At 47.3% G+C, this 110455-nt stretch carries 95 protein-coding genes and 2 rRNA genes (1 of these 97 only partly in view); 29 read left to right on the forward strand and 68 right to left on the reverse strand.

The annotated features are described in order from the left end of the window. The 8 genes from G9U52_RS07645 to G9U52_RS07680 form a co-directional block, all read right to left on the reverse strand. On the reverse strand, window positions 1-319 hold the 5' end (the start) of the coding sequence (locus G9U52_RS07645) for a squalene/phytoene synthase family protein (protein ID WP_166147913.1). The gene continues 500 nt to the left of window position 1, outside the view; 319 of the gene's 819 nt are visible here — the first part of the coding sequence; its start codon is at window positions 317-319; the stop codon falls past the left edge of the window. 131 nt (window positions 320-450) lie between these two features. Beyond that, on the reverse strand, window positions 451-1503 hold the full coding sequence (locus G9U52_RS07650; RefSeq protein ID WP_166147915.1) for an asparaginase: 1053 nt from the start codon (window positions 1501-1503) through the stop codon (window positions 451-453). A 221-nt stretch (window positions 1504-1724) separates the two neighbouring features. After that, entirely contained in the window at window positions 1725-1880 is a 156-nt protein-coding gene (locus G9U52_RS07655; RefSeq protein WP_166147917.1) for a hypothetical protein, read from the reverse strand. 2 nt (window positions 1881-1882) lie between these two features. Next, window positions 1883-4228, reverse strand: coding sequence for a helix-turn-helix domain-containing protein (locus tag G9U52_RS41325; RefSeq protein WP_166147920.1), 2346 nt, complete (start codon window positions 4226-4228; stop codon window positions 1883-1885). Between the two features lie 122 nt (window positions 4229-4350). Continuing rightward, window positions 4351-5625: an FAD-dependent oxidoreductase gene (locus G9U52_RS07665; RefSeq protein WP_166147922.1), complete on the reverse strand. Its 1275-nt coding sequence runs from the start codon at window positions 5623-5625 to the stop codon at window positions 4351-4353. Window positions 5626-5640: 15 nt separating this feature from the next. Next, entirely contained in the window at window positions 5641-7155 is a 1515-nt protein-coding gene (locus G9U52_RS07670) for an extracellular solute-binding protein (protein ID WP_166147924.1), read from the reverse strand. Between the two features lie 33 nt (window positions 7156-7188). After that, entirely contained in the window at window positions 7189-8061 is an 873-nt protein-coding gene (locus G9U52_RS07675) for a carbohydrate ABC transporter permease (RefSeq protein ID WP_166147926.1), read from the reverse strand. 31 nt (window positions 8062-8092) lie between these two features. Beyond that, entirely contained in the window at window positions 8093-9088 is a 996-nt protein-coding gene (locus G9U52_RS07680) for an ABC transporter permease (RefSeq protein ID WP_166148238.1), read from the reverse strand. Window positions 9089-9337: 249 nt separating this feature from the next. On the opposite strand from G9U52_RS07680, the gene G9U52_RS40825 reads away from it, so the two are divergent. Further along, window positions 9338-9469: a hypothetical protein gene (locus G9U52_RS40825; protein WP_279538566.1), complete on the forward strand. Its 132-nt coding sequence runs from the start codon at window positions 9338-9340 to the stop codon at window positions 9467-9469. A gap of 76 nt (window positions 9470-9545) precedes the next feature. After that, window positions 9546-11546: a peptidoglycan D,D-transpeptidase FtsI family protein gene (locus G9U52_RS07685; protein WP_166148240.1), complete on the forward strand. Its 2001-nt coding sequence runs from the start codon at window positions 9546-9548 to the stop codon at window positions 11544-11546. A 445-nt stretch (window positions 11547-11991) separates the two neighbouring features. On the opposite strand, the gene G9U52_RS07690 is transcribed toward G9U52_RS07685, so the two are convergent. The 3 genes from G9U52_RS07690 to G9U52_RS07700 form a co-directional block, all read right to left on the reverse strand. Then, window positions 11992-12216 carry a hypothetical protein gene (locus tag G9U52_RS07690; protein ID WP_166147929.1) on the reverse strand — a complete coding sequence of 75 codons (225 nt, stop codon included), beginning with the start codon at window positions 12214-12216 and terminating at the stop codon, window positions 11992-11994. A 271-nt stretch (window positions 12217-12487) separates the two neighbouring features. Continuing rightward, a complete protein-coding gene (locus G9U52_RS07695) occupies window positions 12488-15754 on the reverse strand; it encodes a family 78 glycoside hydrolase catalytic domain (protein WP_207952833.1) in 3267 nt (1088 codons plus the stop codon). Window positions 15755-15775: 21 nt separating this feature from the next. Further along, complete coding sequence (locus tag G9U52_RS07700; RefSeq protein ID WP_166147934.1) at window positions 15776-18805, reverse strand: family 78 glycoside hydrolase catalytic domain; 3030 nt, start codon at window positions 18803-18805, stop codon at window positions 15776-15778. 200 nt (window positions 18806-19005) lie between these two features. On the opposite strand from G9U52_RS07700, the gene G9U52_RS07705 reads away from it, so the two are divergent. Beyond that, window positions 19006-19926: an AraC family transcriptional regulator gene (locus G9U52_RS07705; RefSeq protein ID WP_166147936.1), complete on the forward strand. Its 921-nt coding sequence runs from the start codon at window positions 19006-19008 to the stop codon at window positions 19924-19926. 48 nt (window positions 19927-19974) lie between these two features. Here the strand turns inward: G9U52_RS07705 and G9U52_RS07710 are convergent, their stop codons facing one another. The 3 genes from G9U52_RS07710 to G9U52_RS07720 form a co-directional block, all read right to left on the reverse strand. After that, complete coding sequence (locus G9U52_RS07710; RefSeq protein ID WP_166147938.1) at window positions 19975-21327, reverse strand: MFS transporter; 1353 nt, start codon at window positions 21325-21327, stop codon at window positions 19975-19977. Window positions 21328-21495: 168 nt separating this feature from the next. Further along, window positions 21496-22386 (reverse strand): LysR family transcriptional regulator, encoded by an 891-nt coding sequence (locus G9U52_RS07715; RefSeq protein ID WP_166147940.1) that lies wholly within the window; start codon window positions 22384-22386, stop codon window positions 21496-21498. A 192-nt stretch (window positions 22387-22578) separates the two neighbouring features. After that, the gene (locus tag G9U52_RS07720) at window positions 22579-23313 is read right to left on the reverse strand and encodes a class I SAM-dependent methyltransferase (protein WP_166147942.1); all 735 of its coding nucleotides are present in this window, start codon (window positions 23311-23313) and stop codon (window positions 22579-22581) included. A 195-nt stretch (window positions 23314-23508) separates the two neighbouring features. On the opposite strand from G9U52_RS07720, the gene aroA reads away from it, so the two are divergent. Beyond that, window positions 23509-24876, forward strand: coding sequence for a 3-phosphoshikimate 1-carboxyvinyltransferase (gene aroA / locus G9U52_RS07725; protein ID WP_166147944.1), 1368 nt, complete (start codon window positions 23509-23511; stop codon window positions 24874-24876). A 62-nt stretch (window positions 24877-24938) separates the two neighbouring features. Here the strand turns inward: aroA and G9U52_RS07730 are convergent, their stop codons facing one another. After that, a complete protein-coding gene (locus G9U52_RS07730; RefSeq protein ID WP_166147946.1) occupies window positions 24939-25847 on the reverse strand; it encodes a LysR family transcriptional regulator in 909 nt (302 codons plus the stop codon). A gap of 114 nt (window positions 25848-25961) precedes the next feature. Between G9U52_RS07730 and G9U52_RS07735 the strand changes: the two genes are divergently transcribed. The 3 genes from G9U52_RS07735 to G9U52_RS07745 all read left to right on the forward strand — a co-directional run bounded on the left by G9U52_RS07735 (window position 25962) and on the right by G9U52_RS07745 (window position 28564). Then, entirely contained in the window at window positions 25962-27242 is a 1281-nt protein-coding gene (locus G9U52_RS07735) for an adenylosuccinate synthase (RefSeq protein WP_166147948.1), read from the forward strand. A 139-nt stretch (window positions 27243-27381) separates the two neighbouring features. Beyond that, window positions 27382-28047: a bifunctional transcriptional activator/DNA repair enzyme AdaA gene (locus tag G9U52_RS07740; protein ID WP_243767190.1), complete on the forward strand. Its 666-nt coding sequence runs from the start codon at window positions 27382-27384 to the stop codon at window positions 28045-28047. Continuing rightward, entirely contained in the window at window positions 28031-28564 is a 534-nt protein-coding gene (locus tag G9U52_RS07745; protein ID WP_166147950.1) for a methylated-DNA--[protein]-cysteine S-methyltransferase, read from the forward strand. Before G9U52_RS07740 ends, G9U52_RS07745 begins: the two co-directional genes overlap by 17 nt. 17 nt (window positions 28565-28581) lie before the next feature. On the opposite strand, the gene bcp is transcribed toward G9U52_RS07745, so the two are convergent. Beyond that, window positions 28582-29049 (reverse strand): thioredoxin-dependent thiol peroxidase, encoded by a 468-nt coding sequence (bcp, locus tag G9U52_RS07750; protein WP_166147952.1) that lies wholly within the window; start codon window positions 29047-29049, stop codon window positions 28582-28584. Window positions 29050-29715: 666 nt separating this feature from the next. On the opposite strand from bcp, the gene G9U52_RS07755 reads away from it, so the two are divergent. Together G9U52_RS07755 and G9U52_RS07760 are read left to right on the forward strand one after the other, a co-directional pair. After that, window positions 29716-29976: a GlsB/YeaQ/YmgE family stress response membrane protein gene (locus G9U52_RS07755; protein WP_166147955.1), complete on the forward strand. Its 261-nt coding sequence runs from the start codon at window positions 29716-29718 to the stop codon at window positions 29974-29976. 27 nt (window positions 29977-30003) lie between these two features. Further along, the gene (locus G9U52_RS07760) at window positions 30004-30453 is read left to right on the forward strand and encodes a YtxH domain-containing protein (protein WP_166147957.1); all 450 of its coding nucleotides are present in this window, start codon (window positions 30004-30006) and stop codon (window positions 30451-30453) included. A 191-nt stretch (window positions 30454-30644) separates the two neighbouring features. Here the strand turns inward: G9U52_RS07760 and G9U52_RS07765 are convergent, their stop codons facing one another. The 12 genes from G9U52_RS07765 to G9U52_RS07820 all read right to left on the reverse strand — a co-directional run bounded on the left by G9U52_RS07765 (window position 30645) and on the right by G9U52_RS07820 (window position 40491). Beyond that, entirely contained in the window at window positions 30645-31487 is an 843-nt protein-coding gene (locus G9U52_RS07765; protein ID WP_166147959.1) for a sulfurtransferase, read from the reverse strand. A gap of 24 nt (window positions 31488-31511) precedes the next feature. Then, entirely contained in the window at window positions 31512-32261 is a 750-nt protein-coding gene (locus tag G9U52_RS07770) for an ABC transporter ATP-binding protein (RefSeq protein ID WP_243767191.1), read from the reverse strand. 42 nt (window positions 32262-32303) lie between these two features. Next, window positions 32304-33341 carry an ABC transporter substrate-binding protein gene (locus G9U52_RS07775; protein ID WP_166147963.1) on the reverse strand — a complete coding sequence of 346 codons (1038 nt, stop codon included), beginning with the start codon at window positions 33339-33341 and terminating at the stop codon, window positions 32304-32306. 44 nt (window positions 33342-33385) lie between these two features. After that, window positions 33386-34162, reverse strand: a complete 777-nt coding sequence (locus G9U52_RS07780; protein ID WP_166147966.1) for an ABC transporter permease — start codon at window positions 34160-34162, stop codon at window positions 33386-33388. 48 nt (window positions 34163-34210) lie between these two features. Then, the gene (locus tag G9U52_RS07785) at window positions 34211-35596 is read right to left on the reverse strand and encodes an LLM class flavin-dependent oxidoreductase (RefSeq protein WP_207952834.1); all 1386 of its coding nucleotides are present in this window, start codon (window positions 35594-35596) and stop codon (window positions 34211-34213) included. Between the two features lie 13 nt (window positions 35597-35609). Then, a complete protein-coding gene (locus G9U52_RS07790) occupies window positions 35610-36596 on the reverse strand; it encodes an aldo/keto reductase (protein WP_207952835.1) in 987 nt (328 codons plus the stop codon). Between the two features lie 164 nt (window positions 36597-36760). Then, a complete protein-coding gene (locus G9U52_RS07795) occupies window positions 36761-37618 on the reverse strand; it encodes an ankyrin repeat domain-containing protein (protein WP_166147970.1) in 858 nt (285 codons plus the stop codon). 250 nt (window positions 37619-37868) lie between these two features. Continuing rightward, entirely contained in the window at window positions 37869-38186 is a 318-nt protein-coding gene (locus G9U52_RS07800; RefSeq protein ID WP_166147972.1) for a hypothetical protein, read from the reverse strand. Window positions 38187-38335: 149 nt separating this feature from the next. After that, window positions 38336-39112 carry a sigma-70 family RNA polymerase sigma factor gene (locus tag G9U52_RS07805; protein WP_166147974.1) on the reverse strand — a complete coding sequence of 259 codons (777 nt, stop codon included), beginning with the start codon at window positions 39110-39112 and terminating at the stop codon, window positions 38336-38338. Continuing rightward, a complete protein-coding gene (gene rsbW / locus G9U52_RS07810; RefSeq protein WP_166147976.1) occupies window positions 39109-39558 on the reverse strand; it encodes an anti-sigma B factor RsbW in 450 nt (149 codons plus the stop codon). The genes G9U52_RS07805 and rsbW overlap by 4 nt, the downstream gene beginning before the upstream one ends. Window positions 39559-39577: 19 nt before the next feature. Then, window positions 39578-39913, reverse strand: coding sequence for an STAS domain-containing protein (locus tag G9U52_RS07815; protein ID WP_166147979.1), 336 nt, complete (start codon window positions 39911-39913; stop codon window positions 39578-39580). A gap of 116 nt (window positions 39914-40029) precedes the next feature. Then, window positions 40030-40491, reverse strand: a complete 462-nt coding sequence (locus G9U52_RS07820; protein WP_243767192.1) for a DUF948 domain-containing protein — start codon at window positions 40489-40491, stop codon at window positions 40030-40032. Window positions 40492-40645: 154 nt separating this feature from the next. Between G9U52_RS07820 and G9U52_RS07825 the strand changes: the two genes are divergently transcribed. Then, entirely contained in the window at window positions 40646-40801 is a 156-nt protein-coding gene (locus G9U52_RS07825) for a hypothetical protein (protein WP_166147981.1), read from the forward strand. Window positions 40802-40936: 135 nt separating this feature from the next. Here G9U52_RS07825 and G9U52_RS07830 read toward each other — a convergent pair whose 3' ends face one another. From G9U52_RS07830 to G9U52_RS07855, 6 genes are all read right to left on the reverse strand, one after another. Beyond that, window positions 40937-41533 (reverse strand): hypothetical protein, encoded by a 597-nt coding sequence (locus G9U52_RS07830; protein WP_166147983.1) that lies wholly within the window; start codon window positions 41531-41533, stop codon window positions 40937-40939. Window positions 41534-41550: 17 nt separating this feature from the next. Next, complete coding sequence (locus G9U52_RS07835) at window positions 41551-42750, reverse strand: glucose-1-phosphate adenylyltransferase (protein ID WP_243767193.1); 1200 nt, start codon at window positions 42748-42750, stop codon at window positions 41551-41553. Between the two features lie 176 nt (window positions 42751-42926). Further along, entirely contained in the window at window positions 42927-44114 is a 1188-nt protein-coding gene (locus G9U52_RS07840; protein WP_243767194.1) for a hybrid sensor histidine kinase/response regulator, read from the reverse strand. Window positions 44115-44137: 23 nt separating this feature from the next. Next, window positions 44138-45010 (reverse strand): CheR family methyltransferase, encoded by an 873-nt coding sequence (locus tag G9U52_RS07845; RefSeq protein WP_243767195.1) that lies wholly within the window; start codon window positions 45008-45010, stop codon window positions 44138-44140. Window positions 45011-45027: 17 nt separating this feature from the next. Then, on the reverse strand, window positions 45028-48729 hold the full coding sequence (locus G9U52_RS07850; RefSeq protein ID WP_207952836.1) for a response regulator: 3702 nt from the start codon (window positions 48727-48729) through the stop codon (window positions 45028-45030). Between the two features lie 36 nt (window positions 48730-48765). Further along, on the reverse strand, window positions 48766-49905 hold the full coding sequence (locus G9U52_RS07855; RefSeq protein WP_166147987.1) for a PP2C family protein-serine/threonine phosphatase: 1140 nt from the start codon (window positions 49903-49905) through the stop codon (window positions 48766-48768). Between the two features lie 281 nt (window positions 49906-50186). On the opposite strand from G9U52_RS07855, the gene G9U52_RS07860 reads away from it, so the two are divergent. Beyond that, the gene (locus G9U52_RS07860; protein WP_166147990.1) at window positions 50187-50633 is read left to right on the forward strand and encodes a YflT domain-containing protein; all 447 of its coding nucleotides are present in this window, start codon (window positions 50187-50189) and stop codon (window positions 50631-50633) included. A gap of 190 nt (window positions 50634-50823) precedes the next feature. Here G9U52_RS07860 and G9U52_RS07865 read toward each other — a convergent pair whose 3' ends face one another. From G9U52_RS07865 to G9U52_RS07875, 3 genes are all read right to left on the reverse strand, one after another. Continuing rightward, a complete protein-coding gene (locus G9U52_RS07865) occupies window positions 50824-52728 on the reverse strand; it encodes an S-layer homology domain-containing protein (protein ID WP_166147992.1) in 1905 nt (634 codons plus the stop codon). A 221-nt stretch (window positions 52729-52949) separates the two neighbouring features. Further along, window positions 52950-54098, reverse strand: coding sequence for a galactonate dehydratase (gene dgoD, locus G9U52_RS07870; RefSeq protein ID WP_166147995.1), 1149 nt, complete (start codon window positions 54096-54098; stop codon window positions 52950-52952). Beyond that, window positions 54095-54772: a FadR/GntR family transcriptional regulator gene (locus G9U52_RS07875; protein WP_166147997.1), complete on the reverse strand. Its 678-nt coding sequence runs from the start codon at window positions 54770-54772 to the stop codon at window positions 54095-54097. Before G9U52_RS07875 ends, dgoD begins: the two co-directional genes overlap by 4 nt. A 193-nt stretch (window positions 54773-54965) precedes the next feature. On the opposite strand from G9U52_RS07875, the gene G9U52_RS07880 reads away from it, so the two are divergent. Beyond that, the gene (locus G9U52_RS07880) at window positions 54966-55688 is read left to right on the forward strand and encodes a response regulator transcription factor (RefSeq protein WP_166147999.1); all 723 of its coding nucleotides are present in this window, start codon (window positions 54966-54968) and stop codon (window positions 55686-55688) included. Further along, window positions 55685-57067, forward strand: coding sequence for a sensor histidine kinase (locus G9U52_RS42050; RefSeq protein WP_166148002.1), 1383 nt, complete (start codon window positions 55685-55687; stop codon window positions 57065-57067). Before G9U52_RS07880 ends, G9U52_RS42050 begins: the two co-directional genes overlap by 4 nt. Window positions 57068-57411: 344 nt before the next feature. Here G9U52_RS42050 and G9U52_RS07890 read toward each other — a convergent pair whose 3' ends face one another. The 5 genes from G9U52_RS07890 to G9U52_RS07910 all read right to left on the reverse strand — a co-directional run bounded on the left by G9U52_RS07890 (window position 57412) and on the right by G9U52_RS07910 (window position 61676). Next, window positions 57412-57897: a C40 family peptidase gene (locus G9U52_RS07890; RefSeq protein WP_375790232.1), complete on the reverse strand. Its 486-nt coding sequence runs from the start codon at window positions 57895-57897 to the stop codon at window positions 57412-57414. A 377-nt stretch (window positions 57898-58274) separates the two neighbouring features. Beyond that, complete coding sequence (locus G9U52_RS07895; protein WP_166148004.1) at window positions 58275-58709, reverse strand: chemotaxis protein CheW; 435 nt, start codon at window positions 58707-58709, stop codon at window positions 58275-58277. After that, window positions 58706-59293, reverse strand: a complete 588-nt coding sequence (locus tag G9U52_RS07900) for an HD-GYP domain-containing protein (RefSeq protein ID WP_166148006.1) — start codon at window positions 59291-59293, stop codon at window positions 58706-58708. Before G9U52_RS07900 ends, G9U52_RS07895 begins: the two co-directional genes overlap by 4 nt. Before the next feature lie 257 nt (window positions 59294-59550). Beyond that, a complete protein-coding gene (locus tag G9U52_RS07905; RefSeq protein ID WP_166148008.1) occupies window positions 59551-60498 on the reverse strand; it encodes a tyrosine-type recombinase/integrase in 948 nt (315 codons plus the stop codon). A gap of 32 nt (window positions 60499-60530) precedes the next feature. Continuing rightward, entirely contained in the window at window positions 60531-61676 is a 1146-nt protein-coding gene (locus G9U52_RS07910; protein ID WP_166148010.1) for a DUF3048 domain-containing protein, read from the reverse strand. A gap of 298 nt (window positions 61677-61974) precedes the next feature. On the opposite strand from G9U52_RS07910, the gene G9U52_RS07915 reads away from it, so the two are divergent. From G9U52_RS07915 to G9U52_RS07935, 5 genes are all read left to right on the forward strand, one after another. Continuing rightward, a complete protein-coding gene (locus G9U52_RS07915; protein WP_166148012.1) occupies window positions 61975-62652 on the forward strand; it encodes a response regulator transcription factor in 678 nt (225 codons plus the stop codon). Then, the gene (locus G9U52_RS07920) at window positions 62649-64061 is read left to right on the forward strand and encodes a HAMP domain-containing sensor histidine kinase (protein WP_166148014.1); all 1413 of its coding nucleotides are present in this window, start codon (window positions 62649-62651) and stop codon (window positions 64059-64061) included. The genes G9U52_RS07915 and G9U52_RS07920 overlap by 4 nt, the downstream gene beginning before the upstream one ends. 140 nt (window positions 64062-64201) lie before the next feature. Continuing rightward, window positions 64202-65338, forward strand: coding sequence for a Fe(3+) ABC transporter substrate-binding protein (locus G9U52_RS07925; protein ID WP_166148016.1), 1137 nt, complete (start codon window positions 64202-64204; stop codon window positions 65336-65338). Between the two features lie 2 nt (window positions 65339-65340). Next, window positions 65341-66993 carry an ABC transporter permease gene (locus G9U52_RS07930; protein WP_166148018.1) on the forward strand — a complete coding sequence of 551 codons (1653 nt, stop codon included), beginning with the start codon at window positions 65341-65343 and terminating at the stop codon, window positions 66991-66993. Beyond that, entirely contained in the window at window positions 66990-67673 is a 684-nt protein-coding gene (locus G9U52_RS07935; protein ID WP_166148020.1) for an ABC transporter ATP-binding protein, read from the forward strand. The genes G9U52_RS07930 and G9U52_RS07935 overlap by 4 nt, the downstream gene beginning before the upstream one ends. A 128-nt stretch (window positions 67674-67801) precedes the next feature. Here the strand turns inward: G9U52_RS07935 and G9U52_RS07940 are convergent, their stop codons facing one another. The 19 genes from G9U52_RS07940 to G9U52_RS08030 form a co-directional block, all read right to left on the reverse strand. Then, the gene (locus G9U52_RS07940) at window positions 67802-68659 is read right to left on the reverse strand and encodes a sugar phosphate isomerase/epimerase family protein (protein WP_166148022.1); all 858 of its coding nucleotides are present in this window, start codon (window positions 68657-68659) and stop codon (window positions 67802-67804) included. Window positions 68660-68980: 321 nt separating this feature from the next. Then, window positions 68981-69301: a thioredoxin gene (trxA, locus tag G9U52_RS07945; protein WP_166148023.1), complete on the reverse strand. Its 321-nt coding sequence runs from the start codon at window positions 69299-69301 to the stop codon at window positions 68981-68983. Between the two features lie 91 nt (window positions 69302-69392). Further along, window positions 69393-69776, reverse strand: a complete 384-nt coding sequence (locus tag G9U52_RS07950; protein WP_166148024.1) for a hypothetical protein — start codon at window positions 69774-69776, stop codon at window positions 69393-69395. 160 nt (window positions 69777-69936) lie between these two features. After that, a complete protein-coding gene (locus tag G9U52_RS07955; protein WP_166148025.1) occupies window positions 69937-70389 on the reverse strand; it encodes an RrF2 family transcriptional regulator in 453 nt (150 codons plus the stop codon). A 118-nt stretch (window positions 70390-70507) separates the two neighbouring features. Continuing rightward, the gene (locus G9U52_RS07960) at window positions 70508-70774 is read right to left on the reverse strand and encodes a hypothetical protein (RefSeq protein WP_166148026.1); all 267 of its coding nucleotides are present in this window, start codon (window positions 70772-70774) and stop codon (window positions 70508-70510) included. Window positions 70775-71159: 385 nt separating this feature from the next. After that, entirely contained in the window at window positions 71160-72419 is a 1260-nt protein-coding gene (gene purD, locus G9U52_RS07965; protein WP_166148027.1) for a phosphoribosylamine--glycine ligase, read from the reverse strand. 12 nt (window positions 72420-72431) lie between these two features. Further along, a complete protein-coding gene (locus G9U52_RS07970; protein WP_166148028.1) occupies window positions 72432-73163 on the reverse strand; it encodes an IMP cyclohydrolase in 732 nt (243 codons plus the stop codon). A 69-nt stretch (window positions 73164-73232) separates the two neighbouring features. Beyond that, window positions 73233-74411, reverse strand: coding sequence for a phosphoribosylaminoimidazolecarboxamide formyltransferase (locus tag G9U52_RS07975; protein WP_166148029.1), 1179 nt, complete (start codon window positions 74409-74411; stop codon window positions 73233-73235). A gap of 56 nt (window positions 74412-74467) precedes the next feature. Continuing rightward, window positions 74468-75067: a phosphoribosylglycinamide formyltransferase gene (gene purN / locus G9U52_RS07980; RefSeq protein WP_166148031.1), complete on the reverse strand. Its 600-nt coding sequence runs from the start codon at window positions 75065-75067 to the stop codon at window positions 74468-74470. Beyond that, on the reverse strand, window positions 75064-76104 hold the full coding sequence (gene purM, locus G9U52_RS07985; RefSeq protein WP_166148033.1) for a phosphoribosylformylglycinamidine cyclo-ligase: 1041 nt from the start codon (window positions 76102-76104) through the stop codon (window positions 75064-75066). Before purM ends, purN begins: the two co-directional genes overlap by 4 nt. Before the next feature lie 26 nt (window positions 76105-76130). Then, the gene (gene purF / locus G9U52_RS07990) at window positions 76131-77618 is read right to left on the reverse strand and encodes an amidophosphoribosyltransferase (RefSeq protein ID WP_166148036.1); all 1488 of its coding nucleotides are present in this window, start codon (window positions 77616-77618) and stop codon (window positions 76131-76133) included. Then, window positions 77603-79846, reverse strand: a complete 2244-nt coding sequence (purL, locus tag G9U52_RS07995; protein WP_166148038.1) for a phosphoribosylformylglycinamidine synthase subunit PurL — start codon at window positions 79844-79846, stop codon at window positions 77603-77605. The genes purF and purL overlap by 16 nt, the downstream gene beginning before the upstream one ends. Next, the gene (gene purQ, locus G9U52_RS08000) at window positions 79824-80519 is read right to left on the reverse strand and encodes a phosphoribosylformylglycinamidine synthase subunit PurQ (RefSeq protein ID WP_166148040.1); all 696 of its coding nucleotides are present in this window, start codon (window positions 80517-80519) and stop codon (window positions 79824-79826) included. Before purQ ends, purL begins: the two co-directional genes overlap by 23 nt. A gap of 291 nt (window positions 80520-80810) precedes the next feature. Beyond that, entirely contained in the window at window positions 80811-81053 is a 243-nt protein-coding gene (purS, locus tag G9U52_RS08005) for a phosphoribosylformylglycinamidine synthase subunit PurS (protein ID WP_166148042.1), read from the reverse strand. A gap of 126 nt (window positions 81054-81179) precedes the next feature. Next, the gene (locus tag G9U52_RS08010) at window positions 81180-82064 is read right to left on the reverse strand and encodes a phosphoribosylaminoimidazolesuccinocarboxamide synthase (RefSeq protein WP_166148044.1); all 885 of its coding nucleotides are present in this window, start codon (window positions 82062-82064) and stop codon (window positions 81180-81182) included. 53 nt (window positions 82065-82117) lie between these two features. Beyond that, window positions 82118-83416, reverse strand: a complete 1299-nt coding sequence (purB, locus tag G9U52_RS08015) for an adenylosuccinate lyase (RefSeq protein WP_166148046.1) — start codon at window positions 83414-83416, stop codon at window positions 82118-82120. Between the two features lie 30 nt (window positions 83417-83446). Next, entirely contained in the window at window positions 83447-84631 is a 1185-nt protein-coding gene (purK, locus tag G9U52_RS08020) for a 5-(carboxyamino)imidazole ribonucleotide synthase (RefSeq protein WP_166148048.1), read from the reverse strand. Continuing rightward, window positions 84628-85113, reverse strand: a complete 486-nt coding sequence (gene purE / locus G9U52_RS08025; RefSeq protein WP_166148050.1) for a 5-(carboxyamino)imidazole ribonucleotide mutase — start codon at window positions 85111-85113, stop codon at window positions 84628-84630. Before purE ends, purK begins: the two co-directional genes overlap by 4 nt. A 277-nt stretch (window positions 85114-85390) precedes the next feature. Continuing rightward, window positions 85391-86077 carry a DUF6483 family protein gene (locus tag G9U52_RS08030; protein WP_166148053.1) on the reverse strand — a complete coding sequence of 229 codons (687 nt, stop codon included), beginning with the start codon at window positions 86075-86077 and terminating at the stop codon, window positions 85391-85393. 208 nt (window positions 86078-86285) lie between these two features. On the opposite strand from G9U52_RS08030, the gene G9U52_RS08035 reads away from it, so the two are divergent. From G9U52_RS08035 to G9U52_RS08070, 8 genes are all read left to right on the forward strand, one after another. Further along, window positions 86286-88091, forward strand: coding sequence for a sensor histidine kinase (locus G9U52_RS08035; protein WP_166148055.1), 1806 nt, complete (start codon window positions 86286-86288; stop codon window positions 88089-88091). Beyond that, complete coding sequence (locus tag G9U52_RS08040; protein WP_166148057.1) at window positions 88078-89634, forward strand: response regulator transcription factor; 1557 nt, start codon at window positions 88078-88080, stop codon at window positions 89632-89634. Before G9U52_RS08035 ends, G9U52_RS08040 begins: the two co-directional genes overlap by 14 nt. Window positions 89635-89824: 190 nt before the next feature. After that, window positions 89825-90748 carry an ABC transporter permease gene (locus tag G9U52_RS08045; RefSeq protein ID WP_166148059.1) on the forward strand — a complete coding sequence of 308 codons (924 nt, stop codon included), beginning with the start codon at window positions 89825-89827 and terminating at the stop codon, window positions 90746-90748. Window positions 90749-90761: 13 nt separating this feature from the next. Further along, on the forward strand, window positions 90762-91634 hold the full coding sequence (locus G9U52_RS08050) for a carbohydrate ABC transporter permease (RefSeq protein WP_166148061.1): 873 nt from the start codon (window positions 90762-90764) through the stop codon (window positions 91632-91634). Window positions 91635-91693: 59 nt separating this feature from the next. Beyond that, complete coding sequence (locus G9U52_RS08055) at window positions 91694-93391, forward strand: extracellular solute-binding protein (RefSeq protein ID WP_166148063.1); 1698 nt, start codon at window positions 91694-91696, stop codon at window positions 93389-93391. 142 nt (window positions 93392-93533) lie between these two features. Next, the gene (locus G9U52_RS08060) at window positions 93534-94490 is read left to right on the forward strand and encodes a sugar phosphate isomerase/epimerase family protein (RefSeq protein WP_166148065.1); all 957 of its coding nucleotides are present in this window, start codon (window positions 93534-93536) and stop codon (window positions 94488-94490) included. A 1-nt stretch (window position 94491) separates the two neighbouring features. Further along, a complete protein-coding gene (locus G9U52_RS08065) occupies window positions 94492-96234 on the forward strand; it encodes a hypothetical protein (RefSeq protein ID WP_207952837.1) in 1743 nt (580 codons plus the stop codon). Window positions 96235-96273: 39 nt separating this feature from the next. Continuing rightward, the gene (locus G9U52_RS08070) at window positions 96274-97566 is read left to right on the forward strand and encodes a Gfo/Idh/MocA family protein (protein WP_166148067.1); all 1293 of its coding nucleotides are present in this window, start codon (window positions 96274-96276) and stop codon (window positions 97564-97566) included. Window positions 97567-98092: 526 nt separating this feature from the next. Here the strand turns inward: G9U52_RS08070 and G9U52_RS08075 are convergent. From G9U52_RS08075 to G9U52_RS08095, 5 genes are all read right to left on the reverse strand, one after another. After that, window positions 98093-99907, reverse strand: coding sequence for a hypothetical protein (locus tag G9U52_RS08075; RefSeq protein WP_166148069.1), 1815 nt, complete (start codon window positions 99905-99907; stop codon window positions 98093-98095). A gap of 89 nt (window positions 99908-99996) precedes the next feature. Then, window positions 99997-101253, reverse strand: a complete 1257-nt coding sequence (locus G9U52_RS08080) for an efflux RND transporter periplasmic adaptor subunit (protein WP_166148071.1) — start codon at window positions 101251-101253, stop codon at window positions 99997-99999. Between the two features lie 13 nt (window positions 101254-101266). Further along, window positions 101267-104359 carry an efflux RND transporter permease subunit gene (locus G9U52_RS08085; protein ID WP_166148074.1) on the reverse strand — a complete coding sequence of 1031 codons (3093 nt, stop codon included), beginning with the start codon at window positions 104357-104359 and terminating at the stop codon, window positions 101267-101269. Between the two features lie 343 nt (window positions 104360-104702). Continuing rightward, window positions 104703-106076 (reverse strand): sensor histidine kinase, encoded by a 1374-nt coding sequence (locus G9U52_RS08090; RefSeq protein ID WP_166148076.1) that lies wholly within the window; start codon window positions 106074-106076, stop codon window positions 104703-104705. After that, window positions 106073-106750 carry a response regulator transcription factor gene (locus G9U52_RS08095; protein WP_166148078.1) on the reverse strand — a complete coding sequence of 226 codons (678 nt, stop codon included), beginning with the start codon at window positions 106748-106750 and terminating at the stop codon, window positions 106073-106075. The genes G9U52_RS08090 and G9U52_RS08095 overlap by 4 nt, the downstream gene beginning before the upstream one ends. 260 nt (window positions 106751-107010) lie before the next feature. On the opposite strand from G9U52_RS08095, the gene G9U52_RS08100 reads away from it, so the two are divergent. The 3 genes from G9U52_RS08100 to nagA are packed head-to-tail and all read left to right on the forward strand — an operon-like array spanning window position 107011 to window position 109803. Then, window positions 107011-107853: a MurR/RpiR family transcriptional regulator gene (locus G9U52_RS08100; RefSeq protein ID WP_166148080.1), complete on the forward strand. Its 843-nt coding sequence runs from the start codon at window positions 107011-107013 to the stop codon at window positions 107851-107853. A gap of 16 nt (window positions 107854-107869) precedes the next feature. Further along, window positions 107870-108598, forward strand: coding sequence for a glucosamine-6-phosphate deaminase (gene nagB / locus G9U52_RS08105; RefSeq protein ID WP_166148085.1), 729 nt, complete (start codon window positions 107870-107872; stop codon window positions 108596-108598). After that, window positions 108595-109803 carry an N-acetylglucosamine-6-phosphate deacetylase gene (gene nagA, locus G9U52_RS08110; RefSeq protein WP_207952838.1) on the forward strand — a complete coding sequence of 403 codons (1209 nt, stop codon included), beginning with the start codon at window positions 108595-108597 and terminating at the stop codon, window positions 109801-109803. The genes nagB and nagA overlap by 4 nt, the downstream gene beginning before the upstream one ends. Window positions 109804-110013: 210 nt before the next feature. Here nagA and rrf read toward each other — a convergent pair. Then, window positions 110014-110130, reverse strand: a 5S ribosomal RNA gene (gene rrf / locus G9U52_RS08115). A 182-nt stretch (window positions 110131-110312) separates the two neighbouring features. Continuing rightward, a 23S ribosomal RNA gene (locus G9U52_RS08120) occupies window positions 110313-110455 on the reverse strand; the annotation flags it as partial.

Consider the following 110455-nt stretch of genomic DNA (forward strand, 5'->3'; position numbering starts at 1 on the left):
GGCAAAATCTCACCCAATCCCCTATTCGCAGCGTAACACTTGGCAACACGGATTCGTATGGCTTAAATAGCTCTGCCAAGGGCTCGTCAATGGCAGGCTCCTTCAAAATCACGCTGATTCTATGCAGCAGCCCCATCTTAACCTCGGCGGATAAAGAAGCATCGTCCTCGATCTCATCAATAGCACGCATACATAGGTATGCCGAAGCAACCGCCTCCTGAAGTCCCGGAACAAGGCGGCTGATTGGTATAAAAAAGGTCCGGCTGGTAGCCGCTAATACGTCCATCGCTTCTGTATATAAATCGGTAGTTTCATTCATTGTGTGGATGCCTTTCTTTTTATGAATTTTGCAATCAAAAACATGTATTCCTTCATATTACCCTTTAAATGAGGTTAGACCCCAACATTCACAGCAAATTGCCACTATTTACAGGTTCAAAGCTCTTAAGGTTATTTTATGATGTTTTGCCCTACAAAAACAAGCCCCATTTCATCCACAAAATTAGTTGCCATCATTTCGGCAATTAATAGAGGATCTGAGGTTTGTCCTAAAACCCACATCATTTTCGTAACAAGCGCCTCCGTCGTCATATCATAACCGGAAAGCACACCCGCCTCCAAAGCTTTTTGCCCCACCTCATAAATGTTCAGGTTAGAGCCTTCATACAAGCATTGCGTCGTTATAACCACACATATACCGCTTTTGACCAGATTTTCGATTTTTTCGAGCAGGCTTCTTTCCTGAAAAGGAATCCCCCCTAGACCAAAGCCTTCTATAATTAACCCTTTATAGCCCATTGCTTGAATCGCATCGAACCACTCAGGCTTCATTCCGGGAATAAGCTTCAGCACCAATACTTCATTACAATAGCTGCTGTTAAAAGGATGCTCCTTTGGAACCTTCATCGTCTTGCCAAATCCAGCTTCGCCAGAAATGCCAGGAGCTTCAGAATGGACATGAATGTTGCCATTTTCAATATGTCCGAGGTATGGATAATTAATGCTTTCTATCGCATTATAGCTTCTCGTCCTGACTTTGGAAGCGCGGCAGCCCTTTATGATGTTGCCATCAAATACGACCAGCACACCCGTTAAATTTCCACATGCAGCAATAAAGGCATCCAGCAAATTCCGCCTGGCGTCGCCTCCTTGGACCATAATCGAATCCTGCGACCCCGTTATAACAACCGGCTTGTCCAAAGTGCCCATCATAAAGCTTAAGGCTGAGGCGGTATAAGCCATTGTATCAGTTCCATGAGCAATGACAACGCCATCATAATCCTCCAAGGCCGCCCTTGCTTCATCAGCGATTTTCGCCCAATGCTCCGGCTGCATATTCGTACTATCCAGGCTCATCAGCGTCATCGCTTCCACCTCACATAGCATACGCAGCTCGGGAACGGCTTGCAACAGATCCTCAGCAGTTTGGGTCGGGGTTAGGGCACCACCACGAAGGGAAGAAGATATGGTACCCCCCGTATTCACAAATAAAATTCGCTGCATTGACGGGCTCCTCCAAGCTTTAGTCAGGATAGACTCCTATACTTTTATGCTTCTAAGTACATCTTCATTTTATAAACTATACACTTCGCAGGAAGCTTTTTCAAACAAACGCTTAAAGTTAAGGCTCCTGCTATGTAAAAAGAAAAGGAGCATCCCTAGGGGAATGCTCCAAGTTGCTGCGTGGTGCGATTCAACATCACCGCCGATGCTCGTATAGCCGTTCACATTGCCAAAAATAACCGTCCGCTGCCCGTTATTAAATCGCTGCCGCTCAATAACATCAGGTTTGAACACGCGTATGTGTCCAGCAAAGAGCTGCCCTTATGCTGGCTCCTGAACCGGATCACCTCCCGGCCGCCATCTGGCACAACGTTCATATCTACTCCCCCTTATTCGCTTCGCGGTATTCACCGGGTGAAACCCCTTCCTGCTTGCGAAACTGCCGGGTGAAGTTCTGCGAATTGCTGTACCTCAATTTATCGGCAATATCGGCTATCCGCATATCCGTTTCCAGTAGAAACTGCTTCGCCTTATCCATCCGGTAGCGCACTAAATATTCGCCGAAATTGACGCCGGTTTCCTCCAGAAACAAGCGCCGCAAATAATTCGGGGAATAGTTCAGTCTGGAAGCACATAGCTCCAATGTCAGGTCGCTGTCGAATTCCGCTTCGATCATATGGATCAGCTTCATTGACACCCTTTTTTTGGGGGTGCCTTTGCCTGCATCAAAATAAGCGGTTAATGGGCTCAAAATTTGCTCCATCAGCCACTTTTCCAGCTCCTCGCCGGCCTTCAGCTGGACGATTTGCTCAAGCAGCGGCATTTTCCCCTTAAAGATTTCCGGAAAATACGCCCCTGGCTCGGGCACCATATTCATCAGATTCACGACCAGCCTGCACAAACAAAACTGGTATTCGTTGTAGGTTAATTCGGCGCTACGAATTTCCCGTACAAGCTGGCGCAGGCATTCTTTGACCGTGCCTGTACCTTCGAATTTAATGGCATAGATCAGCTCGTTCTCCAATTGCATCGGCAATGTCATGTAGGATGATTCCTCCGGCCATATCTCTTCTATGCAGATGACCGCTTCATCCTCATAACGGATTCGGTATTTCAATGCCTCCACGCTTTCCTGGAAAGCTTTCTGGGCATTTGCCAGCCCTTGGTAGGTATCGCTAATCCCGATATTGACACTAATTTTCAAAACATCCTTCAGCGCATCCTGGATCTGGTTGCCGATCGCTACCTTGAAGGCTTTGAACAATGACTGTGTATCCTGCCTGCCACCAACCACAACGAGAACCGCTTCATCCACAATAACGATGCACAGCTGGTGGTCTGCTGGAACGATTTCGCCGACGACATTATAGATCGCAAACAAAATCAGGTCGGTATCCGTTTTCTTATACACATTTTCCGCAAAGGTATCCACGCTAATGTTCAGCACACTCATCCATTTCCAAGACTGGCTATGCGGGAACAAGCCGCGGTGATCCTCGATTTTCATCTTGGACAGCTGACCTTTAAGCAGCCGCAGCACATAATACTCGCGGATATACCTTAGCTGCTCCTTAAGCTCATTCGACATTTGCTGATTGTTCTTAGCCATCGTATCAAACCGTTCATAGATGCCCTGCAATTCATCCCGATCCTCCGCAGTTAGCTCCGCGCCATCCTTGCTTCTGATTGCATCGAACAGCTTCTGGATCGGGTTATAGATTTTTCCGGTCAGCTTAAGCGCCACAATCCAAGCCACGAGCAGCATGATAAAGCTGACGACAATCGTATATAAGCCGATCGACCGGGAATCCTTGCGGATATCTTCAATAGGCACCATCGTGATGTAATGCCAGCCGTTGTAGCTGGATCTTCCATAGCTGATGCCCATGGAATCCCCATTAAGCTGAGTCTCGAAATAGCCGCTAGGCTTGGAGGCCAGCCTGATTTGGTTGACATAACCAAGCACGGACACATCCTTGCCGATCATAGAGGCATCATTGCTAAAGATCGTTCGGTATTTATCATCGAGAATGACAAGACCCTCCGCTGGACTCTGCTTATTGTTGCCATCAAGGATGGCGGCCCCGTCTGCCCGTAGATTCGATACAATCATCTCGATCAACGCATCACGAGGAATTTGCACAACAAGCAGTCCCTTCGGATTAGGCGAATTAATCGGCACCTTGGCAACCAGGCTGATGCCATCAATCGCTTCATAGCCGTTCTCCCGCTGGGGGCTTTTCAATTTCTTCTCCTCATAGGTCCAATAATTGGAGCGAGGTGTTTGGATATAGGCAGCAAGCTGCTCATCATTTTTGATATCGTCCAGAGGGAACGCCCCCCGGTTATCGATCGCCCATTGTTTGTCCAGATTAATCACATATACATTTTGCACCGGTAGCTGATACCTTTGCAGATTATGCATCCCTTCGAATAACTGGTCGTACACCTGAAAATCAAAGGAGGCCAGCTCCTGCTCCATAGCCGTACCATACAGTGTGGATTTAATGAAAGGTACAACCATATTATCAATTAGCCTTAACGTCTGCTCCATGCGCATCTGGTTTTGCAGCATCACGTTAACGTTCGCTTCGACAACCCTCTTTTCAATCTCATCTGAGGAGCGGTAATATGAAGCAATGCTTACGACAAGCACAGGTAAGGTAACAAGTATAAAAATAAATAAGCGCAGCTTCCCCAGAATTTTAGTGCGATTCCGACTCACCTTATGACCTCCAGCGTTCCAGTTGGGAATTGATGCCTACATCTTTGATACCTGTATTATACCATGCACCCGCAGCCAGTCTCGCAGAAAGACAAGCTAATATTAGAACAGGCAGCCCCCGGCTAGAGCAAATAACCCCGTTTGCTCATTTCAAGCGAGACCTCCTCGCCCGGGACGGCCCTGAACCGGTTGCCGCCGGCAATGGCTCCCGCAGCGGCAAACCCAATCGCCTCCCCGGTTGCGACGGCATTGGAGGTAACGCGATAGGAAGCATGGGCGAAGAAATCGCCGCTGATACAGCGCCCGGCAAGCCCGAGATTATCCAAACCCGCCGCTATTAAGCTGCGGTAGGGGATCTGGTAAGGCTGGGTCACGACCCCGCCGTTCCCGTATCCGTGGGATTGGCCTGGCTCCATCGCATGGATGTCTACCTTGAACTTGACGAGGCAAACGCCGTCCCCGAAGGCTTGGCCCGAGGTGATGTCCGCAAGCCCCAGCATATAATCCCCTTGGATTCGCCGACCTTCCCGTAAACCAATATGGGCAGGAGTCGTAACCAGCCGAAGCTGGCTCCAGCCCGCTTCGTCCCTGAGTCTTTGGACAATGGTATTGATTTCCTTTCTTGCTTGGATGGTAGCCTTCGTAATATCCAGGATTTTATCGCTGTGGACACGAAACTGGTGGTTAACCGATAAAATACAAAGCCCTGCCCACGGAAGCTCAATAATCGTCGGGGCTTTGTTGCTCGGCACGATGCCATAGGTGTCCAGAAAGTCGTTGAACTCTCTTTTTTTCTCATAGGTTTGCATCTGTGTGAAGGCTTCGGGGACACCCGAGACGATCGCCAGCATGCTGGCGGGCTGGATGCTGCCTGTCTCTGGATGCCCCAACTCGAATGCGCAGCCTGCCTGCGCTGCCAAATCTCCATTGCCGGTGCAATCAATGAAGATCTTGCCAGCAATGCCCATTCTTCCTTGGCTGCTTTCCGTAAGTACTGCTTGAATGCTGCTGCCCTCCTTGGCTACAGCCACTACCCTCGTATGCAGCAGCACCTCAATTCCCGCCTCGGTGCATAAGTCCTCCAGCAATACCTTCAAGGCTTCCACATCATAAACAAAATTCACCTGATTGCCTCTGGGTAATACCGCGCTCAGTGCGGTCAATCTGGCCTTAATTAAGGCGAGGATACCGCCTTTTCCCTCTACATCAAGAATGACTGATAAGCAGCCTGAGGTCCAGATGCCGCCCAGGCAGCCTCCTGCGTCAAGCAGAATTGTCCGTAGTCCCTGCCCGGCAGCAGACAAAGCGGCAGCAATACCTGCCGGTCCCGCTCCGCATACAACCACATCATAATGACCCATAAGCTCAATTTCACGTTCTTGCTCACGCACATACATCGGTCTTGTCCCTCCCTATTTCTTCAGCTTGGCATATTCAGCTTTGTATTCCTCGATCATTTTGTCGCCGCCGTCCTTGCGCCATTGCTCAATGGCAGCCTTCCAGCCCTTGTCGTCGATCACACCCATAATAAACTTGATTTTGGCATCATCAATACCCTTTTGCAGCTTCGCGCCCTTTTCCAAATAGGTAGCTGAATCAAGCGGGGCAAATGGGTTGACAACAGCCACCTTTTCATTGTCCAGCAGCATCTTATTCGCCTTGGCCTCTTCTGCCCTCATGACAGCCTTCGGAATCGCGTCTCCACGGTACAAGCCCAGCTCCCAGCCCACGCGGCGGTTTGTTGGGTCCTCCGGCTTCAATCTCTCCGCTTTACCATCCACAACCTTGTATTCCACACCCTCAACACCGTGAACGAGCAGGTTTTGCATGTCCTTATCCAGCAATTTGTCAAAATACGTGAGGATTTGCTTCAATTCTTCCTCGGTTTTCACTGTAGTTTTCGGAATCAGGAAGATGCCGGTATAACCGCTTTCTGCGATGCTGCGATTGCCGTCATTGCCGCTAAATCTGGAGATCGCGTCGATCTTGGCAGTAGGAAACAGCTTAAACATCGGATCGAACTTGCCGATATCCTGGAGGTCGCCCAATATATGCAGCTTAGCGCCTGCTTTGCCTTTCATAAATGAATCATGTTTTTGGCTTTCCTCCATAATCCCGAAATCCTGGTTTAATATTTTCTCGTCATAAAGCTTTTTATAAAAATTCAGCATATTCATGTACGCATCGGTGGCAAAATCCGGTGTACCCTCCGCACTCCAAGCATTAGGAGCCCCAAACCATCCGGCAACACTTGTAGCCTTATCCAGCCCTTTGTAATCGACCAGGCCAATCGTATCATCCTTGCCATTACGGTCGGGATCATTAAAGGTGAATGCCTTCAGCAGGTTATAAACCTCATCGAGGTTTTGCGGCTCCTTCATCCCCAGATTTTCCATCCAGTCCTGGCGGTAAATAAGCGCTCTTCTTGCCAGGTCCCGCGTCCGGTACAGACCGAAGGTTTTGCCATCCACAGAGGAATTGCTTAGCTGCGCCTTCTCCAATTTGCTGCCCAAATTTGGATAGCTTTTCAGATACGGCCCCAGCTCCCAAAACATCCCCGAACGGATGCTATTGCGGAGCAGCGGATCTTTATCGTTGGTGACCATCAGCACCTTGGGCAAATCGTTTGCTGCCATCATCGTGGCAACCTTGTCATTATAAGCCGAGCTTGGAACCCAAGTAATAGTAAGCTCTGTATTCGTATGCTCCTGTACCTTCAGCAGAATCGGATTATCCTTTTTGGGCGCCTCCGCTTCATAAAATACATTGAGCATCGTAATTTTCACCGGCTCCTTCTTTTGATTAACGGCAGGCGCTTGGGCGCCAGCCTCCTGCTTCACTGGAGTCCCCGCGCTGCAAGCCCCCAATACACCAACAGCTACGCTCAATGTGGATACGAATAACAAATTCCTGTTTAACTTCTTCATCTTTGTTTCCCCTCTCTCAATCATCATTGTGTACTACCCTTTAACAGAGCCTACCATCAAACCGCTGACAAAATATTTTTGCAGCAGCATATACACCAGCATAATCGGCAGCGTGGCGACCACGATCACAGCCATCTTGACCGACGGCGGTACTGCAAATTCTCCCGCAGCATCGGAAGCGCCCGCTCCCCCTGCAGCCAAAAGCACGATCTGGCGCAGCATAATCTGGATCGGCCATTTCGTCGAATCGTTGATATATAACAGCGCAGGCATGAAGGTATTCCAGTTCGCTACCGCATAAAACAACGAAAAGGTCGCAAGCATCGGCTTGGACAGCGGCAAAAAGATCCGAAACAAAATTTGCAGATCGTTATACCCGTCGATCTTCGCCGATTCCTCCAGCTCCTTCGGAAGCTGCTGGAAAAAATTTTTCGTAATAATCAGGTAAAACGGGCTGATCAGGCTTGGAATAATGAGCGACCAAATGCTGTCCAGCAGCCCTGCCGATTTCACCACAATGAAATTAGGGATCATGCCCGGGCGAAAAACAATCGTCAGCACAATCAAGAACATGATCAGCTTCTTGCCCATAATCGGATTGCGAGCCAGAGGGTAAGCCGTCAGCACGGTAAAAACCAAATTAAACAACGTGCCCAGCGCGGTAATATATACGGTAATCAGCAGGCTGTTAGCGATACTGTCCGATGAAAAAATATAGCGGTACGCATCCAGTGTAAAATCTGTAGGGATCAGCACAAAGCTGTTCTGCAGCAGCCCTTCGGCGGTAGTTAAGGAGCCGGCAATAATATGTATAAACGGCAGTATGGTCACCATAGCGAACAATAACAGCACTACATAATTGATGATATCAAACAGTCGACTTCCTATCGACTTCTCATAGGTCATCCTCTTCATCCTTTCTTTCTCGAATAGCCTTCTAGAATATACCTTCTTCGCCAAGCTTTTTGGATACCCGGTTGGATAAATACACCAGAATCAGACCGACTATGGATGTAAACATGCCCACTGCGGTACTGTAGCTTAAGCTTCCTTGAGTGATGCCGACCATATACACATACGTATCGAATACCTCGGACACGTTGCGATTGAGTGCATTTTGCATGCTGTAGATATGCTCAAACCCAGTGTCGAAAAACGAGCCCAGCCTCAGGATCAGCAGGATCACAATCGTGCTCCGTAGCATCGGCAATGTGATATACCAGAGCTGCTGCAAGCGTCTTGCGCCATCAATACGTGCCGCTTCATATTGCTCGGGATCGATGCTGGTCAGTGCCGCTAGGAAGATGATCGTGCCCCAACCGCATTCCTTCCAAATCACTTGCCCGATATACAAAGGCAGGAACCAATCGGGGTTCGCCAGGATGTTCAGCTTTTGTCCCCAAATCGAAGCAATCACATCATTAACCACACCACCCTCAGTAGTAAACAAAATATAGCTGATGCTGACGACAACCACCCAAGACATGAAATGTGGGACATAAGTCACGGTTTGCACAAACCTTTTGACCGCCAGATGTCTGACCTCATTTAACATTAATGCCAGCAGAATCGGCAGCGGGAAAAAGAACACAATGTTGCTAACCCCAATAATCGTCGTATTTTTCAATAACAGCCAGAAATCCGATTCATTGAAAAAACGGATAAAATGATGAAATCCGACCCACTTGCTTTCGGTAAATCCCAAAAAAGGCTGGTAATTCTGAAAGGCTATCGCTAGCCCTCCTATGGGCAGGTACTTAAAGATGAGGAAGTAGAACAACCCAGGCACAAGCATCATATACATCCATCGATCCTTGCTTAGTGTCCTCCATACCTTGCTCCTTTTCGGATAAACATCCTTCCTCGCCTGAACCAAAGCTGCGGCTTCCTTGCTCAATCGCTTCTCCTCCAACTCTGTAATATTGCCTGTCATGTAATAACGTGTGTTCGTCTGCAACACCATTAATCTTAGTACACCGCCAGTCAACTTTAAATAATCTAATATGGTTGTAAAAAAACGAGGATTTCCGCCTTTTTCAAGCATGGCCAATCCTATTTGACCTCGAAGTAATCTTATTTAATCAACTTAAACGAACCCAATTATCCATTTCTGACCTATTTAAAACCATTCACTGTAAGAGAGCTTATCGTGGTAAAATAAAGAGAAAAGGGAGAACGCGGTATGCAAAACCAAAGAAACGGCAAACGTAAACAAAAAGACTGGCGCCGAGCCATTGTCAACCTCATGCTGGGCCTGCTTGCCGCTATTGTTCTCTGGATCATCGTGCTTTGGGCTACACTACAGACTGAATAAAGGGCATGGGAGTGAGGAAATGGGCAACAATTTTTCGCGATATGCGGAAGAACCACCCGAACAAAAAAGAAACAGGATGCAAAAGCATTTTTCCGTCCGTTTGAACGTGTTTTTTTTCGTAGCATTTTTGGCTTTCACCATACTGATTGTCCGTCTGGCCATCCTCCAATTTGTCGAAAGTAAACACTTAAAAGAAGAAACCGCTTCGATTACGAACAGCAACAGTCCTATAGCGCCCATACGTGGCACGATCTACGACCGGACGGGTTATCCAGTAGCCCAATCGAGGTCGATGCAATCGGTCTACTACCGGGTTGAAGGGCGTGCAACGAACAAGGACGATATTATACAGCTGGCGACAGAGCTTGAAAAAATTTTCTCCCTTTACGGCAAGCCGGAGCAAAAGAAATTAAGTGCCGCCGAAATTCTGAAGCTGATGGATGTTGGCTTCGATATGGATAAAGCCAAGACAAAGGAACCCAGCTATTATTACGTTCCCCGCCGCATCAAAACAGATCTTACTAATAAAGAAATTGCTTTCCTGTTAGAGCACCGCGACCAGCTTACAGGCATTGAGGTGTTCGAGGACAGCATCCGTGTGTATGATCCTCAGCGTATCTCTGCCCAGCTTGTGGGTTATATGAAACGTTATAATGCCGCAAGAAACCCGGTGTCTGGCCTCAACTTTTATAAGGATAGGGGAGATGAGTATCTGGAGGTGGAGGATGTCGGCTTTGATGGGTTGGAGCTGATGTACCAGGATGAGCTTCGTGGGCAAAAAGGGTTCAAATCGTATCCCGTCAACGCGCTGCAAAAAATTATTGGACCCGCCACTCTGATAGCACCGGAAAAAGGCCATAACCTGCATCTTACGATCGATAAGGATGTGCAATTGGCTACCCAGCAAGCTATTACCGAGCATCTTGAATTTATTCGCAACCGCCGCTTGGCAGGCAGTACCTACTATGCGCCCAACGCAAGATCCGGGTATGCGGTAGCAATGGAAGTCCAAACCGGCAAAGTTGTTGCAATGGCCAGCATGCCTGACTATGATACGAACACCTGGACGGGCGGCATGAGCAATGATGAATACAGCCAAATTATGCCTTTTATTAATAATGGCACCATTACGACCTCCTATCCCGATTATCCCGAGAAGGAACGAAGCAAGCATCCATCCTCCTTGGTTTATATGGGCTCTACGGTTAAACCCTTATCCGTATTGGTTGGCTTGATGGAGAATGTCATCTCGCCTAACAGCACCTATAGCGACGGTGGCTCGTTCACATTTGGTAAGGATAAACGAACCATAAGCAACTCTGATGGGCATGCGTATGGCTCTTTAAACCCTACAACGGCTATTCAGGTGTCGTCCAATACCTTTATGTCGGCGATGATTGGAGTGCCGCTTTATAACAAATACGGCGGAGAAAAATCCAAGGTGCTGGATGTGTGGGCGCAATATTTTGCTGAATTTGGGCTGGGCGTGAAAACCGGCAGTAATCTGCCCAATGAGTACGAGGGCTCCAATGAATTTTTCAAAAATGCCAAAACGAGCAGCTACCAATCAGCCATGGTTTATGCCTCGTGGGGGCAGAACGAGAAATATACGACGCTCCAGCTTACCCAGTTCGCCGCCACACTCGCCAGCCGCGGTAAACGGATGATGCCACAATTCGTGGAAAAGGTAACGAAGTCTAATGGAGATTTGGTGCGCGGCTATGAACCCGTGGTGCTAACGGAAGCTAATTATCCCAGCAACTACTGGGATGTTGTGATCCGCGGGATGAAAAGCGGTGCGGAAGGGATCGATGAATTGCCATTCCCGGTTGCCCGCAAGACAGGCACCTCGACACAGGATGTCCCGGGTGGACGGGTCGATAATGCTGTCTTTATCTCCTTTGCCCCCATCGACAATCCTGTGTTGGCCATTGCCGTCGTCGTCCCTGAAGGACGCTTCGGAAAGTTTGGCGCTGCGCCGATCGCCGCTAAGATGTATGCGGCCTATGACCAATATATCGGTGGGCTAAGCTCACCGGCTGCTGGCGGCAGCAAGGCTACAGTGAAAAGTCCATAGGGAAACGCTCCTGCTCCTAGGAAAAAGCTAAGAGATAAGCTCATAAAGATCAAATAAATAGATTGACAAATTATCAGAATTTTCGTACAATTCATGAATAATTATTGATTCTGATTATTGGGAGATGATCGTCATGGACAACATTAAATCAGTCTGTAAAGGTCTTTTGTTCGGTTTATTCGGATTTGCGACTCTTCCTATTCTATTGGTTCGGAGCATTGTTGAAATGATTGGTTGATGAAAGCAACAGGGATCCATTGAAAAACAAATAAAGGCCTTGTACATGATTTCACTGTACAAGGTCTTTATGCGTTACAAGAGCGTATCACAAGAGCACAGGATGAACGGGTACAGGGTGATTGAGGTTCAGGAGAAGGTTTAAGATGGTTGAAGGCCTCAGAAGCTGAAGGACTGAAGTGCAACTGGGCTACGATGTGGAGAATCGCTAAGCAATATGCCGTAATCGACTTTCTTTGAAGCGCTGTAAATCGTCACGCAGCTCTTTGATCAAGCAAGTAAATTGCTCCTGCAGCATATGGAGCTCTGAATAGTACTCAGCTTGCTTTCGATTGAGCTCAAATGCAGATAAAGCAACAAATTCGTGGTACTCTGCGTAACAGCTGTTCGCCATGTCGACAATCGCTTCATGCGGGTTCTCTGGCACTCTCATCAGAAATCCACTCCCCTGGAATATGTATGTTGCTTTGGAATAAATAAAGCATAATTTTGTAAGCATTTCCATGTCAAGTGATTTTTCTGATTTTTTGCAATTTTCAAAAAAGTTAATAAATGAAGGCTTTATAAAAGATACCAATAATAAAATTTCAACCACGAAATGAACTTCAGGCTACGCCTTTACATAGGAAGAAGACGAGGCAAAGAGCCTCGTCTTCTTCCTTCCGGCCTATCTCCCTTCATAAAGCCATAGCCATGTGTATCCATCAAGCTCTTGTAAATTCAAAGCTTCCCGAACGCGCTGTATACACGGCGTAGCCTTCTTCTTCGCCTATCAAGACTAGGCTAGAATCGCCACTAACTTGAATTCTTGTATTTATATCTACAGCTAACGGCACCCAAATTTCCGCTTCTGTATTGGCCGGAACCGTTACCCGCAGCCGGAATGCCGCCTCGCCGCCAGTCTCCCACTGTACATGAATTGTCCCGTACATGGAATCGAAGGATGCTTTTACCGAAGAGATCCGCCCACCTGGATGCGGCTTGACTGTAAACCGTTTGAAGCCCCATTGCTCCCCGTCACGCGGCAAGTCAATTCCAGCCATATAGCGGTAAAGCCATTCGCCAACCGATCCCAACGAGTAATGGTTAAAGGAGTTCATGACCGCCTTTTGCGGTCCATGCTCCAGTGTCCAACCATCCCACCGCTCCCAAATTGTCGTTGCACCCTGCAGTACCGAATATAGCCAAGAAGGAAATGATTCCTGCTGCAGCAGCTCATAAGCGACATCCGTATAGCCATGCTCGGAAAGCATAGGAAGCAGGTAGCTAACACCAACAAAGCCTGTGGATAAATGTGTGCCCTTATGCTTAATATCAGTTAACAGGTGCATCACGGCCGATTGACGGCCTGACTCCGGCAGCAAATCCATGTACAGCGCCAGCAAATACACGGTTTGGGTTTCACCTTTAATCGTTCCATCCTCATAGACATAGGCCTTTTGAAAAGCTGTGCGAATTTGCTCAAATAAGCCGCTATAGGCAATGGCATCTGCTTCGCGGCCAATCACCTTGGCGATTTGTGCCATCAAATGGGCGCTATAGGCAAAATAAGCAGTAGCCAGCACATCCTTCGGTGTATCTGCTGCGATCGACAGCCAATCGCCAAAGCCATAATCCGGGCGCAGCCATTGGCTGCTGTCCTGCTTCAAAAATTCGATGAACCGTTCCATCGCCGGATAATGCCGCTCTAGTATACGTCGATCCCCATACACACGGTAAACTGTCCAAGGTACGATCACGCCAGCTTCACCCCATGCGGCTATGCCAGACTCTAGCCACCCCAAATGTGGCGCTACGTTCGTGAACGCGCCAGACTCGCGTTGCGCGTCTTCGACATCGTCCATCCATTTACTGAAAAAACCACCAACATTCATATTGTAAGAAGCAGTACGAATGAAAATTTGTGCATCCCCCGTCCAGCCCAGCCGTTCATCACGCTGCGGGCAATCTGTCGGGACGCTAAGGAAATTATCCTTTTGCCCCCACTCGATATTGCTGATTAGCTGATTCAAGAGTGGATCCGAGGTTTCCAAAGAGCCAGCAAGCGGTGTATCCGAGCGCAGCACAATGGCTGTTAGGCAATCGAGCGGCGGTTGTCCCGGATAGCCCGTTATTTCCACATACTGAAACCCATGAAAAGTAAACTTAGGCTCAAATATTTCAAGCCCCTGGCCCTTAAGAATAAAAATATCGGTCTGCCTTGCGCCGCGAAGGCTATCTATATATAAAGTGCCATCCTGGTTCATCATTTCGGCAAAACGCATACGTACCGTGGTACCCGCGGAGCCACTTACGCGCAGCTGGGCGCGGCCGACGATGTTCTGCCCCAAGTTAAATATGAACACGCCCGGCTTAGGCTCGTTTACAGAGATAGGCGACAGCCGCTCCATTGCTCTGACGACTGGCCCCTTTTGCGCGGTTAGGCTGCCTTGGAAAGGCGAAAGCTCCGGGATGTATACCGGACTCCAGCCTGCATCGGCACGGCTGGAGGCTGCAGCTAACGATGCGCTATGCTCCTCAGGCAGGCACCAATCTGCAATTTCCTTGCGTGCATCATGGATTTCACCCTGCTGCAGGTCAGAATATTGGATGGAGCCTTGGCTCCACTCCCAGCTCTCGTCTGTTGCGATGACGGTTTCTGAACCGTCCGAATGGAGGATATGCAGCTGTGCCAGCGCATAAGGCCGTGTACCATATTGGTAGGGACCGAACATCGCTACACAGCCCGCATACCAACCAGGTCCCACGACCAGGCCTAGCTTGTTCTCCCCCTGCTGCAATGATGCTGTCACATCATAAGCTTGTACCATCAACCGCTGGTTATAGTCGGTCCAGCCTGGAGCCAACTCCTGGTCACCAGCCTTCTGGCCATTCACATGCAGCTCGTATACCCCAAGCGCGGTTGCATACACATAAGCGCGCTGGATGGGTTTGGATAGCTCGAATGAGGTGCGGATGAACCCGTTCTCATTTTTACTTGGATGGTACAATTGCTGGGGCCAATTAAACTCGCTTCCCCATGGGCCCGAGCCGAAGCACTCAGACCTCTCTGCCGCTAGCCAGCTCGAATCGTCAAATTCCCAAGCGTTCCAGCCATCCGGCTTCTCCTCAGATATTTTCCACGATGGGTCTGTGACGAACTCCAATGTATGACCATCTTCAGTCTCTACAACAAGCTTGGCGCATAAAGCTCCAAAATTGACGCCAATGCCGTAGCTTGAGCTTTCGTTCAAGCAATACGCAAGCACATTACGTCCAGGAAGCAGCGTATGCGTCAAATCCGTGTGGAGCGGATAACGGAAATTATAGCCTGCATGGGCGAGCTGCCCGTTAATAAATAGCAAGGGACGGCTATCTCCCGTGCTCGTTAATATAGCTTTGCTAATAGGGGCAGGAATATCGACGGTTGCCCGGAGATAGACCATTTTCCCCGCGTAGGCGTCGCTGTTAGCCCGCTCTTTGCGTTCTGCCTCCGGCAGGCATATCCAATGGACGCCTTCCAGGGAAGGCTTTTCGGATTTGGAAACGGATCCATCTTCAGCTACGGGCACAGCGGATTTGCCGCGTTTATCTCCAAGGGTGACCCATTGGGCGACCCAATCGCTTGGCTTCAAGAGTCCCATCGACCAATGCCCAATTTCGCTCCATGCCGAGGGTTCGCCGTCTTGGTTCCATATACGAACCGACCAGTAATAATCACGGTTAGATGCAAGCGCACTACCTTCATATTCCACAAGCACCGACTGTCCGGATGCTACCTGTCCACTATCCCACATATCTGCTGGCTTCGCAGGCAACACCAATTGGGAACGGTCGGATGCGACAACAATCTGGTAAGCAGATTGAAGCACACCCGCCAGTGATGAGTGCAGCTTCCAGCTGAATCTTGGATTCAACTCCCCCAAACCAAGCGGCTCCTGTTCGTACTCTACGGTCATTGCAACAATTTCCACGGCACGGGTCTCCTTCATTTTTCGATTAAAAGCATCGTTTTATCGAGCATTTGTCGCTTTTACAGCAATAGTGGTCACATCGGCGGTATAGCCATCTGGGCATTCAATTGTAAGCTCTACCGCCTCCGGCGCGCTAACCCTTATCTGGAAGGTGCGCCCCTGCTCATCCAGCTTCCAGGATACATCGATACAGCCTTCTCCCGGCAGCGGAATTCTTCCCTTGGCCCAGCGTACATCCCCCGGGCTCGGCGCAACCTTGACCTTGGTCCAGCCAGGTGACAACGGCTTTACACCCAACAATTGATCGCCCAGGAAATAACCCGGAGCTGCCGACCAAGCATGGCAATGGCTCCGTGTAAGCATTCGTGGATTAGCCCGATTTTCCTTAAAGCCCGGGTACATCTCCCAGCAGGTCGTCGCATCATGATCTATCATTTCGCCAAAATGGTACCGGATATCGTCCAGCATGCACTGCGTTTCTCCATATCGGGCAAGCGCCTCATAGTAGAAAAAGGACATAAACGGACTGCCAATTTTTATAAAATGATCAGGTGGTGACAATAAATAGGCTCGCAATATCGACTCGCGGTCTGCGCCGGGAATATCACATAAAAGAGCAACAACTTGCGTCTGCATGCTATAGATCGTGGATACTCTCCCGTCTGCATGGATGCAATCGACATAAGCCTGCTGCTCCTCTGACCATAAGTGCGTATTGATGGCTTGTGCCAGCAGCTTGGCACGCTCGCGGTAAAGCTCGGCATGCTCATGGTCATAGGCGATTTCCGCTAATTCTGCCGCCGCACGCAGCGTCTTCACCAGGAACATCGTCTGATGCGTGACTACACCATCTCTAGGCTGGTCGATCGGTGCCCAGTCCAGCAGGTTCCAGCCTCTAAAGCTAAATAAGCCATCCTCGTCAATATGCTGCCAATAGTGCTCAAGCGTGTATTTCACATGTGGCCAAATGTCGGTGGCAAATTGGTTTTTTCCTGTATAATCGGCGTATTCCTTGCAGGCAATTACCCAGAAAAACGTCCAGTTCGGAATGACGCTCACCCATCCGCTTGGCACTTGGTCGCCATAATAAGGGGTTTGGTCAGCCGAGCCCGGAACCAATCGCATGCAGCGTTCAACAATTTCGGTGGCCCCGAACACATAATAATTAACCAAAGCCTCATTACGGCTATCCCCTACCCAGAAGGTCTGCTCGTAAGCAGGGCAATCCACGAAGGTGTCCTCCATGCAAAGGCGGGTCGTGTGTCGGCTAATTTCCCAAATATCGTTAAGCAGTGGGTCGGAGCATTGGAATTGCCCGATTTGCGCCACTGGAAAGTTGCTCTGGCGAACAACAGCTTTATACCACTGCGTCGGACGCGCCGCGCCGCGTATGGTAACCATCAAATAGCGGAAGCCCCTGCGTACAGGCGAAATATAGCTTTGCCTGCCTTCTCGGCATGTGTAGCGCAGCGTGTTATCCAAACCAAAGGTTTCCTGGCGCCAGCCGTCCTGTTGAAACTCATAGCCGTAAAAATCAACTACGGTTCCTTCAGAAGCATCAAGCTCAATCTCCAGAAATCCCGACCATTGCTTACCAAAATCGAGTACGAATTCGGTGTCGCCTTTCACGAATAGCGGAGCTTGTGCAGGCAAGCCATTGGAGGCTGCAATCAGCTGCAAAGAAATAGGAACCGCATAACCCACAGATTCAGGCTTCCAGATAGACATCGCGAAGGTATCATCAAGCCGGATAAGGCTTGGGGATATTTCCTTTAACGGGTATGGCCCAGCCAGCAAATCCGCTACATTCTTTGTCTTCGGCAAAAAGACCTCGATATCCAGCAGTCCCTGATTAAAAGACTCTACCTCTTGAGTGGTTAGGACAACTGTATCCAGAACGATCATATGCGCTAAGGGTCCTATCATAACCACCGGTGATTTAGTTGCTTCTTCACCCGCATGGTTCACGTAAGATCCATGTAACGCTGCCGTGCTTTGGCTGGGCTTTTTTTGTCCAGTCGCAGCTGCCTTCGCAAGTGGTGATACCACCTCAAAGGAAACGCTTGCATCCAGTGCCATCCGAAACGCCTGACCATGGTCATCGCCCGAAACATCCAATATCAGCAAATGCTCACCAGCGGCCAGCTCTACGCTAAGCTCCAGCTTGGGCGATTCACCGCCAAATTCCGTCTTATTGTACACCTGCCCATCAATTGCGCAGGAACGGAACGGCGATCCCACTGTTGCTACCGTCAGAACACCGGGCTCGGCCATATGCACCACTGTGGCTATCATCCCAGCTACCTTATAATGGTTGACATGCTCCTCACTATTGTCTTCCCATTGATATTTAACATCCATCGCGATTGACCATGCGGGAGACCTCGTTTCATTCAATGATTCAACCCGGGCCGGATAGATCGTTTCCTCTGTGAGCATCGGAATATCTCTTGCCATCATACCTGTCCAAGGCGCCGTGCCTACAGGTCCGATCTCATTCGCCGCCAACCAGCTGCTATCGTCGTATCCGCCTTCCGTCCAGCTGTCGTCCCACAGCCTTGCATCCGTGCTTTCCGCATAAGCGTGCTGTACAGACATCCGCGCCTGATTCGGGTCATGACCATCATGCAGATGCGTAACCCAGCCCGAATCGGTCACCATGGAAGTGCCCGACATTGTCAGCTGTGCCAGCAATCCGCCGCGGCCCCGCAGGCTATAAAATGTCGCTGCACCAAAATGCATAACCAATACAGCAATGCAGTTCGAAACGCCTGGCTTTAACCAATGCTTAATATCATAAGTATCGTAGGAATACTGGTGATGCCATGAACGAACCGGTCCCCTGCCAACCAAAGTCCCATTCACATACAGCACATACCTCGTATCTGCCGACAAAAGCAGCTCGGCTTTCTCCAGCGATTCGGCATCCGGTGTAAACGTTGAACGGAAACAACGCCATTCATTCCTTGGGCTTTCTTCCACCCCACCCCATATCCAGCGAGCCTGTGGCAAAAACGGAAGCTCCTGCTCCACAGTTATCTCCCTATCCAAATTAACACTTGTCCCCATTGTTATCCTCCTTAGAGTTTTCGTAGAAAACTTACTTCGTAAGCGTCCACTTTAGAGTTTTCGTAGAAAACTTACTTCGTAAGCGTCTGCTGAGTCCTTGACTAGTCGTACCTCTTATTCTAATATGAATTGAACAGAACAATACGGCGTATTCGGACATTTATTGGGGGCATTACAACATTTAGGGGGAGTAATAGAATATGGTTAAGCAAACGATTTTTGTATCGCTTGGGGAGCAATTTTTTAATGAAACCACTCCGATCTTTGTAAATCGGGTTGCAGAGTCGTTTAGGCTTGGCATTCATTCGCATGATTTTTATGAAATTTGTTATGTGGGGGAAGGTGCAGGGTTTCATTTTATCGGTGGGCAATGCTTTCCGGTTAGAAAAGGGGATGTTACCTTCATACCAATTGGTGTCCCGCATGTATTTCGTCCTGAATCCTCTACCAACAAAAGCAAGCTGATCGTGTACAACTGTCTGTTCACTGAAGAGGCGGTGACCCATATGCGCACTATTATGGCTGCGGATCCTAGCAGTTGGCTGCTCGCTGAGGCAAAGGGGAACCAATGGCTGCGGCATCGGGAGGAGCGTGATGAGTTCGAACGTATTTTCACCTTTTTATATGAAGCGTTTGTGGCTAAAAAGCCCGGATGGCAGCTTGTTTTATATGGTGGGGTGCTTCAGCTCAATGGGCTGCTATTCAAAAAAGCCAGCCAAGAGCCCGAGGGCTTGCTGCCCACACAGCTATCCGACAACGAGCCCGTCGACCAAGTGGTTGCTCTGATGGAAAGTGATTTTTCCAGCCCCTTGACCGCAGCGAGCGTCGCTTCAACCGTTGGTGTCAGCGAACGCCATCTCTCTAGGCTTGTCCGCAAACGAACCGGGATGACCTTTCTTGAGCTGCTGCAGCATTTACGCATCCGTGAAGCCTGCTTCCTATTAAGAGAAACCTCGTTCAAGGTGAGCGACATTGCCTCCCGCGCCGGATACCAGGATATCAAATTTTTTAACCGTTTGTTTAAAAATAAAATGGGCATTACGCCCCGGCAGTACCGGGAGCCGTACAAAATTAACAAAGCAAGCATAGAGCCGCCAGCAACAGTGAAAATTACAGTCTAGGTGGCTGTGGATTCGCTGGACCATCTCGACCATCCCGTGTCAGCCCATTCACTCCTCCGTCGCATGGCGCTTCTTGCTTTGCCGATGATACACGATTCCAAAGCCCATCAGGACCACACCCATCACGGCAAAACCAAAGGTGAGCCCGATTACAGTCGTCAGCGTTCCGAATAACACTGGGTTAATTAACTGAACGAACCTATTGGACATCGAGCGAATGCTCATGCCCATCCCCCGTTCGCTCGGTGCCACTGTCTGCGATACCATCATAAGCGCCACAGGCTGATTGACACTGGTGCAAACTCCCCATACGAAAACAATCGCCGCGAGCACCCAATAACCTGGCTGGAACATCAACATTAGTAAGCAGGTGGCTCCACTAAATATGCTAATCATCATAATCCGATGATAACCAAGCCAATTCATCAAATTTCCTGCCAACGGTCGAACAATGATCGCGGCCAATGCCGAGACCGAAACCATGCTGCCTATTTCGGTATTCGTTAATCCCATATCGGATAGAAATAACGGAAAAAACGTCGTTCGCACATCGATCAGCATAAACAAGATCCCATTTAGCAAAATTGCAATCGCAAATGGTTTATTATAACGCATCATCGAGTAACCGTTTCCATAGCTACGCCAAAGCGATGGTTTTTTCGTTGGCACAGGGTTGTCCTCTGAATTGGAGTTCCTCCCTATTTTAGGATTTGAACGCTGAGTTCCATCAGAAGCCTTATTTTTCACCGCTACCTTCACAAGCTTATCCGTAGCCATCTGCTTCATGGTGCTTGCATACGAGCCGGGCAGCAAGGTAGACAATACAATGCCCAACAGGTTTAATCCCGCGAAAAGATAAAATACGAGCTGGAAGCCGCCCCAGTCGGACATAAACCCGCCAATCGCCGGTCCGCTTAATTGCCCTAAGGAATTCACGAAGGAGAAATTGGAGATCACATGATTGCTTTTGCTATTATTAGCCTGTTTATTCGCGGCAAGCGAAGCAGCTACCTGCAAGGAGCCCCAGGCGAACATCGCGCCGATTCCATTAATAACCTGCCCCAACAGGATAAGGACAATATTCTCTTGGTTGCTTCCGATCAGAAAAAGAGTCGCGCTAGTTAAGCCTAGCAAGGATCCGGTGACCACAGCCTGCCGGGTACCCATACGGTCGATCCAGCTGCCAATGGGCATCCCGAACAGAATAGGAATGACTGCATTCAGCGACACAAAAAAACCGATCATTACAGCCGCATATCCCACACTGTCAAAATACAGCGCCATGATCGGCCTTAGCATATGAACACCAAGCATATATACAAAAGATGAGGTGAAAATCGAGAGCAGCCCGACGCTAGCAAGCAGCCGGTGCCTGTCCTTGGAAAGCTTTGAGTCTGTCATTTGATCACCCTAATGTTAGTAGATGTTAAGATTACCGCAGCTTAAGCTGAATAAGAAAGTACTTTTACCTGCGGCTTTTCTATCATACCATACTATTTATTTGGTGGGAGTAACCGATTGAAGCACGAATCCGTAGCCATTCCCCTTCTCTAGGCTCAAGCGGGGAGCCTAGAGAAGCTCCATATCGGCTACAAGCTCTTTGACAAAAAATGCCGCCGCTTGCGACAAGTCCCCATTTGGAATCGTCACTACGCCAATAGAGCGTGCCGGGATCGGCTCGACGATATCAAGCTCCACCAATGTACCTGCTGCCAAATCCTCCAGGACGAACTCCCTGGTTATTAAAGAAATGCCCATGCCTTTACGGACAAAATCAATCAGCAAATCGACGCTGCCCAGCTCAATATCGGGCACAATGTCCAAGCCGTAGGTTTGCAGCAGCGCATGAAAAAATGCACGTGAGCGGCTCTGAGCCGACAGCATCACGAACGGCTGCCGAACCAGCTCCTGGAGCGTAATCGGTGCCCCGGCAAGATGGGCATACTCCGGTCCCGCGACGAAGCAGTCCTGAACCGGACGTGTCATCTGCACGTGAAGCCGTTCATCGACCGGCAAATGCGCGATGCCACAGTCGATTTCTCCATCTCGCAGGCGCTGGAGAATATGCTCGGTTTTGCCATGGGACAGGCAGATGCGGACGCTCGGATGTGCTTTGTGAAACTTGTCGAGAAACGGGAACAAGAAATATTTACAAAGCGAATCGCTGGCTCCTAGCCGGATTGTCCCTGCCATAAATGTCTTCATCTCGCTGATTTTTCGCTCGCCGGCAAGCAGCAGCCCATATGCCTGCTCCACATAATGGAACAACGTGCTGCCCTCCTCGGTCATCTCGACGCCCTTCGCTTTGCGTAGCAGGAGGCGTACGCCTAGCTGCTCCTCCAGCTGCTTGATCGCATAGCTGGCACTAGGCTGCGTGATGAATAGCTGCTGGGCAGCGCCCGTGATGCTGCCCGCCTTCACTGTATAATAAAATACTTTATAGAAATCCATTGAGCTCATCGTATGGAAACCTCTCTAATCGAAATGATGGGCATTGATTATGTCTATGTTAATTATACATAACAATAAATATCTTTATAAGTCAATGTCCTGCTTACCGTACAACAGCATCGATTCAATCATAGACACCATTCCACGCTAAACATATTTCCGATTTCAAGAGGAATTAATGGTCCTTTTACCTATCATCACTTAATTTTTCACTGCGGCGATCAAGAGGAACATGGGGCGGCGGAGCTCGTCTAACATGCCGGGAATCTCGTCCAGCATCTCTCTAGTTGGCTGCGGCTCGGAGAGCTTATTCATGCTAAAGCCGGATTCTATCAAGGCATTCATGTGAGTGGCGATCGTTCGATGGTATTTAACAACATCATTATCCAGAAATCTCGCCAGCCGTGCTCCTTCATTCTGGTAGCCATCGACTGGCCAATGCAGCTTTTCGCCTTGCGGACCGTAATACCAATCCTGCTCAGCCATGGCGGTATAAACCGGATGCTCAACCGAGAGTACAAAGGCGCCTCCAGGTTTAAGGCAGTGATGGACCTTCTGACAGATGATGTCGAAGTGCTCAACATAATGAAGGGCAAGCGAGCTGATGACCACATCAAATTGCTCAGCGGCAAAATCGATATCTTCGATCGCAAGTTGAAGGTACTCGACTCCTGAGTCCTTGTTATTAGCCCGCGCACGCTCCAGCATATTCTCCGAAAGGTCAACTCCCACCACAGAACTGGCATGCTGTTCCCGTGCATACCGGCAGTGCCAACCAAAGCCACAGCCAAGATCCAGCACTTTTTTATCGCGTAGCTCAGGAAGCATCGCACGAAAGGCAGGCCATTCTCCAGCAGCCTCCAGTCCACCAATTGAACGCCGCATCTGGCTGTATTTTGCAAAAAATCCTGAATCATCATATTTGTTCTGTTTCATGCCACCCAATCCTCCCATCTCTAATCGTAATTTATCACATTTCCAAAGTGGTTGAAAACTTACCCTAAGGCATTGCTTTTCTCTATGCCAAATATAGAAATTAGCGATTATCTTTATATGTCGATACTCCTTATACTTACAACAAGCAACACAGTAAAAGTGCTTATTCACCACACTCCAAAGGAGCGAAATCAAATGACCATTGATAACCGCAACCGTTCAAATCTAGAGCTTCAGGCACGCTCGCCTTGGGGAGCGACACCTGGCAGGAAGCAGGTAGAAATTCATCCACCCGTTCAAGCACCCGATGGCATGATTGCGATCCCCGGCAGCAAAAGCTGCACGAATCGAGCCCTCGTTATTGCTGCTTTGGCGAAAGGCACTTCAACGATCGGGCATATCCTGCGCAGCGATTATTCGTACTGGTGCCTGGACGCCTTGCAAAGGCTTGGCGTCCAAATGGAGATCGAAGGGAGCACAGTGACCATCGAGGGTACTGGCGGACGCTGGCCGAATCGGCAAGGCCGCTTGTATTTGGGCTCGGCAGGAACGGCAGCACGGTTCCTGCCCGGTGCTCTGGCGGCTAGCGCTAGCGGGAGCTGGCTGGTCGAGGGCAGCCAGCAGCTGAGCGAGCGACCCATTCGCCCGCTGGTCGATTCGCTCCATCGATTAGGAGCGAATATCCGTTATGCAGCGACGGATGGCCAGCTTCCGCTGGCGATTGAGGCGCAGGGGCTAAACGGGGGAAGCGTGAGCCTATCAGGTGCTGTATCCAGCCAATTCATTAGTGGCTTATTAATCGCCAGTCCCTATGCGAGAGAAGCAACGCGTATAATTATAACGGATTCGATCGTCCAACAAGCCTATGTCCGATTAACGATCGAGCTGATGGAGCAATTTGGTGTTAGTGTCATGCATAGTGAGCGGCTGGATCATTTTGTGATCCAGCCACAAGCATACACAGCCCAGTCGCTTACCTTGGAGGCCGATGCCTCCTCTAGCTGCTATGCGCTCGCCTACGCCGCCCTAACTGGTGGGCATGTGATGATCACTAATTTACCGGCTCATACCAACCAACCGGATATTGGCATGCTGGAGCTATTCGAACGAATGGGCTGCCGTGTTAAAAAGAGCGAAGCTGGGGTTGAGCTATGGGGAGCCCCCCAATTAAAAGGCGGATTCACCATCAGCATGAAGGAAATGTCCGACCAAGCGCTGACGCTTGCGGCCATCGCTCCTTTTGCCGATGCGCCCATTACCATCACGGATGTCGCCCATATTCGCAGCCACGAATGTGACAGGATTCATGCAATGTGCGAATCCCTCAGCCGCCTTGGCATTAATGTGGAGGAGCATGCGGACGGGATGACGATTCATCCCGGAACGCCGCTGCCAGCCATACTGCCCACCTATGATGACCATCGCATGGCGATGTCCTTAAGCTTAATCGGCTCCCGAGTAGCCGGCATCCGTATACTCGACCCTGGCTGTGTATCCAAAACCTACCCTTGCTATTTTGAAGATATGGAGAAGCTAGGGCTAGGATTCACACAAGTCAATTAAAAATAGTTGGCCATCTCTCCAGTCTCGTCTGCTCGATTAACCGTCCCATCATCCACCATAACTTATAGCGACTGTTTCTCTTTGCTATTTTCAGGCAATAATAGCTCAATAAACTGCTTTGCTGCTGCCGATATGGGCACTCCCTTCAGCGTAACAATTCCCGCTTGCCTTGGGGGTATCGGCTGTTTAAGCTTAATCTCGACCAATGTGCCGGCAGCAAGCTCCGCCGTCACAAAATTTCGGATCACGTAGGCGATGCCAAGCCCGATCCGGGCAAAATCAACGAGCAGATCAATGCTGCCCAGCTCGATCTCCGGCTGCAGCTTTAAGCCTTGGCTTTCCGCAAAGCGGTCCGCGTAACGCCTAATGCTGCTGCCTTGCTCTAAGAGCAGCAACGGATAAGTGACCAATCGCTCCATAGCCAATCGCTCCTTGGCCAGCTCATTGTAGGCTTTTCCCGCCACGAACGTGTCCTGCAGCTCAAGCGCTTCTTGCACTTGCAGCTGACGGTCCTCGATAGGAAGGTTGACGATACCAAAATCGACCTTCCCCTGCTTCAACAGGGCAATCGTTTCCTGCGTAGTCCGGTTGGTTACCTTCAGCTTAATAAAGGGGAAGCTGTGATGGAATTGCTCCACATGCGGCAGCAAATAATGCTTGCAGAGCGTATCGCTCGCACCGATAGCGATTTCTCCGCTGTGCAGCTCATGCATCGATGTGAGCTCCTTCTCCCCTGCTTGGATGAGATGATATGCCTTCTCGATATAACGAAAGAGCACCTCTCCCTCATGAGTTAGCTCCACCCCTTTTGACGTGCGAAAAAAAAGCTTGCCGCCCAGCTTTTCCTCCAGCTGCTTAATGGCGTAGCTAACAGCAGGCTGCGTAATATACAGCTCCTCCGCCGCTCTAGAAAAGCTTCCTGCCTTTGCGATGATATAAAAGACCCGATACGACTCCAAATTAGTCAGCATTCGCTATCAACCACCTTTATATCTTGTATAAGTAATATCAATTTAACTTATGTTGTCAAGTTGATTATACTAAAGTATGTAGAATGAAACCATTAGGAAATGAGGCGATTCAGCATGCCGGTTACAGCTATTGTAGGGGCTAACTGGGGAGATGAAGGTAAAGGAAAGCTTACGGATGCCTTGGCATCGCAGTCCGATTATGTCGTGCGTTACCAAGGGGGAAGCAACGCCGGCCATACGATTATTAATCATTATGGCAAGTCTGTACTTAACCTGCTGCCCTCAGGCGTATTTGATCCTAATGTGGTCAACGTGATTGGACCGGGGGTAGCACTTAACATTGCCGACCTGATGAAAGAATGGCATCAATTGCTCGCAAGAGGCATTCCTGCACCTAACTTAGCCGTTTCAGAACGCGCACAGGTACTTATGCCCTACCATATTCGTTTTGACGAATTAGAGGAGGAACGCCTTGGCGCCAATAGCTTCGGTTCAACCAAAATGGGCATCTCCCCCTTCTACGCAGATAAATATGCGAAGCTGGGCATCCAGGTAGCCGAATTATATGATACGGAAAGGCTGCTCAGCCGCCTGGAAGCCTCTTTAGCTGCCAAAAATGTGCTGCTCCAGCATCTTTATAACCAGCCCCCTATTCTTGCAGCAGACCTGCTTCCTGATATTCTCCACTGGGCTGCGTTTCTTAAGCCGTTTGTCCAGGATACAACGACATTGCTTAATGAAGCATTGGCCGAGGGAAAAACCGTGCTGGTAGAGGGCCAGTTGGGCTCCTTGCGTGATCCCGACCACGGCATCTATCCGTTCACGACTTCCTCGTCGACACTAGCCGGATTTGCTGCTGTAGGCGCGGGCATTCCACCGCATCAAATTACGCGGGTGCTGGCTGTCACCAAAGCCTATTCGAGCTGTGTGGGAGCGGGACCTTTCGTTATGGAGCTTGCGGGTGAAGCTGCCGAGGAGCTGAGACGACGCGGCGGCGATGCCGGCGAATTTGGCGCAAGAACGGGGCGCCCCCGTCGGGTAGGCTGGTTCGATGCGGTAGCAACCCGATACGGCTGCCTGCTGCAGGGAGCCACGGAGGTCGCTCTAACCAATCTCGATGTGCTTGGCTATCTGGACGAAATTCCGATATGCACAGCCTATGAGCTTCATGGCGAACGAACCATGAAATTCCCGGTTATGGAGCAGCTTCGTTATGCCCAGCCGGTGATCGAAACCGTACCCGGCTGGAAATGCGATATCTCGCATATTCGCCAATTTACGGATTTGCCGCAGGAGGCGCAGGCTTATATCGCCTTACTGGAGGAGCTGATCCAGACGCCGATCCGCTTTATTTCCAACGGTCCGAAGCGGGAGCAGCTGATGGAACGAAGCTAAAGGACGAAGCCAAAAAGACTGACGAAGCCCTCCGAAGACAGGGCGGAATCAGTCTTTTTTCGATTTCGTTATCTTGCTGTTACATTCCAAATAGCGTACAAAGGCCAGTAGAAGGGTTATACTGTTCATAGAGGTGAACATGATGGCAAAGCTATTCAAACCACTGGAAACGGAGCGACTGATCGGTAAGCCAGACGAAGCGGTCCATCTATCGATTTCGGACAAACTGACGGATGAGCAATGGCAAGCCATCATCCATAACGATGCTGCTTATGATGGCCAATTTTTTTATGCGGTAAAAACTACAAACATTTTTTGCCGACCCTCCTGTAAATCCAGACCGCCCAATAAACTGAATATTGGCTTGTTCCAGACCGCCGAGCAGGCCTTGTCCGCAAACTATCGGCCCTGCAAGCGCTGTAAGCCTACCGGCCAACGGTTGCCCGATCATGAATGGGTGGCTTCCGTCACAGCCTACATCGAATTGAACTACATGGAGCATGTAACGCTGAACCTGCTTGCAGATATTAGCCATGGAAGCCCCTATCATCTACATCGAACCTTCAAGAAGGTCAAAGGTATGACTCCCGTAGCCTATATCCAGCAAATCAGAATCGGGCACGCCCAGCAGCAGCTAATTTCCACGAAAAAAGGTATAGCCGAAATTGGGCAAAGCGTCGGTTTACCCAACACTCCTTATTTTATTACCCTGTTCAAAAAGAAAACCGGATCTACACCAGGGGACTACCGCCAGCTACAGCTCCAACTTATAAAGGAGGCCTCCGAAAATGGACAACACCCTTAATTCTCCAATCTATTGGACGCTGCTAAAGCACGAGGATTGGAATATGTATATCGCGGCTTCATCCCAAGGCCTTTGTTATGTAGGCGCGCACAATCAATCCTTTGAAGACCTCGCCAACTGGATCCCTATTCGTTTTCCACGCAGAACTTTACTTCAGGATGATGATGCCATCCTAAGGCTGGAGCCTTATAAAGTCCAGCTTATCGAATATTTGCAGGGGTCACGAACAAGCTTTACCGTTCCCTTCGACTTCCATGGGACACCTTTTCAGTTGGCTGTCTGGAACGCGCTTTGCGACATTCCTTATGGACAAACCAAGTCCTACTCGGACATTGCCAACCAGATCCAAAAGCCGGCCGCAGTCCGTGCAGTTGGGGCTGCCATTGGTGCTAACCCTATTCTGATTACAGTACCCTGCCATCGTGTAATAGGAAAAAACGGGACGCTAACCGGATACCGTGGTGGCATGGATATGAAAACCAGGCTGCTGCAGTTGGAGCGCAGCAGCTGTATCTAAAAAATCCGACTTACCGCCTACAGCTGCTTGATCGCTTCCAGCACTTCGGCAACATGCCCGTCCACTTGGACAACGCGCCATTCTTTAACTAATATGCCCTGCTCGTCAATCAGGAATGTAGAGCGTTCGACGCCGTAGAACTGTTTGCCGTCTCTTTCGCGAAGCTTCCATACGCCAAATTGCTCGCATACTTGGTGGTCGACATCCGATAGCAACTGAAAAGGTAGCTGGTATTCGTTAATAAATTGGTTATGTGACGCTAAATCGTCCGGGCTGATTCCGATTACCTCGGTATTCAATTGCCCGAATTGGCCGTTGAAATCTCTGAATTCGCAGGATTCCTTCGTGCAGCCTGGTGTCATGTCCTTAGGATAGAAATAAATAAGTACCCTTTTGCCTCGGAAATCGTTTAGAGAGACCTCGGCTCCATTAGCTGCTGGCAAAGTGAAATTTGGAACGGGCTGGTTAACTTGTACGGTTGTCATGGGTTAGCTCCTTTAATGGCGAATTTTAGTTGTTAACTCTATATTACCATAAACTGTCTGTGACAAGAACACGGGATCGCTACCCGACGTGCCTCTGTAGGCATTTGTTATCATGCTGTAATATAATTGAAATCAAGCCTTCATCGTCCCTTAATGTAGTTCGGCTATACTAATCCATGACCCCCTTTTAAAATATAGTTTTACTTAAGACCCGCAGCCCGTTGCTCGCGGGTCTCTTTTTGTCTATTAGGCTATAAACGGAGCTTTCCTTGAAACCACACCCGAATAATATTTCTGGGCACGCTCCCTGAAGACAGGTCACGCCAGCGCCTAGTTTTGCATATACTATTTTGTAATCGTCACCAAGCTGTAATCCTTAAACGCTGGTCCCTGATGCGGCATCGCCCCAAGAAATTGTACTCGACTAAACCTATCCTTCGCCCGTTGCTCGCTACCTCAGCATAGTTTTAAGACTTCAATGCCTTAAAACTACCCTGACGCTCCTGGAACTCCTTAGACAAGCCCGGATATTCGCGTAGGCGCAGGTACTGCTTAGCTTGGGGCGAAACTAAGTTTGATCATCCGCCTTTCACCATGTTTCGCCTTGCGGGCAGCAGGGTAATATACAGCATGGAAGGATACCTAACCCGAAAGGAGCGTGGTGACATGATAAGCTTATTAGTAACTATTATCATGGCAATCGTCATTGGAGCTATTGGTTCTGCAATAGCGCCAGGCGGAATGCCGGGAGGCATTTTAGGATCTATGATTGCCGGATTTGTAGGTGCGTGGCTCGGCAGCTGGCTGCTGGGAGCGTGGGGACCTATTATCGGAGGATTTGCCGTATTACCTGCAATTATCGGGGCTGCTTTGTTCGTCCTTATCTTGACTTTACTGGCAAGAACGATGAATGGCAGAACCTCATAATCTAAAAACAATTAGGAGTGGATGAGAATGTCTACAGAATCGAGTCGGAGTAATGTATTGGCAGCAACAATTATTGGTGGTGCAGTAGGAGCGTTAGTCGCTTTACTGTTAGCACCTAAATCAGGCCGTGAGCTTAGAGAAGACATTAAAGGTACCGTACAAACTCTACAAACCAAAAGCTCAGAGCTGTTGGAGCAGGCTAAAGTAACTACCTCTGATACCCTTCAGCTTGTTAAAGAGCATGGAGCAGAGCTAGTAGACAAAGCGAAGGAAGTAGCAGATAATGCAGCCCATTCAGCTCGCATTGCTACAGAAACTATCGCTCAAGCTGTTCATAAAACTACAGATCAAGCTGCTGATTCCATCCATAAAGCCACTGATCAAGTAGCGGATTCCGCACATAAAGCAACTGATACAGCTGCAAATGCTGCTGTTAACGAAACCAAGAAATTGGATGCGGTCGGCAACAAATATTAGTTCGCTTTAACACCCTTACTTAATAAGGAAGACCTAAGAAAGCCCGTCAGGATGATCATCCTGACGGGCTTTTATCGTTAAACCAAACCAAAGGAGGTCGGACTCTTGCTCCACACCAAAAGGTGCAGCAGGTCGCTCGCTCACAACCTGTCACATCCCCCAAACCCGCGCCCCACGCGACCTCCCGGCTACTACTCTTCCCCCGTGGCTACCGGATTATCGCTGTAGGAAATCCAGTCACTCCAGCTCCCCGCATACAGCTTCACCTTCGTGAAGCCTGCCTCCTTGAGCGTCAGCACATTCGGTGCGGCACTGATCCCCGAGCCGCAGTACACAATAATCTCCTCATCCTTCGGGAGATTAACGAACCGCTCCGCCTGTGCGGCAGCATTCTTCCAACGGCCGCTCTCGTCGAGCCCGTCTTTCCAGAAATGCAACACAGCGCCAGGAATATGCCCCGCAATGGGGTCAAATGGCGAGGCGAGCCCCAGATATTGCTCGGCATCGCGCGAATCGACCAAGGTAGTGCCAGCCCGATGCAGCGCCGCTCGCACGTCATCGACACCAACCAGTTGATCGCTTCTTACATCGGGAAGAAAGGTTTTCTTCTCCGGTACGCTCTGCTCAGCGGTAACCGACCGCCCAGCGTCTACCCAAGCCTTGTACCCGCCGTCCAGTACATACACGTCCTTGATCCCCAGGTACTGCAGCACCCACCACAGCCGTGCAGCCGCAGGGCCGTTGACATCTTCGTAAATAACAACCGTTGTTTCCGCATCAATGCCAAGCGCCCCAAAATATAGGGCCAAACGCTCCGGCGACTGCAGCGGACTTCTGCCGCCATGCTCGCTCGGCTCATCCTGCAAATCGGTTTTCAAATCTACGAATACCGCTCCCGGCAAGTGCCCCTTTTGATAAGCGTTCCTGCCGTAAGCGGCATCCTTGGGGGAAAAGCGGACATCCAGAACAGCAACCTCCCCCTGCTCTAGCCGATTTCGCAGCCAGCCAACATCTACTACTTGTGATTGAGCCAAGATGATGCACCTCCATTGAATGAATTAAATAATAAATTCCATTTGATCCTGCGTCTTCACTTGCTGGAGCGCTGCATAGATATCGCTCTGAATCTTGATCAGTTCCAGATCGTCCCGCTTGCGCGGCCTTGCTTGCGGCACATGGAACTCCGCCTGCACGCGTCCCGGTCTAGGTGATAGCAGCACAACACGATCGCCTAAATATACGGCTTCCGAAACATCATGCGTCACGAATACGACTGTTTTCTTCTCTGCTTCCCAGATGCCAAGCAGATCGTCCTGCAATTGCAGCCGCGTCAAATGGTCAACCGCGCCGAACGGCTCGTCCATTAGCAGCACTTCCGGATGGTTAGTCAGCGCCCTCGCCAATCCGGCACGTTGTCGCATTCCGCCGGAAAGCTGATGCGGATACTTTCGCTCAAAACCGCTAAGCCCTACAAGCTCAATATATTTAAGCGCTGCTTCACGCCGTTCTGCTTTAGTTACACCGCGAATTTCGAGTCCAAGCTCAATGTTCTGCTGAACCGTGCGCCAAGGATACAAGGAGGGATCCTGAAAAACCACACCCAGCTCCTTGCTAGGTCCCTTCTGCGGCCTGCCTCCCAAGAGCACTTCGCCCGAGGTCGGCAGTTGGAGACCCGCAAGGATTTCCAGCAGCGTGCTTTTGCCGCAGCCGCTCGGACCCAGAATCGAGACGAATTCACCGTCCCGAATGGTTAGGTTAATGTCTGATAGCGTCTCAATCGGCTCCACGCTATCATATACTTTTGACAATTGGGTAATCTCAAAGCCCGCCATATGTGCACCCCAGCTCTATTACTTTTTAGGAAGAAAGCGCAGATCTACTAACTTATCAATATCATAAATTTTGTCTTGGAAGCCCAGATCAAGCTGAATTTGCTGCGTTTCCTTCAAAGCGTTCAAATCGACATTCGGGTTATTTTCCCATAACACCAGTTCGCGTTCAAACGCCTTGTCAACCGCTGCCGGATCTACCTTCACTGTGGCCAGGAAAAATTTCTTGTACTCATCCAAGTGGCTTTTCGCATAGTCTTGGGACTTGAAGTACGCGCTAATCAATTTTGTCAATACTTCCGGCTTCTTCTCGACGAAATCATTGCTGGCAGCGAGCACGCCTGTGTGGAAGTTCGGCAGGTAGTCCCAGCCTTTAGCCAGAATTTTACCTTTGCCGGAAAGCTCGGCCAGCGAAGCGAACGGCTCATGAATAATCGTCGCATCTACTTGTCCGTTTGTCAGGCTTGCATAAGCCGCATCATTCACGCCATTAGCAATAAGTGTAACATCCGTTTTCTTCAGACCACTTTTATTCAAAATCACTTGCGTAGTTACATCCAATCCACTTCCGAATGCTGCTGCGCCGATCTTTTTACCTTTCAAATCTTCAATTTTGTTAATGTTTGGACCCGCGATTAAATAAAATGGACCCTTCGTTCGGAAAAGTGAGGATACGATCTTAATCGGGGCGCCTTTACCTGCTGCCACAATAGCAGAAGTCGTAGCAATATCGCCTACATCGATGCTTTTGCTGTTCAAGCCGGCTACAACGTCTTGCGTACTAACTAACTCTACATCCAAACCCTCTGCTTTGAAGATACCCTTCTCTATGCCAAAAGATACCGCAAGACCGCTGACGCCGTTAAATGCCGCATAACGAACCTTTTGCAGCTCCGTGCTAGCAGCCGGCGTTGGTGTAGCGGCTGTTGTAGCTACAGGTTTAGGAGCAGCCGCAGGTGTGTTTGTTGCGCTCGAATTCGTTGTAGATCCGCAGCCTGCCAGTACCGTTGCCAGCAATATTCCTGTAACCCAGCCTTTTGTCAACTTGTTCAATTTCATCAGTCATTTCTCCCTTTAGTTGGTTGTATGTACGCGATGTATGGTTAAGATGATTTCCATTTCAGAAACACTTTTTTCTCTAATAGATCGATACCTGCAATAATTAAGACCGACACGATCGTCACTAATGTAATGATTGCAAAAGCTTGCGCCGTGTTGTAAAGCGAAGTAGCCTTCACCAGCAGGTTGCCTAGACCATCCTTAGAGGCCACCATCTCTCCGAATAGCGCACCGACAAGCCCCGTTGCCGCCGATACCCGCAAAGCGACAAAAATTGTAGGTGCTGCGGAAGGCAGGATAACCTTCATAATCGTTTGGAATTTGGAAGCCTCGAACACGCGCGCCACCTTAAGATGATTCTCCGAAGTTTGCTTGATGCCCGTAATCGTATTGAAGGCTATTGTGAAAAAGCAAAACAGGAACACGATGACCATCTTGTGCGTGAGACCAATACCAAGCCATAGCATCAGCAGCGGAATGAGCGTGACCTTAGGCACCGCCATCAGCGCTGATAAGAAAGGTCTGAAAAAATCCTCCGCCCGCGGTACCAGCACCAGCACCAAGCCGGTTGCGATACCAGCGACGGCTGATATCAGAAAGCCGCCAAAAAACTCCTGCAGCGTAATTCCCAGGTGATGCAAAACGTCCCCTTCCACGAACAATTTAACAATTTCTTTAACGACCTCTGTAGGTGCTGACAAATATAGCGAGCCTACAATCTCTTGCCGAACGAGATACTCGCATACTCCAAGAAAGATAAAGAGAAGCACGATCTGTCCAATTATTATGCGGCTAAGCCGGTTTTTTTTCTTGTTGCCCATGAGGCTCCTCCATCCCATTGTTCTCAGGCCTATATCTCCTTACTCGGCTTATTCGCCTTGCAGCGCAGCCTGCTTCTGCTTCGCCCAAACACTCTCTGGACGCGACAATCCGAAATGCTCCCGGAAGGTGCTGCCCTCGTATTCGATACGGAACAATCCGCGGCGCTGCAGCTCGGGAACGACGAGGTCAATGAACAGATCCAGACCGCCCGGCAGATAAGGGGGGCAGATGTTAAAGCCGTCCGCCGCTTCACCCACGAACCACTCCTCCATTTGATCGGCGATCTGCTCGGGGCTACCAACAATAAGACGATGACCTCTGGCGATAGCTGAAAAATAGTGGAATAGCTCGCGAACCGTAATATCCGCGTGACCCGAAGCCTTTTGCGCCAGCCCTACGATTGCTGTTACCTCTTTGATAGGCAGCGTTGAAAGAGAAAGCTCAGGTAGAGGACCATCAAGCGGATAAGCGGTCAAGTCGATTCCGATCCTGTCCGAGAGCGGCTTCAGATCGAAATTCGTGACGAGAAGCTCGCTAAGTTCCCGATATTTGGCTCTCGCCTCTTCTTCGGTACGGCCGACCAGTGGTGCCAAGCCCGGCATAATAAATAGCTCGTCCTTGCTCCGCCCGTACTTGGCCAGCTTACCTTTGATGCTCGCATAAAAAGCCTGCGCATCCTCCAACAAAACCTGACCGGTAAATATCACATTGGAGAACTGTGCCCCAAGCTCTTGGCTGCGTTCCGATGTGCCAGCCGACAGCAGAGGAATCTGCCCTTGCGGCGGTCGGGCGACATTCAATGGACCGGCGACGGAAAAGTGCGCGCCTTTGTGGTTAAGGGCGTGTACTTTGGTCTCGTCTACATAGACACCAGTTGCCTTGTCACGAACAAAAACATCATCTTCCCAGGAATCCCACAAATCCTTGACGATTTGCACGAATTCCTCGGCATAATCGTAACGGCGCGCATTGTCCCAATGCTTCTCACGGCTGAAATTTTGCGCGGCGCGAGCATCAGCACCCGTAACGACATTCCATGCCGTACGCCCGCTGCTCAAATAATCCAAAGAAGCGGTTTGCCGAGCGATATGGTAAGGCTCGGCGTAAGTCGTGTTTGCCGTCACAATTAATCCGATCTTATCCGTAACCGCCGTCAAATGGGCGATCATCGTGAACGGCTCCATTCGAACCATCTGAGAAGGGAATTGATACTGCATATCTGCACTCGAAGCCAGAGCATCCCCAAGGAAGAAGAAATCGAACTTAGCTTCCTCCAGACGCTGCGCTACGCGCTGTAGGAACTTGGGATCAAATGCGCCGTCAGCCACCGATTCCGTCAGCCTCCAGCCTGCTGGATGGTAACCGGTAGAGAATAGAAATAATCCAAGGTGAAGCTTGCGATTTGAGTTAATGTTAGTGTTAGTGTTAGCCAATGGGCTCAGCCTCCTAGGAAATTAATTTAATTTTACGAGAGATTGTATCAACGGTTGTTAGTTCTACATTCGACAGCCGCTGATCCGCGAATTGCAGCGCATCGCGGATTTGCTCCGGCTTGGAGGCGCCCAATATCGCTGAGGATACATAAGTGTGACTCAGCACCCATGCCAGCGAGAATTGCGCCAGCGTCCAGCCGCGCGCTTCGGCAAGCGGACGAATCGCTTCAACCAGCTCGTAAGCAGGATTGCTTGTCAGCAGCTGCTCAAGAGGCTTCTCGCCTGCAGCCAGACGCGAGCCCTCCTGCGGTTGTTCGCCCTGCTTGTACTTGCCGGTTAAGATTCCTCGGCCGAGCGGGCTGTACACGATGACTCCCACCTTCTCAGACTCCACGAACGGTACAAGCTCCCGCTCCATATCACGCGAGATGAGGCTGTACTCGGGTTGAACGCTCTCGAAACGGTTCAGCTTGTGCAGGGCGCTGACGCCATGCGCCTTAGCCAGCTGCCATGCCGCATAATTGGAGCAGCCGATATAGCGAATTTTCCCTGCCTTGACCAAATCATCAAGCGCGCCAAGTGTTTCTTCGATCGGTGTTTCAGAGTCAAATCCATGCACCTGATACAAATCGATGTAGTCGGTCTGCAGCCGGCGCAAGCTATTCTCAATCGCCCGATAAATGTGGTAGCGGCTGAGTCCCGCATCGTTGACACCCGTCCCAACACGCGCCAACGCCTTCGTTGCCAGCACAATGTCGTTTCTTTTGCCCTTCAGAATCCGGCCTAGAATAGCCTCTGACTCACCTGTCAGATTCGGATCGCCCACATCCATGCCTCTTCCGTAAACGTCGGCGGTATCGATGACATTAATTCCCGCTTCCAGCGCTTGGTCGAGAACCGCGGTCGACGTTGTTTCATCGATCCAGCGACCGAACGCCATGGTACCTAAGCTAACTTCGGATACCTTAAGACCGGTTCTTCCCAATTTTCTGTATAACATATCCAAGTACCCCCTTTTCAAAAAAATAAAATATCGGAAAGGACTACATGCCTATGTAATCGTCCCTATGGCTATCCGATAGAACGGTACATTATATATCGTTTTCACATCGGTTAAGTCGGATAAAGATCAGCCGAAAGCCTATAACTTTCGACTTAGATCATTTAATCCTTCAAGAGCTCCGCAGAAGCCGCATACCCTTTGCTAACGGCTACAACATATGGAGTTTCCTCATCTGCATTCAAGGCTGTCTTATCAGCGCCATGCTGCAGGAAAAGCTTAATGAGCAAATCCCGACCGAAATAAGCTGCGACATGAAGCGCACTGTAGCCTAGCCTCAAGCTTCCCTCGCACTTCGCGTTCACATCAGCGCCATAGCTGATCAGTATTTTGATAATATGCTCATAATTGCCTAAAATCGCCGAATGGATAGCCATATTGTTCAAATTGCCATCCCTGCTTCTTGCATTAACGTCAGCACCCGACTCGAGAACAAACTTGACCGTCTCTTCATTGCCAAAGTGTGATGCTAACCCAAGCGGATTGTAGCCATCCTTGCTATAAGCAGACAGCAGCTCAGGAGACTGCTCCACAAGCTCCTTCACACGCGCCGTGTTGCCGACAGCAGCAGCCTCAAATATGCTAAGCTCCACGCCATTATCGATCAGCAACTCTTTAATCTCATTCGCACGTAAATAGGTTGCCATAAGAATGGCCGTTTCCCCTTCGCTGTTCCTTGCATTAACCAGCGTGGAATCTTTATGAATCAATGCCGTCACCATCTCGACATTATTCATCTTAACAGCCTCGATCATCTCATTCCTAAGCTGCTGTACATGATCTGCGAGAAGCTGAGCTTTCCGAAGCAGCTCCTCCGAGGATTGAATACCGACATTCATTAAATGAGTTACTGCCCTCGAACGGTTCGTTTCAAGCCCCGAATCAACTAGCAAATCTACCGCCTTCAAGGCTTTTTCATCAAGTCGTATAGAAATGACCATTGTAGGCTTTTTCTTTGCCACGGGCACTCCCCTTTGTATTATTGAAATTTAAATTACAAAAAATAATATATCACAGTATTATTGAAAATGCTAGCATTGTATTCATATAGTTTTACACGGAATTAAAATTACCGTTTTACATCGTTCAAATATTCTTCCGTTGCAAATGTTCAAAGTTAATTTTGATGGGCTTACCTTTTCACTGCAGCCACACAGGCATTAAAAATGGGCTGTACAGGAGCCCACGGCTCCCATACAACCCATATATGTTTTAATTTTCTAAAAGCTGCAGCATGGCTTCTGGATCTTTGCGTTCATTTAGCAGCTGGCCCACATGAATCTTGGGTCTATCCGGTTTTACAAAATGTCCATTTTCCAAGTAATAGCCTTTTGATTTAGCGGCGGTATGCAGCTTACAGAAATGCTCTGCCGCAACAATAGCTTCTTCTAGCTTTGGGAATGTTTCCAACACATTGCCCTTCCCTAAAGGATTAACCTGGGCTTGAATACTTACTTGATAGGATTTAGGATCAATCTCACGAACTAATACCTCACTGTCGTCACAAGTAATCGTGTGTCTTATTGTCATAACAACCACCGCCTTTGCATGTATGGATCTTTGAACTACATACATATAATTACCCCTTTCGCTCATCCATGAATCTTACATAGAGACCATAAAAAAGTGGATGTTGGATACTACATATATAAAAGAACACGCCCTGTGGGACGTGTTCTTTATAGATCTGTCATTTCCCTTGATTCTGCTAACAATACCTTAAGCTTATCCAATGCGCGCTTCTGGATACGCGATACACTCATCTGCGAAACATTTAGCTCCTGAGCGATCATTCTTTGCGATTGACCGTCCACATAAGCAAGCTGGAGCACCTGCTGTTCTTCAGGCTTCAACTGGGCCATGGCTTCCTCAATATCAAGACGACGCTCCAACTGCTGGAAATCATCCTTCTCGGTACCGAGCAAGTCTCCAATCGTAGCCCCATTTTCCTCTGTAGAAAGCGGAGTATCCAAGGAAACATAATGGTAATATTCCCTACCGGCCAATATTTCAATCGTTTCTTCTATGGTTAGCTCCACATCGGTAGCAATTTCCTCAACATTGGGGGATCTCTCCAAAATAACAGTGAGGCGATCAATCGCTTCTTGAATCCGCCCGCCTTTTTCCTTAACACGGCGCGGAACCTGCACATACCAAGACTTATCACGTAAATAATTTTTCATATGCCCTATTACGCTTTTCATCATATAAGGCTCGAACTGAACGCCTTGCGCAACGTCAAATTGCTTAAAAAGCCGCAGCATTGACATTTGTCCGACTTGATATAAATCCTCATAGAGGTCCGGACGATTGCGAGACATTTTTCCAGCTGCCATTTTTACTAAGGATTCGTATTTTAGCAGCAGAATTGTTGCCACCTCGTTACAACCCGTCTCCTGATACTGGATGATCAGTTCATGGGCGCTAGATGCCGGTCTCTCTGGATTTAATTTCATACCATTTCCTCACTTTTACTCAGCCATTTGGTCAAAATGACTTCTGTACCTCCATTACTTTTCACTTCGACTTCATCCATTAAAGCTTGCATTAAATAAATTCCCAAACCACCAATGTTAGCTTCATCCAATGTTTGTTCATGTAGCGACTGGGCTTGTTGAACCTTTTCTGCATAGTTAAAGCTAGCTCCCTCATCCTTTACGGAAATGCGTATGCCAGATTCCAGCAATTCAAAGGCTACATCCATGGTGCCTGTACGACCTGGCTCATAGGCGTGTACAACGGCATTGTTACATGCTTCAGCTACAGCAACCTTCATATCTTCAATCTCTTCATATGAGAAGCCTACCTTGCTGCACAGACCGTATAACGTCAACCTTACCACATCAATAAATTCCGCATCCGCAGGAAGAGTCATACAGACCAGTCGAGTATTCGAATTCATATCGTTTTTTCTTTCCTTTCTAATTCAGATTATTCGAAGATTGTTGGATAAATGAGGTAAGCCCGGTCATATCGAATAAACGCTGAACCTTTAATGGAATTTCCACAACTTCGATAGGTGCTTTTAGGACATTTCTTGCTTTTAATAACGATAGAATAACACCGATACCCGTACTATCGATGTATTGAAGTTCACTTAAGTTAAGTACAAGTTTACGCCCTGTATCCGCTACATAAGGATCAGCAGCAGCACGAAGCTCGGCAGCCTTGGATAAATCCAATTCTCCTTTTAAATATAGCACCCAGCTATCTGCTGTTGCCTGTTTATCGATCACAAACACATGTTGTCGATTCATCCAAGTAGTTCCTCCTTCAAATTCACTCTAAAATAGAGTGTACACAATTATCTTAATTATCTTGATTATCTTATCATTTACCCCATTATCTATCGAACGAAACATGATAGCAATAATTATTTACTAGCAGCTGCCATTTGTTTTTTTAATTTTATTTGATGCCATATGTCAAGAATTAAAGGGATCGTTTGAATCGCTTTTGCAATTTTGCTGGTTGCTGGCAAATACGCTTCGCTTTCTACTTTATTCTTAATCGTACGTGCCACGGATACAGAAGCATTTTTCACGGAAGTCGTAATTTCATCTACGGCTTCGCCCACTTGTTTGACCGAATGAAAAGTAGGCTCCAGCGAATGCAGCTTATTCAATACATCTACAGTTACAGCATTAGTATGGCGCAAAACATCGGAAGCCTCTTTAGTCACGCCTGCCAAATGATGCTGAAGTTCATGGATGGTCGAATTCGTTTGGACCAATAGAGCAGACATGGAACGTAATGTCGTAATCAAAAACACAATAAGCACCACAATTGCTAAGGCAACTGCAGCCACACTAATTTCAATAATCAAGTTATTCATAAGTCTTATCCCCCTCGTGGTAATAGCTATTAATAGCTAAGTTATGAACTAATTACCCTGAGTGCTACCGTTTGAAACGGTGATTCATCCCTGATTTTCATGGGTAATTGCAGTCATAACCGTTTAACCTACAAACCTTAAAGGAGTGATACCCATGGATGAATTTAAAACTGAAAAGGTCAATACCTCGGAAACACGTCTCGATAAAGGCCAAGTCGCATCAACCTTTATCAAATATGCAGCTTACATCATTATCTTCTTCGGATTTTTGTATTTTCTCGTCAAATTCATATTTCCAGCATTTAATTAATGGAGTTTAAAGCCAAATACGGTAAATTTAACAAATGGAAATGGAATCAACTTAAAAACCGTTAGCTATTCAGGTTTAACATAAACCTGATAGCCAACGGTTTTTTAAGATACGTTTAACATATAATTGTTATCGTTATTGGGCACTTACATGGAAAAAGCTCACGTATTTAATAGGGCTATCGCTAGCGCTGGTTTCGCTAAAAATTTTAAAAGCATGGTTGCCTTGGCGATAAACAAGTCCATCCTCACTCTCGAAAAAAGGAGTGCCCAACCTCTGCTTGAGCTGGTCAAACGGAATAATCGTTCCATCGATAATGACCTTACCAACCGCTGCAGGAACGACAATACTCTGAATGTGGTCATTCACCATATTGATTTCGCAATCTTTGTACACATAAGTAAGAGATGTCTTCACGACCTCATCTTGGACGATGTTTTGCGGTTCTCCTTTAACCTCATGGATCTTGGCTAGATCATCGGTTAAGTAAATACCATTTAAAGAAGCTAATGGCAAGGAAGGGGAAGGAAGAAGTGGTTCAGCCGCTACGGTTGTGGAAGCTATTGCAGCTTCTGCGTGAGTTACAGCTTGGGCTTGAGCTTGAGTTTGGTTCTCTGGTGCATTCGATAAACTCATCGATAATACAGGCTGATTATAGGCCTGATTATGCGCCCATATGCCTCCTGCCGAGAGCAGGCTGAGTAGCGCAATCACCCACATTCTTCTTCTCATATTCTCCCTCCTCTCCCTTAACCAATCATCTCAATCCTTAGCTTACTGGCAGGAATATATACCTTAGGCAGCTTTTCATCTTTAGCATAGATCACTTCTTTATCGCCTATAACCGATACCCCATTACTGTTAGCAAAGCCTAAGGCTACGCCATCACGGATCACAGCACCTTCGCCAATAATGGCTTTATGAATGGTGACACCTTGTCCAATAATTGCTCCTGGCATAATAACACTATCAATAATACGGCTGCCCATGCCAATAACGGCTCCTGTCGAAATAACCGAATGATCGATAATGCCTTGGATTTTGCAATTATCATAAATTAAGGATCTGCGGATTAAACCGGAAGCATCCTTATGTAAGATAGGCTTGCTCGTAGCAACAGTGTGCAATGGCCAATGCTCCGAAGCGCATTGAAATTTAGGGTGGGCACCCAGTAAATCCATATGTGCTTCCCATAAGCTATCTAAGGTGCCTACGTCCTTCCAGTAGCCTTTGAAGGAATAGGCCTGCATCGATGCACCGCTGTTCAACATAGCAGGAATGACATCCTTACCGAAGTCATGGCTTGAGCCGCTGGTAGCTGCATCGGTATCTAAAAATCTTTTTATAAAAGCTGTTTTAAACACGTAAATACCCATAGATGCCAAATTACTTTTAGGCACCTCTGGTTTCTCCGTAAATTCGGTAATATTTCCTTTATTATCGGTGTTCATAATGCCAAATCGGCTTGCCTCTGTCCAGGAAACAGGAGTAACAGCAATCGTGGCATCTGCGGCTGTATCATGATGGTGCTTTAATAATTGGCTGTAATCCATTTGGTAAATATGATCCCCAGACAGAACCATTATATGCTCTGGTTGGTAGCGTTCAATAAAATTCCAGTTTTGGTAAACCGCATCGGCTGTACCCGTATATCCTTTTGCTCCCACATGCTTTTGTGTTGAGCATAATAGGGCAATTTCTCCTTGATCTGCAGGTTCTAACCAAGCATTGCCTTTTCCAATATGTTGATGCAAAGCCTCTGGAAGGTATTGCGTCACTACGCCCACCTGTTTGATACCTGAATTTTTGCAATTGCTTAATGCAAAATCGATCATTCGCGCCGCTCCACCAAAATGAACAGCCGGTTTAGCTTTATTATGTGTAAGTACACCCAGTCTCCGCCCTTCCCCTCCGGAAAGCAACATCGCCACGCATTTCACACTGCTCATTTACAATCACCCAACCCTTCATATTTATTTCCCCTAGTTTATGTTGCCTTCCTCATTATTAAACGATGAAGGTCCTGCTGAAACATTGGGTATGATGGGTGATAAAGAGTTTTAATCTTTGTATAAAACGAGCAACTTAAAAGCCCGAACAGGAAGCTTGCTTCTGCTCAGGCTTTTTATATCGAGCCGATTCGGGCACGAATGGTGAATATGAACATAGCGCCTTCTTTATAATTAGGGTCCAAACGTATGCTGCCGCCCAGCAGCTCCGCTAAATTTTTGCAGATGGCTAGACCAAGCCCCGTCCCCCCATATTTACGGGTAGTCGAGGAATCCAATTGCGAGAACGGACGGAACAGCACATTCCTCTTACCTTCCGGAATACCGACCCCTGTATCCCTTACGCTGAACTCCAGCTCTATATCCTCTTCATGCTCCTTAAGCTTTTTGACAGCTAGATATACGCCGCCTTCTTGTGTAAACTTCACGGCGTTACCGATCAAATTCATTAAAATTTGCCTTAAACGAGCCTCGTCACCCAACAGATATTCAGGAAGGCTCGGATCCATTTCGAAGGACATATCGAATAGCTTTTTGCGCCCATCCATTTGGAATAAATCGAAAACCTCCTGCAAACTGGAACGTAGATGGAATATCTCTTCGATTTTTTCCATTTTTCCTGACTCGATCTTAGAGAGATCCAAAATATCGTTAAGGATCGCCAGCAAGGAAGCGCCGCTTTTCCGAATCGTCTCAGCAAACTCCAGCTGCTCCCCATTTAATTCGGTATCCATTAATAAATCAGCCATTGCCAACACCCCATTCAACGGTGTGCGGATCTCATGACTCATCACTGCCAAAAATTCAGATTTGGCTCGCACCGCTTGCTCAGCGGCTTCCTTAGCCAGCTCCAGCTCCTCTTTACGTTGATTGAGCAATACCGTTTGCTGCTGTAATTTTTGCTGGGTTAAATAAATATGGACAAAGCCGGCAATTTTCGACCTCAGCACATGAGGGATCACAGGCTTCACCATATAGTCAATAGCACCTACGGAATAAGCAGTGAACGACTGGTCCTGCTCACCATAAGCGGCTGTTACGAAAATAATCGGAATATCCTTGGTTCGATCACGGGATTTGATCCATTGCGCAGTTTCGAAGCCGTCCATACCCGGCATTTGCACATCCAGTACAATGACAGCAAAATCATAGGAAAGCAAGCAACGCAGTGCGGCCTCTCCGGAGTTCGCCTTGATCAAGTGGTACTGCTGGTCTCCCAGCACTGCTTCTAAAGCCAACAAATTTTCCGTCTGGTCATCTACCAGTAAGATACGAATCGGCTCGATCATAAGTAGCTGCTCCATTCTATTAAACTATTGCCGTTTGATCAGGATTTTTTGCAATATAGCTTTTCTTCAGAGGTCAACAGTTCATAACAACCGGCATATTTGGTAAATGTAATCGTTTCTTTATCGCCCAATACCAGAAATCCAGATTGGCACAGGCTATCATAAATCAGCTCATGAACTCTGGCCTGCAGCTCCGCATCGAAATAAATCATGACATTACGGCAAAGAATGACATGGAACTCATTGAAGGAACGATCCGTTACCAGATTATGCTGAGCAAAGACAATATTGTTATGCAATAACGGATGAAAGGCAGCCGCATTTTCGCTGGTCGAATAATATTTGGAAAACTCATCCTTGCCTTCGGCTAAAATGTAGTTCTTGGTATATTCCTTCATTTTATTGAGCGGATAGGTCGCTTGCCCAGCAATTTGGAGCACATCCTCACTCATATCCGTCGCATACAAGGTAGTCCGTTCGTATAGCCCTTCTTCATGCAAAAGAATAGCCATCGAATAAACCTCTTCACCCGTGGAGCAGCCTGCATGCCATATGCGTATGGAGGGAAGATTACGAAGGACGGGCACAACATGCTTGCGAAAATAAGCGAACATATGTGGATCACGGAACATTTCTGTGACGTGAATGACCAGCTCCGACACCAGCCTTTTCATGCTGCTCGGGTCATGGAGCACTTTGGCTTGAAGCTCCGATACCGAATTCAGCCGTTCCCCATAGATTCGATTCCATATACGGCGGCGCAAGGAAGGATAGGAATAATGTCGGAAATCATAGCCATATAAACGGAACATCCCCTCCAGCAGAAGCTCGATTTCAATTCGTTCCCGCTCATCATCCGAGGCTTGACCTTTTTGCTCCACCTTGGAGGAAGATTGCATGGACCTAATCATGATGCTGCCTCCTTTTTTTATTGGCACAGCCAAACACGGATTAAAGAAAGTAATTGCTCCGTTTGAATCGGTTTGTTAATATAATCGGATGCACCGGCCTCGATGCATTTATCGCGGTCATTCTTCATCGCCTTAGCCGTCAAGGCAATGATCGGCAAAGAATCGAATTGCTGTTGGCTGCGGATCATGCGCATCGCTTCATAGCCGTCCATTTCAGGCATCATGATATCCATAAGCACAATATCATAAGCAGGGCTCGCTTTCATCAGGTCCAATGCCTGTTTGCCGGTTTCAGCAAAGCCCACAACCATCTTATACCCTTCCAGAAGATTAGAGAGGGCAAATACATTGCGAATGTCATCATCGACCAACAGTACCCTTTTACCAGCAAATATTTCTTCCTTGCTATGCAGTTTGCGCAAAATTTGCCGCTTCTCCTCAGGTAAATTTTCCTCTACCCGATGCAGGAATAGCGAAGTCTCGTCCAGCAACCGCTCTGGGGACCTTACATCTTTAATGATGATCGATTCTCCATATTTTTTCAACCTAAGCTTTTCTTTCTGCTCCCAAACTTGGTTCGAATAAATCACAATCGGCAGCCTGCGAAGGCTTGGATCCGACTTGATTTGATCCAGCAGCTCAAATTCCTTCAGGTCACGCGGACCCATATCAATAACCATGCAATCAAACGATTCCTTCTGGAGATGCATCCAAGCTTCATGGCTCCCATCTGCTGCAACAATATGAACATCGTCGTAACCGATTAATTCCACCATATAATTCCGCTGTGCGGTATCTTGGCTCACAATCAGCAGCTTTTTTGTACCTTTTTCAAGAAAAGCTTCGATTTGGGAAAAGGCCTCCTCCAAGCTATCCTTGGCTGATGGCTTTTGCAAGTAGGCGATGGCTCCCATAGCCAGACCCTGTTGGACCTCATCGACAACCGAAATCACATGGACAGGAATATGCCGTATCTCCGTGTCATTCTTAAGCTGTACCAGGATCGACCAGCCATCGACAATGGGTAGCTGGATATCAAGGAGAATAGCATCTGGCTTATACTGCTTAGCCAATCGAAGCCCTGTCACGCCATCCAGGCCAATAATCGTTTTAAAGCCCCGTTCCCTCGCCATATCCACCAATATGCGAACAAAGCTAATATCGTCCTCCACAATTAATAGTACGCGATTCCCTTCCCTAATGGAATCACGATCATCATGGATGGCAGGTGCTTCTTGGACAGGCTCCTGTTGTCGCTGCTCTATGAGTAACAGCGGTTTATCAAGATCAGGTGCGGGCAATGGCATTGATAGAATACTCGCTTCAAACGCTTTATCCTCTTTCGTAGCTAAAGCATCCTGTTCAGCTGCGGCTGCTACTTCTCGGGAGTCAGTTTCGCGACCAGGGATAGCATGATGAGGTACATATAAAATAAATTGGCTGCCTACTCCCTCTTGGCTATCCAATTCAATATGGCCGCCTAGCAAAGTAGCCAGCTGTGTGCTAATCGACAAGCCCAGCCCCGTACCGCCATACTTGCGGCTTGTCGTGCCATCAGCCTGCTGGAACGCTTCAAAGATCATCCGGCTTTTTTCCTTTGCAATCCCGATGCCTGTGTCGGTTACGGAAAAGGCCAGCATAGAAGGATGATGCACCACTGGTGCTAGCTGCACCTTAACACTACCTTTAGTCGTAAATTTGAAAGCATTCGATAACAAATTTTTCAATATTTGCAGCAGCCTCAAACTGTCTGTATACATTGTTTCGGGTGTTTGTGGATCGATTTCAAACTCAAATTCCACCTTTTTCTTTCTTGCTATCGGCATAAAGGCTTTCATCATAGTTTCCTTCAGTTCACAGAGCCGTACATTGTCATAGTGCAAATCCATCCGTCCCGATTCCACCTTGGCCAAATCCAGCACGTCATCAATCAGCCTTAATAAATCCGTTCCCGAGGATAGGATCGTCTCTGCGTACTCCACCTGTCTTTCGCTTAAATTCCCTTCCTTATTTTCTTTCAATAGCTGGGATAAAATAAGCAGGCTATTCAACGGTGTCCGAAGCTCATGCGACATATTGGCCATAAATTCCGATTTGTATTTCGAGGCGAACGCAAGCTCCCTTGCCTGCTTCTCCAATGTATCCTTCGCATGCTCAATCTCACGGTTAATTTCTTCCGTTTCCTTAATTTGCTCCTGAAGCAGCATGGTTTTGTTCCTAAGCTCATTGTTAGTATGCTCCAGGTCACTTTGCTGCTGCTGCAATTGCTTCTCCGAGCAGAGCAATGCCGTTGTTTGCTCCTCCAGCTTGCCGTTGGAGGCTTGTAGCTCCTCTTGCTGGGACAACAGCTCCATGGACTGGCTTTGCAGCTCGTCGGTCAGCATTTGGGAAATGCGCAGAAGCTCCTCCACCCGAAGCTGCCCTTTAATGCGGTGGATCGTGATCGCTGTGACCTCATTCAGATGGTCCAGCAGCTGAAGCTCCAGGTCCGTAAGCGGCTTCACTGCAGCAATTTCATAGGCAGCAATGACCTCGTCCATATAAACGATTGGCCGAACTGCCAAGGAAGCAGCGGGAATCGTACCAAAGGCTGCTGATATTTTAAAATAATCATTCGAAATATCGGTCAGCGTTATCGGGTTCCCATCACGTATACATTGCCCGATCAGACCTTGGCCGGGCAGCAGTTGTTCCAGTGCGTTTTGTTCAGGCCGGGCATAGGTTGCTTTTAAATTAATAACCTGCTGCCTGCCCTCTTGCTCAACCATATACATCGCCCCACTTTGCGCACCGATGATGCGGCACAAAGCCTGAATAAACTTATCGGTTGCTTCTTCAAGCCTTTGGGTATCCTGTAATTGGGTGGAAACCTCTGCTATATGCATCTGCAGCCAAGCCTGATCTGCGTTTACCTTGCTTAGCGCCCTTTCATTCGTCGTTGTATCTTCCAAATCCTCGGCAATCGCATTGAAAATATGGGCAATATCCCCGAATTCATCTGTTGTTTTTACCGAGACCCGATAAGAGCCGCGAGCTTGCTCGTTGCCGAAATTGGAAATAATGCCGGAGAGCATGCTTAATCCGCGTGTTACAGCCAGCACGATCCAGAACATAATAGCCACACCTAGAAGCAAGCTAAGTATCGTTATCATTCCGGTATAAGTATACGTTCTTCGGTTCTCTGCTTTGGTGCCTTCCATCGCCAGCATCAAGGCATCACTTTGATACTGGCCTGTGGCCGAAATACTATCCAGCATCTCCTGCTCGTAGGTTAACCCTACCGCTGTCCGCAAATCCATGGCCTGGTTTTTATTGTTTGCCAAATATAAGCCGAGCACTTGATCCTTATACTCAAGAAATTTATTTCCTTTTTTCAACAGATCTACAGCTAACGGCTGCTCATTGGAGCCTTTATATTCATTATGGATTTGCTCCATCGATTTCATGACCTTTGCACTTGAAAGACGGATCGATTCCATAATTTTATTAGTACTTTCTGGGTCTTCATTCAATAGCAAATTAGCCAAATATTTGGCCAATTCTGCCGTATCATTGCGCAATACTGTCGATATTTGCACCTTGGTATAACGGTTATTGAATATTTCGTTGATACTATGATCGATTGTCGTTAGGCGGTTAATACCAATTCCAGCTAAGGCAAACATAAGGATCATGAGTGTCCCAAAGCCCAAGAACAGCTTTGTTTTGATTCTGATCATGCATTCTCCCCTTCCCAACAGCCTACTCTATCCATATTACCTCGCGCGAACTAGCACCATACAGATATCATCCTCTTGTTGGTCACGAATTTCCAAAGGCAAAATACTATCAACAATACAAGCTAAATCTTGTCCCGCACAGGCTTTCAAGCCCTCTGTAAGCTTCTCTACTTCATCATAGCCATCCTCTTCCAAGGCCTCCAGCAAACCATCTGTAAACAGAAACAGCTCGATTTCATTATCATAGGTAATAACACCCTTCTGAATATCCATCTGCTCAAAGAAACCAACGGCAAAGCTTCCCAAATTCAACTGGACAGGCGGCTTGTCTCCTTCAAAAAGTAAAGCGGGTGGATGACCTGCATTTACATACTCAATGATCTTGTTATGAGTATCAATAACCAAATATATCGCTGTGAAGTAATAGCTTACGGATGAATTTTTTTTATTCAATTGGTTCATATATCGGTTTAATTCCGCTATAACCATTTCAGGCGCAACGAAACGGGTAATCGTGTCCTGCATAACCGATGAGATAAACATACAGACCAGCGAGGAAGAAATGCCATGGCCCATCATATCCAACAAAATAATGCCATAACGGTGGTCATCAAGCCTATACCAGGAATACAGGTCGCCTGCAAGCTCAAAGGACGGATGGTAGGAAGCCGAAATGCTTAACTCATCTCTATGGATTGGCTGGCTCAATACACTGCTTTGTACCTGCTTAGCCAAATCAAGCTCGCTGCGGATACGCGCTTCATTTTCTTTGTGCCAGTCTTTTTCAAATTTCAAGCGCAAAGCCACCCTGATCCGGGCAATCAGCTCTACTTTATTGATCGGCTTCATAATATAATCGATAGCCCCGGCTTCCAGAACGTCGGCCAATAAATTGGAATCGCCAACCGCTGTAACGATGATGATGGGAATATCTCTTAAGCTTTCATGCTTCTGGATCCGCCGGCAAGCCTCAAGTCCGTCCATTTCGGGCATCATCATATCCAGCAATATCAAATCAATCGATTCCTTCGGCTGCCCATTGGTTTCGGCATTCAATAACGCAAGCAATTCAATGGCAGACTCCATCTTAATAAATTGGTCGTAGCCAGCACTCTTCAATATTTTTTCGATTACCATTAAGTTAACCGGATTATCATCCACAATTGCAATGCTCATCAATGAATCCCCTTTGGAGTTGCAAATAACTTCTTATATTATTATATCGCAGTTCTACTATGTATGTAACCATAGCTCAACTCGTTGAATCACCTAGAATGTTTCAAAGCAATAACTAATGGTTAATAGTGGGCATAACTTAATCTAAACAAGGTAAAGCGGGAAAGAAAAGTGAGTCATTGCTCTCCACTAAAAACCTTGAAAACCGAGGATATATACCAGCTTTTCTGATGCCGCTAATGCTAATAGGCTATTATGCTAATTGAGGGAGGAAGAAAAATATGAATAACAAAGTGAGATTAGTCACTCATGAAGAGCAGGCGATCAGTGAAATTCGCGCCTTCCAACAAGAAGGCTATACCTTAGAGGAAATTTATGTGATTGCCCATGATAACGATACAACAGAAGGCTTCAGCAAATTAATGTCAACGAAAACAGTAGGCATCTACGAAGAAGGCATCACTAACGCCTTCGCTAATTTATTCCGTTCTCGTGGCGATCAGCTTCGTGTCAAGCTACAGTCACTCGGACTGTCCAAGGATGAAGCCGACTTCTATGAAAAAGAACTCGATAAAGGAAAAATTATGGTAATGGCTTGGATCGACGACAATGACTTTGATGATTGGGTACCAGAGACCAAGGATAGCATAAGAAGGTCGGATGCAGCCATTATAGCACCTGCCGGCGTCTATACAACCCAACGTACAGGCAGTACAGGTATTTGGTAAAAATGGTTAACTATTTATGGAGCAAATACTCGGCACTCAGGAATCTGTGAAGAGAAATCAATCACCCTATAAATTCGCAAAAGGCGCTTAAACGATAAATTATTGTTTAAGCGCCTTTTGCAGCGTTTTTTCGTTATTTAATTACAACGATCCACGGATTGAACTTGGTTAGGAGCCAATCTGTGAAACGCTACTTAATCATAACTAATAAATTTTCCAAAGCTCGGGCTGTTTCTGCTCGTGTCGCGAACTCCCGTGGAGCAATCACGTGCTCGGTGCGTCCAGCTAAGAGCTTAAGCTCCAATGCAATCTCTATGGGCGATATCGCCCAGCCCGACACTTCCGCACGGTCCGTATATATGGAAAGCTTGCTCTCCGCGGTAGGCTTAGACACCTGTTGCGTTTTCCAATCGTAGGCACGGACCAGCAGAGCAGCCAGCTCTTGGCGTGTCAATAAATCATCCGGTCCAAAGTGCTTAGCATCACGGCCTTGGACCAAGCCTGCTTTTGCCGCTGATCCTATCGGCTCATAATGCCACTGGTTGGATTGCACATCAGCGAAGCTAGAAGCATTGGCCGATGGCAATTGAAGCGCCTTGGCAAGCATGGAAGTAAACTCAGCTCTCGTCGCTTCTTTACTCGGGCGGAATTGCCGGGAGCCTATGCCATTCACAATGCCGGTCTTACTCAGGCTTTCGATGGTATCATGTGCCCAATAGGAAGGAAACACATCGTCATAGCGCTGGTTCGCTACAGGCTTATACAGCTTGAAGGTATCTATACTGTCCCCATCGCGTGAAGTAACAGCAAATGTTAATTCTTCGGGAGCCACAGTAACGGACGAGAAAATTTGGATGTTATCATCAAATTTTACCCGGATCCATGGATAGTCGCCCATATCATAAAACTTGGAGCCCGCCGTACCTCCGATTACATAAGTCGTACCTTCGCCTTCGGCTACATTCTCACCTTGGTATAAGGGCCAGCTTCTCAGGTAGGCATGGTCATGGCCGGTAAGCACAAGATCGACGCCTGTTTCGTCAAAAATCGGTGTCCAAGCATCCCTTACATCCACGCTGGCTCTTGCCGCGTGGCTTTGAAAAGGGGAGCGATGGAATGCGGCAATTTTCCATGGCTTGGTGCTGGCCGCCATATCCTCGCGAAGCCACTCGGCCTGTGCCGACAAATTTCCCTCACTATTCAGTACAGCAATATGCATAGCTCCATAATCCAAGGAATACGCCAATTCCGTCTCGCCCATCGGTCCATTTTGCGGCAATTGGAACTGGGCTTGAAAATTTTCGGTGCCGGTCTTCAATACATCATGATTGCCAAGTGTCGGCACCATATTGATGCCGGGCAGCATTTCTCGAACGGCATGAAACCATTGCTCCCATTGCTCCTGCAGGTAGCCATAATCGACGATATCGCCAGAAAGCAACACGAAACGTGCATCTGGTTGCTGCGCGATTGCTTTTTCCAGCATTTCGCCCCAAATCCCATAGCCATTAACCTTGGTTTGATTAGGGATCGCTTGCGTATCGGAAACAAACAGGAATGTGAACGGCTGCTGAGGATCAGGACCGGTTACAAATGGGTACGGTCCTGCCCATTCTCCATTGTTGCCGCTGCCTACTCGGTAGGTGTATGACGTGTTGGGCTGTAAACCGACTGCTTCGGCTTCATGCACAAGCATCTCCCCAGCATCGGAGACGAACGGCACTTCGGTGCCTATAATTTGCTGGGCTTGGCCATCAGGAAAGCCTAGGTATGTAGCGGTTTCAATGTATTCTACAACTGTACCCTCTCGACCTGATGCGGTGCGCCATGTGAAGCTTTGCGTCGTTGCCGGATCATGCTGCCAGGTCAGTGTAAGATGCTCCGGCTGCTTGGACCCCAGACCAACTGCCTGAACCCGAACTGGGTTGTGGAGGGTTAATAGTGTTAGCCCAAGAAGTGCTGCCAACAGCACCAAGCCTATCCCATACTTCGACCTGTAGCCGGAAGGCGAAGCAGGTACCTCTGCCTCTGGGGATGGATCTAAAGGCTGGTTCAAAGCCGGGTCTATCGGCTTTAAATCCGATTGTCGGAGCATGAAAGCATTCACCTCATTAGTATTTCAATATTTCGAATAGTACCCCTATTTACCACATAAAGGCTATTTAGAACCATTACCCAGCCTAAACGAAAACCTTCCGCTTTGCAATATGGCCTAATGCCAGAAACACGTAGAGATAAACTCTAAAAAAAGGCTGTTCCCCTAGCCATTTTATGACTTTAGGACAGCCTTTTTCCGTTTTCATAATTAAGCTGGTTTTACCACTCCGTTACCACACCATCCGGATTGCGCCAAACCGGGTTGCGCCATTGATGGCCAATGGCTGCCATTTCACGAACCTTCGCTTCGTTGATTTCAATGCCCAGGCCTGGTTTGGTCAATATTTTCACGTAGCCTTCCTCGTAATCGAACACGCCCGGATCAACCAAATAATCAAGCAGGTCGGAGCCTTGGTTATAGTGGATGCCTAAGCTCTGCTCCTGGATAAATGCATTCGGCGTGCAAAAATCCAGCTGCAGCGACGATGCCAAAGCAATCGGACCTAACGGACAATGCGGAGCCACCGCTACGTCAAAGGCTTCCGCCATTGCAGCGATTTTTCGGCATTCCCAAATACCGCCAGCATGGCTAAGATCCGGCTGGATAATATCTACACCACCATGCACCAGCAGGCGTTTGAAATCCCAACGAGTGTACATACGCTCACCTGTTGCGATCGGGACGCTCGAGCCCTTCGTAATTTCGTGGATCGTTTCATAGTTTTCAGCGAGCACTGGCTCTTCAATAAACATGGGCTTGTAAGGCTCCATTTCCTTGATGAGTACCTTCGCCATCGTTTTATGAACACGACCATGCAAATCCACGCCGATGCCAATCGTATTGCCAACGGCAGCGCGCACGGCAGCAAGCCTCTCTACGGCTTCCTCGATCTTCGCTGGCGTATCTATCCACTCCATCTCTGATGTACCATTCATCTTGATCGCCGAGTAGCCTTGTGCGACCTTCTCTGTCGCTGCTACGGCCACATCAGATGGCTTATCTCCACCAATCCAAGCATAGACACGCATCTTGTCGCGAACCGGGCCACCAAGCAGGTCATAAACAGGTACGCCTAGTTTTTTTCCTTTAATGTCCCACAAGGCTTGCTCAATTCCCGAAATAGCACTGCTTAGGATAGGGCCACCGCGATAAAAACCACCGCGGTATAACACTTGCCATAAATCTTCGATATTTCCGGGATCTCTGCCGATTAAAAACTCGCTCATTTCTTCTACGGCCGTACGGACCGTATCCGCTTTACCTTCAACTACCGGCTCGCCCCAGCCGACAATGCCATCATCCGTCGTAATTTTCAAAAACAACCAGCGCGGTGGCACCTTAAATAGTTCCAACGTTTTAATTTTCATTCTTCATCTCTCCCTTTATGAAATTCAAAAAGCATATCCTCCAAATGGCATTTCATCAAAGCGCGCGCCTGGGTTGGATTGCGCTGTACAATCGCTTGGGCAATTAAAAAGTGAAAAGAAGACGCTTTCTCATTCATCCCTGCCCATTTCATCGATTTGCGCCTGCTATCCACTAACAAGTCACTCATCCGATCCAGCATGTGAAACATAATTTCATTGTGTGAGGCCTTTGCAATTTGATCGTGAAATTGAATATCTTCCTTCAAAAAATCGCGCTTCTTCTCCACCTTGCGTTTCATTGCCTCGGCGGTCGCCATGATCGCTTCCGCTTCCTCGGCGGTCGCCTTCTCGGCAGCCATTGCCGCAAGCTCCGGCTCAATAATCAACCGTGCTTCCGTTAGCTGCAGCATCGTTGCCCGCTCCAAAAAATCCAGCCGGTCCGCCGGTGCCTCGGTCAGCTCGTTCTCCACATAAGTGCCACGGCCCTGTTCAATGCGCAAAATCTTTTGCTTGCCCAAGATCCGCACCGCTTCACGTACTGAAGAAATACCAACACCCAGCTCGGTGGATAACTGCTCCAAGGGTGGCAGCTGCTCTCCTTGCTTCCAGTGGCCTTCCTTAATGTTCCGTTTAATCTCATCGTATACGGTTTCATACGTTAATTTCTTCGTCATACGAATCACCTGCGCTTACTTGTATTAGTCTTAATTCATATGATGTATATACAATATATTATAATTCATATGATGTTTCAAGAGATTTTTTCTAAAAGTTTAGCACCTTTCTTGGTACGACCTGCTTTCCCTTAACATAATTTCCGTTTATAGGCCACATACTATCCCTATCGACAACTTGGCGGGTGATGGCTTGAAAGGGCAAATATTGGTGATTGAGGACGAGGATAAAATCGCACGGGTGCTGCAGCTTGAGTTAGAGCATGAGGGCTACTCGGTGCAATGTGCCAAAAATGGACGGGAAGGCTTGAAGGCAGCCCTTGACGGAGAATGGGACTTGATTTTGCTCGATATTATGCTTCCTGAGCTTAACGGGCTAGAGGTGCTTAGGCGCATCCGCCAGCAAGGCTGCCAGGTTGCCATTATTCTGCTGACGGCAAGGGATACGATCCCTGATCGGGTAAGTGGCTTAGACCAAGGGGCTAACGATTATATCACGAAGCCATTTGCCATTGAGGAGCTCTTGGCTCGTATTCGCAACCTGCTGCGGATGGCTACAAACATTCAAGCCCAAGCCACAGACGTGAGCGCTACACCTCTCCAGAGCGACGAGTTGCAGGTAGATGGCCTCTATATGAATGTCCGTACGCGCCAGGTACGAAGATATGAGCAGCCCATTGAGCTTACAACCAAGGAGTTCGATTTGCTCTATTTTTTAGCAAGCCGCCCTGGAGAGGTCATGTCCCGCGAACAAATTTTATCACGGGTATGGGGCTATGAATTTATAGGGGATACGAATGTGGTGGATGTATATATTCGATATTTGCGGCAAAAAATTGACCTTGGTTCCTGCAAGCTGATTCACACCCTGCGAGGTGTAGGCTACGTGGTCAAGGATTGTGAGCCAACACCGTGAGGCTCCGCACCAAAATAACGCTGCTGATCGCTTCATCCCTGTTATTGGTTCTGTTATTATTTAATGCCGTTACTTATATGACCGTCGTCAATCTAACCACCACCAACGAAATACGCCTTTTATGGGAAGCGGCACAACCGATCATGTCACAGCCAGGGGTTTATAGCCCAAATCGTTGGAACCGCTCGGGCTGGCTCAAACCTTTTTTAACGCCACAATCGATGATTCGCATTATGGATACCGATTCGCAAATCCAGACGGTCTTGCAATCCCAGGAGGAGCTTTTGCAAATCCCCGCCGTTTATAGCAGCCGCAGCTTTTCCAAAACGATCAAGACCGCTGATGCGCTTATTGTCTACATTCAAACCCCGATCATTGATGAAAATAACCAAACCTTAGGTTCGCTTCAGATGGGACGCAAGCTCGAAACGTTGGATGAATATTTGCGTGTCCTGATTACTGTCCTGATGTTTACTAGCATCGGAGCTGCTGTCTTCTCGCTGTTGAGCGGCATGTATTATACGAGAATTATTTTACGACCTATCCACAGGCTTGCTTATATTATGGAGGTTAACCAGCAAAATGGGGTATTTATGCAGATGGAGCTGTCTCCCTTTGGACGGCATGATGAGCTTGGGCAATTGATACGCACCTTTAATGCGATGATTGCCGAGCTGGAGCGTAATTTCAATCGGCAAAAGCTGTTTTTGGCGGATGCTTCGCATGAGCTAAAAACACCGCTGACGATCATCGAAAGCTATGCGGATCTGCTGAAGCGATGGGGCGGCAGCGATACGGCGCTCCGTGAGGAAGCCATTGAAGCCATCCAATCGGAGGCTGTCCGGCTGCGGAATTTGACGCATTCGTTGCTGACGCTTGCCAATACGGAAGCCGAAGGCCAGCAGCTCTGGCAGCACTTCGATATGGCTGAGCTTATTCGTACAACAGCCGCAGGCTTACAGCAGGCGTTCAAGCGAGAGCTCCTTGTCGAAATCGAGCTTCCTGATGCCTTGTTATATGGCAATCCTGAGCAAATCAAGCAGCTGCTGATTATTTTGTTGGACAATGCCATCAAGTACAGCCAGAAGCCGGTACGGATCAAGCTGCTCCGGGATCATCGGGACGCCCAGATCTTAGTCTTGCAGGTTATTGACCAAGGCATCGGGGTGGAAGCGGTCGATATCCCACGCTTGTTCGACCGCTTTTATCGCGTCGACCAAGCGAGAAGCCGCGAAACTGGCGGCAACGGGCTTGGGCTTGCTATCGCGCGCAATATTGTTCGCCTGCATAAGGGAACCGTTGCCATCACTAGCTCGCTCGGCGCGGGTACGCAGGTGAGTGTGAAGCTACCATTTTTACCCTCCCCACCCTCCCTTTAGGGAGGATGGGAAGGGCTGTGCCCTCTGGACTGGACTCCCCCATGGTGTGGTGGCTGTGACTGTGGTTTCACGGGGGTGGTGTTCACGGGGCGCGTTTCGTCCCTGCGGGACACGCTTTACTGTGTTGCAGGGCGGGAGGCGATTGCTGCGTGCTGGGCGGCAGGCATATTAAATAAACGCAAAAAAGACAGCAAAATGCTGTCCTTTTCTTCTAAGCTTGTCTTCATATATGGTCAGCAATAATTGGGAAGATTCAGGGGAATAAAGTTTCTTGGTGCTGTTTGTTAGTTGTTGACTTATGCTACTTGAATTGTGCTAATTATTAACAGTGTGCTTAACTGCAACTATAATACGCGGCGAGCCGTCTTATATTTAGACTTCCAAAAGCTACTGTTCATGTTTGAGATCGTAACACCTGGTGCGCCATAAGTATGCAGTATTTTACCATTCCCAATATAGATGGCTACGTGATGAATGGGAGAATAAAAGAACACCAAGTCACCAGGTTTCAAATTAGCTTTCGATACAAAGCTACCGGCACGGGATTGCTGTTGGCTTGTACGTGGAAGCTTGACACCGTATTTGGCATAGACAAATTGGGTAAAGGATGAGCAGTCAAAAGCACGGGTTGATCCGGAAGGTGCGCCAAAATCATAAGGAGTCCCCATATAACGTTTGGCTGTAGCAATAATGGAATTAGCCTTGGATGAGCTGTACGCATGAGCGGTATTAGCTGGCGGTACCAGCACCGTAACCGAGAATAACATGGATAAACTGACTGTGGATGCAAGAAGTGTCTTTCCTAATTTCGTCTTTCTTAGAAGCTTCATATTATTCCTCCTGCAAACAAAATTTTGGATGTACAGGGGCTTGTACCCTGCTATGCTCCGAGTATAACACGCAAAAAAAAGCCAACATCTACCAAGGGTATCCTTAATCCTTGGTAGTGCTGGCTTTCATTGGCTCTATTAGAATTAGATAAGAAAATTCTAATGTTTAGGGGGTTGACAGCCTTATGACTCTAGCGAACATCTACATACACAGAAGTGCCTCTATATCTTGCTCATTCGGCAATTCTGAGGGGGTCTCTTCGAGAGCAATGGAGTACCCACCAGCAAAATGACAAATAGGCACACCCGTTACATCGAAAGTGTACCCTCAGCCGAACTCTGTTCCTTTAATCATTAAGTAATCACAGGGTAAGCTGCTAACATTGGGCTTGACTGATGATTTCGCCCATATTTAGAATACGTACTAATCGGCTTTCACAATAAGTAATGCCTTGGACATAATCTCTTTTTATTGAGCCTACCTCATCCAAAGCAGGTTGAATTTCGTCAAAAGTCGAGGTTCTATTCACTTGATCCACAATAAAGCCTGCTAACTCCGTAAATTGCTTATGGATAATAATTCTTGTAGCTTGCGTATAAGCGACTTCCTTCATCCCAAACAAGCTTCGCATGCTAATAATAGGAATGGCTTTATCACGAAGATAGATCACCCCTTTACTGTTGGATCCAACCTCGTAGTCATCGAAAATCGGCTGCATTTTAATGATTTTATGTACATCTTGAGTGTTTATGGCAAAATACTCTTTGTCTAGAACCATTTCCATATACTGATCTCTTAAAAGAATACTCATCGATTGCCTCCCACTATTTTTTCTGGATTCATCTTTGCCAAGCATTTTTCAGTTATATTTCCTTTAAGTAGTTGGATGAGTATATGTACATACTTTTCATCGAATTGTTCTCCCGCATGGAGCAGTAGCTGCGTTATTGCTTCAGCTACCGTCAATTTGGAACGGTATGGACGATCGCTAATCATACAATCATAAGCATCGAGAACTGCGCAGATTCGTGCGAATTCGGGTATAGCATGCCCGCTTAGTCCATTAGGGTAACCTTGTCCATTCCATCTTTCGTGATGAAATTCAACGATGTTAATAATTTCCATATCCAGGTTTGCGTACTCCCTAAGTATATGGGCTCCTATAGAAGGATGGAGCCTCATGAGATCCCATTCATGTGGCAGCAATGAAGTAGTTTTATTCAGTACCTCAATAGGAATACGTAATTTACCTATATCGTGCAGGAAACAGCCTGTAACTAATTGATGTTTTCGTTTTTTGTCCAAACCCATTCCTACAGCCATGGCTTTAGCTAATGAAGCGACTCTCATGCTATGCTCATACGTCTCCACATCTTTTTCCATTAATTGATCCATATGGGTAAGCCCCAACAAATATGGCATTATATTCTGCACCGCTCTCCAATATAATGAAAAAATTTTAGCTATCCATGCCTATGGGAGGATTACGTTCCATCTTGTCATGTCGTACAATAACTGTTGTGCGACATAATTTTTCAAAATATTGCAATTTATGCGGAAATATTACTTCGCTAGTATAGTTCAATTGGACTATAAAATCAACAAAATATTAAAAGAATAAATATTTGGGTCTACTGAAATTAATTCCAATTTTATAAAAATTCGAGTAAGCCTTCCTGGACGAAATCTGGCGCTGCTTTTTTTAATTGCTCTACAGTATGTAAATAACGTTGGGTCGTATTGATATGGGAATGCCCCAAATTTTCTTGAACTTGCTGCAGAGACGCTCCATATAGCAGGGCTAATGTAGCATTTGTGTGCCTTAGCCAATGGGGGGTAAAGCTTTTGCCTATGTCGCATTTCTTGCTTGCTTTTCCAATAATCCGTTCAATTTGCCTGCCCGATAATGGGAACAACCTCGGATCAAGCCGCTGGTTAGGATCCAGTGATTTTGCATAATGAAGGAGTAGCTCCCATAGTTGCGGTGGAACCTTGACCGTTCGCTGTTTACTACCTTTTCCTTCCATAACCATTAGCCATATGGAAGTTTCTGCAGCATCTTTTATAAAATGCCCCCATTCAATTGAGCTTAGCTCCGAAAGCCTTAAACCCGTTAATACAAAGGTAAGACCGATTAAATAGTCGCGAATACTCTGGTTTTTTAATTGTTTTAGGAAATGGCCAACCTCTTTCTGTGTTAAATAGTGGTTTTTGCTGTTTACCTGTATGGTTGGCATACGTACGCAGGAAGTTGGATTTATTTTAAAAAGCGCAATATTAGGATCGCTTCCCCATTTATACAAGGAACGCAATGGAGCAATAAAGCTCGCAACCGTGGCTGTTGCCAGCGGTTTTTTTTGCGGACTGTAATAGCCTCTCATTAAACCGATTTTGTAAACCTCGATTTCCTGCCAGGTTACCTCAGCCAACGGTTTGTGGGAAATAAATTGGCGAAATCTTTCGATCGCTTGCTTATAATTGCGAATTGTATACTTTGAACGGCTGCATGTTGCTAGAAACATGTCAATAATCTGCTCATCTGTGTAGGCTTCATGTTGTTTAAATGTAGATAATTGAGTGAATTGGGATCCTTCATCCATAAAAGCTTTTCCTCCTTCATGTCGCACAACAGTTATTGTGCGACACCTGTTTTTTGTTCCCATGAAATGGAAATATGCTCATCAAATGTTGGCGAATTTGGTACTACTATCCAATGTGTCTTGCCCGGAAAAAAGCTTGCCTCCTGATTAGCTTGAGTCAGATGGAAGGTATCTTGAACCTGGGCCCGCTCCCATTCCACCGACTGCACTTTGTCTCTTTGAAACAAATATCCTGCGCCGCTACCTACAAGCTTCACATCTCTACGTCCCTCGTTATCCAATATGATATGGTCAGCGCCGATAACAACTAGATTGGTTGCCGTAAGCTGTTCATTGTTGGACAAATCAATATGAGGCATATCATCAATAAATCGTAAATATAGCCTGCGTTCAGGATTGTAACGGTAAGAAACAACCGAGCTGTTGTGCATAAAGGTAATCGTAACGCTAGTCAAACGATCTCCTGGCATAACCGTTTCTTCTGCAAGGAAGGTCGGTTGCGTCTGTACGGTTTTACTTTCCTCTCTAAGTCCCCTGCCTTTGATTCCGCTTTCCAACATTTCGATATTGGTATATAAATTATGAGGCGCCTTACGCGTCGGCTCCCTCCAAAAGTATCGACCTGCGTTCGTAATTTCATCCATATGCTCAAGCTTTTGCGCGGACAATTGGGCATAGGCATCAGGGCTGCCGCCAGCATGGACAGGGACGGCATCGAGCATTTTGCCCAAATCAATATAATAAGGACGAATACTGCGGATCGGACCAATCGGTCCATCCCAATGCTTGCTTTGGTAAACGGCTACTAAACGGGTAATTTCCCCTTCGGCTAATATTTCATACATAACATCGGCATAGCTTAGTCCCGATTGGGGACGCGCCTGTGGAGCGTTATTGACCATGACCATAAAAGGGCGGCTCAAACTAGGGGCTGGTGCAGGCATGCCAGTAAGCGGCCATACATATAAGGGGACCTTCGGTACTGGTGCCGGAGACTGGACCGGCGGCCATATAGGGGGCACGGTTATTTCCTTCGGAGTGACAGTCGTCACAACGGGTTCTGCTGGATTAAAGACACTACAAGAAGACAAGAATAGTAAGGCAGCACCAAAGGTAATACCATATTTTAAGCTTTTGTTCATAGTGGCATATATAATTGAATATGTACTTTTTCTCATTCTGGTTATCCCCTTTCCCCTCCTTATACTTACCATACAGGATAAGGAATTGAATCTCTTATTTGGTTTTACCCGATTCCAACCACGTATTAAATGTAAAATAAAGGAAAATAATACCTTCTGCTTTGTTGCTTTTCTACCTACAATCACCCAGATTTTGCAAGTTTTATCGAAGTCAAGCAAGCATCTTAATATCATTCGTTAAAGTATACCTCGAGCCCTGCACATTGTTCAAATAAGGCTTTTGTTCTATAATGGCTTCAACTATAGACAATCCTGAATAAAGGCGGAGCTTGGAATGAAAAGAATTTTACTTATTGAGGATGAAAGAAATTTATCCCGTTATATGGAGCTTGAGCTCCGTCACGAATCTTTTTTTGTAATGGTTGCCTCGGATGGCTATATGGGACTGGAGCTTGCGCTTAAGGAGGATTGGGATGCGATTTTATTAGACCTTATGCTCCCAGGTTTAGATGGCATTGAGGTATGCCGCCGTATCAGGCTATCGAAGAAAACACCGATTATTATGCTGACAGCAAGAGACAGTGTTAGGGATCGAATTTCGGGTCTAGATAGCGGTGCTGATGATTACATGCCTAAGCCGTTTGCAATTGAGGAATTATTCGCACGTTTGCGAGTCATTTTCAGAAGGCAGGAGGATCAGGCTGAGGAGCATAAATCAACACTGGTCTACCAGGACCTTAGGTTGAATCTGGACTCCAGGATCGTCTGCAGAGGAAACAAGCAAATCGATTTGACCAAGCGCGAGTATGACTTACTCGTCACTTTTATGAAGCATACGACACATGTGTTAACACGTGAAAGCCTGTTGGACAAAGTATGGGGGTTCGACGCTGTTGTGGACACGAATGTTGTGGATGTCTATGTCCGCTATTTACGAAACAAAATTGATGCTCCTGGAGAAACTAGTTATATTACGACCTTGCGCGGAATCGGATATGTGATGCGTAAATGAACACCATTACCCGCCTGTCTAGAAGATTGCCGATTAAGTGGAGGCTAACGTTGTTATCTTCCTTGCTGCTCTTTCTCTTATTCGCCGCCTATAGCATTGTCCAGTATGTATTCGTAGAGCAATGGATGCTAAAACAGGAAGAATCCCATATCCGCCAAAATATGGCGGAGATTTTAAACTATTTTCTAGAAACCGAAATCACTTTCAATGAACATGACTTTTCCCAAATTCGCCCTTTCCTTGATAAGTCGAATCATCCCAACCAGTTTATTCGGGTGTTGAATGAGCAAGGTTTCCCGATCGCCACCGTATCGGATGATATTCCAGAGCAATGGGTCGATAAAAAGCATGTATCCACCACAGAGATAACTAAAGTTTGGTATGACAATAACCACTTGCTCATCATGAGGAGCCCTCTTACTATTTTCCAATTTAACGGAACCATCGAAATAGCCAAAAATATGGAGGATTTCGAGAAGCTAACTACCGCTTTCTTCCGTGTTATGGTAGCGTGCGGCTTATTAGCTGTTTTCATTAGCGGCTTAGGAGGCAGGTTACTAGCGCGTCAATTGCTGATCCCTCTTCAATCGATGGCAGATACGATCCGTCTTATCAAACAACAAGGGCTGCATAAGCGGGTTCAGTTCAATGATCAGCAAGACGAGATTTCGACGTTAATGAAAATGTTCAATGAAATGATGGATCAAGTCGAAAAATCCTTTCTCCAGCAAAAGCAATTCGTGGAAGATGCTTCGCATGAGCTGAGGACACCTTTAGCTATCGTAGAGGGCCATATCTCCATGCTCAAGCGCTGGGGTAAAAACGATCCGGCTATACTGGAGGAATCCCTGCATGCTTCGATTCAGGAGCTTGACCGTTTGAAGGGGCTTGTCCATGAGCTGCTTGCTTTGACACGTGTAGAAAATGTAATGCTACAGGATCATAACGAAGTAGAGGATCTTCAGCAATCGATCCTTCTGATTATCAAAAATGTCGCCTTGCTCCATCCCTTGTTTCGATTTGAGCAAGATTTGCGTGGCATAGGCCAGGTAAAGATTGTGTTGTCAGCCCAGCACTTGGAGCAAATCCTGTTGATCCTATTGGATAATGCCGTTAAATATTCCCTTGAAAACAAAACCATCCAGATCAGAGGGATGCTCCATGAAAACAACGTCATGATAGAGATCACCGATTATGGTATGGGTATTCCTGAAACCGACCTTCCTTTTGTGTTAAACCGCTTTTATCGGGTGGACAAGGCAAGAAGTGGCGAATACCGCGGGCATGGTCTTGGCCTCTCCATTGCCAAGCGTCTTGTAGAGCAATATAACGGAAGGATAAAGCTTCAAAGTATCGAACATCAAGGTACAACTGTGATGGTTTCTTTCCCTTTATTGCCCAAGGATTAGATGAGGCTAATGCCCGTGCGTTTATTTTTTCTCTTTTCACATCATTTTCTCATTTTCATCCGCTACAATAAGGTTTAGCACCATTGGTAATGATATTCATTATCAACTAGTTCGTGCAATACACATTTGGAGGGTTTACATTGAGAAAAAAATCGATATTCGGCGTCATGCTACCCGCAGTCATGGCATTGACCTTATTGGCAGGTTGCGGCTCTACAAGCCCTGCACCCACTAGTACAGCTACACCAGATCCCAAGGCTTCCCCTGGAGCAGCGGCTCCGGCAGGCACGGAGAAGCCAGCCGAAACGCCAGCAAAGAGCAAAGACCAAGCCGTGAACATTTTCACAGCACGGCATTATGCTGCGGACACGTTGGTATATGAAGCCTTCACGAAGCAAACGGGCATTAAGGTTAATGAGATTAAAGGCACCGCCGAAGAATTGGTTGAGCGCTTAAAGCGTGAAGGCCAAAGCTCGGAAGCGGACTTGTTCGTTACCGTTGATGGTGGCGTACTTAACTATGCCAAGCAGAATGGTGTCCTGCAGCCTATCCAATCGTCCACAATCGATGCCAATGTTGCCAAGCAATGGCGTGATAAGGACAATAACTGGATCGGCATAGCGACACGTGCCCGGGTTATCGTTTATGCGAAGGATCGGATCAAGCCTGAGCAATTGTCTACATACGAAGATTTGGCTACAGACAAATGGAAAGGCAAGGTGCTGGCGCGTTCTTCGACCAGCTTATACAACCAATCTCTTGTTGCCTCCTTCATTGAGCTAAACGGTGAAGCGAAGGCTGAGGAATGGGCTAAAGGCATTGCCGACAACCTAGGACGCAAGCCTGAAGGCGGAGACCGGGACCAAGCTAAGGGCATTGCCGCTAAAGTCGGGGATGTCGCAATTATGAATACCTATTACGTCGGCCAAATGCTTGCCTCTAAGGATGCAGAGGAAGTGAAGGTAGCACAAAATATCGGCGTCTTTTTCCCGAATCAGGCAACGAATGGCACCCATCTTAATATTAGTGGTGCCGGTCTTGCCAAGCATGCTAAAAATAAAGACAATGCCATCAAGCTGATCGAATTTATTACAAGCAAAGAGGGCCAAAGCATGCTGATCAAGGAAAGCTTTGAGTTCCCGGTTAATGAAAAAGCAGACCTGCCTGAGCTGCTTAAAGGCTGGGGAACCTTCAAAACCCAACAAATTGATTTCTCCAAGCTGGGAGACCATAATAAAAAAGCCATCGAAATTCTGAACAAGGTAGGCTGGAAATAAAGATGGATGTTTCCACATTATGGCGTAACCTCCGAAGAAGCAGTAATCTTTGGGTCATCATTAGTGTGAGCGGAGCCCTTGCGGCTCTGCTCCCTTCTATTTATATTATGATCCATCTCTTAAAGCCGCCTAATGAAAACTGGCTGCAAATCCAAACCTATATGCTGCAGGATTATGCACTCCAATCCTTGTGGCTTGTTCTCGGCACCGGCGCCTGTACCGTGTTGATTGGCCTCACCCTTGCCTGGCTTACAGTCGCATATGAGTTCCCGCTCAGGCGCTTCTTTGCTTGGGCTTTTATTCTGCCGTTGGCTATTCCTCCTTATATCGCCGCGTATACCTATAGCTCCATGCTAAGCTACACGGGCAGCATTCAGCTATTTTTTCGCAACTCGCTTGGATGGACGCCAGACCAGCAATATTTCCATATCATGTCGATCAAAGGCGCTATCGTTATTTTCAGCTTATTTTTGTATCCTTATGTGTATTTAATTACAAAAGCTTTTCTGGAAAAGCAGAGCGCCTCTTTTATTGAAAATGCCCAGCTGCTTGGCAAAAACCCGTTCACTATTTTTTTCAGGATTGTTCTCCCCCTTTCGCAATCTGCTGTTGTTGGCGGTGTCAGCCTGGTCGCTTTTGAAGTGTTGAATGATTATGGCGTGACCAAATATTTTGGCATCCAATCGTTTACTACTGCGATCTTCACCACATGGTTTGGGATGTATGATGTGGACTCGGCGATTCGTTTGGCGGCCATGCTGATGAGCTTGATTATAGGTTTGTTTATTATTGAGCGGCTTGTCCGTAAGCGTAAAAAATACAACGTGACCACAAGCAAAACCAGCCCACTCCGCAGGCGAAGGCTTCAAGGGATATGGGCATGGACAGCCTTCGGCTTCAGTGCGCTTCTGTTCGCATTTTCCTTCCTTATCCCTATGGTGCAATTAATCGTATGGGCGGCGTGGACCTACATGGACGTAATTGACGCCTCTTTTTTCCGGCTTATTGGCAATACGATTTTCATCTCGCTCGTATCCATTTCTTTTTTAATGCTGCTAGCTATCATCATAGCCAACGTATGCCGTTCCCGGCGTTCCATCTTTACCCTGGTGCTATCCAAGCTGATCTCTATGGGATATTCCATACCTGGGGCTGTGCTTTCGATTGGTATGCTTGCTGTGTTTATTTCACTGGACCAGCAGCTTGCGGGGATCTACGAAGGATTGGGCCTTGGGGTCAATAAATTAGTGCTTAGTATGTCGCTGGCTATGCTGATTGTTGCTTATATCATCCGCTTCCTTGCCGTAGGGTTTAACGCCGTAGAGGCTGGTTTCGAAAAGACGGGTAACCGCTACTCAGAGGCTTCCCGCATGCTGGGGCTGGGGATGACACGAACCTTTTTCAAAGTCGATTTGCCTCTGGTCAAAGGGGCGGTCCTCGCTGGCTGTATTCTGACTTTCATGGAAATCGTGAAGGAATTGCCACTCACCCTGCTGCTGCGCCCTTTTAACTTTGATACCTTGGCTACCAAAGCCTACCAATACGCAAGTGATGAACAAATCCAAGAGGCTTCTATTCCATCGTTGTTAATTATCGGGGTCGGCATGATCTCCGTTTATTTCTATCATTGGTTGGGGGAGAGAAACACAAAATGAGTTTTTTTGAAATGTCCGATATTTCTTTTCAATATGCCAAGGGGCAACAAACCGGACTGCGCAACTTCTCCTTGAGCCTGCAAAAAGGTGAATCTGTTGGTGTGTTGGGCAAAAGTGGATGTGGAAAAAGCACACTGCTGCGGTTAATCGCCGGATTGGAAGCACCCTGTACCGGACGTATCACCATTAACGGTAAAATAATGGTCGACTCCCGCCTCTTCGTCAATCCCGAATCGCGCGGGGTCGGTATGGTGTTTCAGGACTATGCGTTATTTCCCCATCTAACGGTCGCAGATAATATCACGTTCGGGCTGCACCGCTTGCCCAAGACAGATCGTGCCGCACGGCTACACGAAATGCTGGAGCTCGTCCAGCTACAGAGCTACGCTAAGCGTTACCCGCACGAGCTTAGCGGCGGGCAGCAGCAGCGGGCAGCCTTTGCCCGGGCTTTGGCTCCCAAGCCGTTCATCCTTCTAATGGATGAACCGTTCAGCAACCTGGATGCCGACCTAAAGGGGAGCATCCGCAAGGAGCTCAAGCAGATTCTGGCGGCGGAGCAGATCACCTCCATCCTCGTCACACACGACCAAGCTGATGCTGATGCCATCTGTGATCGTATCGTGCATATGGACGCTGCTTCAGCCGCTCCCGAGGTCCCCAAGGCTTTCACAATAGCATAGACTTGAAAAAGAATGCCCGCAAAAAAGCACCCTTATCCACTTCAATAGTGGATAAGGGTGCTTTTGCTTACCAATTGGGATTAAACTTATTCATGAAACGGATTCCGCTTGCCATGATTTAATTATAGTTAAATGCTTGCCAGGATCGCGCGTGTTTCCTCGCTGTATTTCTTCAGCAATTCCTTGGATTCGTAAAGCCCGCTAAAATCCTCAACGCCAAGGTAGCCATCATAGCCAACCGCTTTCAAGTCGGTCAATACCTGGCGCCAGTTAACGATACCCTGCAAATTCGGCTCCCAATACGAAGTCCAGCCTTGCGATCCGTCCTCGCGGACCTCTGTTTTTTTCCAGCCGGTATTTTTAATATGCACATGTGCCAAGTAAGGGCCTAACAGCTCCATGCCCATACGGAAGTTCTCGAAGCCCTCGTGTACCATATTGCCCGGATCAAACAATACGCCGATATGGTTAGGATCGAAGCTGCTAACAAGCCGATACGCCGATGAAACACTCGGTGTAATCGTATTATGATGCGTTTCAATCAAGCATTTTACGCCATATTTCTTGGCAAGAGGCTCGACGCCCTTCAAATAATTTTGCTCCAGCGCATACAATTCATTAAAATGCTTCGTCCCATCATAAGAAGGCACGCCTACGCGAATCATCGAGGCACCAAGCTTTTGTGCTACTTGCAGAACACGCTCTGTGCTTTTCAAATCTCCTGCTTGTAAGTAAGGGGTAACGCTTATCGTTTGCAAACCGTTATCTTGGGCGATACGTATGTAGCGCTCCAGCTCAGCATCCGTTGTGGAGGTATCAATCGTACATAGATTATTACGCCAGAAGGAAGGTTTTTCGTCCTTAACGTCTTGCGCAGTTTCCTTAAAGCGCCATTCAATCCCATCAATTCCTGCCGCTTTAGCTGCCGCTCCCATTTCTTCGGGTGTCAAATCAGGTGTAACTACAGTAAAAATAGATAGTTTCATCACTAAACCTCCAGCTTATTATAGGCTATTCCTTCTCAAAAAATTATAGCAAAGTTTAGATAATTAATCCATGTTCACGTTAACATTCGGAATATTCTGATAATAAAACAAAAAAAGCCAATAACCAGAACACGCCTTTCGCATCTTTACTTGCGTCAGGGGCAGGCTCCGGCCGGCATGATGATGTTCAGTTTTAGTTTCACCGTATGCATTTTTAAAGCTTTAAGGCTGCTGAACCTTTACTAGCGCTTGATCTAGCTTGATGGTGTCGCCCTGCAGCGTCCCCAACACATCAGCTTATACGCGTTGGGGGCTACAGACTTAAGCCAAGTGTGGTTTTACCCAGGCAACCATATCCTGTAGTGGTTTAAAGCCTACCACGGAGGATACCTCCACACCATTTTTAAACAGCTTCAAGGTTGGGATGCTCATAATCCCATAGGCTCCTGGAGTTTCTGGATTGTCATCTACGTTCATTTTGGCAATGGTCAGCTTATCACCTAATTGTCCGTTTAGTTCTTCCAATACAGGAGCAATCATTTTACAAGGACCGCACCAAGGAGCCCAGAAATCTACCAATACTACACCGTCTTGCTCAATGGTTGCTTTAAAATCTTGATCTGCCACTTTTACTATAGCCATACTCTATCCACTCCTTATATCTTATTTAGGCAACTGTTATCTATCTATATGATTTGTGCAGCAAATAGTTATAACTTAATGGATCAGCCTTTTAATCAATCTTGATTCTGCGGGAAACAGGCTTTAATCCTTCAGTTCCTGCAGCAAGCTGAATATGTCCATTGGATTTCGTAGCACGGAGAGCGGCACCTAATTCATTGAACCATTCTTGGTCTCTGGTCATCAATGCCAAATCCATTAAGCTACGCAGATCAGCTTCGCTTGTAAGCACATTGCTTTCCAGTTTTTCAAGCTTGAAGCGCATACTGTTTACCATGTATCCAATTGCCTCTTCACGATCCGACTGTGTAACCATTACCCTCACAATTCCGTACAAATCCATGGAGTCTACATAACCTATTATTTTTTCATCCTCTAATGAGGTTCCGCTTACCCAGTCTCCCACTTGTACCACTGCTTGTTTTGCCCATTCCATACTAGCCACTCTCCCTTCCAAAAGTCTTTCATGTAAATGCTTTACCCATTATGAACGGCAATTAAATCATCAGCTATAAAATAGCTACAAAACTCTCGAAAACTGATATAATAATTGTTACAGTTAGATTAAATATAAAAACCTCGTATGTCCATACAGATCAATGAAGTTTTATAACCACAACAAGTTTTCTTTGCTGCTCTTTATTTACTTCTGCTAAAACATCTTGAATCGTCCATTGATTGAAATATTCAATCATCTGCCTTTCTGCCGCTGAAAAAATACTGTCCATAACCGAGGCAATATTGCAGGCGATCATACAATCCTGCTCCACGTCTCCTGAACACCAGCCTGGTTTTACAGAGCCTAATGAAGTGAGTAGATAAATCTCGCCTAACGTCACCTGTGAAGGGTCGCAGTTGAGAAAAAATCCGCCTCCAATGCCTTCCTTCGCCCCAACGTATCCCTGCTTACGAAGCATTGCCATCACCTTGCGCACTCGCGCTGGATGAGTACAAACATTGTGTGCAATCATATCGCTTGTCGCCATACGATCAGGCAAATTAGCAAGAAGCGCCAGGCTATGAACCGCTATAGTAAACTCGCTATTCATGGGATGTTCCTCCTCGGCTGCTTCGCTTGTTGTTTTCACCTTATACTGTTATTATATCGATTACAGTTAACATTGTCAAGTAGTTGAAACGTTAATATGAAAGCTGCCAAAAAAATTTCTACTGGCTTACACTTATCGCCGACGTGCCCTCGGGATCCGCAAACTTATCCGTACTTTGAATATAATCCGCGTAATAAGGGTAAGCTGGCTTTTGCTCATGGTTCAACGAATCTGCTTCTGCCTGGGCTTTGTTCTTGCTTAAAGCATCTGCTTCATTTAACTGATGTACTATATAGCTCTTAGACCATACATCTAAACACAGCCAGAACATAAAAGTAATACTGAACAACGTCACACAAACAAATCCGATAAGCTCCTGGTTCATTATTTACCCTCCTATGAATCTTTTTTCATAGTTTAACAAACCTGGGTTAAATATAGGCTCGAATCTCGTTGTCAGTATCTAGCTTTTATTGTCGAGGTATTCAGCATTCTATGCAAATCATTGTAAATCAGTGCAAAGAACATCATGTACAAACCCCTGCGGTGGTGCGTTGGCGAGGATAGGCGTATGGGATTCCAGCCGTTCCTGAAGTCGTGTCACCCAGATTAGACTTGGAGGTGGGGACATGACTTCACAAGCCGTAAACCTTACTGCGTTGGAGTGTCTAATGTTACATCCTAAAAAAGCCCAAGCAGGTAGTGGATCCTCCGCTTAGGCTTTTTCGCTGACCCATGTAGCTATACTAAAGATGTTTCGCTAAAGTTAGCTACACTAAAGCTTTCTTGGCAATATCGGTGCGGCTATGCTTGCCTTGGAATTGAATACGCTCCGCTGCAGCATAGGCTTTAGCACGCGCATCGGCGATATCGCTTCCTAATGCGGTAATGCCCAGCACACGCCCTCCGTTGGTTACGATGGCGCCATCCTTTAAAGCTGTGCCTGCATGGAATACCAGCGCATCCTGGACCTCGTCCAGCCCTTGAATCGGCAGTCCTTTTGGATAGCTACCCGGATATCCCTCGGAAGCCAGAACCACGCAAACAGCGGCTTCGTCACTCCACGCAATGTCGATTTGCTCCAATGTGCCATCAACCGCTGCCAGAAATATATCCAGCAGGTCGGTTTTCAGCCGCGGCAGCACGACCTGTGTCTCGGGATCACCGAATCGGGCATTGAACTCAATCGTTCTTGGCCCCTGAGGCGTAAGCATAAGACCTGCGAACAAAATACCGCGGAACGGGCGGCCTTCGCTAACCATCGCTGCCGCTGTCGGCTTGATGATCGTTTCAATCGCTTCGTCGATAATCGATTGCTCGATATGCGGCAATGGGGAGTACGTTCCCATCCCTCCGGTATTCGGACCCAAGTCATTATCAAATACCGTCTTATGATCCTGCGCAGCGACCATCGGACGCACCACAGCGCCATCGACGAACGATAGAATCGACATTTCTTGGCCCGTCATAAATTCCTCTATCACTACCTGATTACCGGAATCGCCAAAAATTTTGACAACCATCATATCATGAAGTGCCTTTTCGGCTTCCTCCATCGATTGGGCAATGACCACGCCTTTACCCGCAGCCAAGCCATCCGCCTTGATGACGATCGGAATTTGCTGGTTACGCATATAGGCAAGCGCCGCTTCATAATTATCGAAGGTTTCGTAGGCTGCTGATGGAATATTGTATTTTTTAAATAAATGCTTGGAAAACACTTTGCTTGATTCGATAATAGCCGCGTTTTGGCGAGGGCCAAATACCGAAATTTGCTGCGCCTCTAAATAATCAACAATCCCCTCAGACAACGGATCATCCGGACCAATAACAACTAAATCCACTGCATGGCTAATCGCAAAAGCAGCAATTTCCGCAAATTGGTTTACCTGTATAGGTACGCATTCCGCAACTCCGGCAATCCCGCCGTTACCCGGCGCACAGTATAGCTCCTGCACCTTTGGACTTTTTTTCAATGCCCAGCATATCGCATGCTCCCGGCCGCCGCCGCCAATAACTAAAATCCGCACTTCGCAAACCCCCTAATGCTTGTTGGTGACACGCATTTCTGTTTCTCCGTTGTCAAGTCGAATCGTTTTGACTAGCAATGATATTTTGTTATCCTCATTTAAACCGTCCCAGTAAGCGCTAAGCGTTTGGTCGATATCATCGTATAGCGGCACCAATACCGGCTCACCACTAAAGGAAGGCAGCGGATCTCCATCCCCGGAATACGTATGGATCAAGTGGCCTTGGCCAGCAATGCCTTGGGCGTAATGAAAAAATTGGCGTAAGGTTTGGTCAGGGTTGCCCGCATTTGATTTCAAAATCGACAGCTTATACAGGCAATGTGGGTTCTGCAGCTCAACCAGACCGGAAATTCTCGGTGTAAAATTGGGCGCATCCGGCTCAAAGGTTCTTGTCGTTAGCGCTTGCTCGAATGAACCTCCTGCATTTAACACCTCAAAAATCGTATCCGTCTGGTCGCCATTCGTTACAATATGCGATCCTCCCGTATGCTTAACCGGGTAATAAATAATAAGGGAAGGATCCGTCAGCAAGGCTGGATCATGCGCTTCTGTGCGCAGAAAACCGTTTTCTCCCTGGATAAACACCCGATTGCGGCTGTTCACACTGCGCCCCATAATCCAGTACACTTGCACAAGACGGGTGCCATCAGGTGTTAAGCCTATAATAATGCCGCGCCCTGGGTATGGATTGCCCTGTAAACTCTCAAGGTTGTTCTCGGCTGAATGGTTAGTGGTGGTTGTCACGTAATTCGATTCCTCCTAAATGGTACTTGTGGTGCTTTAACATACACAGAAAAATGCTGTACGCGCATTCTAATGATGGAATAAACGAACACCCGAATACGTCATGACCATGTCATAATCGTTAGCGGCTTGCACGACTTCTTCATCCCGCATGGAGCTGCCTGCTTGTACAACATACTTCACTCCACTGCGGCTGGCGCGATCCAAATTGTCACGGAACGGCAGGAAGGCATCAGAGCCGTAAGTAACACCTTGTAGCTTATCTAACCATTCACGCTTTTGTTCGCGGGTTAAACGGACAGGCACCTCTTCAAAATATTGCTCCCAGCTTGCGTTCTCGAAGGAGGTTACTTCATCTTCCAGCCATAGGTCAATGGCGTTGTTTTGCTCAGGACGGGTGATCCCCTGACGGAACTTCATTGACAATGCATCTGGATGCTGGCGAAGGAACCAACGGTCCGTTTTATCTCCGGCAAGCCGGGTACAATGAATTCTGGATTGCTGCCCAGCACCAATGCCGACGGTTTGTCCATCCAATGTATAACAAATCGAATTGGATTGCGTATATTTCAAGGTGATGAGTGCAACCAGCATATCGCGTTTTGCATTTTCGGTCAGCTCTTTGTTATTCGTAACAATCTGCGTCAAAACAGAAGCGTCAATTACCGCGTTATTGCGTTGCTGCTCCAACGTCATGCCGAACAAGTTACGCTTCTCGATAGGCGCAGCCACATATTCAGGATCGATCTCAAGAATAAGAAAGCCGCCTTTTTTCTTGGAGCGTAGGATTTCCAAAGCTTCCTCGGTGTAGCCTGGAGCTACCACCAGATCGGAAACCTCGCGTTTCAATAAACGCGCTGTGGATGCATCGACGATATCACTAAGCGCAGCACAATCGCCAAAGGAGGACATGCGGTCCGCGCCTCTAGCCCTTGCGTAAGCGGTAGCAAGCGGCGATAGCTCCAAGCCGTCTACGAAGTAGGCTTTAGCCAGCTCCGGGCTTAGCGGTGCGTATACAGCCGCTCCTGCGGGGCTGACGTGCTTGAAGGATGCAGCGGCCGGAAGGCCTGTTGCCAATCTCAGCTCTCTAGCCAATTGATAGCTGTTCAATGCGTCCAGCAGGTTGATAAAGCCCGGATCGCCGTTTACTACGCGAAGTGGCAGGTTGCCGTTGTCGCTGTAAATTTTCGCTTCCTTTTGATGTGGATTCATGCCATAACGCAGATGGATTTCATTAGGGTTACTCATGGTCTACTTCCTTTCGTATGTAGCTTTCGGCCTCTGGGCTCGTTTTCACCGTACTTCTAGCTGTCTTTATTTATTTTTAACTCGCCCGCGGCAATTTGCGCGATGACTTGCGGCAGCAGCACATGCTCGATTTGGTGGATACTTGCGGCTAAAGTAGCTTCATTGTCTTCTGGCGTAATCGCCAAGGTTTGCTGGGCGATAATAGGCCCCGTATCCATACCACCGTCTACATAATGGACGGTGACTCCTGTGACCTTCACACCGTAATCCAAGGCTTGTTGAATAGCATCTAGGCCAGGAAAAGCTGGCAGCAGCGAGGGATGAATATTGATCAAGCGTCCGTACAGTGGTTTAACGAGCACCTCGGTAATGAGCCGCATATAGCCCGCCAGCACGACCAGATCGATCTCTAATGACTCCAGCCGCTGCAAAATCTCCTGTTCATACTGCTCCCTGCTCCCGTAATCCTTCGCACGGAACACAAATGACGGTATCCCTAGCTGCTTAGCTCGCTCCACAACCTTGGCATTCGGGCGGTCACAGACAAGAAGCCCGATGTGAACATCGAGCTTGCCTGCATTCACCGCATCCGCAATAGCTTGGAAATTCGAGCCGCTACCCGAAGCGAACACGGCAATGCGAAAGGACTTACTCATACAACGGCTCCGCTAAAGGTAACAACCTTCTCGCCTGCAGTTACTTTACCCAGTGTATATACTTGCTCGCCTTGCTCAGCGAATATAGCTACAGCTTCAGCCGCTTGCTGCTCAGCTACAACAATAACCATACCGATACCCATATTAAATGTACGGAACATGTCATTATTGCTGATGCTGCCTGTTTCCTGCAGCAATTGGAATATAGGCAGAATCGGCCAGGAGCCATACTCGATCGCTACGTTCACACCATCTGGAAGCATCCGCGGGATGTTCTCAATAAAGCCGCCTCCTGTAATATGCGCCAAGCCTTTAAGCTCTACCTTATCCATTGCAGCCAGCACGGATTTGACATAAATTTTAGTCGGCTCCAAAATAACATCACCCAATTTGCCGCCCAAAGCGTCGATTGAATCATGCAGGCCATAGCCCTTTTCTTCCAACAGCAGCTTACGAACCAACGAGAACCCATTGCTATGCACACCGCTTGAAGCAAGGCCGATAACAACGTCGCCGGGACGGATTGTGGAGCCATTGATAATCTTTTTCTTGTCCACGATACCAACGGTAAAGCCTGCGATATCATATTCGCCTTCAGCATACATACCCGGCATTTCTGCCGTTTCGCCGCCGATCAATGCACAACCTGCCTGCACACAGCCATCGCTGATCCCTTTAATAATCGATTCAATTTTCTCCGGAATGACCTTATCGCAAGCCAGATAATCCAGGAAAAATAAAGGCTCCGCGCCTTGAACGATAATATCATTCACACACATCGCAACCGCATCAATACCGATCGTATCATGCTTGTCCATGGCAAAAGCAATCTTCAGCTTTGTACCCACACCATCTGTACCGGAAACCAGCACAGGCTCGTCATACTTGTCCTTATTGAGGCCAAAAAGCCCGCCAAAGCCACCCAACTCGGTTAATACCTCGGGACGAAACGTTGTTTTTACGTGCTTTTTCATTCGTTCTACCGCTTCGTTGCCAGCCGCTATATCGACTCCGGCCTTTTTATATGCATCCGACACTGGTTACACTCCTTTAGTTGGTTGATCTAGTCGCACCCACAGCCAATTTCTGATTCCTCAGTAATCCGGGTAGGGTATTGATTGTCAAAACAGGCGGTGCAATTGCCACGGTTTGCTTCGCCCTTGGGACGGCCAATAGAGTTTAATAAGCCATCTTTACTTAAAAAATAAAGCGAATCCGCATTAATAGCGACACGAATTTCTTCGATTGATTTTTGAGCGGCGATTAGCTCCTTGCGATCCGGTGTATCAATTCCATAGTAGCAAGGATTCATAAATGGCGGTGAGCTGATTCGCACATGAACCTCGGTTGCGCCAGCTTCGCGAAGCATATTCACGATACGCAATGAGGTTGTGCCGCGGACGATAGAATCATCAATCATAACAACCCGTTTGCCGGCTACGATACTGCGCACAGCGCTTAGCTTCATTTTGACACCTTGCTCACGAAGCTCCTGGCTGGGTTGAATGAAGGTACGACCGCTGTAGCGGTTTTTGATCAAGCCCAGCTCGTAAGGAATACCTGTCTGTTCAGCAAAGCCGATAGCTGCCGAAATACTCGAATCGGGTACGCCGGTTACGATATCTGCGTCAACAAAGGCCTCTTGCGCCAATTGCTTGCCCATCCGTTTGCGAGCAGAGTGAATATTGATCGTATCCATATCGCTGTCGGGACGTGCAAAATAAATATATTCCATCGAACAGATGGCACGTTGCTTGATTGGTGAAAACCGATCCTCAACCATCCCGTTAACGGCGTCAAAAATAATCAATTCGCCAGGGATAATATCACGATAATAAGTTGCCCCCACCGCATCAAAGGCACAGGTTTCTGAGGCAAACAGGTAGGCATTCCCCAAACGTCCCATTACAAAAGGCCGCAAGCCATGGGGATCTAAAGCAACAACCAGCTTGTCCTTAGTTTGGAATAAGAACGCATAAGCTCCCTCAACCTGCTGCAGTGCTTCCTTCACAGCTAATGCGATATCCACATGCTTGGAGCGTGCAATTAGATGAGCAACAACTTCCGTATCACTCGTCGTTTGAAAAATCGAGCCCATATCCTCCAGCTTCTGCTTTAGCTCAACGGCATTAGTCAGGTTACCATTGGTAGCAATCGCCAAATCGCCGCCGCGATATTTGAATACTAGAGGCTGGGCATTGGCCAGCTTGCTCTCGCCAGCTGTTGAGTAACGTACATGAGCGATCGAACCAGATCCTACCAAGCCACTAAGAATTTCATTGGTAAAGACATCCTTGACCAGTCCCATACCGCGGTGATGCTTAAAGCCCTCACCATCTGCGACGCAAATACCAGAGCTTTCCTGTCCGCGATGCTGCAGCGCATGTAGACCATAATAGGAGAGTGAAGCGGCTTCTGGGTGACCGAACACCCCGAATACGCCGCATTCCTCCCCTAGCTTATCGGACAGCCCGTCACGGCTGCCCATTCCTTCGTTATAATAGCTTCCTGTCCATAGCTGCTCTTGCAATGTCTTTATTTCATCAGACATGGAATCGCATCCTTCCAAACCTTTTCTAGTTGTACAACAGGTGACTGGACGACTGGTTTAGCGTTAATGTCGATTTGCAATTCGGTTCCTTGCACTTGACCTAATTGTTGGTACGGAACACCTTGCTCTGTAATCCATTGCTTCAAAGCTTCTGCTTGATCAGGTGCAGCGCTAAGCAAAATACGGGATTGGCTTTCACTGAATAATGCGATGTCGTTACGAAGCTCCGTAGAGAAATCTACTTTAGCACCCAATCGCCCGCTTATGCAGCTCTCAGCCAATGCAACCGCCAAGCCGCCATCAGATAAGTCATGTGCGGAAGCTACGTAGCCTTTTTGAATCGCGCCTAGTACAGTGCTTAGCAACGTTTTCTCTACATCAAGATCGATTTGCGGCGGACGCCCTTCGGTAACTCCATGCAGTACATATTGGAATTCGCTGCCGCCCAGCTCTGCTTTGGTATCGCCTAGAAGCAAAATAATGTCGCCTTCGTTTTTGAAGCCTTGTGTTGTAATATGGTCGATATCGTGAACCAAGCCAACCATCCCGATAACTGGCGTCGGGTAGATCGCTCCTTTGGCATTTTCATTGAACAGGCTGACATTACCGCCAATAACCGGTGTTTCCAGTCTTCTGCAAGCATCAGAAATGCCATCTGCCGCTTTTTCAAGCTGCCAAAAAATTTCCGGCTTCTCTGGGCTCCCAAAGTTAAGGTTATCCGTAATCGCCAAAGGCTCGCCGCCGGAGCATACATTGTTACGTGCAGCTTCCGCTACCGCAATCATGCCGCCCACTTCAGGATCCAAATAAACGAAACGTCCGTTACAGTCCGTGGACATGGATAATGCTTTACGCGTCCCTTGAATCGTAATAACCGCGGCATCCGAGCCTGGCTGTACGGCCGTACTGGTGCGCACCATGTAATCGTATTGATTGTAAACCCATTCCTTGCTGGCAACCGTTGGCGAAGCCAGTATTTGCTTTAATGCATCATTCAAATCCGTTACTTCGGCATAACGGTTCGTATCTACCTCAGCGTTGGCCAAGTAGTAGGCGGGAACTTGCGAAGGCTTGTTGTACACTGGACATTCATCAACCAGCGCTGTTACAGGCATGTCTGCAACCATTTCGCCTTTATGGAACAGCTTCAGTGCGCCATCATTCGTTACCTTGCCAACCTTTGCACAGTGCAGGCCCCATCGTTCAAAAATCGCAATGGCTTGTGCCTCATCCTTAGGCTCTACGACAAAAAGCATCCGCTCTTGTGACTCCGACAGCATCATTTCATACGGCGTCATGCCGTCCTCACGCTGTGGTACCTCATCGAGGTAAAGCTCCATACCATTGCCTGCTTTGCTTGCCATCTCAGCGCTGGAGCAAGTAAGCCCCGCAGCACCCATATCCTGGATACCAAGCACGATACCGGAATTGATCAAGTCCAGGCAAGCTTCTAAAACCAGCTTCTCCATGAACGGATCGCCGACCTGTACAGCTGGACGTTTCGCTTCTGATTCTGCTGTTAGTTCCTCGGAGGCAAAGGTTGCCCCATGGATGCCATCGCGGCCTGTAGCCGGACCCACATAAAACACTGGATTGCCTACGCCTTTGGCGACACCTTTTTGAATCATGTCATGGTCGATTAGCCCTACACACATCGCGTTAACAAGCGGGTTGCCTTCGTAGCTTTCATCGAACATAATTTCGCCGCCGACCGTCGGAATCCCGATACAGTTACCATAACCAGCAATCCCCGATACAACGTGCTCGAACAAATATTTAACACGGTCATTGTTCAAATTACCGAAGCGCAAGCTGTTCAAAATCGCAACTGGACGTGCACCCATGGAGAAAATATCACGAATAATTCCGCCTACACCCGTTGCTGCCCCTTGAAAAGGCTCAATGGCTGAAGGATGGTTATGGCTTTCGATTTTGAAAACAACGGCTTGGTTATCACCGATATCGACGATCCCCGCGCCTTCGCCTGGACCCATCAGTACACGAGGTCCTGTAACTGGAAACTTGCGAAGAATCGGCTTCGAGTTTTTATAAGAGCAGTGCTCTGACCACATTACACTAAACACGCCAATTTCCACATAATTGGGTTGACGTCCCAGAAACCCGCAGACTAGATCGTATTCCGCATCCGTTACGCCCATTTGCTTATATATTTTTTGTTCCGCGATTTGCTCTGCGTTTGGTTCCTTAACCGATAGCTGCTGCGCCATGCTTTTCCCTCCAAGTGCTCAAAATCGATGTAAACATCCGCTTGCCGTCTTCCGAACCCAATAGCTCGTTTACTGCACGCTCTGGATGTGGCATCATGCCGAGCACATTGCCCGCTTTGTTACAAATTCCTGCAATATCGTCGATGGACCCGTTCGGGTTATTACCCGTTTCATAACGAAACACGATTTGGTTATTGGCTTGCAGTTCCGCCAGCGTCTCTTCATCGCAGTAGTAATTCCCTTCACCGTGGGCGATCGGAATGTTAACCAGTTCACCCTGCTCATAACCTGTTGTAAAAGGTGTATTTGCGTTAGCCACCTGCAAATTCGCAGCATGGCAGCGGAACTTCAGCGAGCTGTTACGAAGCATTGCCCCTGGCAACAATCCCGATTCCAGCAAAATCTGGAATCCATTACAGATCCCAATGATGTAGGTTCCCTGCTCGGCTGCCTTGACCAAAGCGGTCATAACCGGCGCAAAACGGGCTATCGCACCTGTTCGCAAATAATCTCCGTATGAAAATCCTCCTGGAACGATAACACAATCATATTTGGATAAATCCGTTTCTGTATGCCAAACATATTCAACAGGTTGTCCAATCGTTTCCTCTACTGCCTTGTAGCAATCGATATCACAATTCGAGCCTGGAAACACTAATACCGCGAAATTCATCAGTTTGATCCTCCTTCGTGATTCTGTTTCTTACCCACCCAAACCCTCCCTATAGGGAGGGCTCCAAAAGGCTTTGCCCTCTGGACTCCCTTTGCTGGAAGCGGACTTTGGTGTTCTCGGGGCGCTTACGTCCTTCGGACACCTTTACTTGGGCGGTACGGCGGCTTACGGTGGTACTGCGTGTTCTCGGGGCGCTTACGTCCTTCGGACACGCTTTACTTGGGCGGTGTAGCGGACTTTTAAGATGCAGCATTGCTTCGCTCGCTGCGAAGACCTTAAAGGGTATAACCTTTATACCAGCTCGTAGCGGTAATCTTCGATAACTGTATTAGCAAGCAGCTTTTCGCACATGGCTTTAACGCGTTGTTCAGCTTCTGCACGGTCGGCTGTGTCAAGCTGAAGCTCCAAATATTTGCCTACACGTACTTTTTCAACCTCGCTGAAGCCCATCGAATGAAGGGCGCCTTGTACGGCAACTCCTTGTGGATCGAGCACGCTTTGTTTGATCGTGACATAAACAGTTGCTTTTAACATTAGGGGTGAATCCTCCTTAGAGTTTTCGCAGAAAACTTACTTCGTAAGTATCTACTGAGTTTTCGAGACTATAAATCGGCTACAAAGCGGCGATAGCTTGTTTTAAAAAGATGTGAGCAATCGGCTTTATTTAACCAATAATTCGTAAATGCTTCTATAGCGGCGAGAGGTTTCCTCTACTACATCGACTGGCAACGGGTCGGGCTCGCTATTTTTATCCCAATTGGTTGTTGACAAGTAGGTGCGCACCGGTTCTTTATCCATGCCATCGATTTCGATATCATAGGCGTACTTTTCTTTGGCCCAGAACCTTGAGGAATCTGGTGTAAAAATCTCATCAATTAATATAATTTCGCCATCGATCAATCCGAACTCAAACTTCGTATCCGCGAGAATAATGCCCCGCTCCTCACAGAAACGATGGGCAAATTCATACAGCATCATGCTTTTGGCCTGTAGCTGCTCGGTTAATTCCTCGCCAACCAGCTCTTTCATCCGTTCAATCGAGATGTCCTCGTCATGGCCGACATCATTCTTAGCGGCAGGCGTGAAGATGGGCTTCTCGAAGCGTTCGTTTTTACGCAAGCCACTCGGCAATGTCTGGCCATTGATCGTGCCATCCTTCACGTATTGCCTCCAGCCGCCTCCGGTAATATAACCACGGACGACACACTCGATATCGATGCGCTCCGCTTTTTTGGTGACCATGAAGCGGTCCTTCATGATCTCGCGGTCGGTTACTATATCACCCAATTGATCGACATCTCCATGAACCACATGGTTCGGTTGGATATGCGCCGTTTGCTCAAACCAGAATTTGCTTAAGGAATTAAGCACATTGCCCTTATCCGGCACAGCTGGTGAAAGCACCCAGTCGAAAGCAGAGATGCGATCGGTTACTGCGATTAAGTAATGCTCGCCCAAATCGTACAGCTCACGAACCTTGCCTTTATAAATGAGCGGTGCTGTTATATAAGCTTCGGCGCTTGAAATCGCCTTTGTTGAGACCATCGTTTGTGGTCCTCCTCTAAATGGTATTGGCAGCTGCCCTAATCCTTAGATTCTTACTCGATCAAACCAAGCCTTTTAAAAATCGTATCAACATGCTTCAAATGCCAGGTTGGGTTGAAGCAATCCTCGATTTCCTCAGCGCTTAATAACTCAACAATGACGGGCTCATGCTCGATAATATCGCGGAACGAGCGTTGCTCCTCCCAGGCTTGCATAGCACGCGGCTGTACGGTATCGTAAGCCTGCTCACGGCTGTAGCCTTTGTCAATCAGCTTCGTCATAACACGACCAGAGAACGGGACGCCATAAGTGCTTTGCATATTGCGCTTCATGTTTTCCGGGAAGACGGTCAGGTTTTTCACAATCGTGCCAAAACGGTTCAACATGTAGTTCAGCAAAATCGTCGCATCCGGCAAAATAATTCGTTCCACCGAGGAATGCGAGATATCACGTTCATGCCACAAGGTTACATTCTCATAGGCCGAGATCATATGTCCGCGGATAACACGGGACAAGCCAGAAATACTTTCGCAACCGATCGGGTTGCGTTTATGCGGCATCGCCGATGAGCCTTTTTGGCCCTTGGCGAAGGCTTCTTCAACCTCACGCACTTCGCTCTTTTGCAAGGCGCGGATTTCTGTAGCGAACTTATCCATCGAAGTTGCTATGAGTGCCAGCGTTGCCATATACTCAGCGTGGCGGTCGCGCTGCAAGGTTTGTGTCGAGATCGGAGCCGCTTTTGTGCCCAGCTTCTCGCACACATACGTCTCTACGAATGGGTCGATATTGGCATACGTACCTACCGCGCCGGAAATTTTTCCGAATTGCACGCCATCCGCCGCGAACCGGAATCGCTCCAAATTCCGCTTCATTTCTTCCAGCCACAAAGCCATTTTCAAACCAAAGGTAGTTGGCTCGGCATGAACGCCATGAGTCCGCCCCATCATCGGTGTATCTTTATATTGGATCGCCTTATTTCTTAAAATTTCAATAAAGTTCAATAAATCCTTTTCCAAAATCTCATTGGCCTGTCTGAGTAAATAACCAAGTGCTGTATCCACTACATCCGTGGAAGTAAGCCCGTAATGCACCCATTTGCGCTCGGGACCCACCTTCTCGGAAACGGCGCGTGTGAAAGCAATTACGTCATGGCGGGTTTCCAGCTCGATTTCGTAAATGCGGTCAATATCAAATTTTGCATTTTTGCGTAGCTCTACAACATCTTCCTTAGGAATAACGCCAAGCTCTGCCCATGCCTCACAGGATAACAGCTCAACCTCAAGCCAAGCATTAAATTTGTTTTCTTCCGTCCAAATGCGCGCCATTTCTGGTCTGCTATAACGTTCGATCATCGGTAAAATCCCCTCACTTCAAAGTTGATACTATTGGCTAGTTTTCCATATGTCCGAAGCCTCTATCCACCGCAATGCCTCTTCTACCGAGGGAGCGAGCACATTCAAGTGCCCCATTTTGCGATCTTCTTTGGCATCATGCTTGCCGTACATATGTAATTTGGTCGTGATGCCCTTGTCATGCTGCTCCGATTCCGGTTTGACGATCCAATCCATCACGGGCTCGACATGCTGCCCTAACACATTCACCATAACAACCGGAGTCAGCAAATCCGTAGATCCTAGCGGCAAATTGCAAATCGCTCTCATATGCTGCTCGAATTGCGACGTTTTGCAGGCTTCCATCGTGTAATGGCCGGAATTGTGCGGACGTGGTGCCAGCTCATTGACATACAATTCGCCTTCGTGTGTGACGAACATCTCGACGGCAATTAATCCTACTACATTTAGCGATTCCGCTATTTGGATTGCCAATTGCTCGGCTTCCTGTTGAACGGTTTCCTCGATTCGAGCAGGCACCATCGAAAGATGCAATATTTTGTTCACATGTATATTTTCCGCTGCAGGAAACACCTTCACTTCTCCCCGCGGGTTTCTCGCTGCAATTACCGATATTTCCTTGTCAAAATCTATGAATTGCTCCAGCACCAGCTCCGTGCCTGCCCGGCTTAGCTCTTCATAGGCTTCTTCAGCTTCAGCTACCGATTGAATAATCCACTGGCCTTTGCCATCATAGCCACCTGTAGCCGTTTTGAGCACGGATGGGGTTCCCAGGCGCCCAAGCTCCTCACGGAGCTGGGCTAAACTGGCAATCTGCGCATAGGGAGCAACCTTAACCCCCGCCGATTCAATGGCCCGTTTCTCGCGCAACCGATGCTGCGTGATATACAGCAGGCGGCTGCCCTGTGGCACGTACGACTCCTCCATCAGGAGCTCCGTTACCTCGGCATCTACATTCTCGAACTCGTAGGTGATGACATCCGATTGCTCGGACAGCATCCTCGCTGCCTCTATATCGTGGTAAGCCGCAACAATCTGCCTGTCTGCTACCTGCCCGCAGGGCGAATCTACCGTTGGGTCCAGCGTTATAAACCGGTAACCCATCGCACGCCCTGCCAAGGCCATCATTCTGCCAAGCTGTCCGCCACCCAGAACGCCAATGGTACTGCCCGGACGTATTACCTTTTTTGCATCTCTTCGCTCATTTTCGCTCATTCCTGCACGCTGCTTTCTGTGATCTTCTCACAAATCCGCTCACGTCGTTCTTTAATCTTCTGCTGAAGATTAGGGTCAAATGCGCCCAAAATTTGTGCAGCCAGCAAGCCAGCATTCGTCGCTCCCGCGTGGCCTATTGCCACTGTTGCAACGGGAACGCCACCGGGCATTTGGACGATGGACAATAAAGAATCCAGTCCGTTTAACGTGGACGTTTTAACGGGAACACCAATAACCGGTAGCTCCGTCTTTGCGGCAACCATACCGGGTAAATGAGCGGAACCTCCCGCTCCTGCTATAATGACCTTTAAACCTCGTTCTACTGCTGATGATGCATACTCAAACATCAAATCGGGCGTGCGGTGGGCAGAAACAACCTTTTTCTCGTAAGGGACTCCTAGCTCATCAAGCATGTCACAAGCGTGCTTCATGGTCTCCCAATCAGACTGGCTTCCCATAATCACTCCAACAAGAACAGACATTTCGACCTCCATAATTGGTTACTTTTTTTATAAAAAGTCCGGCAGATAAGTCCAATACCTCATTTATCCACTTCAGGACGGGTAAATGATCTCAAGCGCAAGCTAAGGCCTAGCACTGAAGTGCTGACCTCTCATTCACTTTTATTCGACAAGTTTAGCTAAAAAGTGAAAGCTTTTACGTGTTAAGTTTACAGCGATAGCGAGCGGCTGTCAACCTGAGAAGACGAACAATATATGAAATATTCGTGTTAATGGTTCGCGTTTGAAATGATCTTTGCTACATTCTGTCGATCTCGCTTACGGATTGCTTCATTTTCTGTAACAGCTCATAGCTTTCAGTGACTTCCGGTCCACTCAATCCGCCTTGCTCCAGTTCGTCAATTTCCTTGCTCTGCCAGCGCTCCAGCATCTGTAGTCCCGCATTCAACCATTCTAAATGGCCAGCATCTCTATTGAGCAAAAAAAACAACATATCCTCCGCTTTGGCCAGCCTTCCGGTACTCTCATAATAATCCATAAGCAGCTTGATAAGCCGGGGCTGCATATGAACCGGTTGTAGTATAGCCAGCAGGCTGTCCAGCCGCTCCTCTACGTCCTCTTGCGCTTCTGCCGCTTCGTTCATCCATCTCATTTCAAGCAGCAGCTCCAACGCCTTCGCGTAGCATCTCCATGCTTGCTCCTCGTTATCATCATCCCTCAGCAGTTCACCCTCCGCCTTGAGCATATCGCTAAGCAGCAAGCCCTTGGCCGCATCAAATTGCCCTTGGGTCGAGAGCAAGGCGATCAAGTCCTTCACTGAGAGTGCAAGCACCATCTTGGAATTAAGGCCCAGCAGTTGCTTCATAGCTTGGGTTAGCAGCTCCATTGCTTCAACGAAATTTTGGTTGCGGCGCTTGAACATAACCTGTGCGAGCGTGACTGTGAATTGCTCGATCATTCGCATCATATAGTCTCTTTGAAACAAAGCCATCCCTCCATGCTGTGAAGCTAACAAGCTATAAAGCTTATATATCTGAACTATGTACTTCCATTATAACTTATTACGGAAGTGAATGAAAAAGTTGCCCACTTGATCTCAGGACTCGTGAGCATGCAATATGTGGTAGAATGCTAACTAATAGTATTTGGATAATGTAGATTCGATACCAAATATAAAAATAGGGGTAATGCAGATGCCGGTATGGGTTCAATCTTTATTAGGAATTAACCGTAGCTTTAGAGTGAAGCTAATTCTCAACTTATCCGTGATTATATTGCTGGCCTTTGGAATAACCGGCTATTTGACTTATCAATATAACATGGAGCTGTTTGAGGAAGAGATCAGTAAACAGTTTTCGAGCACGAATCTAGAGGCATTGGCTAAGATGGATCTCAAGGTGCAGGAAATTATGCGTATTTCGCAAACCGTTGTGTTTAATCCTCAAATCGAAAAGATGATTAAACAAATAAATTCAAATGAAGATGCTGACGCATTTAGTTTGTATTATGATAAAAAACAAATTGAAGAACAGATCTTTCAGATTAAAACGGATGCGCCCTATATTACAGGGATGTATTTGTATGATTTGGAAGGGAATTCGACTTACTTCAAATACACCACCTCATCGATCAATGAACTCGATCAAACCGCGTATAAAGTGATTCGTTCCCGACTTAGCGATACCTATGGCGATTTAATGTGGATGAATATGGCTTTACCCAGCTCTATTGAACCAAGCGGGTTCAGAAAAACGATTATTACCTCCCGATTGATGAAGAACAGTACTTTGAATACTTACGGTGTGTTGGTAATAGCGATTGACGAATCTTTTTTCTCCAGTGCACTCAAAGAATTAACGAAGGAAGGAACCGGCGATGTCTACTTGTTCAATCAGAATAAGGAGCTACTGTACAGTAACTCGGCGGCGGACTCGGAGACACAACTCAACCTATTGAGAGACCTCAATGAAACCCAAATTATCGATCATTTTATGTTTGTACATGGAGAATCCAAAACGACTTCGTTTAAGCTGGTCAGTGGCACTTCACTTACCGAAATTCAAAAAAAGAATCGCGAAATTTTCCAAAGAATCGTATATTCCGGTTTGGTCAGCATTCTTCTCACCAGTGGTTTAATCGGGCTGTCCACTGGAAATTTGCTGAGACCGCTAAAGGATCTTTTACAAGGACTTCGCAAGGTTCGGTCTGGGGATTTCGAGACACGGATCGAGATTCGAACGAAGGACGAGCTCGCTTATATAGCGGAAAGCTTTAATAATATGGCAGAGCATGTGGAACGGCTGATCAAGGAAGTGTATATGACTCAGTTAAGCGAGAGGGATGCAGAGCTTAAAGCGCTGCAGGCTCAATTGAATCCACACTTTCTGCATAATATGTTTAACGAAATTTATTGGAAGCTTTATTTGCAAGACGAGAAAGAAACGGCGTCCTTAATTGCAGCTATATCAGAGATGCTAAAGTATTCATTAATGCCAGTTAAAACTTTAACTACCGTGAGGGAAGAATTACAGCAAGTCCGTCATTATGTTAAGCTACAGGCAGAGCTGTTCGAATCGGATTTAGAAACCATCATCCAAGTAGATGAGCAAATCATGGAATGTGAAATCATGCGTTTTTTAATCCAGCCGCTTGTGGAAAATGTGTTTGTACACGGGTTTCGAAATAAGGTTTCCCACAAAATTTTACTGATTAAAGCGCGAAGCATTAAAGGTTTCTTAGAGATCGAAGTGATTGATAATGGTTGCGGTATGGAGGAGTCGGTCATTTCCTTACTGCTCAGGCGTGAGGGGCTATCTTTACCTCAGCGTTCAGACGGACGGGAAAGTCTCGGGGTAAGAAGTGTAGTTAGAAGGATTGAGCTTATCCATGGACCGCCCTCTCGATTGGAGATTACGAGCGGATTAGGAAGCGGCACAACCATGCGCCTTATATTGCCCAATACCATCCAGACTGGAGAACAAGATCATGCTGAAAGGTAAAGTGTTGATTGTGGAGGATCAGCCTAATTTTCGAAAGGGACTGACCAAGATGTTTGAGGAGGGGCAGTTGGGATGGAAGGTTGTCGGCGAAGCCGCGAACGGACAGGCTGCGCTAGAGTTGCTGGACCAAGTAAAGCCCGATCTGGTGCTTACCGATATCCGTATGCCCATTATGGACGGAATTGAGTTTGTTGGACATTTACGTACACATTACCCTGACATGCTGGTGGTCATTTTGACCGGGTACAAGAACTTTGAGTATGCACAGGCGGCCGTACGGCTTGGCGCGCTCGATCTCTTAATCAAACCGTGTACCGAGCATGATGTCAATCAGGTGATGGACAAAGCGTATGAACGGTTTTATGAAAAGTATACTCTGCTGGAGAAGCAGCTCGTTCTGCTAAAACAGCAGGAGGATCAAGAAATTCGTGCGGCTTTACTTGACTTGCCTTATTCAACCGGAAGCTCCAAACGCCTAGATGAGATTTTAATGGGTCAGGAACTGTGGCTGTTACAATGGAATTATGAGAATATGGCCATACACGATTATGGGAAACACGACATGAGCTTGCTCCAATTTGCTTTCTCCAATATCGTGGAGGAGCTGATTAAAGAAGCGGGAGTCCACGCAAGGCCTGTACTTGTTGAGCGCGACCGATTTGTACTCATTTCGGAATCAAATGGGATGAAAGACAGCTTGAAAGAAGCGATTATGGTTACCACGTTACAATACTTGAAAATACGTACCGAAATGATTCTGATGGGTGCTGCACCTGCTGCCAAACATTTGGCGGCCTTATATGTCAGATTCAAAGGGAGCGACTCTCGTACTGCGAATTTGGATCCTGCGGGCAAAAGTGAAAACATTTACGGGAAGACGCTATCAATTAATCAGGCTCGGGTCAAGGAATTGGAGGTTCAGCTGATGTCTACCATATTAATGGGACATGAGGATAGTCTCCAGCAGCTTCTGGATCGGATCGTTAGGGAACTGCCGAACCAATCACCGGAAGATATGAAAGTAGGGGCGTTATCTCTTTCCATTGCCCTGCTGGGAACGATGCAAAAGCAATTCGCTCCTGAAGAGAACAGCTTGTTGGCCAAGATCCCAATTGACATGCCGGAGACCCACTGGACAACAGAAGAGGTAACCCGCTGGGCAAGCGAACAGGTGAAGAATTTCTTGCTGCTGTTTAACGACTGGCAAGCTCTCAAAAATGACAATTTGATCGAGAGAGCTGTCAAATATATTGAAGAGTATTACAATGAAGCCTGTAGACTGACAGATGTGGCAGCATATGTTCATCTGAATTCAAGCTATTTCAGTGTATTGTTTAAGAAGACCGTGGGAGAAAGCTTTACCCGCTTTGTCACCCGAACCCGTATGGATAAGGCAGCTCTGCTGCTACGCAATACCGAAATGAAAATATTTGAAATCGCTTGTGCTGTCGGATTCGATGAACCGAACTACTTTACTAATGTATTTAAGCAGCAGTATCAAATGACTCCCAAGGAGTATCGGAATTATCGGGATTCGGAATGACCATTATGGAAACGATTTAATATTTTTCTTATTATTTACACAAACCCAATAAAATTATAGATTCTTCTATAATTTTTCAAGGGTTTTTTTTGTTGAATCTTTTATTATAGAGATATAAGAATGAATGATTGAATGAAGGAGTGAAGCATACGTGAAAGGTAGTTTTGAAGGAGACTCCCGGAGTTCAACAATGGCAATTCGGAAGGCTTCATCCCTCCACCGAAGAAGACGACTGAAACAAAATGTTCCATTGCTCATCATGCTGGTTCCTGTATTTGCTTATTATATTATTTTCAAATATTGGCCTATGGGCGGACTTATTATCGCTTTTAAAAATTACAATTTTGCAGATGGCATCCTGCACAGTCCATGGGTAGGCATGAAAAATTTTAATATCCTGTTTTCCAGCTCTAATACACTCCAAATTATATGGAACACATTTTGGCTCAGTTTTTTGAATTTGGTAATTGGATTCCCTGTCCCTATTTTTCTGGCGATTCTACTCAATGAGGTCAGGAAGACATGGTTTAAAAAATGGGTGCAAACGATCATTTATTTGCCGCATTTTTTCTCGTGGATCATTGTGTCTGGTATCGTCCTTTCCTTATTTGCAACCGATTACGGCTCAATCAATAAGGTACTCATGCTATTTTCCATTGAGCCGATCACTTTTTTGTATGAGTCCAACTCTTGGGTCACTATATTTGTTGGGTCAGGTGTATGGAAGGAAATGGGGTTCAGCACGATTATTTATTTGGCTGCTCTGACAACCATTGATCCCTCCCTATATGAATCGGCTGGCATGGACGGTGCCTCGAAGTGGCGGCAAATTTGGCATATTACGATGCCCGGCATTCGCCCCACCATTATTTTGCTGCTTATCTTGGCCATGGGTCGAATGATGGAGGTTGGCTTTGATCAAGTGTACAATTTGCAAAATGCAGCGGTTGCTGACGTGTCCGAGGTCATTAGTACCTATATTTACAAAATAGGCCTTGGTAATTCACAGTTTAGCTTAACAACTGCAATGGGGCTATTCGAATCCGTAATTGGCTGTACGCTTGTACTGATTGCTAACAAGATTGCGCGCAAATTTGACCAAGCTTTATTTTAGAAGGGAGTATTGCATGAAAGCGACCAAAGGAGAAACGATTTTCTATGCCGTCAACTATATAGTGCTCGCGGCCATTGCTTTAACTTGTCTTCTGCCCTTTATACATATTATAGCGCTATCATTAAGTGATCGCGCAGCCGTGGAATCGGGACATGTTTTTTTCTGGCCGGTAGGCTTGCAGTTTACGGCTTACAAGATATTTTTCATTACCAGCCCAGCTTTTTCAGCTTTCAAAAATAGCATTATTATTACGGTCGTTGGCGTTGCGCTAAGTATGCTGGGCACGGTACTGGCAGCCTACCCTCTTTCCAGAAATTATTTGATAGGGCGTCGTTATTTCGTGCTCGCCATGGTGTTTACGATGCTGTTCTCAGGTGGATTGATTCCTACCTATCTCGTTGTAAAGAACTTGTCCTTAATCGATTCCTATTGGGCCATCTGGCTTACCAGTTTCATCAGTACCTATAATATGCTGCTCATGCGAAGTTATTTTGAGAACATACCGCATGAAGTGGAAGAATCCGCTCGTATTGACGGATGTAGCGATGTATCCCTTCTCATCCGAATTATATTGCCTTTATCACTTCCGATGCTTGCCACCTTGGCTCTGTTCTATGGGATTAACTATTGGAATACGTTCATGAGCGTGCTAATGTACATCAACACGAGCCAACTGCAAAATTTGACGGTAGTTGTCCAAGCCATGCTGCAAAAAAACGATCTGCTGAATTCTCCTTCCCTCAATGCAGATGAGCAGCAGATGGTCGCTACCGAGATGGTCAAGTCGGTGGGTGTAGTCGTGCTGGTAGTTCCCATGCTGGTCGTTTATCCATTTTTACAAAAATATTTTGTTAAAGGTGTTATGCTCGGTTCCGTTAAGGGTTGATAAGAATGGTTTTCCAGTTTCACGAAACTTAACAATATACGTACAGGGGGCGTTTAAGGATGAACAGGAAGTTAGGGCTGGGCATGACATTGGGACTCGTAGCATTAGGAGCAACAATCGCTGGCTGCAGCAGCGATAACAAAGAAGGAGCTGCCACTAATAGTGCAACAGAGAATAAGCCGTCGACAACCGCACCAACCACAACACCTACACCAGCCAAACGAGGAGATATTTCGGTTACGATGTATGATCGTGGATCCGTACCTGCTTCAGAAGGTAATTACGAGGATAATCGTTGGACCAAGTGGATCAACCAAAATGGGCCGGCCAATGTGAAGTTTGTACCTATTCTTCGTAGCGATTCAACGAAAAAATTGAACGTGTTGTTTGCATCCGGCTCTGCCCCCGATATTATCAACGAGTATAACACTCCGTTCCGTGGAAGCTTGTATGATCAAAAGCAGCTGATGCCTATTGATAAAATTTTGCCATCTATGCCTGAATACCAGAAGCTGTTGACCCAATATCCGCAGTTAAAAAAAGCGGGAACCAAGCCAGACGGTAAGCTGTACGAGATCGGCAAGGTGAAGGAAGCTACCCCAGCGCATATTTTATTAATTCGCACCGATTGGTTGAAGAAATTGAATCTAGCCATGCCTACAACAACAGATGAAGTATTGGCCGTGGCCAAGGCATTCGCCGAACAAGATCCAGATGGTAATGGTAAAAAGGATACTTATGGGATGAACATAAGTACCTATTCAGAGCAAGCGATCAATGAGATGTTTGGTGAGAGTTCATCAGCAACTTTGTTGGCTTGGGATATCAAGGATGGGAAAGTAGTCCGCGCTTGGGAGAAGGAGCAGGCTTCCCTTACATTCAAGAAGCGCCTCTACGATGAAGGTCTAGTTGATAAAGATTACATCAATGATAAAGATGGTGCAAAGGCTAAACAGGACTTTTTGAATGGCAGGATCGGTATTTATGTCAAGTTTTCGGGCGGTTGGTTTGATTTTGTGATGAATGATTATACCACGCTGAAGAAAAACGTTTCGGGGGCAGAAGTAGCACCGTTAGCTTATCCGAAATCACCAATGGGCACCTTCACCGGCGCTATCGATAACCCGATTCAAATGACAACAGTTGTGAACGCGAACGCCAAAAATCCGGAGGCTGTTGGACAATATCTTGACTTTATGATGAAACCGGAAAACGCTTTAAAAATCATTAATGGAGAGGAAAACACCCACTGGAAGAAAGCTTCTAATGGCTGCCCGCAGTCTGTAGATCCAGCCAAGTCAAAAAATGAGGTCGGTTACGCCTTAGACTACACTATGTTCTTCTCTTCAGGAGTAGATAAATGTTCGTTTGTATTGAGTGGATTTAATCCAGATGTACCCGAGCAAAAAGCGGGTATGGACATGTACAGAGAAATTCAGAAGATGTATTTTGATTCTAAAAGAGAATACCCTGGTATTACTCTGGGCGATCATATGCCGGTGTATCCTGCCGATCTCAATTTGATTAACACAACAATTCTAAAAGAAAAAGGCGACATTTTTGTTAAGGGCATCATTAGCGGAAGTAAATACAGCCCGGAACAAGCGATTAAAGATGCCCAAGCAGCCTGGGATAAAGCAGATGGTAAGAAGCTTGAAGAATTCATGAACAAGTGGTACCAGGAAAATAAAGCTAATGCGTTCATGGCTAAAGATGTGCAAGAAATCGTGAAGCAGCAAATGGAGCAAGTAAAGTAGCTTTTTAATGAAGGAGCTGGACATGTAATAGCGAGCCCGCTGATCAAGCGGAATTCGCTTGAGTGTCCAGCTTGTTTTATGAATCGAATACAACCGATGCGCTGTCTATCGGATAGAATGAATAACCAGTGGAGGAAATCAAATGTTGAATAAAGGGGAATATTCTTTTTCTACGTGTTGGAACATCAAAAGGCATACCGTTGGCAGGGAAATGATTGAGGAGATCAAAACGCTTGGTTTCCGTCATGTTGAGCTCAACTATAACGTAACCGAAGAGCTGTTGAAAACGATAGAGCCGATGATCGAAAAAGCAGAAATTGGGATTTCAAGTGTGCACAACGTATTTCCTTTTATTGATGATAAAGATTACGACACGGATTCCGTGCTGCTTGGGTACGATGATGAAGTCAAGCGGAAGCGCTCGGTGGAGCTGCTGATCCGTTCTATGGAATATGCGGTTCGTTATGGGGCGAAAGCGGTCGTGGTGCATCCGGGTGAAGTGCCATTCGCATATAACATTGACTCGGAATTAAAAAAACGGTACAGGGATCATGGCAAGGATTCGCCTGAGTATCAAACACTGTGGAATGAAATGCACGAAAGACGCGCTCGCTTAAGCCCGCTGTATACGAAACGGATTCAGGATAGTTTGGAGGAAGTAAGCAACCACGCGCTTAAGCAAGGATGGGATGTGGCTATTGGTATCGAGACGCGTGCCCGATGTTACCAAATGCCGACATTGATGGAGGCCAAAACCATTTGTGATCACCTTAAGGGCAGCCCTGTTTCTTTATGGTACGACATTGGACACGCGATGATGATGGACCGCATGGGATTGTATGATAATCTTAATGATTTACAAGAGGTTAAGCGCTATATCTATGGTGTCCACATTCATGAAACTCTCGAGCTGTCTGATCATTATTGCCCATATGTGCATAGCAAGGACTTGCATTTCTTTGACCATTTCCTTGAAGTCATCGATTTGGCAAAAGTGAAGGTATATGAATTAAAAGCGGTATGTCAACCTGACGAAATTCATGAGAGCCATAGTCTTATCACTCAAAAAATTGCAAATCTGAGCAATAGGAGTGCTTAATATGGAAGATCCTATGTATACTAAACTTTTACACATGAATGATGATTGGACAGAAACCGCGATATCCCATCAGGTTTCTGACCCTACTTCCAAATATTTCGGCGGTATTATCGATCCCATTAGCGGGATTCCAAAAGCTAACCATCTAGGTACCCCAGCTGTGATGGCGGCATGGACTGCAGCCCTTGTGAATCCAGACTCACGGTATTATCACGATACCAAGCTGCTCCATGCCCTGAACAAAGCTGCCCTATTTATGTTGAACCGCCAGCATGCCGATGGCACCATAAGTCTCGGCTCAACGAATTTTAATTCACCGCCGGATACTGCCTTTGTCGTGGGCGGTGTTACCCAAATTTATCAGCTGCTTCAAAAAAACGAATGGCCTGCGGCTCTGACTACGGTTGTGCAAATAAAGCTGTTTCTAGAGCGTACCCTTCCTGCGCTGCTCTCCGGCGGCTGTCATACTCCGAATCATCGATGGGTCATTACCGCGGCGCTTGCCCAGCTATACGAAATATTCCCCATGCCGGAGCTTATCGCTCGTGCAGAGGAATGGTTAGCTGAGGGCATGGATATTACGGAGGATGGGGAATGGACAGAACGCAGTAATGGTATATATAATACCGTAAGCGATATCTCCCTCTATCATACTGCCCGAGTATTGAACCGTCCCGAGCTGTTTGAACACGTACGGCGGAACTTGCGAATGATGGTTTATTTGATTCACCCAGACGGCGAAGTGGTCACGGAATATTCCGGTCGGCAAGATTTAGGCCAAGTGCTCCATATGTCCAATTATTTTTTGATCTATCGTTTGATGGCAGTGAAAGACCATGATCCACTCTTTGCGGCCATGTCTGATTATGCGGCTTCGTTTATGACACGATACAAAGAGGGTGTTAATAACCATCCGATGACCGGTCTTCTATTATTTCCATCCGCATTCGACGGGCTAGACAGAGCACTACTACCGGATCGTTATAAAAAAGCTCTAAATATGGGCCATCCGCTTCGTGAGCATCTGGACATGATGAAAGCATTAGGGTATCCCAAGCATATCGAACACAGCAGCATGCATTTGGCATTTGGAGCACCGGTTATCCGTATGCGAGAGCTTGAAGATAGTGTGACCCTGATGGCACGAACACCGGTTTTCTTTTCTCTGCGTCATGGAAAAGCTAGATTGCTTGGTGTCAAACTGGCAACCTCCTTCACTCCCGGAGTCGTCACATTCGACGAGTTAACCGAGGGTGCTGACTCGTACAAGTTAAGCCTAATTCTGGAAAAAGGGTATTACGGTCCCATCCCTGAATCCCTCCTACCTAATCACCCGAATCGACAGCAGCTTAGCCCCTGGTATTTGCTGCCACAGCAGCATCGCCCGGTCACGCATCTGCAGCAGCAAGCACTAACCGTAGATGTCACACAAGAAGCTGCGGAATGGAAGATTCATGTTCGTTCGGATCAACGTGAGGATGTGATGATGCAGCTAACCTTTATTCTGGGAGCGGAAGGCTGTATCCAAGGTACTGATATCGAAAATATAGGCGAAAGCAGATATGTACTGAAAAGCGGATCTCTTACTTATCATACCGAAGGAAGTGCATTTGAAATTTCATCGGGCTCTTACGAGCATTGGCTGCCAGATATTCGCAATGACTATCATCCGGCTGGCTGCCAATATGTACATATCAATCTGTTGACCCCGGTGGACCGGATTTTCACCATTCGCTTGCTATAAACATATCTCATCTGCATAACGTAAGGAGAGAAGAAAACAATGGGAAACGCTGACACAAGAAATAAACCGGTCACAGCCATCATTGTAGGCGCCGGACATCGAAGTTTGATTTATGCCTCTTATGCGGAAAAACATCCCGACCAGCTACAAATCACAGGAGTCGTAGAGCCCGATCCCTTACGAAGAAGCTTAACAGCAAAGCGTTTTAATATCCCTGACCTTTGTTGCTTCGAAACAGTAGAGCAGCTCGTGCAAGGCTCTATAATTGCGGATGCTGCTATTAATGGAACCATGGACGAGCTCCATGTCCAAACAACGATTCCACTTTTGAAAGCAGGCTACGACATTCTTTTGGAAAAACCAATTGCGATCTCGGAGCACGAAATGCTGAAGCTGGTTCAAGCAGCCAATCATTATAGCCGCAGGGTGATGATTTGCCATGTGCTGCGTTACGCTCCCTTCTACTCGGAGATTCGTAAAACGGTTGCCGCTGGCGAAATCGGCACCATCGTGAATATTCAAACAGCTGAGCATGTCAGTTATCACCATATGGCCGTATCTTATATACGAGGAAAATGGAATTCATTGGAGAACTGCAAATCATCTATGCTTATGGCAAAATGCTCACATGATATGGATGTCATCTCATGGATGTCAGGAGCTCAACCGGTAAAAGTTAGCAGCTTCGGTAGTCTGACACAATTTAAGCCAGAAAATGCGCCGGAAGGATCTGGATATCGCTGCCTTGAAGATTGCAAGATTGAAGCGGCCTGTACCTATTCGGCACGTAAACATTATATCGAACAAGGCCGTTGGGGCTCTTATGTTTGGAACAATGATCACCTCGGCATTAACCCGACGGATGAGGAAAAAATAAGCCTTTTACGTACAAGCAGCCCCTATGGGCGCTGTGTCTGGCATTGTGATAACGATGTCGTCGACCACCAATCAGTAATCATCGAATTCGAGGATGGCTGTACAGCGACACATAATATGATTGGGGCTACGTCCAGACCTTGCCGTACCCTACATATTATCGGCACAAAGGGAGAAATCCAGGGCGTTCTGGAGGATGGATATTTCGTGATCAGACATCCAGATGCCCGTGTAGGCCATGAGTACTCGGAGAAACGAATTTCTGTCCATGTAACTAATGATAGCCATGGCGGTGGGGATTGGTTGCTTGTCGAGGATTTCGTGAGCATGATGCGAGGAGAAGCGCCTTCCATTTCCTCCACATCGCTGGAGAAGTCTATTCGTGGACATCAGATCGGTTTTGCGGCAGATATCTCACGCCTTGAAGGCAGAATCGTGAATATCACTAACCCGTAAATGCAGGGTTCAAGCGGCTCTATCCTACAGTACGGAGAGTAGCCCCAAGTGGCAGTTATAAGAAAAACCCGGCCGAAGGCCAGGTCCTTGTCTAAACTCATACATGTGTACGCTCCCGAGGACATGGGTATGGGGTTCCGGTCGCTGTTGAAGTTCGTGTTCCTTGAATTTTTGGCTTCCAGCGGTTGGAACACGAGCTTCAAAGGCGAACGCTTCGCTCCTCCACCCCATACCCATGTCCTCTTTCATTTTTTTGGTGCTGCCTCCCACTTCTTACCCCAAGGTCTTCGATCTTGTATTTATAACCGTGGACCCCCTTGTAGTACTACGGATACATGCCTCCTCCGCAGCTCTCACAGGTGAATTGGGGAGGCACTGTAGGATCTCCTGCATCCATGATGACAAAACTAAGTTGCCTCACGCAAAAAAACCATCCCTCTTTACCGAAAGCAAAGAGGGATGGTTGGGGCGGCAATAAGCACGCCATATAAGGAAGGCTATCGAATATAAAGCTGCCGAGCCAAGCTTATTGCTGTAAAGTCTTCACAAGACGCTTCGCTTCGCCATTAGGTGTTGTAATTGTTTCATACAATTTAATGGTAAGCGGATATTCCTGCTGTTCTGTTTTGATATTGTTAATTTGAATGGTTTGCTCACCGCTAATCAGCATATCATTTCCACTGAAAGGAACGGACTGGGAGCCGAGCGTACGGCCAAGCCCATCAACAAGCTCAATGGTGAATTTGGAGAAATTCGCATCGACAACCACATCCTCGACACGCTCAACCGTTAAGTTCAGCTTCAGCTTGTACGAATAGGTAACAGGTATGCCTGCATTCGTATATGCAGACATCGTCCAGTCATTCAACTTTACATCGAATGGATAGAAGCTCATGAGTTCGCTATCCTCTACAACTGCCTGCACAGCTGTCTGGAATCCACCAATAGTGGTGCTATAAGGTGCTGTGGTTTTGCTGTCCAATAGTTTCATTCCTAGACTATCGCCTTTCTCGGAGGCAGGAACCATATAGGAATAGCTCACTACGTAGCCAAGGTGTGGCATAAGCTCAGCGGCAACAGCCGATTGTCTAGTGCCTGAATAGCTGGCTCCATCACTGCCGATTAACTCCGTTTGGAATTCAGGTAGTGTTACTGTTTCACCGCTTGTATTTTGCAGCCTGAATTTAGCAACTACACTTTTAAAGCCCGATCCCGGGTTCTCATGCATATGCAGCTCCATCAAGGAAACCTGGGTGCCCAAATCCAAGAGACGATTTAACGGATCTACCGGAATCGTTGTACCCATCGCATAGGCTGGCAGCAGTTGAACTGGCGAGCTCACTGCTGTAGGAACGCCAATCTTCAGGAGACCCATATCAAACGTTGGGTTGGTCGATTGACCAGCCGATGCTGCACTGCCAGCAGCACCCGCCGCAGCTCCAGCCACCACGAAGGTTTCTTTGGTCATGAGCAACAAGCTTTGCAAATCTATATCTTGATCCGTAGGGATAATATATTGGATATATTTCTGGTCTCCTGCCGCTAAAGTAAGAGGATTCGAATCGGCAGGTTTACCTGTATATAAAAGCTCACCTGCTTTACCGTCAAGCCGGAATTCCGGTAAGGCTTCGCCTGCTGTTCCTGGATTCTCAGCCAATAGCGTAATGACTTGGATATGCGCGCCTTTATCATCTGTTTGTTTGGTTAAGCTCGAAGGGGTAAACCTAATCGGCGATGGAGATTCAGGTATCGTGAAAGTGTCTCCCCACGCTTTGACAAAAGCAGGATCTGTAATGTCCGGCTTCGCGCTATTCCATACATTGGTTACAGGGATCGTAAGTACATAGGTTTCTGCCTTGGGGTACACATACTCATCCACTTCGACAAAAGAAACGTCCGTCACTGTTACATCGCCTGGACGGTCTAACGTAACCATCCCAGTTAATTCTACTTTCTCCATAGCCAGCATTGACTTGGGATTCGCCGCGCTAGTCGTAAGCTTGTATTCACTACCATCGGAGGTCTTCACCCGAATTTCATAGTCAGGAACGCGTTTGAGCAAGGTGGTTTGATTTTGTAGGCGAACAACCGCTCCTATGCTTGTAACATTGCCTGATTTGCTGATGGACATGCTTTTAATATTGGCTTGGATGGATTCTGTCAATGGATAGGTAGCAGCTTCTACGGCTTGCCCTGCGATAGCTACAACCTGCACCGGATTGCCATCCGCTAATGCCACGGCAGGGATAGCTGAGAGAGCGAGCGAGAGTGACAGCAGAGTGCCTCCTAAAGCTGACTTCCAATTGTAAGGTACCGTTTTAATGGTTTTTAAAGTTTTCATGTTGTTATAGCCTCCTAAAAGTTTTCGTAGAAAACCTACCTCGTAAGCTCTACTTGGTTTTCGTTATTTTCCTTAAGTACATGCTGCCTTTATTTCGCTACTTCGACCTTTTGCCCATCTTTCAATTGATGCTGTCCAGAAACGACGATAGATTCTTCTGCTTTCAGGCCTTCCACTACTTCCTGGAACGCATCCTTGATGCGCCCGATCTTAATTTTACGCTTCTCGACCTGGTCGCCATTGAGAATAAAGACGAATGCATCGCTGCCCTCTCTCACAATACTAAGGCTAGGAACGGCAAGCGCCTGTTCCTCCTCCGGACTGGTCAACTGTAGTTGGACACGGGTTCCAGGCTTAAAGGAGCCATCAGGATTCGCTACATCCAGCTCAATGGGATACGCTTTGGTTGTATCATTCATCTGGCTTGCAAGGAACGTTATTTTAGCGGTCTGCTTATTCGCGGGATTATCTGCACTATAAAAGATAAGCTCCTGCTTGCTGCCCACCAGCTTGACGGAGTTTTCCGTCAGATCGGCTTTGATCTTAATTGGATCCAGCTGTTGAACCAAACCAATCTTGGCAGAGGGTGAGACATTCATGCCTACTTCTGCACTCATATCCGTTAACACACCCGTGATTGGTGCTTTAACCTCGTAGTTGGCAACTGTATTACCGGCATCCTGTAAGCTGATCCGGGCAGTAGCCAGCTGTGATTCCTGCGAGGCGACTGGATTGGTTTTATCTAAAGCATCAATTTTGTTTTGGACCGATTGCACATCCAGGCGGGCATTATTCAACTGAGTCTCTACTTGATCCACCTGGCGTTTAGTAACGGTTCCTGCCTCAAAATCATTTCGCACCTTATTGTATTCCTGCTGGATACTATTTACCTGCTCATTGACCTTAACAAGTGAGCTTTCCAGATCGATCCTGCTATTGTTCTGGTTCTCAATGGACTGGCGTAAGCTTTCTTCCGCGCTTTTAAGCGATTGCTCCACCTTCTGCACCTGCAGCTGTGCATCCCGTGAATCAAGCCGGGCGATCACCTCGCCCTGCTGGACCGATTCCCCTTTCCTTTTTAGTACCTGCAGCACCTGTCCGCCGGTTTTGGGCAGCACATCAATTTGCACCGCTGCGCTGACCTCTGCCACCTGCTCCTTAGGCTCGCTCATACTATGCTGCGTAATGGTCGCCACCTTAATCGGCCTATTCTGCAGATTAGCAACCGCTGATGACTGCTCGGGCGGAGGCGCCGAGCAGCCAACGGCTACGACTGTGGCAGCCAGAATAATAGCGGCGGTCCGCAAACCGCTTACCAATCTATTAGCTGTCTTTTCATTGTTCATATTGGTTGTCCCCCTATCCTTCTAAAGTTTTACTGGCTTTGGGCTTCCGGCTTAACCATTGGCCCGAACGGTTTTTCATCGCTTCGATCAATTCATATACAACAGGCACAACGACAAGCGTCAACAAGGTGGAGGTCGTCAATCCTCCGATTACAACTACTGCCAGCCCTTTGGAGATCAAGGTGCCTTTAGTAAATCCAAGCGCTAACGGCATCATCGCCATAATCGTAGCGCCAGCCGTCATAATAATAGGCCTCAACCGGACAATACCAGCCTCAACCAAAGCATGACGTACCGTGTAGCCTTCGTTGCGCAACTGCTGGGCACGGTCTATGAGCACGATCGCGTTGGTAACAACGATACCGATCAGCATCATAAAACCGATCATCGAAGTGACATCAAGCGCCTGCCTGGTAATAAGCAAGCCCAGCAAGCCACCAATGGCCGCAAGTGGCAAGGAGAACAATATCGCAAACGGCGCACTTGCATTACCAAATGCCAGTACCATGACTAGGTAGACAACTGCGATAGCTACAGCCATCGCCACGAATAGCTGCCTGAAGCTTTCGTTAATATCTGCACTTACCCCTTTCACTTCACGGTTTATACCATCCGGTAAAGCAACCTGGCCTAATTCGGTAGTAATTTTAGCGCTAACCGCCGACTTGTTCACGGCATCGATTTTGGCAGTTATACTCAAAACCTGCTCCCTGCTTTCACGATGTAGTGATAGAGGCGCTTCAACCTCTGTCAGCTTCGCAACCTCATTCAAATAGATCGTTGTATTTGTGGCTGTTTTCAACGGGATCTTCCCGATCTTCTCAATCGAATCTTTGTCCGCCTTCGTCAACTGGACGGTTGTGGTATACGTGATATTATCAAATTGGATATCGCCAAGCTGCTCTTTGGTGATCCAGCTACGCGCCGTATCACGGATTTGTGATGTGCTTAGCCCAAAAGTACGGGCTTTGCTCTGGTCGACGGTAATCTGTAGCTGAGTTTTGGAATCACTAAGCGAATCCTCTACCTCACTAAGCTCCGGATAATTCTCTAATTTCTGTTTGATCACAATAGCTGCTTCTTCCAATAAGAGCTGGTTATCGCCTTTTAAGGAATAAGTGAAGTCTGTTGAGGAAATCCCGCCACCACCGCCTGCTAATGACTTAGGTGTCACCTCTGAGCCTTTGGGAAGCTCGTATAAAATAATTTCCTTGTAGTCTTTTTTCACCTGATCCGGGTCTGCCGTTTCATTAACCTCTGTATAAATCTCGGCCATATTGGATACTTGGTCTTCACCACCGCTATATCCAACAAAGGCTTCTACGAAGGTGAATAATGGATTGCCCGACTCATCTTTAGCTTCTTGCATAATCTTTTCGATTTCCTTGGAAATCTGATCCGTTCCATTAATGGAAGTTTCATTAGGAAGCTTAATGGAAAAACTCATTTGCCGCTCCGAGCTGCCGCTTGGAATAAAGCTCACAGCCAGATTCGGCACAATAGCCGCGATCGATACGACAAAGATCAATGCTGAAAGAATAAGGGTCTTCACCCGATTGGACAAACACCATTTCAAAACCTTTTCATATAACGACATCAATCTGCCTTGCTTGCCTTCCTCATGGTGGGTGATCTTACTGTTCAAAACAAGCAGCTTGGCCATCATTGGGATGACCGTCAAGGCCACCAGCAGTGATGCTAGCATCGCACAAGCAACTGTAATCGCGAACGGGCGGAACAACTCTCCGACGATCCCGCTAACCATCCCGATTGGAGCAAACACCCCAACTGTCGCGAGCGTTGACGAAGTAATCGCCATGGATACCTGCTTAGTAGCCAGCTTAATGACCGATTCATTCCGTTCCTGTGCTTTTTGCAAAGATGCATATATATTCTCAATAACAACGATACTATCATCGACGACCCGACCGACTGCAATAAATATGCCACCAAGCGTCATCGTGTTTAATGTGATGCCAAATTGCGAAATGACGAGTAGCGTAATCATAATCGACAAGGGTATCGAAACCAGAACGATCATAGTCATTCGGACATTACGTAAAAAGACTAGAATCATCAAGGAAGCCAGAATTGCCCCCATTATTCCTTCCTTCAGCATGCCATTGATCGATTCTTTAACTAGGTCGGCGCTGTTATAGACCGTTTTGAAGGTAATACCTGGCAAGGTCGTTTGCCAATTCTCAATCAGCTTATCGGTTTCATCCGAGAAATCAACTGCATTGGCATTGCTCGTTTTATATAAATGAATACCAAGGGCTGGCTTACCATCCAAACGCGCGATAAACTCGGATTCGGTCACCGCCTTTACCTTAGCGACCTGCTTGAGCTGCAAGGTACTGCCATTGCCTGCGGCAATTTCCATATTCTCAAGGTTATACAAGCTGTCAATATTGCCCGTTACGCGAGCCACCTTCGTGTTACCGTTAAATTCAACCGTGCCGATGGCTCCGTTAGTTAACGTGTTTCGTAAGGAGGTGCTCAATTGAGTAGGCGTCAATCCGAAGCTGGTGAGAGCATCGGCATCCAGCTCGATATCAAGTGATGTTTCTCTGGAGCCAATCGAATCTATATGGTCAATGCCATGAATGGAAAGCAAGCCAGGTTCGATTTGATCCTCATACATCTTATCCAGCTCTGTCTGGCTCATTCCGCTTTCGGCATATACCGCCAAATAATAAGCAGGGATGGAGGCAAAGCCGAAGGTTGAGGCTTTCGGCCTAGCCGCAGAATCTGGCAGCCTTACTTCTTGAATGAGGCTTTCAACCTCCTGCTTCTTCTTATCAATGTCAACACTTTGCTCGAATTGAACGATAACCGTGGATATATTATCGCTCGAAGTGGAGGTCATCGTGTCCAAGCCTTCAATATTGGATATTTTGTCCTCAATAGGCTTCGTTACTTCCCTCATTACATCTGTAGGGGAAGCTGGATAGGAAGTGCTAATCAGTACTACCGGAAATGAAATATTCGGCATATTTTCCACCTTGATCGTGAATGCCGAGTAGATCCCTCCTCCCAAAAGCAAAGCGACAATAATGAAAATCGCTGCTACATTTTTCATGGAGAAGTTAGTAAATTGGTTCATGAGTTCCCCTCCTTCGATTTATTCATAACGTAACCCATCTATCTTGGTGACGACATACTAAATTGGCTGAATGGTTTCAGCTGGTCGTTTAAGCATTCATTAGGAAATTTCTTTAGCAAGCCTTTCCAAGTATTTGCATTTAAGCATACAGAACCAATATGAACTCAATATGAACAAAAATTTAATTAACCCCCTCAGATGTTTCCTGCCTATATAATGGAATAGCGATTTTCGACAACCAAGAAGAATCCATCCCAAATGAAAGCAAAAGAACCTCTTCATCCTCTATAGAAGGGGTGGAGGTTCTTTTTTTGTCTTGCCTATACGGCAGCACATATCATCCCTAAAGGGTTGGAAAATCGGAAGGTACGCTCGGCAACGTGACTGTCAGGATCGAGCCTTCACCAGATGCACTCTGCAAAGTGATCCGCCCTTTGTGCAGCAGCACAATTTTATTAACAATGGCAAGCCCAAGCCCACTCCCGCTTTGTTCCCCTGTGCGAGACCTGTCTGCCTTGTAGAACCGCTCGAAGATTCGCCCTTGGTCCTCCTTGGAAATGCCTATGCCTTGGTCGGCGATGCTTACAATAACCTCATTAATGGTTCGCTTGACGTCAATCCGAATCGTCGCATGCTTAGGCGAAAACTTGATGCTGTTGCCAATCAGGTTGATCCAGACCTGGTTTAACAAGTCTTCATCGGCGCTAATTTTGATGCTGGCCATCGCCAATTCAAATTCGATCTCTTTGGCTGACCATTGCGGCTCACAAGACACGATGACGCGGCGGATCTGTTCATCCAAATCGTAGGTATGCGGCTGGTACGGATGATGCTCCGACTCCAGTGAAGCAAGCTTAAGCAAATTCTCGCTCATACGGGAAAGCCGCTCGCTTTCCGATTGAATAATATCAAGATAGTGGATGCGCTCTTCCTCCGTCATCAGCCTATTGCGAAGCACCTTGGAGAACCCAGATATCGAAGTCAATGGAGTCTGGATTTCATGGGAGACATTGGATACAAAATCCTGCCGCATCTGCTCCAGCTGCTTCAAGCTGCGAGCCATTTCTCTAAAGCTTAGTGCCAACACACCCAGCTCATCCTTACGCTTTATCAGCTTCCAGTCCATATTAAAATCACCCTTGGACATCCTTCTAGTGGCATCCGTCATTTCCCTTAATGGTCTGACCACATAACGTGCAGCTACGAAAATAAATAAGCTCCCCATAAATAAAGTAAGCAACAGCGACGTAAAGATCTCTTTTTGCAGAATGCCTTCCCTGTTGCCCTTTTGAAAAAACATCGCAAAGCGTTCTTCATTCATCACAAAAGGAATACCCACTACAATCTTATCCGGAAAACCGATTACACTGCGATATGTATTTCCATTCAGAACCTGGCTGATTTCCTGATGAGAGAGTTGAACCTCTTCCTTTGGTGCGGAAGCTCCGTGTACGGTCCTATTTTGTTCTCCGTCATACAAGCTGATGTAATAGTTTGTTAACAATCCTGAGCTTTTCAAATACTCTGATTTAATCTCACTGCTTAGTAACGTATACATCTGCACAATTTCCCGTCCGTCATTGTCCATCTCATCCTGCACTTCTGCCCGAACCAGATTGAAATAGAAAAAGCTTGTTAAAAAAAACGACGACACCAAGCCAAATATGACCGCCGCCAAAAAAGTAAGCACCACTCGAACATACAAGGTTTTGATCATGGCTTAACCTCAAGCTTATAGCCTAACCCACGGATCGTTACAATCGCAAAGCTCGAATCCGTTTCGGGAAACCGCTCCCTGAGCCTTTTGACATGAACATCTACAGTCCGGTCGTCGCCTTCATAATCCATCCCCCAGATTTGTTCGATCAGCTGGTTGCGTGTAAAAATTTGATTGGGATGGCTGAATAGCTTGAACAACAGCTCAAACTCTTTTAAAGGCAGTGTGATCCGCTCTCCGTTTTTAATCACCTCAAAGCTTTGCCGATTCAGCTCGACATCTCCAAATTGCACCTTTTGGGAAGCCTCGATGCGGTACCGCTTCATTAATGCCTTCACTCGCACGACCAATTCCTCAGGGTCAAAGGGCTTCACCAAATAATCGTCCGTCCCCAGTTGGAAGCCTTTTACCTTCTGCCCGGTCTCGCCTTTGGCAGTTACTATTAGCAATGGCAGATCTGGAAATTGGTTGCGCAGCTCAATGCACAAATCCCAACCATCCATCTGCGGCATCATAATATCAAGAATAACGAGGTCAATGCGGGTACGCTCTATCTTATGCAAAGCTTCCACACCATTCTCGGCCTCCACCACCTCAAAGCCTTCCTGCTGCATATAAACCTTCATTAATTCACGGATATGAAGTTCATCATCGACGATCATAATGGTTGCCATGCTTTAACCCTCCATCCATACTGCAAGCCAGCTCCAACCCGTACTTGATTGATGATCTATTATAACATGACAAACAGGTTAAATTAAGTTTAGGCATAAAGCAGTCTTGGACAAAAGAAAAATCAGTCTAGGTAAAAGAAATAACTTCTTCTTGAAAATCATACGGATATTAGATATAGTTAGCATGTAAATTATTTTCATTTTAATATTAATATTAAGTAAATTATTTTCATTTTTTCTTATAAAGAGGGTTATCTATTATGCCAGGAATCATCAGTGCCATCCAAGAGCAAATAACGGTAATGAGCCGCAAAGAAAAGCTATTGGCCGCCTATATCATTGAGCATGCTCCCAGCATCGCCCAAATGGGCATCACCAAATTGGCTGAGGCGTCCGGCAGCAGTACCGCTACGATTTCACGCTTTTGCAAAATTTTTCATTTTGCTGGTTTTACCGAGTTTAAAATTAAGCTGGCCGCTGAGTTGGCCCGACCGCCTGATGCACAGTCCTACCAAGACATTATCGCAGGCAACTCACTTACCAATATTGTAACAGCCATGGAAGCCAACCACCTGCGCTCGATCACCGATACGACCCGATTGCTCGATATGAAGCAGCTTCAGCTAGCCATAGACGCCTTAGCCACAGCAAGGCAGATTGACCTGTATGGCGTAGCTACATCTGGACTAGTAGCGCAGGATTTTTATCAAAAGCTCGTACGGCTTGGCAAGCGCAGTGTCGCTTTTTCCGACCCCCATATGCAGGTTACCTCTGCTTCGAGCCTAACCATGGGCGATGTCGCAATTGGTATTTCTTATTCAGGGGAAACTGCGGAAACGATCGCTGCCTTAAAGTGTGCGTCCGAGAACGGTGCCACCACTATTTCACTCACCAAATTCGGTAGCCACACCCTTTCCTCGCTTGCCGATATATGCTTGTTCACTTCAACACTTGAGGAAGGTATGCGCCGCGGGGACATGGCTTCACGCATTGCCCAACTGCATGTAATCGACATTTTATTTGTTGGCTTGCTCAGCCAACAGTTTGGTGAGTTGGTTCCCCGCTTGGAAAATTCATTTCATATGGTCAAAAAATACCGTTAAGAACAGGAGCTGTCTCATGAATTTATTAACCTTCGACTCTCATCAAAAGCTCCACGAATCCGGTGCCGGCATCATTACCGGTTTGGTACAAACAAATCCACGCGCTATTCTCGGGCTTGCTACAGGAGGGACCCCCGTGGGAATTTACCAAGAAATTGTGAAAAGCTTCCAACAAGGGATCGTTCGTTTCCAAGATACAACTACTTTCAACCTCGATGAGTATGTCGGATTGCCTGAGCAGCATGAGCAAAGCTACCGCAGCTATATGAATACTCATCTGTTCGACTTTATCGATTTACCGCGCAGCCAAGCGCATATTCCCGATGGGAACGCGCCTGACCTGGTAGCAGAATGCCAAAGCTACGATCGCCTGCTTGATCAAGCGGGGCAAATCGACCTGCAGGTGCTCGGTCTCGGGCACAATGGGCATATTGGCTTCAACGAGCCCGACCATGCCTTAATCAGCGGTACTCATATTGTAGAGCTACGCGAGGAAACCCGGCAGGCGAATGCGCGGTATTTTGGATCGCTTGGTGAAGTACCGACTCATGCTTTAACTATGGGTGTAGGCACTATACTAAAAGCCAAAATGATCCTCCTCATCGTAAAGGGCCAAGATAAAGCCGAGATCATCCACCGTGCCTTAACCGGCCCGATCACAACGGATTGCCCTGCATCACTGCTGCAAACACATCCACACTTAGTCGTACTTCTAGATTCCGAAGCGGGGAGCTTACTCCAATGAACACTATAACGTTGAACACCAATCCGAAAACAACATTCTTATATAACGCCAATATTGTAACTGCCGATACGACATTGATGAATGGCTGGATTTATTGGGTGGATGGCCGTATCGAAGCAATGGGAACCCAAGCGACTTTCGAGGCGGCGTTTGGGAAATTAAATGATGCACTCACAGAAAAAATCGATGGTGCAGGTGGCTGGGTACTCCCTGGTTTTATAGATGTGCATGTCCATGGCGGCTATGGGCACGACTTTATGGATGCCGATGCAGCCGAGCTGGATATCATTACGCGGTTTCACGCGATGCACGGCACCTCCACAATGCTAGCCACAACCGTTACGGCGCCGAAAACAGAGTTGGATCTGGTGCTTAAGCGTGTTACTGCTTACCGCAAGCAAGCCGCCATGCCTTTCGCCCAGATCCTCGGCGTGCATCTAGAGGGACCCTTTATCAGCGACCAATGGTGCGGAGCCCAAAACCCGTCGCATATTGTAGCCCCACAGCTGGCGTGGCTTGCCGATTGGACGGATCGGTTCCCTGGAACGATCCGTATGCAGACTCTCGCGCCTGAGACCGAAGGTGCGCTTGCTTATATAACAGCGCTAACCCAGCAGGGGATCATAGCTGCGCTTGGCCATACCGATGCTACCTATGCGCAAGTTGAAGCTGCTGTACAGCATGGTCTAAGCCATGCTGTACATACCTTCAACGCGATGCGTGGGCTGCATCACCGGGAACCAGGCACTGTCGGTGCCGTTATGGGCAATCCGGCGATTATGGCCGAGGTGATCGCTGACGGCCATCATGTGCATCCGGCAGCCATCAGTTTACTTGCGCAAGCCAAAGGGCCCGAGGGTATGCTTCTCATCACCGATGCGATGTCAGCCGCAGGCCTAGGCGACGGCGAATTCGAGCTCGGCGGGCTCTCCGTTATCGTTCGCGACGGAGTCGCGCGCCTCAAGGAAGGCGACAGCCTTGCCGGCAGCACCTTAACGATGATCGCTGCCTTGCGCTTTGCCGTGCTCAACGCTGGCATCCGCATCGAGCATGCCAGCCGCATGGCGAGCGCCAACCCCGCCAGACAGCTCGGCATTGAGGGAACCACTGGTTCCCTCATGCCTGGCCTCCAGGCGGATGTATTGCTGCTCAATGCGCAGCTGGAGCTCGAGCATGTTTGGATTGGCGGTCGATCTATCCGCTAATCTCGCCTTTAGGCAGGTGTGCTGCTGGTCGAAGCGCAGCTAAAATTTGAGCATGTTTTGGATTGACGGTTAGCTGTTTCATTCATCCAACACCAATAGCGTGCCTGTGCACGCTATTGGTGTTATTACGTTAATCATAAACAAAATACGTTAACCATAAACAAAAAGAGTCTTTCTAGATTTTCATCCAGAAAGACTCTTCATACTTGTGCTTGGCAATGTCCTACTCTCCCAGAACCCTGCGGTTCAAGTACCATTGGCGCTAGAGGGCTTAACGGTCGTGTTCGAGATGGGAACGTGTGGTTCCCCTCTGCCATCATCACCAAACGGTTGCTTTCGTTAGAAAGCTCATGTAACAAACTCATCTGCCTGCCTCGCAACTAAATAGCTGCAATGGCCTGCCTAAAGGCTTGCATCCAAGGTTTGTACCTTGAAAACTAGATCCGAAACCAACAACTCTGCGTCGAGCAACGCACCCCCTTTAGCTTGCACTTCAGGGGGGACTTCCTTTGGATAAGCCCTCGACCGATTAGTATCCGTCAGCTCCATGCCTTGCGGCACTTCCACCCCGGACCTATCTACCTCATCGTCTATAAGGGGTCTTACTAATTGGGAAATCTCATCTTGAGGGGGGCTTCGCGCTTAGATGCTT

The organism is Paenibacillus agricola, assembly GCF_011440305.1.
Lineage (GTDB): Bacteria > Bacillota > Bacilli > Paenibacillales > NBRC-103111 > Paenibacillus_S > Paenibacillus_S agricola.

What these genes read in the sequence shown, in the direction of transcription:
- G9U52_RS07650 (WP_166147915.1), bottom strand. Translation starts at nt 1,503, where the DNA reads ATGCAGCGAATTTTATTTGTGAATACGGGGGGTACCATATCTTCTTCC.
- G9U52_RS07655 (WP_166147917.1), bottom strand. Translation starts at nt 1,880, where the DNA reads ATGAACGTTGTGCCAGATGGCGGCCGGGAGGTGATCCGGTTCAGGAGC.
- G9U52_RS07665 (WP_166147922.1), bottom strand. Translation starts at nt 5,625, where the DNA reads ATGTATGTGCGTGAGCAAGAACGTGAAATTGAGCTTATGGGTCATTAT.
- G9U52_RS07670 (WP_166147924.1), bottom strand. Translation starts at nt 7,155, where the DNA reads ATGAAGAAGTTAAACAGGAATTTGTTATTCGTATCCACATTGAGCGTA.
- G9U52_RS07675 (WP_166147926.1), bottom strand. Translation starts at nt 8,061, where the DNA reads ATGACCTATGAGAAGTCGATAGGAAGTCGACTGTTTGATATCATCAAT.
- G9U52_RS07680 (WP_166148238.1), bottom strand. Translation starts at nt 9,088, where the DNA reads ATGACAGGCAATATTACAGAGTTGGAGGAGAAGCGATTGAGCAAGGAA.
- G9U52_RS40825 (WP_279538566.1), top strand. Translation starts at nt 9,338, where the DNA reads ATGCAAAACCAAAGAAACGGCAAACGTAAACAAAAAGACTGGCGCCGA.
- G9U52_RS07685 (WP_166148240.1), top strand. Translation starts at nt 9,546, where the DNA reads ATGCAAAAGCATTTTTCCGTCCGTTTGAACGTGTTTTTTTTCGTAGCA.
- G9U52_RS07690 (WP_166147929.1), bottom strand. Translation starts at nt 12,216, where the DNA reads ATGAGAGTGCCAGAGAACCCGCATGAAGCGATTGTCGACATGGCGAAC.
- G9U52_RS07695 (WP_207952833.1), bottom strand. Translation starts at nt 15,754, where the DNA reads ATGAAGGAGACCCGTGCCGTGGAAATTGTTGCAATGACCGTAGAGTAC.
- G9U52_RS07700 (WP_166147934.1), bottom strand. Translation starts at nt 18,805, where the DNA reads ATGGGGACAAGTGTTAATTTGGATAGGGAGATAACTGTGGAGCAGGAG.
- G9U52_RS07705 (WP_166147936.1), top strand. Translation starts at nt 19,006, where the DNA reads ATGGTTAAGCAAACGATTTTTGTATCGCTTGGGGAGCAATTTTTTAAT.
- G9U52_RS07710 (WP_166147938.1), bottom strand. Translation starts at nt 21,327, where the DNA reads ATGACAGACTCAAAGCTTTCCAAGGACAGGCACCGGCTGCTTGCTAGC.
- G9U52_RS07715 (WP_166147940.1), bottom strand. Translation starts at nt 22,386, where the DNA reads ATGAGCTCAATGGATTTCTATAAAGTATTTTATTATACAGTGAAGGCG.
- G9U52_RS07720 (WP_166147942.1), bottom strand. Translation starts at nt 23,313, where the DNA reads ATGAAACAGAACAAATATGATGATTCAGGATTTTTTGCAAAATACAGC.
- aroA (WP_166147944.1), top strand. Translation starts at nt 23,509, where the DNA reads ATGACCATTGATAACCGCAACCGTTCAAATCTAGAGCTTCAGGCACGC.
- G9U52_RS07730 (WP_166147946.1), bottom strand. Translation starts at nt 25,847, where the DNA reads ATGCTGACTAATTTGGAGTCGTATCGGGTCTTTTATATCATCGCAAAG.
- G9U52_RS07735 (WP_166147948.1), top strand. Translation starts at nt 25,962, where the DNA reads ATGCCGGTTACAGCTATTGTAGGGGCTAACTGGGGAGATGAAGGTAAA.
- G9U52_RS07740 (WP_243767190.1), top strand. Translation starts at nt 27,382, where the DNA reads ATGATGGCAAAGCTATTCAAACCACTGGAAACGGAGCGACTGATCGGT.
- G9U52_RS07745 (WP_166147950.1), top strand. Translation starts at nt 28,031, where the DNA reads ATGGACAACACCCTTAATTCTCCAATCTATTGGACGCTGCTAAAGCAC.
- bcp (WP_166147952.1), bottom strand. Translation starts at nt 29,049, where the DNA reads ATGACAACCGTACAAGTTAACCAGCCCGTTCCAAATTTCACTTTGCCA.
- G9U52_RS07755 (WP_166147955.1), top strand. Translation starts at nt 29,716, where the DNA reads ATGATAAGCTTATTAGTAACTATTATCATGGCAATCGTCATTGGAGCT.
- G9U52_RS07760 (WP_166147957.1), top strand. Translation starts at nt 30,004, where the DNA reads ATGTCTACAGAATCGAGTCGGAGTAATGTATTGGCAGCAACAATTATT.
- G9U52_RS07775 (WP_166147963.1), bottom strand. Translation starts at nt 33,341, where the DNA reads ATGAAATTGAACAAGTTGACAAAAGGCTGGGTTACAGGAATATTGCTG.
- G9U52_RS07780 (WP_166147966.1), bottom strand. Translation starts at nt 34,162, where the DNA reads ATGGGCAACAAGAAAAAAAACCGGCTTAGCCGCATAATAATTGGACAG.
- G9U52_RS07790 (WP_207952835.1), bottom strand. Translation starts at nt 36,596, where the DNA reads ATGTTATACAGAAAATTGGGAAGAACCGGTCTTAAGGTATCCGAAGTT.
- G9U52_RS07800 (WP_166147972.1), bottom strand. Translation starts at nt 38,186, where the DNA reads ATGACAATAAGACACACGATTACTTGTGACGACAGTGAGGTATTAGTT.
- G9U52_RS07805 (WP_166147974.1), bottom strand. Translation starts at nt 39,112, where the DNA reads ATGAAATTAAATCCAGAGAGACCGGCATCTAGCGCCCATGAACTGATC.
- rsbW (WP_166147976.1), bottom strand. Translation starts at nt 39,558, where the DNA reads ATGAATTCGAATACTCGACTGGTCTGTATGACTCTTCCTGCGGATGCG.
- G9U52_RS07815 (WP_166147979.1), bottom strand. Translation starts at nt 39,913, where the DNA reads ATGAATCGACAACATGTGTTTGTGATCGATAAACAGGCAACAGCAGAT.
- G9U52_RS07820 (WP_243767192.1), bottom strand. Translation starts at nt 40,491, where the DNA reads ATGAATAACTTGATTATTGAAATTAGTGTGGCTGCAGTTGCCTTAGCA.
- G9U52_RS07825 (WP_166147981.1), top strand. Translation starts at nt 40,646, where the DNA reads ATGGATGAATTTAAAACTGAAAAGGTCAATACCTCGGAAACACGTCTC.
- G9U52_RS07830 (WP_166147983.1), bottom strand. Translation starts at nt 41,533, where the DNA reads ATGAGAAGAAGAATGTGGGTGATTGCGCTACTCAGCCTGCTCTCGGCA.
- G9U52_RS07835 (WP_243767193.1), bottom strand. Translation starts at nt 42,750, where the DNA reads ATGAGCAGTGTGAAATGCGTGGCGATGTTGCTTTCCGGAGGGGAAGGG.
- G9U52_RS07840 (WP_243767194.1), bottom strand. Translation starts at nt 44,114, where the DNA reads ATGGAGCAGCTACTTATGATCGAGCCGATTCGTATCTTACTGGTAGAT.
- G9U52_RS07845 (WP_243767195.1), bottom strand. Translation starts at nt 45,010, where the DNA reads ATGATTAGGTCCATGCAATCTTCCTCCAAGGTGGAGCAAAAAGGTCAA.
- G9U52_RS07850 (WP_207952836.1), bottom strand. Translation starts at nt 48,729, where the DNA reads ATGATCAGAATCAAAACAAAGCTGTTCTTGGGCTTTGGGACACTCATG.
- G9U52_RS07855 (WP_166147987.1), bottom strand. Translation starts at nt 49,905, where the DNA reads ATGAGCATTGCAATTGTGGATGATAATCCGGTTAACTTAATGGTAATC.
- G9U52_RS07860 (WP_166147990.1), top strand. Translation starts at nt 50,187, where the DNA reads ATGAATAACAAAGTGAGATTAGTCACTCATGAAGAGCAGGCGATCAGT.
- G9U52_RS07865 (WP_166147992.1), bottom strand. Translation starts at nt 52,728, where the DNA reads ATGCTCCGACAATCGGATTTAAAGCCGATAGACCCGGCTTTGAACCAG.
- dgoD (WP_166147995.1), bottom strand. Translation starts at nt 54,098, where the DNA reads ATGAAAATTAAAACGTTGGAACTATTTAAGGTGCCACCGCGCTGGTTG.
- G9U52_RS07875 (WP_166147997.1), bottom strand. Translation starts at nt 54,772, where the DNA reads ATGACGAAGAAATTAACGTATGAAACCGTATACGATGAGATTAAACGG.
- G9U52_RS07890 (WP_375790232.1), bottom strand. Translation starts at nt 57,897, where the DNA reads ATGAAGCTTCTAAGAAAGACGAAATTAGGAAAGACACTTCTTGCATCC.
- G9U52_RS07895 (WP_166148004.1), bottom strand. Translation starts at nt 58,709, where the DNA reads ATGAGTATTCTTTTAAGAGATCAGTATATGGAAATGGTTCTAGACAAA.
- G9U52_RS07900 (WP_166148006.1), bottom strand. Translation starts at nt 59,293, where the DNA reads ATGGATCAATTAATGGAAAAAGATGTGGAGACGTATGAGCATAGCATG.
- G9U52_RS07905 (WP_166148008.1), bottom strand. Translation starts at nt 60,498, where the DNA reads ATGGATGAAGGATCCCAATTCACTCAATTATCTACATTTAAACAACAT.
- G9U52_RS07910 (WP_166148010.1), bottom strand. Translation starts at nt 61,676, where the DNA reads ATGAGAAAAAGTACATATTCAATTATATATGCCACTATGAACAAAAGC.
- G9U52_RS07915 (WP_166148012.1), top strand. Translation starts at nt 61,975, where the DNA reads ATGAAAAGAATTTTACTTATTGAGGATGAAAGAAATTTATCCCGTTAT.
- G9U52_RS07920 (WP_166148014.1), top strand. Translation starts at nt 62,649, where the DNA reads ATGAACACCATTACCCGCCTGTCTAGAAGATTGCCGATTAAGTGGAGG.
- G9U52_RS07930 (WP_166148018.1), top strand. Translation starts at nt 65,341, where the DNA reads ATGGATGTTTCCACATTATGGCGTAACCTCCGAAGAAGCAGTAATCTT.
- G9U52_RS07935 (WP_166148020.1), top strand. Translation starts at nt 66,990, where the DNA reads ATGAGTTTTTTTGAAATGTCCGATATTTCTTTTCAATATGCCAAGGGG.
- G9U52_RS07940 (WP_166148022.1), bottom strand. Translation starts at nt 68,659, where the DNA reads ATGAAACTATCTATTTTTACTGTAGTTACACCTGATTTGACACCCGAA.
- trxA (WP_166148023.1), bottom strand. Translation starts at nt 69,301, where the DNA reads ATGGCTATAGTAAAAGTGGCAGATCAAGATTTTAAAGCAACCATTGAG.
- G9U52_RS07950 (WP_166148024.1), bottom strand. Translation starts at nt 69,776, where the DNA reads ATGGAATGGGCAAAACAAGCAGTGGTACAAGTGGGAGACTGGGTAAGC.
- G9U52_RS07955 (WP_166148025.1), bottom strand. Translation starts at nt 70,389, where the DNA reads ATGAATAGCGAGTTTACTATAGCGGTTCATAGCCTGGCGCTTCTTGCT.
- G9U52_RS07960 (WP_166148026.1), bottom strand. Translation starts at nt 70,774, where the DNA reads ATGAACCAGGAGCTTATCGGATTTGTTTGTGTGACGTTGTTCAGTATT.
- G9U52_RS07975 (WP_166148029.1), bottom strand. Translation starts at nt 74,411, where the DNA reads ATGAGTAACCCTAATGAAATCCATCTGCGTTATGGCATGAATCCACAT.
- purN (WP_166148031.1), bottom strand. Translation starts at nt 75,067, where the DNA reads ATGAGTAAGTCCTTTCGCATTGCCGTGTTCGCTTCGGGTAGCGGCTCG.
- purF (WP_166148036.1), bottom strand. Translation starts at nt 77,618, where the DNA reads ATGTCTGATGAAATAAAGACATTGCAAGAGCAGCTATGGACAGGAAGC.
- purL (WP_166148038.1), bottom strand. Translation starts at nt 79,846, where the DNA reads ATGGCGCAGCAGCTATCGGTTAAGGAACCAAACGCAGAGCAAATCGCG.
- purQ (WP_166148040.1), bottom strand. Translation starts at nt 80,519, where the DNA reads ATGAATTTCGCGGTATTAGTGTTTCCAGGCTCGAATTGTGATATCGAT.
- purS (WP_166148042.1), bottom strand. Translation starts at nt 81,053, where the DNA reads ATGTTAAAAGCAACTGTTTATGTCACGATCAAACAAAGCGTGCTCGAT.
- G9U52_RS08010 (WP_166148044.1), bottom strand. Translation starts at nt 82,064, where the DNA reads ATGGTCTCAACAAAGGCGATTTCAAGCGCCGAAGCTTATATAACAGCA.
- purB (WP_166148046.1), bottom strand. Translation starts at nt 83,416, where the DNA reads ATGATCGAACGTTATAGCAGACCAGAAATGGCGCGCATTTGGACGGAA.
- purK (WP_166148048.1), bottom strand. Translation starts at nt 84,631, where the DNA reads ATGAGCGAAAATGAGCGAAGAGATGCAAAAAAGGTAATACGTCCGGGC.
- purE (WP_166148050.1), bottom strand. Translation starts at nt 85,113, where the DNA reads ATGTCTGTTCTTGTTGGAGTGATTATGGGAAGCCAGTCTGATTGGGAG.
- G9U52_RS08035 (WP_166148055.1), top strand. Translation starts at nt 86,286, where the DNA reads ATGCCGGTATGGGTTCAATCTTTATTAGGAATTAACCGTAGCTTTAGA.
- G9U52_RS08040 (WP_166148057.1), top strand. Translation starts at nt 88,078, where the DNA reads ATGCTGAAAGGTAAAGTGTTGATTGTGGAGGATCAGCCTAATTTTCGA.
- G9U52_RS08045 (WP_166148059.1), top strand. Translation starts at nt 89,825, where the DNA reads ATGGCAATTCGGAAGGCTTCATCCCTCCACCGAAGAAGACGACTGAAA.
- G9U52_RS08050 (WP_166148061.1), top strand. Translation starts at nt 90,762, where the DNA reads ATGAAAGCGACCAAAGGAGAAACGATTTTCTATGCCGTCAACTATATA.
- G9U52_RS08055 (WP_166148063.1), top strand. Translation starts at nt 91,694, where the DNA reads ATGAACAGGAAGTTAGGGCTGGGCATGACATTGGGACTCGTAGCATTA.
- G9U52_RS08060 (WP_166148065.1), top strand. Translation starts at nt 93,534, where the DNA reads ATGTTGAATAAAGGGGAATATTCTTTTTCTACGTGTTGGAACATCAAA.
- G9U52_RS08065 (WP_207952837.1), top strand. Translation starts at nt 94,492, where the DNA reads ATGGAAGATCCTATGTATACTAAACTTTTACACATGAATGATGATTGG.
- G9U52_RS08070 (WP_166148067.1), top strand. Translation starts at nt 96,274, where the DNA reads ATGGGAAACGCTGACACAAGAAATAAACCGGTCACAGCCATCATTGTA.
- G9U52_RS08075 (WP_166148069.1), bottom strand. Translation starts at nt 99,907, where the DNA reads ATGAAAACTTTAAAAACCATTAAAACGGTACCTTACAATTGGAAGTCA.
- G9U52_RS08080 (WP_166148071.1), bottom strand. Translation starts at nt 101,253, where the DNA reads ATGAACAATGAAAAGACAGCTAATAGATTGGTAAGCGGTTTGCGGACC.
- G9U52_RS08085 (WP_166148074.1), bottom strand. Translation starts at nt 104,359, where the DNA reads ATGAACCAATTTACTAACTTCTCCATGAAAAATGTAGCAGCGATTTTC.
- G9U52_RS08090 (WP_166148076.1), bottom strand. Translation starts at nt 106,076, where the DNA reads ATGATCAAAACCTTGTATGTTCGAGTGGTGCTTACTTTTTTGGCGGCG.
- G9U52_RS08095 (WP_166148078.1), bottom strand. Translation starts at nt 106,750, where the DNA reads ATGGCAACCATTATGATCGTCGATGATGAACTTCATATCCGTGAATTA.
- G9U52_RS08100 (WP_166148080.1), top strand. Translation starts at nt 107,011, where the DNA reads ATGCCAGGAATCATCAGTGCCATCCAAGAGCAAATAACGGTAATGAGC.
- nagB (WP_166148085.1), top strand. Translation starts at nt 107,870, where the DNA reads ATGAATTTATTAACCTTCGACTCTCATCAAAAGCTCCACGAATCCGGT.
- nagA (WP_207952838.1), top strand. Translation starts at nt 108,595, where the DNA reads ATGAACACTATAACGTTGAACACCAATCCGAAAACAACATTCTTATAT.